This window comes from Streptomyces sp. CNZ301 (assembly GCF_004217425.1).
On the sequence record NZ_SHLG01000001.1, the window covers coordinates 2,926,670 to 3,041,524 of the forward strand.

Here is a 114,855-nt window from a genome sequence, read left to right on the forward strand (position 1 = left end):
GCCCCCGCCCCGGCCGAAGTCCCGCAGCCCGAGGCCGAGTTCCCGGTCCACATCGAGACCGGTGTCGGCCAGGAGGTCGTCAAGCGGATCGCCGAGTCCCAGGTCAACATCCCCGACCAGGTCACCGTCCACCCGCGGCTGCTTCCGCAGCTCCAGCGGCGCGCGGCGATGATCGAGGACGACACGATCGACTGGGGCATGGGCGAGACCCTGGCCATCGGCTCGCTGCTGATGGAGGGCACGCCGGTCCGGCTGTCCGGTCAGGACTCCCGCCGCGGCACGTTCGGGCAGCGGCACGCGGTGCTGCTCGACCAGAACACCGGCAACGACTACACGCCGCTGCTGTACCTGGCGGACGACCAGGCCCGCTTCAACGTCTACGACTCGCTGCTCAGCGAGTACGCGGCGATGGGCTTCGAGTACGGCTACTCGCTGGCGCGTCCCGAGGCGCTGGTGATGTGGGAGGCGCAGTTCGGCGACTTCGCCAACGGCGCGCAGACGGTCATCGACGAGTTCATCACTTCCGCCGAGCAGAAGTGGAACCAGACCTCCGGTGTGACGCTGCTGCTGCCGCACGGCTACGAGGGCCAGGGGCCGGACCACTCCTCGGCCCGCATCGAGCGGTTCCTCCAGCTGTGCGCGCAGAACAGCATGACGGTCGCCATGCCGTCTCTGCCGTCGAACTACTTCCACCTGCTGCGCTGGCAGGTCCACAACCCGCACCACAAGCCGCTGGTCGTCTTCACGCCGAAGTCGATGCTCCGACTGAAGGCCGCGGCGTCGAAGACGGCGGAGTTCACCGAGGGCGGCTTCCGGCCGGTCATCGGCGACAACTCGGTCGACCCCTCCGACGTGCGCAAGGTCGTCTTCTGCTCCGGCAAGGTCTACTACGACCTGGACGCCGAGCGGCAGAAGCGGGGTCTGACGGACACCGCCATCATCCGGCTCGAGCGGCTCTACCCGCTGCCCGGCAAGGAGATCCAGGGCGAGATGGCGCGCTACAGCGGCGCGGAGAAGTTCGTCTGGGCGCAGGAGGAGCCGGCCAACCAGGGTGCGTGGCCGTTCATCGCGCTCAACCTGGTGGACCACCTGGACCTGATCATCGGCTCCGAGCCGGTCCCCAACGCGGACCGGCTGCGCCGGGTGTCGCGCCCGTCGTCCTCCTCCCCCGCCGTCGGCTCCGGCAAGCGGCACCAGGAGGAGCAGCAGCAGCTGATCCAGGAGGTCTTCGACCTCTGACCGCGCGTCATCCGGCAAGCGGCGGCCGGTAGTTCGCAAGGGCCCCGCCCGATCCCCTCCGGGATCGGGCGGGGCCCTTTTCTGTTCACGTACCGCGTCCGCAACGAATCTTGCCCGGGGCCATGTCGCACAACTTGCAATGCAATCTGCAGCTACCTCTAGTCATGCAAGGCTTGTTGCACTAGCTTTCCCCTCCAAGGCGTACGGCGCGCATACGCCACAGGCATCCCCACAACACCCACAGCCAGGCATTCCGTATGTCAGGAGCACTCATGCGCATCATGTCCCCAACGGGGCATCTCGGCTTCACCCCCATCGAATCGGGAAGTTTCCACACCGGCGTGCGGACCCGGCCCGACGCGATAGTCGCCGACTCCGGATCGGCGGACATCGGCCCCTATCCGCTCGGCGCCGACCTCGCCCACAGCCCCGAGGAATGGCAGCGCCACGACCTCGAGCTCTGCCTCACCGCCGCCCGCGAGCTCGACGTACCGCTCGTCATCGGTTCCGCCTCCGACACCGGGTCGGACCGCGGCGTGGACCTCTACGTCCGCCTCATCTCCGAGATCGCCGCCGAGCGGGACCTGGCTCCCTTCCAGCTGGCTGTGATCAGATCCAGCGTCGACGTCGCCCGCCTCGGCGAAGCGCTCGCCGGCGGCGTGCCGATCCAGGGCCTCAACGGCCGCCCGGACGCCGACGACGGGACGCTCGCCCGCACGGACCGCGCCGTCGCGGTGATGGGGGTGGAGCCGATCAAGGCAGCGCTGGACGCGGGTGCCGATGTCGTCGTCACCGGCCGCGCCTGCGACTCGGCCCTCTTCGCGGCGGTCGCGGAGAGCCGCGGCGGCATACCCCGCGGCCCGGCACTCCTCGCGGGGAAGCTCCTGGAGTGCGCATCGTTCTGCGCCGAGCCGTTCATGGGCAAGGAGTCCGTGATCGGAGAGGTGGACGCCGACGGCGTGACTCTGGAACCCATGCATCCGCAGCAGCGGTGCACCCCGGCGTCGGTGGCCAGCCACGGGATGTACGAGCGCGTGGACCCTTACGCCGAGTACGTGCCGGGCGGCCATCTCGACATGCACGACCTGCACTTCGAGCAGACCGACGAGCGCCGTACGCGGGTGACCGGGGCGGTCTGGCGTCCGTCGGAGACGTACGCCGTCAAGATCGAGGGCTCGGGCCGTACGGGCGAACGAGCCTTGTCGATCATGGGAATCCGGGACCCCTACACCCTCTCCAGGCTCGACGACGTCATCGCCTGGAGCCGCATGAAGCTGGCCGAGCGGTACGGCACCCCCGAGGAACGCGGCTACGCGGTCCACTTCCACGTCTACGGGCGCGACGGGGTGATGGGCCACCTCGAGCCCGCCCCTGTGGTGGAGGGCCACGAGGTCGGCATCGTCGTGGAGGCGGTCGCCGCGACCGCCGAGGCCGCCGAGGAGGTCTGCACTCTCGCCGCGCGCAACCTCTTCTACGCACGGCTTCCCGACGTCAAGGGCACGGCCGGCGGGGCGTCGTTCTTCTCGGACGAGGTACTGCGCGGCCGGCCCGCGTACGAGTGGACGCTCAACCACACCCTCGCCCTCGACCTCCCCGGAGCGGAGCCGGTCAAGGCGCTGGGGCTCTTCCGCACAGAGATCACGACGGTCGGCAAGCAGCAGGCGGTGGCCCGATGAAGCTCTCAGAACTCGCCTCGACCATCCGGTCCAAGAACGCGGGCGTGGACCACATCACCTTCGATGTGATCTTCCGGGACACCGGCAACTTCCGGCGCACGGTCGACTCCGGCGCCCTGTCGCCGGCGACGGTCGCCGAGCTGTACCGCGTCGCACCCGAGCGTGTGACCTCCTTCGTCGTGTACGAGCCGGGCCAGGCCATCAAGTTCACGATCCGCCGCAGGTCCCCGGCCGGTTCGGCGGGAGAGCCGGACCCGTTCGGCTCCCAGTGCTACCCGCCGCTCTTCGACGTCGAAGTGCCCTGACAGTGGAGGCGATCAAGGTGCCGCACAGGCCAGCAGCCAGGAGCGGACCCGTACCCGCCCCCGCACCCGGATCGCCGGTGCCCGGAGGGACCGGCACCGAGGCGCCGCTGCTCGAAGTGAGCGGGCTGAGCGTGCAGTTCGGCCGGGTGCGGGCGGTCACCGACGCCGGTTTCTCCGTCAGGCCGGGCGAATTCCTCGGCATCGTGGGCGAGTCCGGCTCGGGCAAGAGCGTCACCGCGCGCGCCGTACTGGGCCTGCTGCCGTCGCACGCCCGCGTCAGCGGCAGCATCACCTTCCGCGGGGAGCAACTGGTCGGCGCCGGTACCCGGAGGCTGCGCGCGCTGCGCGGCGGTGAGATCGGCCTGGTCTTCCAGGACGCGCTGGCCGCCCTCGACCCCGTGTACACGGTCGGCGACCAGCTCGTCGAAGCGCTGCTCGCGCACCGTCCGATGAGCCGGGGGCGGGCGCGTGAACGGGCGGCCGAGTTGCTGAACGAGGTCCGCATTCCGCGACCGCGGGAATGCCTCGACCGCTATCCCCATCAGCTGTCGGGCGGTCAGCGGCAGCGTGTGGTGATAGCCACGGCCCTGATCGCCGACCCGGATCTGATCATCGCGGACGAGCCGACCACCGCCCTGGACGTCACGGTGCAGGGCGAGGTCCTGGATCTGCTCGCGTCCATCTGCGAACAGCGCGCCGCCGCCGTCGTACTGATCACGCACGACCTCGCCGTCGTCGCGGAGACCTGCGACCAAGTGGCCGTGTTCTACGGAGGGATCGTCGCCGAGGCCGGGCCGGCGCTCCCCCTCTTCGACGAACCGCGGCACCCGTACACGCGGGCGCTGCTGAGGGCGCTTCCGCGCCTGGGCGACCCGACCCCGTTCGAGGCGATCCCGGGAACCCCCTTGCAGGTCGTCGACCGGCTGGACTCCTGCCCGTTCGCGCCCCGGTGCGTGCGGGCCGCCGACGACTGCCTCGACGGCGTACCCGCCGAGCGCGCGCTCGGAGAGCGGCGGCATCGCTGCCTTCACTCACTGGAGGCCTCACCATGAACGCGGACACGACCGCGATCCTCGAGGTCCGCGACCTCGTGAAGACCTACGGCGCCGGCCGGGGGCTGCTCGCCCGGGGTTCCGCGACGCGCGCGGTGAACGGCGTGTCGTTCACCGTCCGGCGGGGCAGCACCTTCGGTCTGGTCGGCGAGTCGGGCTCCGGGAAGTCGACCACCGCGCGCATCGTCTGCAGGCTCGCCTCCGCCGACAGCGGTCAGGTGCTGCTGGAGGGCGAGGACGTTCTGCGTGCGCGGGGCGCCCGGCTGACCGGCTTCCGCAGACGGGTGCAGATGGTTTTCCAGGACCCCTTCGCCTCCCTCAACCCCCGCTGGAAAGTGGGCTCGCTGGTGGCGGAGGGCATGCGCATCCACGGTCTCGTGCCGTCCGCTCAGCGGCGCGAGCGGGCCGTGGAGCTTCTTGAACAGTGTGGGCTGCGGGCCGACGCGGTCGACCGGTACCCGCACGAGTTCTCCGGTGGCCAGCGGCAGCGCATCGGCATCGCCCGCGCGCTCGCCGTGGAGCCCGACCTGATCGTGCTGGACGAACCCGTATCGGCCCTCGACGTCTCCATCCAGGCCCAGATCCTGACCCTGCTGACGAGGCTTCAGCAGCAGCTCGGCCTCACGTACCTCTTCATCGCACACGACCTCGCCGTCGTCGAGCAGTTCTGCGATCGGGTCGCCGTGATGCGCTCCGGCGAACTGCTGGAGGAGGGCTCCCCCGCAGAGGTCTACAGCAACCCGCGGCACCCGCACACGCGGCTGCTGCTCGACGCGGTGCCGGTGGCCGACCCGCGTCGCCGCCGTCACCGCGCACCACTCCAATCGCTGGAGGAAAACCATGCTTCACAGCCGTAAGTCACCGAAGTCCCGCTCCGCCGTCCGGAAGACCGCCCTCCCTGTCGTCGCCGGTGCACTGCTGGCCACGGCCGCCTGCTCGGGCGGAACAAGCTACGACAAGGACGCGGCCGGGGACGGCGGCGGCAAGAACAACGACACCCTGACGGTCGCGACCACCGCGGACATCAGCACGATGGACCCCGCGATGCACCGCGACCGCACCAACCAGGCCGTCATCCGCAACGTGTTCAACGCGCTGGTCGGCCAGGACAGCGACCTCAAGCCGGTGCCCGAGCTGGCCACGTCCTGGAAGCAGACCGACTCCAGGACCTGGAAGTTCACCCTCCGGAAGGGCGTCACGTTCCACAACGGCGAGAAGTTCGACGCCGAGGCCGTCAAGTACAGCCTGGAGCGGGTGCTGGACGAGAAGCAGGGCTCACCGCGCGCGGACATGCTGTCGGTGATCTCCGAGATCCGGGCCGAAGACCCGCAGCACGTGGAGATCCGCACGAAGGAGCCCGCACCCACCCTCCTGGCCGGACTCTCGGTGAACGAGATCGTCCCGCCCGACTACGTCGAGAAGGTGGGCGACAAGAAGTTCGCCGCCAAGCCCGTGGGCACCGGCCCGTTCACCTTCAAGGACTGGCAGCCCAACGAGCGGATCACTCTCGAAGCCAACCGCAAGTACTGGGACGGCGCCCCCAAGGTCGGCCGGGTCGTCTTCCGCCCGGTGCCCGAGGTGTCGGCACGGATAGCCGCCCTCAAGTCCGGTGACGCCGACATCGCGGCGGAGATACCCCCGGACCAGGCCAAGGAACTCACCGGCGACGTGAAGGCGGCCAAGGCGGACGGCACCCGCATCTTCTACCTGGCCATGAACGTCACCAAGAAGCCCTTCGACAACCGCGGCGACCGTGTCGCCGTGAACCGGGCCGTCGACCGCGAAGCTCTCGTCACCTCGCTCTACCAGGGCAACGCCCGGCCCCTCGACCAGCCCGCGTTCCCCGAAATGAAGGGCTACGACGAGGACTTCAAGGGCGTGGGCCACGACGCGGCGGCCGCGAAGAAGGAACTGGCGGACGCGGCCGGAACGCCGGTACGCATCGACGCCGTGGAAGGGGACAAGACGCTCGCCCAGGCTGTCGCGGGACAACTTGAGAAGGCAGGACTGAAGGCGTCGGTCCGGGTCCTCGAGGAACAGGCCTTCGCGAAGCGCATCGAGAGCGGCGCCAGCCAGGCGCACCTGTCCTCCTGGGGCGTCGCGGAAGGCGACGCGGACGTCATCTTCGCCCGTCACTTCTGGTCGCCGGCCCGCGAGGACGCCGTCTACACCGCGTACGAGGACAAGAAGCTGGACGGTCTGATCAAGCAGGCGCGCGAGGAGGCCGACCAGGAGAAGCGCGAGAAGATCTACGCCGACGCGACGGGGATCGTGATGCGCGACGCGCCCTGGGCGCCGCTGCTCAACCCTCAGGAGATCTACGGGGTTTCCGAGCGGGTGCAGGGCTTCACGCCGTCGTCCATCGGCCGTTTCGAGGTCGCGAAGACGGCGCTGGCACCGTGACCGGGGCCGTTCCCGAGTCCGTGTCCGTGTCCGAGTCCGTGTCCGAGTACGAGTCCGAGTCCGAGTACGAGTACGGGGAGGACGAGCCGATGGGCGCGTTTCCGCTCACGTCCGCGTTCCGGGAGAGGGGTGCGCCACCTTGCTGTCGTACATCCTGAGGCGTGCCGGGCAGACCGCCGTCGTGCTGTTCGGTGTGTCCCTGATCGTCTTCTCGCTCATCCACCTCACCCCGGGCGACCCGGTCGACGCCCTCTACGCCGGTGAGAACGTCACCGCGGCGCAGAAGGACCAGTACAGGCAGAGCCTGGGACTGGACCGGCCGCTGCCGGCGCAGTACGCCGAATTCGCCGGAGGTGCCGTGCAGGGCGACCTGGGCACCTCCGTCCGCCGGGACGTGCCGGTCTGGTCGGAGCTGGCCACCACGCTGCCCGCGACGGTCGAACTGACCCTCGCCGCGCTGCTGGTGGCGGTGCTCATCGCCGTGCCGGTGGCGGTCGTCTCGGCGCAGCGGCAGGGAAGCTTCTGGGACCGCGGCGGCAGCGCGGCAGCGCTGTTCGGCATCTCGATGCCGAGTTTCTGGCTGGGCATCATGCTCATCCTGCTCTTCGCCGTGACCTGGAACGTGCTGCCGTCCAGCGGCCGGCTCGATCTGGGCACGGGGCTGCGGCAGATGACGGGACTGGTGACTCTGGATGCGCTGCTCCAGGGCAACATGGCGGCGCTGCGGTCCGCACTCGCGCATCTTGCGATGCCGGCCGTGGCGCTGGGGGCGGCGATCGCGGCGACGCTCGTACGGGTCCTGCGCTCGGGGCTGCTGGAGGTGAAGGGCCAGGACTTCGTCGAGGCCCTGCACGCCCGTGGCCTCTCGTCGCACCGGGTCATACGGCACATGCTGCGTAACGCGCTTCCGGCGACCGTCACGGTGATGGGTGTCCGCATCGGCACCCTGCTGGGCGGGGCGATCGTCGTCGAGACGGTGTTCTCCTGGCCGGGAGTCGGGCGGCTGATCATCGAAGCGATCCGCGCGCGCGACTACCCCGTCGTGCAGGGCTCCGTGCTGGTGCTCGCGGTGATGTTCACCTTGGTCAACCTGGTGACCGACCTGATACACGCGTGGCTGGACCCGCGCGTGAAGCGCGGGAGGGCGGCGGCATGACTGCCACACAGACCACGGTCCACGCCCGGAAGGCCCCGCCCGGGCCGGGGAAGGTGCTCGGCGCGCCGCGGCGGCTCCACATCCGGCTCGGCCGGTCCTGGGCCGCCACGTCGGCCCTCGCCGTCCTGGTCGCGTTCGTTGTCGTCGGGCTGGCAGCGCCGCTGCTGGCACCGCACGACCCGAACGCGCAGGAGCTGGGATCGCGCCTCCTGCCGCCGCTCTCCCCCGAACACCTCCTCGGCACGGACGTACTGGGCCGCGACGTGCTCTCCCGGCTGCTCCACGGCAGCCAGGTCTCGCTCGTCGTCGGCTTCACCGCAGTCGTCGCCTCCGTGGTGATCGGTGTGACGGTCGGGCTGATCAGCGGCTACCTGGGAGGTGCCGTCGACTCCCTCTTCATGCGGGTCGTCGACGCGTGGCTGGCGTTCCCGTTCCTGCTGCTGGCCATCGCCATCGTGGCCATCCTCGGGCCGGGGCTGCGCAACGTCGTCCTCGCCCTGATCGTCACCGGCTGGGTCGTGTACGCGCGCCTGATCCGCGGCGAGGCTTTGTCACTGCGTGAGCGTGAATACGTGCTCTCCGCACGGGGGTTGGGGGCGTCCCATGTCTCCGTCATGGTCCGCCACATCCTCCCCAACGTCCTCGCGCCGGTGCTCGTCATCGCGACCCTGGAGCTGGGAGTGGTCATCGTGATGGAGGCGTCGCTCTCCTTCCTCGGGCTCGGTGCCGACGCCTCGCAGGCCAGTTGGGGCAGCATGCTCGCGGACGGCAGGGCGTACATCACCACCGCATGGTGGCTCGCGACGCTGCCGGGGCTTGCCATCTTCGCGGTCGTGCTCGCCGTCAACGTCTTCGGCGACGCGCTCCGTGACGTTCTCGACCCGCGATCCCGTCGCCGGGCCCGCAGAGTGATGGAGGATTTGGCATGACCTCCGCCCGGACCCTTGCCGAGGCCCTCGGCCTCAAGTTCGCCGACCTGCCGCCCAAGCAGCAGGTCGTCGCCCAATTCCTCGCCCGCGACCCCGCGTTCGTCGCTTTCGCCTCCGCGGCCGAAGTGGCGCGGCACACCGGGGTGGACACCGCGACGGTCGTACGCACGTGCCAGAACCTCGGTTACGACGGCTGGCGCGAGCTCCACCAGGAGGTGAAGCGAAACGTCAACCAGCGGCGTACGTTCGCGGACCGCGTGGCCACGCTGGAGACCCCGGCCGAACAGCTCACCGACCGCGTCTTCGAGGTCGCCGCGAACAACGTCACCGCAACCCTGCAGAACCTCGACCACGAGGCCCTGGAATCGGCGGCGCGGGCGGTCTCCGGGGCGAACCTGGTGGTGGTCGCCGCCGGAGGGGTGTCCAGCGGGCCGGGACAGTATCTGGCCTCCTCCCTCCAGATCATCGGCCTGCGAGCGGTGCTCACCACCGGTGCCGGCGACGCGGCACCGGCAATCGCGCCGGTCCGGGACGGCGACGTGGTGATCGGCATCAGCATGTGGCGCTACCTCAAGGCCACCGTGCAGACCCTCGAACACGCCCTGCGCACCGACGGAGTCACGGCTGTGGCGATCACCGACAGCCCCGTCGCCCCTGCCGCCGTGACCGCCGACCACATACTCACCGCGCAGACGGAGACCGCCGGGCCGCGCCTGGGCCTCACCGGGATCATGGCGCTGCTCGAAGTGCTCGTCGCCCGCGTGGCGCTGCTCGACCCCGAGCGCAGCCGCAGGGCGAGCCGCGCCGCGGACGAGCTGTACTTCGCCGACAACGTGCTCGCACCCCCGAAGGAGGACGATGAGCGGCTCTGAGTACGGCGCACGGGGCGCGTGGCCTCAAGTCCCTTCCAGGGAGGGCCCGTTGGCAGGGGTGAGGATCCTCGACCTCAGCCGCATCCTCGCCGGCCCGTTCGCCACGATGCAGCTTGCCGACCTGGGCGCCGACGTTCTCAAGGTCGAAAGCCCGCAGGGCGACGAGACGCGCCGCTGGGGCCCGCCGTTCACCGACGACGGGACCGCCGCGTACTTCACCGGCGTCAACCGCAACAAGCGCTCCGTCACGCTCGACCTCACCGACCCGGAAGCGCGAGAGACGGCACGAACCCTCGCCGCCGCCGCGGACATCGTCGTCGACAACTTCCTGCCGGGCAGGATGGAACGCTTCGGGCTCGACCACCGCACCGTCTCCGCCGCCAACCCCCGCGTCGTCACCTGCACCATCACCGGGTACGGCAGCGACACGGCCTGGGCCGGTCTGCCCGGGTTCGACTTCCTCGCCCAGGCGATGGGCGGGCTGATGGCCGTCACCGGGCCGCAGGGCGGCGCCCCGACCAAGACCGGCGTCGCCATCGCCGACCTCCTCGCAGGGCTGTACGCCACCGCCGGCATGCTCGCGGCGCTGCGCCGGCGGGACGAGACGGGCCGCGGCGGCCACGTCGAAGTGTCGTTGCTGGACGCCGTGGTGGGCTCCCTGGCGAACCAGGCGTCCGGCTATCTGGCCACCGGCCGCGAACCGCAGCGGCTCGGCAACGCGCACCCGAGCATCGTCCCGTACGAGACGTTCGCGGCGGCCGACGGCCCTGTCGCGATGGGCGTGGGCACCGACCGGCAGTTCGCGCGGCTCGCCGGCGTGCTCGGGCTCGCCGGGCTCGCCGAGGACCCGCGCTTCGTCACCAACGCCGACCGCGTCGCGCACCGCGCCGAGCTGAAGAGCATCCTGGAGCGTGAACTCGGGCAGCACCCACGGGATCACTGGCTGAATCTGCTGCGCACCGCCGGGGTTCCGGCCTCTCCCGTCAACACCCTCGCCGAGGTCTTCGCCGACCCCCTCGTCCGCGACCGGCTCGTCGACGTCTCGACGGGCTCGCCCCAGATACGCTCGCCGCTCCGGGTGGACGGCCGCCCCGCGCCCGTCCGCACACCGCCGCCGGCACTCGGCCAGCACAACGACGAGGTGCGGACGGCGGTCGGCGGCAGCGCCCGCAGGCCGGCAGGGGCCGTCCGGGCCGCGGTCGGCCAGTTCGCTCCCGTGACCGGCAGGACCGAGGAGAACCTGTCCGTCGTACGGGAGTTGATCGTCTCCGCCGCGGACTCCGGAGCGCGGCTGCTCGTCCTCCCCGAGTACAGCCTCAGCGGATACGACCGCGCATGGGTGGCCGAAGGAGCCCCCGGCGGAGGCTCCGACGTCCACGGCGAGGTCTTCACCGACCTGGCCCGCACCTGTGAACTCCACGGAATCTCCGTGGTGATGGGCGAGCTGGAGCGCTCGGACGGACGGCTCTTCAGCACCTCGGTCGTCCTCTCCGGCGGCGCGGTCGCGGCGGTGCACCGCAAGACGACACTCACCGAGCAGGAGGCCGCACACGGACTCCGGCCGGGGGACGTGGCCGCAAGTCCCGTCTCCCTGCCGGGCCTTCCGCTGCCCGTGGGCCAGATGGTCTGCTTCGAGCACGGATTCCCCGAGATCGCGCTCGACCTCGCCCTCGCCGGTGCGGGAGTGCTGGCGATCTCCTCCCTGATCGGGACCGGGCACGAATACCTTCGCAACCTGCGCACCCGTGCCCGCGCCCAGGACAACGGCGCATACGTCCTGGCGGCCAACGCAGCGGGCCGCGGCTGGTGCGGGGCCTCGATGATCGTGAACCCGCGCGGCGACGTCGTCGCGCTCGCGGACCGGGACGCACAGGGAATCGTCTGCGCCGACATCGATCCGTCCCTGGTCGCGCAGGAGCGCGGCGCGGAGCCCGTACTGCGGCTGCGCCGTCCCGGGCTCCGTCCGGCCCCGGAGGCGGGGGCTCAGCCCACGTAGGGCTCGTAGTCCCAGTAGGGGCGCGCCCGTTGGCGGGCGGAGAGCGTGTGCGGATGCTGGGCACCCAGGGTGCGGGTGAGGCGTTGCAGCGCGTCCTCCTCCTGCTTGCCGGCCTCCGTGTGCTCCCGCACCGCACGCAGGTCCGCAGCCAGAGCGACCTGACTGGAGAGCGTGAAGGGGTGGTCCTCGCCCAGCACCCGCCTCGCGCGGTCCAGGGTCTCCCGGCTCAACTCCAGCGCCTCGTCGAGCCGTCCGGTGAAGTTGCGCCCGCACGCGGCGTTCAGGGCGCAGCCCAGCGTTGCCGGGTGGGCGTCGCCGAGCCGGGTCCGCAGGCCTACGAGCGCCTGCTCGAACATGTTCAGCGCGCCGTCCCGGTCCCCCTCGGCCTGCATGACGAGCCCGATGTTGGACTGCATGCCGGTGGAGACGGGGTGCCCCGGTCCGAGCAGTCTGCGGTACCCCTCCTCCGCCTCGGTGAGCAGCTCGCGCGCCGGCGCGAGATTCCCGCGTGCGCGCAGATAGTTGCCGTAGTCGGTGATCAGGGCGAACGTCGCGAAGTGGCTGCGTCCCGCGGTCTGTTGCTGCTGTTCCAGCAGGCTCGCGAGTACCGCCCCGCTGTCCTGCTTGGTGGAGCCCGCGCGGCGCTCGCACAGGACGAGGTTGTGCCGTGCCCACAGCGTCGCGGGGTGCTGGGCCCCGAGCACCTGAACGTGCCGTCGCACGCTCTGTTCCTGGCGGGCGAGTGCTTCCTGGTACCGCCCCATCAGACGCAGGTCGCGGGCACAGGCGCTGGCGGAGCTGAGCGTGTTGGGGTGACGGTGGCGCAGCAGCGTCTCGCGTTTGCGCAGCGTTTCCAGGTCGACCTCGTACGCCTCGGCGTAACGGCCGAGCAGCCGGAGCCCCGTGGCGAGGTTGTGGTGGGCCAGCAGCGTGGTCCAGTCGTCCGGGCCGAGCAGACGGTCCGCGGTGGAGACGACCTCCCGCTGCATCTGCAGGGCCTCGGCGTACTGCCCCAGGAAACGCTGATCGGCGGCGAGGCAGCTGGTGGCGGTCATCAGCTCCTCCTCGTCGGTCCCGGACGCGGCGCGCAACCGCTCCAGGCGGCTGCTGTCCAGGTCGTACGCCTCCTGGAACCGCCCGCTCGCGCGGAGGATGTTCCCCTGGATCGTGGTGAGTTCGAGCAGGGGAGGGGCGTCGGGCCGAAGGATCTGCGACCACTGCTCGCGGACCTGGTCGGCCAGCTCGACCCCGGCCCGGTACTCGCCCCCGGCGTAGCAGTACCGCACGCAGTTCAGCACCAGGGCCTGGGACCGCGGCTCGTCGCTGGCCAGCGCACCGGAGCTGCCCAGGTGCGGGAGCAGTTCGGCGTAACCGGCCCAGTTCCTGCTGTCGCCGGGCGCGCCCGGGTCGGCCAGGATGAGGAGGTTCCGCACGACCTGACGGTAGGCGTCGCGGTCCGGGGACGCCGTGAGGTCGTCGACGATGCCGTGCACCACTCGGTGCATGTGCACTGATTCGCGTTCGGGACCTTCCTCGCTGCCCGCGTTGCCGCGCGCTTCCCTCGTCAGGACCGAGTAGTTGACGAGGGTGTCCAGGGCCCGTGCCCACGCCGGACGGTCCGTCGCGATCCACTTCAGGTTCTCGGGCAGGTCGGCGGTGCTCAGTCCGCGCACCAGGCCCAGGGGGATACGCCCGGGCGCGAAGGCGCAGCACAGCCTGAGCAGTTCGATGGTGTGCGGCTCGGTCTGCCGCAGCCTGTTGATCAGTATCGACCAGGAAATGAGCGAGGAGTCGGGATAGTCGGTGAGCACCGAGCCCCCGGCGGTGCCGTCCATGCTGCCCTGCCGCACCATGCGCAGGTACTCCCCGGCGTCCATCTCGGACTCTCCGAGCCAGGCCGCTGCCTGCGCCATCTGAAGCGGCACGTCCTCGAACTCGCCGGCGACCTGCTCCGCTTCGTGCGCGCTGACGTGCGGTGCCCGGCGCATCAGATAGCCGGTCGACTCGGCGCGCAGGAAACCCTTCACGTCGACGACCTCTGTCGCTTCGCTCCACGAGCGGTTGCGCGAGGTGATCAGCACATGGCCGGTGCCGCCCTGCGGAAGGTACTGCGCGGCTTCCTCGGTCTCCTCCCAGCCGTCGAAGACGAGCAGCCAGCGGCCGTACGGCTCGCCTCTGCGCAGGGCCTCCCGCACGGCGCGGATGCGTTCACCGGGCCCCGAGCTCTTGGCCGTGCCGAGTTCGACGGCGAGCTCACCGAACCTGTCTCGCAGTGTGTTGCGCTGGTCGGAGTTGATCCACCAGATCACGTCGTAATCGGGGCTGAAGCGGTGCGCGTACTCGACGGCGATCTGGGTCTTGCCGATGCCGGACATGCCGACGAGGGCGCAGGCGGCCGCCCCCTGACGGGCGTCGGTGAGGCGTTGCTGGATGCCGTTGAGCAGCTCGTCGCGTCCGGTGAACTGACTGTTGCGGCGCGGGACTTCGCCCCAGACCGCCACCGGGTCGTTGGGGAAGCGCGAACCGCGTCCGCCCTGACGCAGCAAGGGCTGTGCGAGCGGGGTGAGACCGAGACGGGCGAACAGCCGGCGCTCGGCCTCGTCCTCGCCCACTCCGTACAGGTCGGCCGGTTCGAGGACGGCGGTGGCGGGCAGCAACGGGCGGTTGGTGAGGTTGACGGCCGCGAATCGTTCCGCGTTGTCGCGCACGAACCCCCGGAGCACCGTGTTCCACTCACCGTCGGGGCGCGGCCCGAGCTGGAAGAACCAGTCGCTGAGCACCAGCAGAACCCGCCCCCTGGCCAGCAGCAGGTCGCTCAGCGCCTCCTCCAGCGGCTGCTCACGTGACGGGTCCCACCGCTGGAGCACGGTTCGGTGCCCGTGGCTCTCCAGACGGTGGGCGAGCCAGGTCGCCCACGACCGGTGATAGCCGGGAAAGGCCACCGTGATGTGCTGCGGTTCCTGCCCGGGGTCCCCCGGGACAGTGCCCCCGTACCGCTGCTCGGCCATGGGCGTCTTCTCCTCGTGTCCGTGATGGTCACGGCCGCCGGACGGTACCGGCGACGCCGCGGTGATCACCGTACGTCACCTGACGGTGACGTGGTTTCGGTCTGCGGGGCGGGGCGGTGCGGGCCGTGTGCGCAAGCTCGTCGTGTGCCGCACCATGCCCGCGGTGAAGTAGCGGCCGGCCCTGCTGAGTTCGCCGGACGAGCGCAGCACGGCAAGGGCACCGGCGACCTGCTCGCGGTAGTGCTCGGCGCGCGAACGGGCCAGGGCGCGGGCGGCAGGTGTGGCTCCGGCGCGGAGCGCGAGGCGGTGCCACAGGTCGGCCAGTGCGAGATGCGCGTACGTGCCCTGAAGCACCGCGTCGAACGGCCTGGGGTCCGCACGCCACGGCACGCTGTGCACGGCGGCTCCGTCCGCGTGGTGCAGCGGCACGAGGTCGCTGAGCAGGGCCAGCTTGCTGTGCTGCACCTCGTGGACGAGCACGGTGGCCATCTCCTGTGCGGTACCCGGCAATTCGGTGAGCACGGCCAGGGGCGCGGAACGCAGTGTGCCGCTGGAGGTCCCGCTGCCGTCCGGCGGACGCGGCAGCGGAACCAGGGCACGCACCAGCGAGAGGACCTCCGCGCGGCGGGCCGGGTCGGCGGCACCCAGCAGGACCAGTGCACCGTGCCAGCGGGCCGTCCACGCACGGGCACGGTCGCCGTCGGAGCCGCTGCCGGTGATCGGGGGCGTCACAGGGCCGGTGGGGGTGGTGCCCGCGCGGTACGGGTCGAGTTCGTCGACGACGGCGCCCTCTCCCGCCGGCCCCGCGGTGCCGGTGCCCGGGGACAGCGGGCGCAGACCCTGCCAGCCCGCGCCCGCGGCAAGGGTGCAGGGCTTCATCAGCACGGTTCCGTTGCTTCGCCGCCCAGGGGTCAGCCGCAGACTGCGCGGGCCGGCGACGACTCGTACGCGGTCGTCGCGTGCCTGGTACGCGCCGAGCCCCGGGAGCGTCAAGCGCCCCCCGGGGGCCGGCAGCGTCATGCGGAAGCCGGTGCCGGTGTGCAGGGCGACTGCCGCGGCGAGCGCACCGAGGTTGCCGAGGAAGGCGGCGAAGGCTTCGTCCTCGTCGAGGGGGATGCTGAGGCCGTGCAGCAGCCAGTTGCCGACGGACGGGTACGCGAGGGCTTCACGGGCGGCGTGCGGGGCGCGGGTCTCCGCCAGCGCCATCAACTGCCAGTGTTTTTCGAGGCTTTGCCGCACCGAGGGCGGCACTGAGTGCCGGTCTGCCCGGACGAGCAGCGACTTCAGCAGCACCAGCCGGCGGCTGTGCAGGCCGGCCCGTAACAGGCGGAGGTCCGCGGGGGCGGGCCGGCAGCCCGCCAGCGACGCGAGGTTTTCGCGGGGTACGGCGAACGGGGACGTGACAGGCTGCACCGTTCCCCCTCCCCGTCCATGAGAAATGGCGAAATCAGGCCGTTCTGCGCCCGGTTCACCCCTCGGCGGGCACGCAGTGCCGTGCGGATGCGCGGCCGCCCGTGCCGCCGTCCTGCCCCCACCACGTCCCGGTGTACCGGTACGGGCTGCGCAGCACGTCATCGACCGCGGCAAGGACCGCGGGGTCGTCGGCGACCCGCAGAACGTGCAGGTCGACGCCGGTGAGGTCGGGCAGGGGCGGACTTCCCGTGCTGCCGGTGCCCGCGACTGCGGACGCGCCTCGGCCCTGTTTCGGCACGCTGTTCTCCTCCCTGCCGCCTCTCGCGGGAGGTCGGCAACAACAGTGCAGGGTTCTTCCCAAGGGCCTCGCCGGGGAAACGTGCCGGACCGCCGGGCACAGTGCCGTGCCCGCTGGATTTCGGCCTCCGCCTCGACCGTCATCGCGCCTCCAGCGCCGCGATCCGGGCGTGGGTCTCGCGCACCTCTGCCCAGGGGATGCCGTCGGCCAGGTGCCCGGCGAGGTTCTGCCATTCGGCCGCGGCAGCACGGTAGTCCGCGAGTGCTTCGCGGGGGCGGGACATGCGCTCGTGGAGCGCGGCACGTCCCGTCAGGGCACGCGCGACCGCCACCGACGCGGGCGCCGTGCCGGGCGAGGCGGGCGCCGTACCGCGGCCCTGCAGAGCCTCCGTCAGCGACCGGGAGAACGCGTCGTGGGCCGGGTCCGAACCCGCCTGGCCCGGTGCGAAGTTCTGCAATGCCCTGCCGAGCGACAGCCACGCCTCGGCCCGCACCTCGCTCGACGAGCCTTTACGGGCAGCCTGCTCCAGCAGATGGCAGCCCTCGTACAGGTCGGGCCGGAAGCCTTCCCGCTCGAAGCGGTCCACCAGGGCGCCGCCGAGCAGGAGTTGGAGACGGGAGTTGAGCGGCCCGTCCACGGGCACGGTGGCAAGCGCCTCGTGCAGCAGCCCCTCGGCACGTCCGGACGCCGTCTCCGTTCCGCTCTCCAGCAGCATCGTGCCCCACTCGGCGAGGAGTTCGGCCCGTTCGGGACTGTCGCGTCCCGTCAGTGCCTCGGCAGCGGCGAAGGCGGCGCCGGCGGCGTCGACGTCCCCGCCGTCCCGGTGCACGCGTGCCCGCCCGCGCGCGCACCGCAGCCGCAGGCTCTCGTCGTCGCCGGCCGCGGTCTCGGCCCGGTCCAGGTTCGCCAGCCGCTCACCGACGCCGGCCTCGGACCGGCGCAGCGCGGCGCTGCGGTCCAGCAGAGCCCCGCAGAGCCGGCTGTCCTGCCTGCCGCCGGCCGTCATCAGGTCGGCGGCGGCAGCCAGTTCGGCGGCGGCCTCCACGGCGAGGGAGCGCTGCTCGGGACTGCCGTTTCTCTCGGAGCGGCAGATCGCCAGGAGCACCCTGCCCAGCCACAACCGGCGCTCGGCCTCGGCGCCCGGTCCCGCCGCCATGTTGCGCAGCATCGCGGCCGCATCACGCAGGTGGCCCGGGTCGCCCTCCGCCTTCCACAAGTCGTGCTGCACAGCTGCGAGTTCCAGCCTGGTACGCAGCCCCTCGCCCGTCAGCCGGTCCCGGGCCTCCCGCAGCAGCTCCCCGGTGCGGCCCGGGCGGCGCCTCACCGGAGCGGTCAGGGTCATGGCGCGCAGCACCTGCGCGAGTACGAGGCGGGCACGCTCACCCCCCTCGCCAGCTCCCCCTTCGGTGCCCCCGGCGCCTTCCGCCGCCGTCACCGCCGCCTCGGCGTGCCTGCGCGCCTCGTCGAGGAGCCACGGGTCCCCCTCCGCCCGCCAGCGAAGCAGCAGCGCCTCCGCCTGGGAGAACTCGTCCGGTTCGTCCGCGTCGGGCTCGGCGACGTACTGGCGCACCACCCTGGAGGGAATCTGCGCGAACAGCTCGTCCGGGACGTTGTCGGGCGGCAGCGAGTCCAGGTCCGCCTCGGCCCGCGCTTCGGGAACCGTGCCGCTCAGGCGGGCCACGGCGAGGGCGGGGAAGTTGCGGGTCCCCTTGCCGAAGCGCCTGGTGACGTACTCGGAAAGGTGCTTGAGCACCAGCTCGGCCGCGCCCTGGTCGAGGGACCGCAGCAGCAGATCCTGCACTCCGTCCACGAAGTCGTACCGCGGGCCGGGCGAGTCCTCGACGTCCGGCAACCGCTCGAGCAGCCCGCTGAGCAGCACCTCCGCCAGCTCCATGGGCCCCGTGTCGGGGAACATCGCCTCCTGCACGAGCTGGATCACCGGCAGCAGGAGCGGCACCGCCGCCAGATGCACGACGAGGTCGAGCGCGCCGGGGGACGCGGAGGCCCGGAAGGCGCTCAGCAGTTCGCCGGGCGTGGCCGCTCCGGCCACGGCAGGCTCCGGCATGGCGCGGTGACGGGGTCCGACCCAGGCGGCGGCTCCGCGCACCGTCTGCCGACCCTCGCCGCCCAGCAGACGTGCCCAGCTGCCCAACGCGGCGGGCGTGGGCAGCAGTACGGGCACCGGCAGCGCGTCGGGCGCCGGCGGCCGTCCGTAACCGTCGGGCTGGAAGGTGACGGGAGCCCCCTGACCGCTCTCGCGCACCAGCAGCCCCGGTTCGCCCGGCAGCGCCGTGCGCGACCACAGCCGAGGTGGCAGCGGCTGAACCACGGCCAGCGGCGAACCGCTCGCCCACCGGTGCAGCAGCCGCTGGATGCCGCCGTCCTGCCAGAGAGGGCCCACGCAGTCGCTGACGATGAGAGTGAGCCGGCGCCCGGTGGTGTCGCGGTACTGGTCCGCGGGGCGCAGGCGTGTGGCCGAGCGGTCGGGCCCCGTGCCGACGAGCGGCGAGCCGTCGGCGCCACGGTGCAGATGGAGGGCCTGCACATCCCGGAAGGCACCGAGCTGTTCACACGTCTGACGGAGCTTCTCGAAGGTCAGCTGCCACACCGACGTGGTGGCCGAGGCGTCCATCAGCAGCAGTAGCTCGGTGTCGGGCCGCCGCGCGGGAACCATCACCGGACGTACGGCACCGCTGCCGGCGCTCAGTTCGGCGGTCGCCTGTTCGTCCAGCAGACGCGGCAGCGACAGCGGCCGCGGCCGGTAACCGCCCAGAGGGCGCAGGGAACGCTGGAGTCCGAGCAGGCCGGGCAGCGTGCTGGCGGCGGGGGCGCGCACGGGGAAGGCCCGCCCCGGTCGGCCGGTGTGCCGGACCGGCGCGTACAGCGAGACGGGCGCGGAGCTTTCCTCACCGGTGCCGTCTCCGCGGGGCCGGGGCGGGGCCTGCCGTGGAACGGGCGCCCGGTGCGGGTCCGGGGGCGGTTCCCCGGGGCCTGCCGTGTGGTCGGGCGTGGCCGCTTCCGGGGACTCGTCTGCGGGGGCACCGGTCCAGCGGGCCAGCCAGAGCGCGTCGGCCACCTCCTCGGCCGACGGCTCCCAACCCGCCGCGCGCAGCCGGGAGACGAGTTCCCTCAGCTGCGGACCGGCCCGGGACGGGAGCCCCCTCGCGTCCATCGCCCATCACCTCGGGCCACGGTCCAGCGGGCGCAGCAGCAGCTCGGCGAGGCGGCTGCGCGTCACCCGCTCCGCGCCGGCTGCCCGCTGCGTCAGGAACAGGGCGTTGAGGAGCTGGTCGGTGGCGACGACCTGGCCCGGGTCGCGTTGCAGGAAACGCTGGATGTACTCCTGCCCCTCCTCCAGTGCTTCCTCGCCCAGATGGGCGGTGACCATGGCGGTGAGCTGTTCGTCGGTGGGCGGCTTCAGTTCGAGCTGGATGCACCGTCGCAACAGCGCCGCCGGGAAGTCACGTTCGCCGTTGGAGGTGAGGACGATGAAGGGGAAAGTGGTGCAGCGGACGCGCCCGCCGGTCACGGTGGCCTTCTGGCCGTCGTCCGTGAGCACTTCGGTCACCGGCTCACGGTCCGCGCTGCGCTCCAGCTCCGGGATCCTGAACTCGCCGTCCTCGAGCACGTTCAGAAGGTCGTTCGGAAGGTCGATGTCGCTCTTGTCGAGCTCGTCGACGAGCAGGACCCGCGGGAGCCCTTCTTCGCCGTCCGGGTGCGGCAGCAGCGCGGTGCCCAGCGGACCCAGCCTGATGTACGACCCGATGGGGGGCCGTTCGGCACGCTCCCCGTCGACGGCCCTGTCCAGTTGTACGTCCTGGAGGCGGCCGATGGCGTCGTAGTGGTAGAGCCCCTCCTGGAGAGCTGTGCGGCTCACGATGGGCCAGCGCAGCACCCGTCCGAGATTCAGCTCGTACGCGACAGCGTGGGCGAGCGTCGACTTGCCGGTGCCGGGATTGCCCGTGATCAGCAGGGGGCGGCGCAGGTACAGAGCGGCGTTGACTGCCTCGACCTCTTCCGGGCGGGGATGGAGGCTCTCGACCAACTGCCGCTGCACGCCGAGCCGTCGGGCCGCGTCGCCGGAGCCGCCCGAGAGGGTGAAGTCCCTCCAGGGCGGCGGGTCCGGTAACCGCCGCACGCCGTCGTGCGGAAGCCCCGCACCGCGGTAGATCCGCCAATCGCTCACTGTGGGCTCCTCGTGCTCGTCCTTGTCGGGTCGTTGTGGCCGTGTCCGTCGGTCGTGCGCGGGTGCCTGGCTAGGAGCGTTGTGCCGGTTCGCGGAGCGGTTCGTGGCTCCGCGGTCCCTGCGGCGGATCGTAGAGGAGAACGAGCTGTCCGGCCCAGGCCGAATCGGGATGGGAGACGCCGGGGTCCGCATTCCGGTTGCGCAGTTCGCGGACCCGCTGGCGCAGGCTGTCGGGTCCGCCGTCGGGGCCCGCCGATCGGAGCAGTTCGGCGACGCCCGTGTGGAACTCCGCGCAGTCCGTGTGCCGTTCGTCGCAGCGCCGCCACAGGGCCACCGGATAGCCCGCGCCCAACGCCACATCCATCGCGAGCACCGCCGCACCGCTGCCTGCTCGCGCGCAGTGCACGGCCACCGCGTCAGCCGCGGCCATGTTCAGCCGGACGAACGCTGCCTCCCTGCTCTCCGGGGACGCGTGGGAGTGGCCTCGGCCGACGGAGTCCGCGCACAGCGGAACCCGCTCCAGGCGCCCCTTCCTGATGACGCCCCAGCGCTTGTGCCACTCCGAGATGTGCTCCCCCTTCCACCGGTCGTGGTCGCGCAGTGCGACGGTGCGCCGGTAGCCGAGCGGCTGCGTGTGCGGACTGAACCTCTCGTCGGGGGCCGCCACCCTGGCGCGCCACATCTCCACGGGTTCGTCGAACAGCGCACGCGGCAGCCTGAAGTCGACGGCGGCCAGATGGTCGCCGAAGTCGCCCTTGCCCAGGGCATCCGCGAGGGCGGCACGGATGTCCTGCTCCAGTTCGGTACGGGGCACACCGGTCTCGCTCTGCCGCACCGGCGTGACCTGCCCGTCCTCGTGCACGAGCTTGATCCGCCAGGGATGTGTGCCGTAGAGATCGGGGTCGATCTCCACCAGCACGTCGGCGTAAGCGGTGCGCGGGCCCCGGGGTTCCGGGCCCGCCAGGATCTCGTGCACGCGCTCCCGGATGATGCCGTTCGGCAGGCTGACCGCGGCCCTTCTGACCCAGGCCTCCAACTCGCCGACCGGCTCGGCCGGTTGTGCCAGGGCCTTCGCCTCGGGATCGGCGGGCCCGCGCTGCCGCGGCACTGCGGCACCGTGGCGTGCGGAAACCGTCCGGGACACCATGGCCGAGTACAGCACCACCGCGGCCCGTTCCCGGTCGCGGCTGCTCTCGCCGCCGGTGGGCCGGCCGTCGTGCTCGTCGTAGAGCAGCCCGACCCCGTCCCGCCAGCTGCGCGGTGAGTGCACGTCGAGCCAGGGTGCTTCACGGAGCACTCCGCGCAGAGCCTTCTCCACCATCTCCAGCACCTCGCCGCAGCTTCCGGGCGGAGGCAACTCGGCGAAGTGCCCGAAGAGTTCGGCACGGTCATGAGCGTGGAAGCCGCTGACGTACCCCGCCGGGTCCTGTCGCTTCCCCAGGTCGTACTGCTCCCTGGGCCAGCTCCAGCCGAATCGGACGAAGCACTTCAGATGGTGCCGGTCGTGGGCCCGCAGCGCCTCCTGAAGCACCTCCCGCTCCTGCGATCCCGCATCGCAGAACCGGCGCAGCGCGGTGATCGGGGTGGCCCGTGCGCTCGTGCCGTCCCGCGTGCGCCCCTTGATGACTCCGATGACGCTGCCCCGGCCGGGGTCCACCACCGGACCGCCGGAGCATCCCGGCCGCAGACCCGCGCCCTCCAGGGTCATAGCCCCCGTGGCGCAGGAGGCAGCGGCTCCTCCCGGCACCTGGACGGGCTCCAGCGATCCGGGGGTCATCCCCGACGCATAGCCGAACAGCTCCACGCTGGGCGAGCTGAGTGCCGAACGGTCGCTCAACCAGAGGCAGTCGGGGCGGCCGGCATGTGTGGCCTCCGGAACCCGCACCAGAGCGAGGTCGGGGTCGTCCCACGGTGCGGACCCGTCCTCGGCGCCCGTCGGGCCGGGAAGTGCGCAGGCCAGTTGCCCGGTGAGCTTCTCACCCGACTCCAGCGTGATGCCGATGACGCGCTCACCCCTCCACACGGCACCCCTCCCCTTGGCCACCACGTGCGCGCTCGTCAGAAGCCAGCCCGGTGCGATGAAGAAGCCACTGCCCCAGAACTCCCCACGCGGGCCGTCGTCTTCGACGGCATACCCTTCGCCGGGTGCACCAATCCGTACGACAGCTGAGCGCACGGCGCTCCCGACGGCGCTCACGAGACACGCATGGCGCACGGCAGCAGACCGGTTCGTGCTCCCCTGCCCGGCAGCCGGTCAGCCCATGTCCCGGCCCGGCCGCTGAAGACGCCGACCATCGCCACCCCCGTCCCCCGGTTCCTCCTGCCTGAGGCGTATGGGGGACAAGATTACTGTCCTTGCGCCTGGGAATCTGCCCCCTCTTCTCCGTGGTGTTCGGGCCGCTTCCATGTGAGGGTCACGGAGATCGCGCCCTTCACCTCGCCATCGGCGAGCACGGCGACGGCCCTGCCCGGTTTGGCCATGACCTCGATGCCGAACGTGGCGCTCACCTCGTCCGGGCGGGCGGACCGTGCGGCCTCCAGCACGGTCGAACCGACCCCGCTGACAAGTTCGTTGAGCCGTTCGACCCTTCCGCCGAGGCGGTCCGGTGCCGCCATGTCCTCGAACTCGGACTCCACTGCCGCACCGTCCGGGCCGGGCAGCCGCCCCGGCTGCAGGACACGGACGGACGCGAGGACCTTCTCGCCGCCCGGCAGTTCGATCTCCTGGATGCCCCGTTCCACAGGTCCCCCTCCATGCTGGTTCTGCCCGTCTCCAGCTGGTTCTGCCCGTCTCCACGCTGGATCTGCCCGTCGCGCGGGCGGACGGTCTGCCGCCGATAATCTTGGGGCCGCACCGTCCCCCGTTTCCAGGAGCGCTCCTTGTACTTCACCGACCGCGGCATCGAAGAGCTGAGCAGCAGGCGCGGGGAGGAGGAGTTCACCTTCGAGTGGCTGGCGGACCAGCTGCGGACCTTCGTGGACCTCAACCCGGACTTCGAGATCCCCGTCGAGCGTCTGGCGACGTGGCTGGCGCGACTCGACGACGAGGACGAGGACGACGACTGAGCACACGCACACGGCTGAGCCCCGGCACCCCTCCCGGCCCCCTCTCGCCCCTCGCTACCTCTCCCCGTTCTCCCGTGCCCGCAGCGCGAGCGCCAGGAGCGCCGCGTCCTCGGGGCGGCGGATGTCGCGTCCGGTCAGCTCGCAGAGGCGGGTGAAGCGCTGCTGGACGGTGTTGCGGTGGCAGTAGAGCGCCCTCGCGGTCTCCGCGATGGAGCCGCTTCCGGCCAGGTGCACCCGGACGGTGTGCAGCAGCCGTTCCGTCTCGGCGGGCGGCGCCGCGTCGCCCGTCAGGCCGCCGAGCACGTCGTCCGCCAGGTGTGCGGCGAAGTGGCCGGCCCGGTTGACCAGTACGTCCAGCCACGCGTCGGCCAGGCGCAGCGGCCCCGGCGCCGAGTCGGGCAGCGCCCGCACCGCGGCGGTGGCCAACTCGACCGCCCGGGGCACGGATGCGAGGCCGTCCGCCACGGGTGAGACCCCGCACGGCACGCGCTCCAGCCCCGCGAGCACGGTCTCCTCGGTGACGCGCGGCCCCAGTTGGACGACCAGCAGCGCCGCCGAGGAGACCGTCTGCCGCTGGAGCGTGGCACCGGCGGAGCGCAGCGCGGCGGCCGCGCCGTGCAGGCCCTCGCCCGGCCCGGGCCCCGGGGGCGCTGCGGCACACAGGAATCGGCCGGCGGGCACGAAGCCGAGTGCCAGGCCGGCGTCGCGGACCACGGTGGGGTTGCGGCCTCCGCTCTCCAGGAGCCGGTCGAACCACAGCCGCCGCTCGTCCTCGCGCTGCCGCCCCATCTCCAGCACCGTGCGCTGGTAGGCCGTCATGATGCCGGTGACGTGCGCCTCCACCGCCTCCCAGACGTGGTAGGCGGAGGCGACGAGCAGCACCTTGTCCTCGTCGTCGGCGCGGGCGACGAGCGCGGCCCACACGACCCGGAAGTCCAGACGGGCCGCGGCGAGAAGCGAGTCGAGGGGTACGCCCTGGCGGGCCCGCCGCTCGCCGATGCGCTCGGAGATCCCGGCGAGCTGCGCGGGCACGGGCAGTTCGGCGACGGTGCGCAGCAGCAGTTCGAACGCCTGGACCGCGGTCTCGCGGAAGTCGTCGTCGGGGACGGAGTCGGCGTAGTTCTCGCGCAGCGGCCGTACGGTCTCCAGCCAGTCGCCCAGCAGGCTGTCGATGCTCGTGAGGCACTCCACGGCGAGTTCGGCCGCGCGGGGATGCGGGGCGGCGGCCGACGGGTCCGGCTGACTGTGCACATGCACAATTGTGACGCTCAGGTCCGCGATACTTCAACGTTGGTCTTCCGCGCACCGCAAGCAATCCTGGGTCGATCGCTCGCGTCCCCCGACCGCCCGGTCGATCCCGGAGGCTCCGACAGTGCATCTGACCCCTCGCGAGAAGGAACGGCTCCAGCTGTTCACCGTCGCGGAACTCGCGCGCCGGCGCCGCGCCCGCGGCCGCCGCCTCAACGCCCCCGAGGCCATCGCCCTCATCTGCGACGAGGTCCTGGAGGCGGCGTGGGACGGGATGGCCATGGACGAGGTGATCGCGGCCGGGCGTGCGGTCCTCACCGAGGACGACGTGATGGAGGGGGTCGCCGCGATGGTGCCCACCGTCCAGGTCGAGGCGCTCTTCCCGAGCGGCACCGCCCTGGTCGCCGTCGACGCCCCGATCCGGCCGCCCGCGAGCGACGGGAGCACGGACGCGGGCCGGGCCGAGGCCCCGGGTGCCGTCCGTACGGCGCCCGAGCCCGTACGGATCAACGAGGGGCGGCGGACGCTGCGGCTGACCGTGCGGAACACGGGCGACCGCGCCGTGTACGTCTCCTCGCACTATCCGCTCGACGAGACCAACGAGGCACTGCACTTCGACCGCGAGGCGGCCTCCGGCATGCGGCTGGACATCCCCGCGGGCACCGCGCTCGTCTTCGAACCCGGCGGCGAGCGGGAAGTCGAACTGGTGGAGGCACGTCCATGAGCACCCACGTCGAGCGGCGCACCTACAACGCGCTCTACGGCCCGACGACGGGCGACCGGATACGGCTCGGCGACACGGGCCTGTGGGTCGAGGTCGAGACGGACGACGGCACCCCGGGCGACGAACTGCTCGGCGGCTGCGGCAAGACCGTGCGCGACGGGCTGCTCGCCTCGCCGCGCTCGGACCGCGACTCGGCACTCGACATGATCATCACCAACGTGGTGCTGCTCGACCCCCGGCTCGGCGTGCGCAAGACGGACATCGGCGTGAAGGACGGGCGCGTCGTGTCGGTCGGCGGCGCGGGCGGCCACAACACCACGGGTGCCGCCTCCGACGGCTTCGCCGTGGACTCCCACACCTCGATGGTCCCCGGCGAAGGGCTGCTGGCCACGCCTGGCATCGTCGACAGCCATGTGCACCTCTCCTCACCGGAGATCGCACCCGCGGCGCTGTCGGCGGGCGTGACGACGGTCGTCGGCATGGGCCTGGGCGGCATGTGGGAGATCGGCTGCAATCCGGCCCGGAACCTGCACACGCTGATGAGCGCCTGGCGTGGCACGCCGCTCAACGTGGCGTTCCTGGCGCGGGGTTCGTCGAGTTCGCGCACGCTGCTGGACGAGATCGTGCTGGCGGGCGCCGGCGGCTTCAAGATCCACGAGGATTTCGGGGCGACTCCGCGCATCGTCGACACCTGCCTCGGCGCGGCCGAGCAGGCCGATCTGCCGGTGGCCCTGCACACCGACTCGATGAACGAGTCCGGTTATCTGCGCGACACCATCGGGGCGACGCGCGGACGCACCGTGCACGCGTACCACGTGGAGGGCGGAGGCGGTCACCCCGATCTGCTGGAGATCCTCTCCGAGGCGAACATCCTGCCCTCCTCGACGACTCCGACCGTTCCCTACACGGTCAACACCGTCGACGAACTCTTCCCGATGACGATGACCGTCCACCGGCAGAACCACCACATCGAGAGCGACGTGGAGATCTCCAAGGGGCGCATACGGGCTCACGCCATCGCCGCCGAGAACTCGCTCCACGACCTCGGCGCGATCAGCATCGTCAACTCCGACTCGATGGGCATGGGCAGGATCGCCGAGACCGTGCGCCGCACATGGCAGCTCGCCCATCTCCAGGCCGCGCGCTGCGGGGAGAGCGGCGCCGGACACCGCGCGAACGAACGGGTGCTGCGCTACCTGGCGAAGATCACGCTCAACCCGGCGGTGGCGCACGGCATTTCGCACGAGGTCGGCAGCGTGGCACCCGGACAGCTCGCGGACATCGTGCTCTGGCATCCGGCCTGGTTCGGCACCAAGCCCGAACTCGTCATCAAGAGCGGCTTCGTGGCGTGGGGCAACACCGGATCGGGTTCCGGCTCGACGCGGCTGACCCAGCCCCGCACGTACCGCCCGTACTACGGCGCGCTCGGCGACGCGGCCTCACAGCTCGCACGGGTCTTCGTCGGCACGGAGGCCCTGGAGGACAGGAGCGCGCGCAACTCCCTTCCGGGCGGGCTGCGTTACGCGTCCGTGCGGAACAGCCGCGGCCTCTCGCGCGCCGACATGCTGCACAACACGGCGACGCCACGTGTCGAAGTGCCCCGCTCCGCGGGGCCCGTCCTCGTCGACGGCGAACCCGCCGCGACGGAAGCCGCCACCGCAGTCCCCCTGGCCCAGCTGCACCATCTGGCCTGAACGCACCACGGCCCGGCCGTCGGGCGGGCCCGAGACCCCCCGGCGCAGACCCCCGGTACGGGGGCGGGAGAACCGAGAAGAGGAGTACGGAGCACCCACGCATGCGACTTGATCTGATCGTCCGGGACGCGAACATCGTCACCCTGGACGAGGACCGCCCCGCGGCGCGGAACATGGGCGTGCTGCACGGCCGCGTCGTCGGCCTGGACGAGGAGATCGAGGGGCTGCGCGCCCACCGCGTACTGGAGGCCGGCGGCGCCACCGTGGTGCCCGGGTTCAACGACGCCCACTGCCACACCGCCTGGTACGGGCTCACGCTCTCCCAGCTCGACCTGTCCACCGCCCGCTCGCTGGACGAGGTCTACGCCGCGGTCGGCCGCCACGCGCGGACCCTGCCCGAGGGCGCCTGGGTCCTCGGCGCCGGCCTCGACCACCACAGGACCGGCGGCCGCCCCCACCGCGAGGCCCTCGACCGGGCGGCCGGAGGGCGCCCCGTATGGCTCAAGCACAACTCGGGGCACCTGTGTTACGTCAGCACCGAAGTGCTGCGGCGCGCCGGGGCGCTGGACCCCGGATTCGAGGCACCCGTCGGCGGGGTCGTCTCCCGCGACGCGGACGGCCGTCCCGACGGCCTCCTGGAGGAGACCGCGCAACAGCTCGCGCAGGACCAGGTGCTTCCGTACCCGGTCGAGACCGTCGCCGACGCCGTCCAGGCCGCGACCCGCCGCTACCTCGCCGAAGGCATCACCAGCTTCACCGAGGCGGGCATCGGCGGCGGCTGGATCGGGCAGACGCCCGTGGAACTGGCCGCCTACCAACTCGCCCTGGACACCGGGAGACTGAACGCGCGCGCCCAGTTGATGATCGCCTCCGACGTGCTGCACCCGCTGGCCGGGGCACACCCGGGCGACGGCATCACGAGGGGACTCGACCTCGGGCTGCGCACCGGCCTCGGAGACGACCGGCTGTCCATCGGCCCGGTGAAGATCTTCCTGGACGGCTCGCTCCTGGGCCGTACCGCGGCCGTCACGGAACCCTTCTGCGGCTGCGGCCACGCCCCGGGCGCCGGCGACGAGCGGCAGACGGGCTACTTCCAGGAGGACCCCGGCTCGATGACCGGCCTCGTACTGGCCGCGCACCGCGCCGGCTGGAGCGTCGCCGCGCACGCGATCGGCGACCGTGCCGTCGATCTGGCCCTCGACACCTACGAGCGCGCACAGCGCGAACATCCCCGCCCCGACGTGATCCACCGCATCGAGCACGCCGGGATCGTCCGGCCCGAGCAGCTGCGCCGCTTCGCCGAACTCGGCGTCGTACCCGTGCCGCAGCACAACTTCCTCGCGGCCTTCGGCGACGCGATGGCCGCCAACCTCGGCCCGGAACGCACCGGTTGGACGTACCGGCTCCGCTCGTTCCTCGACCTCGGCCTGAGCGTTCCCGGGTCCTCCGACCGGCCCGTAGCCCCCGGTGCGCCGCTGCCCGCCATCGAGGCCATGGTGCGCCGGCTGACCGATTCGGGCGCGCCCTTCGGCCCGGACGAACGTGTGCACGCCGAGAGCGCGCTGCGTGCCTGGACGGTCGGGTCGGCCCGCGCCACGGGCGCCGCGGGCACCAAGGGCCGGCTGCGGCCCGGCATGCTCGCCGACTTCGCCGTGCTCGACGCCGACCCCCTCAAGACGGACGCCGACCGCATCGGCGCCATCAGCGTCCTCGCCACCGCCGTCGGCGGTGACGCCGCCCACGATCCGCACTGTCTGGTCACCGTCCCCGAGGAGACCGCATGAGCACCTCACCTCCCCCTCCCCCGTCCCCGTCTCCCTCCCCGTCCGCACAGACCGCACCTGCCGGGAGGACCGCGAGCACCGCCGACATCAAGCGGCTGCTGTCGGCCGCCTTCATCGGCACCGCGCTCGAGTGGTACGACTACTTCCTCTACGGCACCGCCGCGGCCCTCGTCTTCAACAAGCTCTTCTTCCCGAGCCTCGATCCGGCCGTCGGCACGATCGCCTCGTTCATCACCTTCGCGGTCGGCTTCGTCGCCCGGCCTGTCGGCGCCGCCATATTCGGGCACATCGGAGACCGGTACGGGCGGCGCACGGCCCTGATCATGACCGTCGTGCTGATGGGCGTCACGACCGGCTGCATCGGGCTGCTGCCCGGCTACGGCACCATCGGGATCTGGGCGCCGGCGCTGCTGGCGACGCTCCGGTTCCTGCAGGGCATCTCCGTGGGCGGCGAGTGGAGCGGCGCGATGCTGCTGACGTTGGAGCACACTCCCCGCGAGAAGCACGGCAGTTACTCCGCGGTCCCCCAACTCGGCTCCCCTGTCGGCACGTTGCTCTCCAGCGGCGCCTTCGCGCTGGTGGGGATGCTGCCCGACGCGGCGTTCTACTCCTGGGGCTGGCGGATACCGTTCCTGTTCGCCTTCGTGCTGCTCTTCGTCGCCCTGTACATGCGGCTGCGGATCGAGGAGTCCCCCGTCTTCCGGGCGATGATGGCCGAGAGCGAGAAGAACGGACCGCCGCCCGCCCCCCTGGTCGAGGCCTTCCGCCGCACCTGGGGACGCATCCTCATCGGGATCGCCGCCGCGTTCCTCGGCATCGGCGGCTTCTTCCTGCTGACGACCTTCATCATCTCCTACGGCACCGAACAGCTCGGTTTGGACAAGTCGGTGATGCTCAACGCGACGCTCGTCGGTGCGGTCGTCGAGATCGGCGTGCTCGTGGCGGGCGGCCGGATCGCCAACCGGGTGGGCCCGTGGAAGGTGTGCGTGGTGGGCGGCATCGTCTCCGTGCTCGCGGCCTTCCCCACGTTCTGGCTCGTCGACACGAAGAGCACACCGCTCGTCGTGCTCGGTGTCGCGCTGGGCATCGGCGCCATATCCATCCCGTACGCCCCGATCGGTGCCGTCGTCTCCGGGATGTTCCCCGAGAACTTCCGCTACAGCGCCGTCGCCATGTCGTACAACCTGGCGGGCGTGCTGTCCGGCTTCGTCCCGCTGGCGGCCGCCTCGCTGCTGGGGCTGTCCGGCGGCACCTCGTGGAGCGCGGCGCTGCTGCTGATCCTCATCGCCGCGTGCACCGCGGTCGGCTCGTATCTCGCCGGTCCGCAGCTGGAGCGGCGTCTGGGCCACGACCCGAGCAAGCAGCACGAGACGTCGAAGGCCATCGCGTGACACAGGGACAACAGCAGCAGGAACAGATGCAGCAGGAAGAACAACTCCCGCGCACCGGCGGGCGGATACTCGTCGACCAGCTCGCGGCGCACGGCGTCGGAACGGTCTTCGGGGTGCCGGGCGAGAGCTATCTCGAGGTCCTGGACGCACTGCACGACTCCTCCGTGCGGATGGTCGTGTGCCGCCAGGAAGGCGGCGCCGCGTACATGGCCGAGGCCACGGGCAAGCTCACCGGCCGGCCCGGCGTCTGCTTCACCACCCGCGGCCCCGGCGCGGCCAACGCACTGGTGGCACTGCACACCGCCGACCAGGACGCGACGCCCCTGGTCCTCTTCGTCGGCCTGGTGCCGCGCGGCCATACCGGCCGCGCCGGATTCCAGGAGTTCGATCTGCGCGGCACGTTCGGCGCGCACGCCAAGCTCGTGGAGACGGCCGACGAGGCGGCGCGCCTCCCGGAGATCACGGCCCGTGCCTTCGCCGTCGCGGCGGGCGGCAGACCCGGGCCGGTGGTCGTCGGGCTGCCGGAGGACATGCTCACCGACACGGCGTACGTGGCGGACGCACAACCGCTCCCGGTGCCCGAAGGCGCGGTCTCCCCGGATCAACTCGACTCGCTGGAAGCGCTGTTGGCGCAGGCCGTCCGTCCGCTCGTGGTGCTGGGCGGCAGCCGGTGGACCGAGGACGCACGCAGGGACGTGCGGGCCTGGGCCGAGGCGTGGTCGCTGCCGGTGGCCGTCGACTTCCGCTGCCAGGACCTGATTCCCGGGGACAGCGACATCTTCGCGGGGAATCTGGGCTACGGACGCTCCACCGCACTCGCCGAACGGCTCGGCTCGGCCGACCTGCTGATCTGTGTCGGCGCCGCCCCCGGCGACGTCACCACCGACGGCTACACGCGGCTGGACCGGCCGGAGGAACCGGAACCTGGTGTCTCCCGGCGGATCGTGCATGTGCTTCCAGACTGGCCGCCGCCCGGCGCCTGGCACCGCTGCGACCTCACAGTCCTCGCCTCACCGGCCGCGTTCGCCAGGGCCGTCGCGGGGCTCCGGCCCGCCGGGCCCGTCGCCTGGGCAGAGACCACCCGGGCGGACCGCGCCGCGCATATGGAGTTCCGCCGCCCGCTGCACGACCCCGAACCCCTCGATCTCGGGGCCGTGTTCGCGACGCTCGACGCGCGGCTCGACGCGGACGCCGTCGTCACGTTCGGCGCCGGCAACTACGCGCTCTGGGCGCAGCGTTTCCTCACCTACCGGGACGGCATGCGCCAACTCGCCCCCCGCAACGGCTCGATGGGATACGGCCTCCCCGCGGGCGTGGCCGCCGCCGTCACGATGCCCGGACGTCAGGTCGTCACCTTCGCGGGCGACGGCTGCTTCCTGATGAACGGCCAGGAGCTCTCCACCGGCCTCGCCGAGGGGGCGGCACCGCTGATCGTCGTCGTCGACAACGGCACCTACGGGACGATCCGCAAGCACCAGGAACTCGCCCACCCCGGGCGGGTCAGCGGTACCGACCTGGTCAATCCGGACTTCGCCGCGTACGCCCGTGCGTTCGGCGCCCACGGCGAAACGGTCTGCGCCACCGAGGAGTTCGCTTCGGCCCTGGAGCGCGCTCTCGTCAACTGCCGGGCGGGAAGGGCCGCGTTGATCGCCCTGCGTCCTTCCGAGGGCCGTCTCGCCCCCGGCATGACGGTCGCCTCCCTCCGCGAACAGGCCGCCCGGGAGGCCGGCGGGCCCCGGTGACCCCGTCCCGGAAGCGACCGGGCACCCTGACGGCAGGCGGGGCGGAGCTCGTGCGCACGCGTGCTTGCCTCCCGGCCCACACACGACATATCGTGTTCCTCGGTGAACGCGATATGTCGCTGTCTGCCGTTGCCTCCGGTGACGGGCCGCGGCGTCGTTCGCGCTCACCGCCGCCGTACGCCTACCCGGGAGGCCGCCGTGCCCGCCGAACGCTCCTCTTGGTCGATCTCCGAGCCGCAGACCCTCCGGATCGACGAGCCCATCGAATCGCTCCAGGTACGCATCGTGGGCGGCAGCGTCAACATCGTCGGCACCGGCGAGCCCGGCGCCCGCGTCGAGATCGGAGAGGTGGAGGGCCCACCGCTCACCGTGACGCGCAAGGGCGGCTCACTGGTCGTCGCCTACGAAGACGTGCCCTGGCAGGGCTTCCTCAAGTGGCTGGACCGCAAGGGATGGAACCGCCACGCGGTCGTCTCGGTCTCCGTGCCAGCACAGGCAAGGCTCTCCGTCGGCGTCGTCGGAGCGAGCGCCTTCGTCTCCGGCGTCACGGGCCGTACGGACGTGCGCGGAGTCAGTGGCGACACCACCCTCGTCGGGATCGGCGGACCGGTCCGCGCCGAGACCGTCTCCGGCAACGTCGAGACCCAGGGCCTCACCGGAAGCGTCGGCTTCAACTCCGTCTCCGGCGACCTGACAGTCATCGACGGCCGCCCCGCCGTCAGGGCCGACTCGGTCAGCGGCTCCATGATCCTCGACCTGGACACCGCCGGTGGCAACGCGGAGACGGACATCGCGCTGGGCACGGTCTCCGGCGAGGTCGCCCTCCGGCTGTCGGACCCCGTGGACGCCACCGTGGAGGTGAGCACCGCGAGCGGCGGCGTCTCCAGCGCCTTCGACGAACTGCAGGTCGAGGGGCAGTGGGGCGCGAAGAAGGTGAAGGGCAGGCTCGGCACCGGCGGCGGCCGGCTGCGGGCCAGCAGCGTCTCGGGCTCCATCGCCCTTCTGCGGCGCGCGGCACCCCTCCACGACGACGAGGACCTCCTCCTCAGCAAGGACGTCTGACATGCCTCCCGTCTTCGCTCACGGCCGACTGCGCCTGTACCTGCTCAAGCTCCTCGACGAGGCGCCGCGCCACGGCTACGAGGTGATCCGGCTGCTGGAGGAGCGCTTCCAGGGCCTGTACGCGCCGTCGGCCGGCACCGTCTACCCGCGCCTTGCCAAGCTGGAGGGCGAGGGCCTGGTCAGTCACGCCACCGAGGGCGGCGGCCGCAAGGTCTACTCGATCACCAAGGCAGGCCGTGCCGAACTGGCCGACCGCGAGGATGAGTTGGCGGAGCTGGAGGTCGAGATCAGCGAATCCCTGACCTCCCTGGCAGCCGACATCCGCGAGGACGTCAGCGGCTCCGCCCGCGACCTGCGGCGCGAGATGCGCGAACAGGCCCGCCGCACCCGTACGGACGGAACGGGCATGCCCTCGGGTGCCTGGCCGGGCATGACCGAGAAGGAGGCCTGGCAGCAGGCCAAGGAGGAGATGAAGCGGGCCAAGGAGGAGTGGAAGGAACAGGCCCGCCGCGCCAAGAGGGAGACCCAGCAGGCCAAACGGCAGGCGAAGGAGGCCCAGGCGCGCGCAGCCGCCGTGGAGGAGGTGCAGCGCATCGCCCGGCAGGTGCAGGAGCAGGTCCAGTCACGGGCGAAGTCCGGTGACTGGCCGGGCGCCGTGCGCGACGGCATGTCCGAACTTGCCCGTGAAATGGGCAACTTGGGCCGCATCACGGAGCACACCACGGCCTGGTTCCCCAACCTGCGGCAGGAGCCGTCCGCCGGCGCCGGGACGCCCGGACCCGCATGGGCGAAGGAAGAGGAGACCCCGAGCGACGACCCCGGACGGGAGCTGGAACGCCTCCTCGACCACTTCCGGGACGACGTGCGGGACGCGGCGCGCGATCACGGCGTGACCGAGCAGCAGCTGCGCGAGGCGCGCCGTCACCTCTCGGCCGGGGCGGCCCACATGGTCGCCCTGCTGCGCGACCCCGAAGGCCACGTGGAACGGGACGGCGGTGGCTGAACCGATGGGACCCGGCCGCCGGCCGGGCCTCAGAACTGCCCGGTGTCCAGCTCGAACCCCAGCGGGTCGGGCAGCTCGATCGTCTTCTTTCGTGCGGGCCCGCAACAGAGAAACGGTCACCCCGAAGCGGTACGGATGCCGCTCGGGGTGACCGCGCGCTGTTGCCTGTGCTGAGGCACGGCCCGTCAGCAGGCGGGCGGTGGCCGTGACACGGTCCCGCGGGGAGCCGAGCAGCCGCCCGCACGCCACGCGGCGGAACGGGCGCCGCGCGAAGCGGAACCCTGCCCGGCCCGGCCGGTCAGACCGTCAGCACGACCTTGCCGAACAGCTCGCCCTCGGCCATCTTCGCGAAACCCTCGCGGGCCCGGTCCAGCGGCAGCGTCGAGTCGATGACGGGGCGTACGCCCTTCGCGGCGCAGAAGTCCAGCAGCGAGGCCAGCTCCTCCTTGCTGCCCATCGTCGAACCGACGACCTTCAGTTCGAGGAAGAAGATCCGGTTGAGCTCCGTGGCGGGCGGGTTGGGTCCGCTCGTGGCGCCCGAGATGACGACTGTTCCGCCCGGCTTGAGGGACTTCAGCGAGTGGGACCAGGTGGCGGCGCCCACGGTCTCCAGCACGGCGTCGACACGCTGGGGCAGCCGTGCGCCGGTCTCCACGGCGGCCTCCGCGCCGAGTTCGACGGCACGCTTGCGCTTGGCCTCGTCCCGGCTGGTGGCGAAGACCCGCAGCCCGGCCGCGGCGCCCAGCACGATCGCGGCCGTCGCGACGCCGCCGCCCGCGCCCTGCACGAGCACGCTGTCACCGGGCCGGACGCCCGCGTTGGTGAAGAGCATGCGGTACGCGGTCAGCCACGCCGTCGGCAGGCAGGCCGCCTCCTCGAAGGAGAGCTCCTTCGGCTTGGGCAGCACGTTCCACCTGGGCACGGCGACGCGTTCGGCGAACGTGCCCTGGTACTTCTCCGTCAGCAGGGTCCGCTTCTCGTTCGGGCCGACGCCGTGGCCGGTCGCACCGATGACCGAGTGCAGGACGACTTCGTTGCCGTCGGCGTCGATGCCCGCGCCGTCGCACCCCAGGGTCATCGGCAGCAACTCCTCGCCGAGCCCGACGCCCCGCAGGGACCACAGGTCGTGGTGGTTGAGCGACGCCGCCTTGACGTCGACGGTCGTCCAACCGTCCGGAACCACCGGTTCGGGACGGTCACCCAGTTCCAGTCCGTCCAGCGGCCGGTCCTTGTCGATTCGTGCGGCGTATGCAGCAAACATGATCCGGACGCTACTCGCGCGGGGGGCTGACCAGCCACCCCCCGCCCCGCCGAAGCGACAGATCTCACGGACGCGTTGAACGCGCCGGCGCCTCACAGCACCTTGGAGAGGAAGGATTTCGTCCGCTCGTGCTGCGGGTCGCCGAGAACGTCCCGGGGGCGTCCCGACTCCACGACCACCCCGTCGTCCATGAAGACCAGCGAGTCGCCGACCTCGCGCGCGAAGCCCATCTCGTGCGTGACGACGATCATCGTCATGCCGTCCTCGGCGAGGTCGCGCATCACGTCCAGCACCTCTCCGACCAGCTCCGGGTCGAGCGCCGAGGTCGGCTCGTCGAAGAGCATCAGCTTGGGCTCCATCGCCAGCGCGCGAGCGATGGCGACGCGCTGCTGCTGTCCGCCGGAGAGCTGTGCGGGGTACCTGTGGGTCTTGTCGGCGAGGCCCACGCGGTCGAGAAGGGCGCGTGCGCGTTCCTGCGCCTTCGCCTTGCTCTCCCCCTTCACCTGGACCGGCGCCTCCATCACGTTCTCCACCGCGGTCATGTGCGGGAAGAGGTTGAAGCGCTGGAAGACCATGCCGATGTCGCGGCGCTGCGCGGCGACTTCGCGGTCCCGCAGCTCGTAGAGCTTGTTGCCGTGCTCGCGGTAGCCGACGAGCGTGCCGTCGACGTACAGCCGTCCCGCGTTGATCTTCTCAAGGTGGTTGATGCAGCGCAGGAAGGTCGACTTGCCCGACCCCGAGGGGCCGACGATGCAGAACACCTCGCGCGGCGCGACCTCCAGGTCGATGCCCTTGAGCACTTCGACCGGTCCGAAGGACTTGTGTACGGCCTCGGCCTTCACCATCGCGTTCATGCGGCGCCTCCCGCTCCCGAGCCCGATCCCGTACCACGGCTGAAGGTGAACACCAGCTGCCGTGCCCGCTGCCACGGGGTCGCGGGCAGCTGCCGCGACGAGCCCCGTGCGTAGTGCCGCTCCAGATAGAACTGCCCGATGCTGAAGACGGTCGTGATGACGAGGAACCAGATGGTGGCGACGAAGAGCATCTCCACCACCGCGCCCGAGTTGTTGCCGATGTTCTGCGACTTGCGCAGCACCTCCTCGTACTGCACGACGGCGCACAGGGCGGAGGTCTTCAGCAGGTTGATGAACTCGTTGCCGGTCGGCGGCACGATGACCCGCATCGCCTGCGGCAGCACGATCCGGCGCATGTTCTGCCCGTTGGTCATGCCGAGCGCCTGCGAGGCCTCGGTCTGCCCCTCGTCGACGGACTGGATGCCGGCACGGCAGATCTCCGCCATGTACGCCGCCTCGTTCAGGCCGAGGCCCAGCAGGGCTGCCATGAACGGCGTCATGACGTCCGTCATCTCGTCCTTGTAGATCGGGCCGAGGTTGAGGACGGGGAAGATCAGCGCCAGGTTGAACCACAGCAGCAGCTGCACGTAGACGGGGGTGCCGCGGAAGAACCAGATGTAGCCCCACGCCACCGAGTTGGTGACCGGGTTCTTCGACATCCGCATAACTGCCAGGACGATGCCGAGCACCAGACCCATGATCATGGACAGCACGCTGACCACGAGGGTGTTCTTGACGCCCTCCATGATCTGGTCGTTGAAGAAGAAGCTGCCGACCGAGCCCCAGGTCAGGTCCGCCTCCGCGAACGCCTTGACGACGAGGAGGAGAAGCACGATGACGACGGCGGCGGAGACGTAGCGGCCGTAGTGCCGCACGGGTATCGCCTTGATCGCCTCGGGTGCCGTGCCGGCGGTCGGTCGGGGGCCCCGGCCAGCGGTGGCTGGGGGAGCGTCGCTGGGCCCCTTGTCGGGAGGAGCGGTCATGGATGTACTGCCTGTCGGTCGGTGGACTGGGGGCACTCTCCCCCGGGCGGGGGCCGGGGGCTTCACCCAGTGGTGGCCGGGTGGGGGCGCTTCCCAGCGGTAGCCGGGGGAATCACTGGGCGCCTAGACGAGGAGCGGGCGCGGACTCGCTGGCATCGCTGCCGGGAGGCGCCCGCGTGGCGCCGGTTCGCGGTGGCCGTGCCACGGCCGGCCGGTCACGTGACGAGTGGACCGGCCGGCCGGCGGGCCGCGACGCGGCTCAGGTACCGCTGTTGATCTTCGCTTCGGAGACCCCGCCGTCCTCGACGCCCCACTTCTTGAGCGCCTTCTCGTAGGAGCCGTCCTCGATGATCTTCGTCAGGGCTTCCTTGAGAGCACCGCTGAGCTTGTCGTTGCCCTTGGAGACGGCCATGCCGTACGGAGCGGACTCCATCTGCTCGCCGACGACCTCGAAGTCGTCGCCGCTCTTCGCTGCGTTGGCCGCGACGGGGAAGTCGGAGATGTCGGCGACGACGCCGCCGGCCTTCAGCCGGACGCGGGCCTCGTCGTCGTTGTCGAACGGCTCGATCGTCAGCGGCCGCTTGCGGTCCTTCTTGCACTTGTCGATCTGCTTCTTGAGGATCTCGTGCGAAGTGGTGCCGCGCTGCGTGGCGACCTTCTTGCCGCAGAGCTGGTCGACCGACTCGATCTTCTCCGGATTGCCCTTCTTGACGAGGATCGAGGAGCCGGCGGTGAGGTAGTCGACGAAGTCGACGCCCTTGCCGACCTTCTTGCCCTGGTCGTCCAGGCCCTCCTGCCGGTCCTTGGTGTCCGTCATCGACGACATGATCATGTCGAAGCGGCCGGTCTGCATGGAGGTGATCAGACCGTCGAAGGTGCCGTTGGTGAACTCGAACCGCACACCGAGCTGCTCGCCCATCGCGTTTGCCAGGTCGGGGTCGAGACCGACGATCTTCTGACCGTCCTTGTACTCCATCGGCTTGTACGCGGCATCCGTGCCGACCTTGATGACGCCCGCCTTCTGGATCTTCTTCGGCAGCTTGTCGAAGAGCGGGGCCTTGCTGCCCTGCTTGTCGGCGCCGCCGCCCGCGGAGTCCGTCTGGTCGCCGCAGCCGGTCAGCAGCAGGGCGCCGGTGACCGCCACGGCTATCGGCGCGGCTGTGCGAGCACGCCGGAGGCGCGCGGCCACCGGGCGTCGGAAGTTGCGTGCGGTCATTACAGGGTCCTCCTGCGGATGTGGGAGCGTCCGGTCGGGCACACACCTTCGGGTGTTGTGACCACGAGAGGATGCTGCCGATGGATGGTGGAAATCCTGCCATCCGTTCGAGCGGTTACCGAGGACTCGCGAGTCAAAATCGGATAACGGAGGCCCGGTTCCGCATACAGGGCACTCACGCGTCGCGTACGACGTGTCGCGTTCCGTTCGGCGGCGGCCCCGCAGGAGACCTTGGGCACATTCGCGGACTGCGCCGAAGACCCTTCACCGGCAGGTGTGTTGCGGTCGAGAGATACCCGACCACCGACACATCCATGGCGTTCTGTGGGCTAATGTCCGGTTGCCTGCTTCCGGCCTTGGGGAAAGCGGGTCGTAACCGACGGGCTTCGTCCGGTACAAAGGTCGATTACACCCCTCACCCGGGGACCAGGGCGCGTGTGCGGCGCGCCCGGCGTTCGCTCCATCTCCCTCCGGGCCTCAAGGCCCGGGAGAGACCCGCCCCCATCGGCCCAGCGGCCCCGGGGGCCCCCAACGGGCCTCGCCCGGGGCTCCCACCAGGGCCATGGGCCGTGCGGCCGGCGGACGTGGTTGCCCGCCCGTTCCTCAACCTGGGAGCGGCCACTCTCAAGAAGGTTTTCTACAAAGGGGTTCGACAAGTGGCAGCGGAGATCGTCAATTCGAAGGACGGCCTGGACGAGGACGTGATCGACCCGGCCTTCGCCCTGCACCGCGGCGGGAAGATGGCTGTGCAGGCGACCGTGCCGGTCCGCAACGCGGAGGAGCTGTCCCTCGCGTACACGCCGGGCGTCGCCAAGGTCTGCAGCGCCATCGCGCGCCAGCCGGAACTCGTCGCGGACTACACCTGGAAGTCCCAGGTGGTGGCCGTCGTCACGGACGGCAGCGCGGTGCTGGGTCTGGGCGACATCGGCGCCGAGGCCTCCCTCCCCGTGATGGAGGGCAAGTCCATTCTCTTCAAGCAGTTCGGCGGCGTGGACGCGTTCCCGGTCGCACTGGACTGCCGCGAGACCGACGAGATCGTGGAGACCGTCGCACGTCTCGCACCGTCCTTCGGAGGCGTCAACCTGGAGGACATCGCGGCACCCCGGTGCTTCGAGATCGAGGCCAAGCTCAAGGAACGCCTGGACGTGCCGGTCTTCCACGACGACCAGCACGGCACGGCCATCGTCACGCTCGCGGCGCTCCGCAACGCCGCACGGCTGACCAACCGCACGCTCGGCGACCTGCGTACGGTCATCTCGGGCGCGGGCGCGGCGGGTTTCGCGATCGCCAAAATCCTCGTGGAGGCCGGCATCGGCGACGTCGTCGTGTGCGACCGCAAGGGCGTCGTCTCGCAGGGCCGTGACGATCTCACCGACGTCAAGCGGGAGTTGGCCGGCTTCACCAACAAGGAGGGGCGCACCGGCTCGCTCGAGTCGGTGATGGACGGCGCCGACGTCTTCATCGGTGTCAGCGGCGGAACGGTCCCCGAGGCGGCGGTGGCGACGCTCGCCGACGACTCCTTCGTCTTCGCCATGGCCAACCCGAACCCGGAGATCCACCCGGACGTCGCGTCCAAGTACGCGGCCGTCGTGGCCACGGGGCGCAGCGACTACCCCAACCAGATCAACAACGTGCTCGCCTTCCCGGGTGTCTTCGCCGGCGCCCTTCAGGTTCGCGCCACCGACATCACCGAGGGCATGAAGCTCGCCGCGGCGGAGGCCCTGGCGGCCGTCGTCTCCGAGGAGTTGAGCGCGGACTGCGTCATCCCCTCGCCGTTCGACGAGCGCGTCGCTCCCGCCGTGACGGCCGCCGTGGCCGCGGCGGCACGCGCGGAGGGCGTCGCCCGCCGCTGAGAGCGCCGTCATCGGACGTGATCCGGCGGACGTGATCCGGCGTCGCAGCGGGACGCCGGAACGCCGGGGAACTCACTGAGGGCGGTACGGGCAGGCTCTGCCCGTACCGCCCTCACGCATGTTCGGCTTCTCCGGGCGCCCGATGGCTATTTGAGACCGAGCACAAGCGCGTCGAGCGGCGAGCTCCACACCGCTCGCGCCTCCGAGAAGCCGGCCGCGCGCAGCAGTTCGGCGTGGCGGTCCGGGGACTGCACCTCTCCGTCGGAGTGGTCGCCGTTGAGCGGGTTGCCGATGGTGCGGAAGCGCTCGGCGACGGCGCCGGCCACCGCGGGCTCCCGGGACAGGCCGTCCCACCAGGCGACCCAGTCCTGAGTCCCCGCCGCCTCGGCCTGTTCGCGGCGTCCCTTGTCGAAAGCGTGCGCCGCCTCGTTGATGCGGGGCGTGGTCCCGTCCGGCATGTGGTCGGCGTTCATGAACACTCCGCCGTCGCGGAGCACGTCCGCGATCTGCCGGTAGAGCACGCCGAGTTCGTCGGTGCGCAGCCAGTGCAGGGCGGTGGCGGTGAGCACCGCGTCGTACGAGCGGTACGGAAGCCTGCCGGTCCACTCCGGGTCGGTCAGGTCCGCGCTCACGAACTCCACGCGCTCGTCGCCCGCGAAGTAGCCGCGCGCGATCATGAGAAGAGCCGGGTCGAGGTCCACTCCCGTCGACCGCGCCCCGGGGAAGCGCCGCAGCAGCCGCCGGGAGATGCTGCCCGTCCCGCAGGCCAGGTCGAGCACCACGGGCCCGGGGGCGCCGGCACCGTCCGACTCCGAGGGGCCGGAGGGAGCGGCCAGGGCCTCGGTCATGTCGAACATGACCCGGAAGCGCTCCTCGCGGTCCGGGAGGTAGAACTCCTGCTGCCGGTCCCAACTCTCCTGCCAAGCCCGCCAGTCCGGGCCCGCCCCTGCGATCTCCGCGTTGTCCGTGCAGTCCGCCACGCCATCCTCCCGGATGTAATACCCTCTGACCGAACCCGCTCATTACTTCAACGGTGACGATAGCCCGCGGCCGTAAGGACCACAAGTGGAGCTCAGCCATTACTCTGACCTGGCGGTCCGCCTGGTCAACACCGAGGAGCCGGAGCGCGGCACGGACACCCTCACGTCGGTCGAGTCCGTACGGGAGCTGTGCGGCGTCAACCGGACGATGGCCCGCCGCGCGACGGAGGCCGACGTGGCACGGCTGCGAGCCGTACGGACACGGCTGCGCGCCGTCTTCGGTGCCGCCTCCGAGGGCGACGAGACGCGCGCCGTGGACCTGCTCAACGCGCTGCTCATGGAATTCCCCGCCAGCCCTCAGATCAGCGGCCACGGCGACCTCGCCGCCGACGGACGCCCCCGCTGGCACATGCACCTCACGGAGCACCCCGTCACCGCGGCAGCCGGCTACACGGCCACGGCCTGCATGGGCCTCGCGTTCCACCTCACCGACCTGGGAGTGGAACGGCTCGGGATCTGCCAGGCGGCACCGTGCAGCAAGGCGTACCTGGACACCTCCACCAACCGCTCCCGCCGCTACTGCTCCGACCGCTGCGCGACCCGCGCCAACGTCGCCGCCTACCGCGCCCGCAAACGCCTGGAGAGCCGGGAGAGCCGGGAGAGCAACGCCGCCAAGGACGGCGACGAGTCGGCGGAAGCCCTGACGGAGCGGCCCGCAGGCAGCACCACCAGCGGCCGCACCGCCGAGAGAGCCCACGGCAGTACGGGCCGCAAAGGGCGCTGAGGCCCCCGGCGGGGCCTCAGCCGCACCCAGGCACGCGCCACCATCAAGTCGTCCGGGACGGTCCCGAACTCCCGGCTGTCATTGCGCACCTGCGGATTGTCACCGATCACCCACCAGCCACCCGAACGGCGCTCCACGGCCCGTTTGACGATGAGCAGGTCGTGCTGGAGAGGATGCCGCAGCAGCACGACGGCTCCGCGCCGTACGCGGGCGCCGTACTTCACCACCAGCCGGTCGCCGGGGCGCAGCGTCGGCACCATCGACGGGTTGTAGACCTCCGCGAGCCCGATCCGCTTCAGCAACCCGCTCACAGTCCCGCTCCTCTGCTGTCCGTACCCACGCGACACCCGCGCCCGCTCCGGCATCTGTTCGCCTCACCCCGTCCCCGTCCTCACGTTCACCCAACACCGGACTTTTGTCCTAAGCGCTCGGGGGCACACGCGAAAGGGCCTCCCCTACGGAGTAATCTCACAGGTGAGAAGACGATCACGAGGAAGGACGGCTCTATGCTTTCCCGTCTGTTCGCGCCCACGGTCAAGGTCAGCGCCCACTGCGACCTGCCCTGCGGTGTCTACGACCCGGCGCAGGCCCGCATCGAGGCGGAGTCGGTCAAGGCCATCCAGGAGAAGTACCAGGCCAACGACGACCCGCACTACCGCGCTCGTGCCACCACGATCAAGGAGGAGCGGGCCGAACTGGCCAAGCACCACGTCTCGGTGCTGTGGAGCGACTACTTCAAGCCCCCGCACTTCGAGAAGTACCCGGACCTGCACCAGCTGGTCAACGAGACCCTCAAGGCCCTCTCCACGGCCAAGGGCTCGACCGACCCGGCCACGGGCCAGAAGGCCCTCGACTACATCGCCCAGATCGACAAGATCTTCTGGGAGACCAAGAAGGGCTGAACACCCTTCGTCTTCACGGGATTTCCACCGCACCCGGTCCGCACGGCGCCCCACGAAGGCACCGATGCGGACCGGGTGCGGTCCGTGTACACGAACGCCGACGCCGACAGGTCCCGGAGGAATGCCGCATCCGGGACCTGTCGTTGTCCTCTGCACCTCCCACGAGGGGTGGTGCGCCATGAGACCGGCGGACGTCCGGGTCAGACGTTCACGATCGCCGCCCCGAACGGGTTGTTCCCGACGGTGGTGGTGGTGACGCTGTTGTCGCTGGTGTCGATCACCGAGACCGTGTCGGTCCCGTAGTTGGCGACGTAGACCTTGCTTCCGTCCGGCGTGACAGCCACCCCCCTGGGCAGGTTGAAGCTGGCGTCGCTGATGGTGTCGGCGACCGTGCCGGTACCGGTGTCGATCACCGACACCGTGTTGTCGCCTTCGTTGGTGACATAGGCCTTGGTCCCGTCCAGGGTGAACGCCACCCCGTACGGGGAGGTCCCGACGGCGATGGGGGCGCCGGAGACGGTGTCGGTACCGGTGTCGATCACCGTCACCGTGGTTCCGCCGTTGTTGGCGACATAGGCCCTGGTCCCGTCGGGCGTGACCGCAATCTCCCTGGGGGAGTTGAAGTTCGTGCCGTTGATGGTGGTGGTGACGGTGTCGGTGCCGGTATCGATCACCGACACCGTGCTGTTGCCGGCGTTGGTGACATAGGCGGTGGACCCGGCGATCGCCACCCAGAACGGGGTGTTGAAGTTCTCGCCGTTGATGGTGTCGGCGACGGTGTCGGTACCGGTATCGATCACCGACACCGTGCTGTCGGCGCTGTTGGGGACGTAGGCCTTGGTCCCGGCGATCGCCACCCCGTACGGGGAGATCCCGACGGTGATGAGGCTTCCGGTGACGACGTTGTTGCCGGCGTCGATCACCGTCACCGTGTCCCCGCTGCTGTTGGCGACGTAGGCCTTGGTTCCGTCCGGGGTGAGCGCCACTCCGGCAGGGCCCTGGAAGTTCTCACCGTTGATGGTGTCGGCGACGGTGTCGTCGCTGGTGTCGATCACCGACACCGTCGCGTCCGTCTGGTTGGTGACGTAGGCGAAGAGGGTGTAGGTGTAGCTGTCCGTTGCGGTGCCGCCTGGTGTGGTGACTTCCACGTCCACCGTCGTGTAGGCCGTACCCGGGGGTGTGGTCGCGGTGATTGTCGTGTCGTTCTCGACGGTGAACGACGTTGCATCAACTCCCCCGAAAGTCACCGATGTTGCACCGGAGAATCCGCTGCCGGAGATCGTCACGTCCTGGCCGCCGACGGCTGGACCTGTGGAGGGCTCCACAAGGGTGATCTCCGGTACCACGACGTACGTGAAGGCATCTGGGAGGGTCGGATTGCCGTTGGGGGTGGACACGGTCACATCCACCGTGCCGCTGCCCGCGGGCACGACCGCGAAGATGGTGCCATCGTCCGCGACCATGAACGAGGTGGCTTCCACTCCCCCGAACGTCACTGATGTTGCTCCGGTGAATCCGAAGCCGGAGACAATCACCTCTTGACCCTCGGGTCCCTCGTTCGGAACCACAGAGGTGACTGCCGGTACATAGGTGTAGGCGTCTTCGAGGGTGTCGCTGCCGTTCGGTGTGGTGACGGTGATGTCCACCACCGAGCCGGCCACACCGTCGGGCGCGGTCGCGGCGATGGTGCTGTCGTCGACGAACACGAATCCGGCTTCCACCAGGCCGAATTGCACAGATGTCGCACCGGTGAATCCGCTGCCGGAGATCGTCACCTGCTGACCCGCGGGGCCCTCGTCCGGAACCACCGAGTCGACTGACGGTGGTACCGGTACGCCCACGTAGTCATAGGCAATGCCGCAGCCCGGACCCAGGGGAGTCACCACGGTCACCAGCACCGTACCGGTCCCGGCCGGGGCGGTGGTCTGGATCACCGTTCCCTGCAGATTGGCGAGGATGGGGGCGCTGGTGCTGCCGAACTTCACATCGGTCGCACCCGTGAATCCGACACCGACGAGGCTGACAGGAGTGCCGCCGGCAGCCGGCCCGGATGTCGGCTGAACGGCCTGAACCGTCGCACCCGGTGTCCCCGAGTAGCAGAATGCTTTGCCGTTGCTGGTGCCGCTCGGCGTCACGACCGTGACCAGCACCGAACCGCTTCCCGCAGGAACGGTGGCCTTGATGGCTCCGTCGTTGAACACAGTGAAACTTGCATTGGTGTTGCCGAACTTCACGGCGGTCGCACCTGTGAAACCGGACCCGGCGATCCAGGTCGTGGTCCCCGCAGGCAATTTTGAAGGCTGAACGGCAGTGATCGTTGGCATATCTGTCCTCCTCCGGGACGAGATTCCATGCAGCAGGCTCCATACACCTGGACAGACCCTTTCCAACCCCCCCGTGCACGGCTGAAATACCGATCGGAAAGTGGTCGCCCCTGCCCCGTTGCGTGGTTATTGCCTATTGCCTCTTACCACGATGAAAGCGAATGCCAGAAGCACTCAACAAGGCGTGAATGAGGGCAGAAAGATGCATAGATAGTGAATACGACAATCTTCGGAAGCATCTACTGCGCCCATACGCACCGGCGCACGCCCTCCGGTTTCCCCCTCTGCCGGGCCTTCAGGAGTGTCCGATCAACCGGAACCGATGGCCTGACATCTCGAAATACGAAAGTGGGCTGACATCTGGCCTGCACTCGAAATGGGAGGAACCAGCGCCGGCCGCCAACGGCGTGCGCGAACGCGGCTTCGCCTCAATGATTCGAAACAGCAACGGAGTTGAACGGCAGGCTCAAACTCGTAATTCAGATATGTCACTCTTGCGAGTGAAGCAGTTACATCCGAACCCCGTCGGCAGCGGACGCCGCCATTCTGGCTGCAGGGCAACAACACACATGCCCTGCCCTTCAACGACCAGAATGAGGAGGGAAGCGTGAACGCTCGCTCTGGCATGACACGAAGAATGGCTTTGGGGGTCGCCGCACTTGCTGCGATCGCTGTCTCGGCCGTCCCGGGACCGGCATCCGCCGCCACCGACAGCTCGGAGCACTGGGGTGTGATCACCCGTAACACCATCGGCTCTCCCGTTGCCGAATTGAGGAACGGCCCGTACGGGTCGTTCGGCAAAACAGGCTCCACCTCGAAGCCGCCCTACGGAAAAGGCAGCCTCGGGATCGAGGTGGCGAACAATTCCACCACCCTGAGTCCGCCGAGCGAGAAAGTCGACTTCGGCAACGAGGTCGACTTCTACGGTGACCCGGTACTGGGCCTGAACCAGGTCGGCTTCTACGTCTTCCAGACCGGTGAGAACATCAGCGCCAGCTACGGCGGCCCGAACAACATGCCGAACATCAGGTTCGAGATCGATCCGAACCTCACCGTTCTGCCCGCCGTCAACTACTCCACGATGACGTGGGTGCCCGATCCCGTTCCGGCGGCGAACGTGGACGCCTGGAGTCCCTACCTGAATGCCGCCACGAGCGGTGGGTGGTACCTCTCGGGCGCCGCGGGGACCTCGACCGGCTGCACCGTGAGCAGCCGGTGCACCTTCCAGGCGCTCAAAACCGCGCTGAACGACGGCGGCGATGCCCCGACCATCCTCACCGCGGCAGTGGGCAAGGGGCGCGACAACATGTGGATCGGCGCTGTCGACGGCCTGCGGATCAACCAGAAGATCTACGACTTCGAAGCCAACGGAGTTGTGACCCGTTCGATCCTGTGATGCTTTCCCGCCTCATCGACACCCTCGACGCCCCGGACGAGAGGACCCTGGGAGCCCTCCGCCGGGGCACTGCAGCCCACCGGCCTGTCCATCGCCGGGAGACCAATAAGGGCTGAACACCCTTCGTCTTCACGGGATTTCCACCGCACCCGGTCCGCACGGCGCCCCACGAAGGCACCGATGCGGACCGGGTGCGGTCCTTCTACTGCCGCGTCGCGGATGCGCATCAAGCGCCGGACGGACTCCTTGGTGCCCCGTCCGGTCGTCCAGCGGCGGTGGTTGAGGGGCCGGCTCCTCGTGCACCGGCTCGTGCGCGGGGCTCAGAGCTCTCTGACGGTGTCCGCGGCAGCCTTCAACGGCAGCTTCGGGTGCCGGCGGCGCAGGGCGCGGACCGCTTCGAGTGTTCCCTTCTCGTCGCGGATGCGGCGCAGTCCGGCTGTGTCGAGGGAGCGGACGAACTCCTCCCGCGTTGCGAACTCACGGCGGTACCAGTCGCTGCGCCGCCTGCGCTGCGTGTACGCCTCGGCCAGACCCGGGCAGACGATGACGAGGACGAACCCCACCACGGCCAGGGGGTGCTGGTCCGCCGACAGGGAGACGAAGGCCAGGAGGAGGCCGCCGAGTGCCAGGCACCACAGCAGCACGCGCGGACCGTACAGGGGACTCACCTCTCCGCTCTCTCCGGGTACGGAGGGAACGTACAGGGAAAGCGGGGAGTCCGGTCGCCGGCGGTGCGGAGGAGGCGGGCAGTCTCCCTCGAATCCCCGTCCGTCAGGTTGCAGGTGTGCCGGGCGAAGTCGGAGATTCTGAACGCGACTTCGCCCAGCGCTCTCAGCAGAAGCAGGTCAGTGTGGAGCCGGAGCTGTGGAGGTGAGCCGGCCCGCGCGCTCCTCTCCGAGCGTCGGGTAGTCGGTGTAGCCCCGCGCACCGTGCGTGTAGAGGTGCTCCACGTCGATCGGCGTGGCGAGCGGATCGTTCACGGCGATGCGCGCGGGCAGGTCGGGGTGGGCGAGGAACGCTCGCCCGTAGGAGACCAGGTCCGCCTGCCCCTCTGCGATCACTCGTTCTCCCCGGCTCTGGTCCGTGGGCGCGCGGTTCTCGCCGACGTTGGCGATGAGCGTGCCGTCCCAGCGAGGGCGCAGATCGGCCAGGGCGGGGTAGTCGTCGTTGTCGGTGAGGTGGAGGTAGGCCAGGCCCAAAGGGTTCAGCGCGTCGAGCAGTGCGCGGTAGACGGGGGCCGGGGCGTCCTCCGACATGCCGAACTGCGGGTTGCCCGGGGAGAGTCGGAGCCCGAGCCGGTGCGCTCCGACGACCTCGGCGACCGCCGTGACCAGCTCGACGGCGAACCGCGTCCTGTCACGCCCGTACGCGTCGTCGCGGAGGTTGGTGTTGTCGGCGAGGAACTGGTGGGTCAGATAGCTGTTGGCGCCGTGGATCTCCACGCCGTCGAAGCCCGCCCGCAGAGCGTTGCGCGCGGCGGCCACGTGATCGTCGATGGCGGTACGGATGTCGTGCGCCGTCATCTCGCGCGGCACGGGCGCCTCGGCCTTGCCGTCCTTGACGTGCACGGGGCCCGGTACCGGTACGGCGGACGGCCCGGCCGGGACGTCGCCGAGCAGCCGCGAGCGCGGGTGCCCCTGGCGTCCGCCGTGCATGAGCTGTGCGAAGATCCGCCCGCCGCGCGCGTGCACGGCATCGGTCACCGCCCGCCAGCCTGCGACGTGGGACTCCGTCTCCAGCCCCGGGATCCGCCAGTCGCTCTGGCCGCGGCGGTGCGGCCAGATGCCCTCGGTGATGAGCAACCCGGCCTCCGCACGCTGCGCGTAGTGGAGGGCGACCACAGGGAGCGGTGTCCCGTCCTCGTGCGCGCGGTACCGGGTCATGGGGGCCATGACGAGACGGTTGGGGAGGGAGAGGCTGCCGGAGGAGTAGGGGGCGAGGAGAGGGGACGTGGCTCTGTTCGTCATGCGGGAACCGTAGGATCTGACATCAATGTCAGATTCAACTCCGGGCCGTGGGTGGGGTATCCATGAAGATCGGCGAGTTGTCCCGGCGTACGGGCGTGAGCCCGCGCTCCCTGCGCTACTACGAGCACAAGCTCATGCTTTTCTCCGAGCGCACCACCGGCGGGCACAGGGACTACCCGGAGACAGCGGTCGACAGGGTGATCCTCATCCAGCAGTTGCTCGCAGCCGGACTGAGCGGCGAGAAGATCGCGAGCGTCCTTCCCTGCATGCGCGACCACGACGGGGGCCCGGCGGAGACAGCGACTCCGTGGCTGGTCGAGCAGTTGGAGGCCGAACGGGACCGGATCGACCGCTCGATAGACGATCTGCGCTACACACGCGAGGTCCTGGACGAGGTCATCGCGGCAGCAGCAGGCTGACGAGGGGCGGCGGGTTCGCCGGAATTCCGGTCAACCGGCGGGTTTCGCCGGAATTCCGGTCAACCGCCGGCATGCCTCAGCCGCCACAGGGACGTGACCTCCTCACCGCGGGCGAAATGCAGCGGGTCGGAGGGGTCGGCGGAGCGCTTGTGGCGGGGCCGGGCGTCCTCACGGCCGGCGACGGCGAGACCCGCCCCTGCGATCCAGCCGAGCAACTCCTCGCGCGTGCGCAGCTGAAGACGCTCGGCGAGGTCGGAGAGGATCAGCCACCCCTCACCGCCCGGGAGGAGGCGCTCCGCCAGCCCGGAGAGGAAGCCGCGAAGCATGCGGCTGCCGGGGTCGTAGACAGCGTGCTCCAGCGGCGAGACGGGTTTCGCGGGCAGCCAGGGCGGATTGCACACGACGAGCGGAGCCCGCTCGGTCCCCGGCGGGAAGAGGTCCGCGGCGACGACGCTCACCTGCCGTGCCACACCCAGCCGTTCGGCGTTCTCCCGGGCGCAGGCCAGCGCCCGCTCGTCCTGGTCGGTCGCGACGACACGGGCGAGGCCGCGCCGGGCGAGCACCGCTGCCAGCACCCCGGAGCCGGTGCCGACGTCGAACGCGAGTTCGCCCGGCGGCAGTTCGGTACGGGCGGCCAGGTCGACGTACTCGCCGCGCACCGGTGAGAAGACGCCGTACGCCGGGTGCACGCGGTCGCCGCCGAGCGCCGGAACGGGCACGCCGCGCTGCCGCCACTCGTGGGCTCCGATGACGCCCAGCAGCTCGCGCAGCGGCACGAGGGAGTGCCCGGCGTCGCCACCCGGTGCTCCGTACGCCTCGGCGCACGCCTCCCGTACCTCGGGCGCGCGGCGCAGCGGTACGGAGTAACCGTCAGCGCCACCGGTCCCGGAGTCGAGCGGCACCAGCAGCATCCCCAGCACGCGGGCGCGGCGCGACTGCGCCTGCCTGTACAGGTGGAAGGTCTCCCGCGGGTTCGCTCCGGCCTTCGGCGGCTTCCGGTCGACGCGGCGCCCCAGCGCGGACAGCAGCTGCCGCGCCCCGTGGTAGTCGCCGCGCCACAGCAGCGCCGTCCCCTCGCAGGCCAGCTTGTAGGCGGCGTCCGCGGTCATGCGGTCGTCCGCGACGCGGATGTGCCGCGGGGGCTTCGTGCCGCTCTCGGAGCGCCACAGCGCCGTGCGTTCGACGCCGTCCTCGGTCCACTCGGCCAGTGGCCGCTCACCCTCGCTCACCGGCCCACCCTATGGCGCAGGGAGGCCTCACGGCACGGGCGGCCCGGCGCCCCTGGAACGGGCGGCGGGAGGCGTTCGTACCGCGCCCATGCTGGCGACGATGACCAGGGCGATCGCAACGAGTTCCTGCGCTTCGAGGCGCTGATCGAGCACCAGGAAGCCCGCCGTCGCCGCCGCCACCGGCATGAGGCTCATCAGCAGCGCGAAGGTCGCGGCCGGCAGCCTCCGCAGGGCGAACAGTTCGAGCGTGTACGGAACCCCCGAGGAGAGCACCGCCACCGCCGCGCCCAGGCCGAGCGTCACCGGGTCCAGCAGCGCGCGGCCGGCGCTCGCGGCACCCAGTGGCGCACTGAGCAGGGCGGCCAGCCCCATGGCGAGGGCGAGCCCGTCGGCTCTCGGGAAGCGGGCGCCCGTACGGGAGTTGAAGAGGATGTAGGCCACCCACATGGCACCGGCGGCCAGCGCGAAAGCGACGCCCGCGAAGTCGATGCGGCCGAAGCCGCTGCTCCCCAGCAGATACACGCCGGCCAGTGCCAGCGCGGCCCACAGCAGACTCAGCAGGCGCCGGGAGCCCACGACGGACAGCACGAGCGGGCCCAGCAGTTCGAGGGTGACGGCGGCACCGAGCGGAATGCGGTCGATGGCCTGGTAGAACAGCGTGTTCATGGTGCCGAGCGCGACGCCGAGACCGGTGACGGCGGCCCAGTCCTTGCGGGAGTGCCCGCGCAGCCGCGGTCTGCACACGGCGAGCATGATCAGCGCGGAGAAGACCAGCCGGAGCGCCACGACACCGAGCGCTCCGGCGCGAGGGAAGAGCGTCGCGGCCACGGCGGACCCGAACTGCAGCGACATGGCGCTGCCGACGACCATTCCGACGGCGCCGAGCCGCCCGTGGCCCTGCTGTGCGTACGGGCCGTGGGCGCCGGAGCCGGGTCCGGTCCGGGCCGGGTTCCGCGCGGCGGTGCTGTCACCAGAGCTCATGAGCACACGTTATGACCGGCGCGTCGCCGTGGGGAAATGCGTATCGGCCTGCGGCCGTGCTCCCTGCGCATGACCGCTGAACTGCGTCATCCCGCGCGCCTTCGTCGCCGTCGCCGACGTGGACGACTGGCCGGTGCCGTCGCGGCGGGCAATGCCGTCGGCGTCTCCACGACCGCCACATCCGCCACGGTCGCCACGGTCGCCACGGTCGCCATGCACCCGCGCCGGGACCCCGCACCCGGACGTGGTGTGCCGGCCACCGGCCGGCAGCGGCGACGTACTCCTGATGCTCATCTGGCGCGAGAGCCCCGTCGGTTCGGGACGGCCCACGCTCCCGTAGGTGCCGCAGCTCGTACGGGTGGCGCTCGGCGTACCGGCTGAGGATGAGCGGGGAACCGGCTCATCACCGCATACGTTGGGACGGGCAAGGACAGGGGGGAATCCGGGCATTTCTCCCGGCGACACAGGCACAGGCACAGGAGGCAGGAACGATGGCGGGTTTCCTCGACAGGGCCAAGGAGCAGGCGCAGCGCGGACTGGCCCAGGGCAAGGAGAAGATGGAGGTGGTCCAGGCACAGCGCACAGGCAGCGACCTGCTGCGCAAGCTGGGCGCCGCCTACTACTCGGAGCAGCGCGAAGGCGGTTCCCGCTCGGACGTGGAGCAGGCGATGACGGCGCTGGAGCAGCACATCGCGCAGTACGGCAAGGACTTCCTGAAGAACGCGTAGCGTCCGGTGCGCGCCGCGACCCGCGGCCGCACGGACCGCCCCGGCCCCCCGGCCCCCCGGCCCTCCGCGGGCCAGGGGGCCGGCGTGCGCCCGGAGGTGCTCGGGCCGGTCGTCGGGGAAGGCCCCGGCCGGGACGGACGGCCGGCTCAGACGCTTCCGGGCCCAGGCGCTTCTCCCGGCCGGGGACTTCTCCCGGCCCGGGGACTTCGGCCTTTCCCGGCTACCCGAAGCGCAGGCGGTACAGCATCAGCAGTGCCGCCGCAGTGTTCGCGGCGGGGACCTCACCCGCGGCGATGAGGTCCGGTGCCTCCTTCAGCGGCACCCATTCGCGCTTGTCCGACTCGAAGTCGTCCTCGGGATGGCCCGCGTAGGCGGCGCTGTCCGACCAGTAGATGTGATGCCGCGCGTCGGTGAGCCCGTTGGAGGGCTCGACGGTCATCAGGTGACGCAGCGGCCCGGGCCGCCAGCCCGTCTCCTCCAGCATCTCGCGCGCCGCCGCGGCGGCGAGTTCCTCGCCGTCCTCGACGACTCCGGCCGCGAGTTCCCATCCCCAGCTGTCGGTGATGAAGCGGTGCCGCCAGAGCATCAGCACCTCGTTGCGCTCGTTGACCGCGGTGGCCATGGCCACCGGCCGCAGCCGGATCAGATAGTGATCCAGGTGGCGGCCGTCCGGCAGCAGCACGTCCGCGAGATTGACCCGTAACCACTGGTTCTCGTACACAGTGTGTTCACCCAGGTTCTTCCATCGCACGTATGTGCCCCCTTCCTGACGGAGGTTGGGCACATCCCAGCACGCCGCGGCGCTTCCCTGACAGAGGCGCCGCCCGGCCACCCTCCCTTCAGAGAGGAACCCGCAACGTTTCCTCGATCAGCTCCGCCGCCTGTGCGACCGGCGCACCGGGGTGCCGCAGCAGCCGCTCCCGCACGTGCCGCATGCGCTGCCGCAGCAGCTGTGATTCGATGCCCTGCGCCTCGTCGGCCATCCGCGCCGCCGTCTCCGCAGCGCGTTCCGGTGAGCCGGTGCGCAACTCGACGCCCGTGAGCGTGACCAGCCGGTTGACCCGGCCACGCACATGAGCGGGTGCCCTCGCGGCCTCCTCGGCATACCGCCGGGCCGGGTCCAGCTCCCCGAGTACGAGCAGCGCCTCCGCCAAACGCACCTGCACCAGGCCCGGTTGGACGTAGCCGGTTTCCTCGGGCTCCTCCTCGGGACGTATGCGGGTGGAGCAGGTCTCGGCACTGCGCATGCAGCTGTGCGCACCCCTGCGATCGCCGATGCGCGCGTACGCCTTCGCCTGCATCGCGTAGAGGTCGGTCGCCAGGGCCGGAGTGGAGTGCGGCCCCGGCGTGCGTAACACCGCTTCGGCGCAGGCGATGGCGCGCCGGTTGTCCCCGAGGTGCAGGGCCTGGTTGACGATCAGGGAGACGACGTAGCCGCCGAAGAGACGGTCGCCGGAGGCCTTGCCGAGACGCAGCGCCTGGTGGAAGTACCGCTGAGCGAGGCCCTGTTCGTCGGCGTCGTACGCGCAGATGCCGCTCACCGCCGCCAACGCGCCCGCGGCGCGGCACAGTTCACGCCCCGTGCCGTCGTCGTAGTCACCGCGCAGCAGCGGTGTCACCTCACCCGTCAGGAAGCCGACGACGCGGGGACGCGTGGCGACGCCGCCCGCGTTGCGGTAGAGGTGTTCGTAGTGGCCGCGTGCGGCGTGCAGCAGCGCGACGTCCGCCCCCGAGACCCCGCGTCTGCCCTTGTGGGAGACGTCCAGGTCGTCGGGAGGGTTCTCCCACTCCCACACCGGTGCCACCGCCGCCGCGCCCGTCAGCAGCGCCGGTCCGGGGGTGTCGGCGTGCAGCTGGTCGGAGCGCCACGAGACCGCCGCCCGCTCCACGAAGCGGCCCAGCGTGGCCCGTTCGTCGTCCTCGCCCGCCCCTCCGGATGAGTGCCGGTTCGCCGCCGGGAGCGCGCCCGGAGGCCCGGCCATGCCTATGTCCGCGAGCGTCAGCGTGCGTTCCAGCCGCGCGCCCAGCACCTCGCATATGAACTCCGGCACCCGGCCGCGCGGACGCTGCCCCTTGAGCCAGCGCGCGACGGCCGTGTGATCGTAACGCAGAGTCACATCGTGCTCCGCGCCGAGGCGATTGACCCTTGAGGCCAGACCGGCCCGGGAGATTCCGGACTGGTCAAGCAGTACGTCCAGTTGACTGTTGGGCTCCATCTCGCCCTCCGGTCGTCCAACCCTTGTTTCAGAGAGTAACGGACATCCGTTCACACGGGGTGTGAAAGTCGCACCTCTGCGTGCGCACAGCACATGCTCCCCAAGAAGCGGAAGACGCGGTTCGCTTGGGAGCACTCCGTACGCAACTTCGCGTCGGAGCACACAAGGAGGGAATTCCCGTGAACGACCCGATCCGATTCCGCTTCATCATCCGTCAGGTGGCCTCGCATGCGGCCCGGTGAGCGCCACCGCCGGGACCCGACGCCGAACCTCGCGCTGCGCTCCTTACTGGAGGAGAGCGAATTGACGCAGGAGGCATTCGCCCGCGCCCTCGCGAGACTCGGCAACGAGGCCGGCTTCCGGCTCGGCTACGACCGCACGTCCGTCGCCCACTGGCTGCGCGGCAGCCGCCCCTCGCCCAGGGTCCAGGGCTTCATCGCGGAGGCGCTGTCCCGGCGGCTGGGCCGACCGGTCGCCGTGACCCAACTCGGCATGGGCGACGGCCTGTCCGGCGGCCCAGGTCCGCGGCCCAGGAGAACCGCGGACCGAGCCGCCTCCGAACTCCGCGACACCGGCACACAGTTGGGCGCGGAGGACCTCCCCGGCCTGCGGGACGAGGCACGCCCCGCCGACCGCCTGGCGGCCCTCACGGCGGCCGTGGTGGGCCCGCCGCGGGCAGATGCGCCGCCGCCCACCCCGTACCGGCTGACGCTGGGCGCAATCGCCGGCAACGCACCGCGCACTGCGGGCACTTCGAGCACCGCCGGCACCACGGCTCCGCGCGGCGGCATCGGCGACGAGCCGAGCGAAACCGCCGAGCCCCTCCGTCCCCGTCCGCCCCGGGCACACTTCCCCTCCCTCCCCCGGGGCGGACGGCCCGCCCGGCGCACCACGCCGGACGAGGTCGCATCCGCACGCGAACACGCGCGCTTCTTCGCCCAGCAGGCGGACCGGCACGGCGGCGGTCACATCCGCACGCCGCTCGCGGCCTGCCTCGCGGGGCTGGTGCGCCGGCTGCACACGGGCGGGGAGGGCCCGCACCACCCCCGACTCGTGGCGGGCGCAGCCCGGTTGAGCTATCTGCTGGGCCGCGTCTACGCGGACGAACAGCGGCACGGCCTGGCCCAGCGCGCCTTCGACACGGCCGCCCAGCTCGCCGCCGAGGGGGAGGACTACGAATGCGTGGCGCTCGTGCAACGGGCGCTCAGTTCGCAGGCGTACCAGCTGGGGCACCGCCGCCTGAGCCTCGCCCACGCCGAATCCGCGTGCGGGACGGCGCCCTCCGACGCGGCACCGTCGACGCGCTCATTCCTGTACGCGGGGCTCGCCGTCGCTCAGGCGGCGGAGGGCGAACGCAAGCAGGCCCTGGCCGCCCTCGGCCGCGCCGAACACGAACTCGCCCGCGCACCGGCCGACTTGACCACCGGGCCCGAGTCCCCGGACGGCGGCGAGCCCGTCGGCTCCTACCAGGACGCGGCGCTGCACTACCAGGCGAGCCAGGTACGGGCGGTCCTGGGAGACCGCGAGGGCGCCGTGCGCGAGTTGCACGCCTCGCTGCGTTCCCGTCCGGCCGGCGAACGCCGCTCCCGTGCGCTCAGCGAGGCGGAACTGGCGGAACTGCTGCTCTCCGCAGGGCGGTTGGAGGAGGCGTGCTCGGCGTGGCGGAGCTTCCTGGAGGACTCGGCGCTCGTAAGGTCCGGCCGTGCCCGCCGTGCCCGCGACCGGATGCCGCGGCTGCTGCGCCCGTACGCGCAGGAAGCGTGCGTCCAGGGCCTGTTGACGAGGGCGGGCCTCCCCTGAAACGCACGGGAAACGGAGTAAGCGCCCGGCCCGACGGGCATCACCCCCGAACACACGAGCGCTAAGGAAGGTACGGGGCAGAGATGGCCACACCCATCACAGCAAGCGCCTTCGTCGCGGCCCTGAAGAGCGAGGGCGTGACGGTCGAAGAGGTCCGCGACTGGCGCAATCACAACCGCAACCACAAGGGCCCCTGGGGCCCGGTCCACGGCATCATGATCCACCACACCGTGACCAGCGGCGCCAAGGCGACGGTCGACCTCATCTACGACGGACGTTCCGATCTGCCCGGACCGCTCGCGCACGGCGCGATCACCAAGGACGGCACGGTTCATCTCGTCGGCCACGGCCGCGCGAACCACGCCGGACTCGGCGACGACGACGTGCTACGCGCGGTGATAGCGGAGGACGACCTGCCCGGGCCGAACGAGACGAACACGGACGGCAACCGGTACTTCTACGGCTTCGAATGCGAGAACCTCGGCGACGGCGACGATCCGTGGCCCGACGAGCAACTCGACGCCATCGAACGTGCCGCCGCCGCGCTGTGCAGGCATCACGGCTGGACCGAGGACTCGGTCATCGGCCACCTGGAGTGGACGAACCAGAAGTCCGATCCGCGCGGCTTCACCATGGACGCGATGCGCAAGCGCATCGCCGCACGCCTGAAGTGAGGGGACTCTGAGGCGACGGGAGGGGCGGTCGGCGCGACAATGCGGGTGTGAACAGCAGCGCCTCCGCCCCTCACCCGCATCACCCGCAGTGCGGCTCCCCGTGCCCCGCAGGTGCCGGCGCGCCCTCGGCGGACGGCCTGCTCACCGCTCTCGCTCCGGAGCCGCTGCTCCCCTCGCCGCTCCAGGAGATCCAGGACGAGCGCTTCACGCGACGCGGCGTGCGGCTGCTGCTCAAGCGCGACGACCTGATACACCCGCGTCTTCCGGGCAACAAATGGCGCAAACTCGTCCCTAATCTGCGTGCCGCCACGGAAGGCGGCCACACCGCGCTGCTGACGTTCGGCGGTGCCTACTCCAACCATCTGCGTGCGACCGCCGCCGCCGGCCGCATGCTCGGGCTGGCCACCATCGGCGTGGTACGCGGCGACGAACTGGCCCGCCGGCCGCTCAACCCCTCACTCGCCCAGTGCGCCGCCGACGGCATGGCGCTCCACTTCGTGTCCCGCTCCGACTACAGGCGCCGCCACGAACCGGACTTCACCGACCGGCTCCTCGGCGGCACCGACGGCACACAGGTGGCGCGAGAGGCTTTCCGGATACCCGAGGGCGGCAGCAACTCCCCTGCCGTGCAGGGCTGCACGGCGCTCGGCGAGGAGCTGCGCGACCGCACCGACGTCGCCGCCGTCGCGTGCGGCACCGGCGGCACCCTGGCCGGCCTCGCGGCTGGCCTCGGTGCCGGGCAAAGCGCGCTCGGCGTCCCGGTGCTGCGCGGGGGCTTCCTCACCGGCGACGTCCGTGAACTGCAACGACGCGCGTTCGGCGGCCCGCGCGGCACATGGCGTCTGGACGAGCGCTTCCACTTCGGCGGCTACGCCCGCGGCGACCGCGAACTGGACGAATTCGCCGACGACTTCGCCGCCAGGCACGCCCTGCCGCCGCTGGAGCGGGTCTACGTCGCCAAGCTGCTGTTCGCGCTCAACACGCTCGTGGAAGAGGGCGCCTTCGCGCCGGGCAGCACCGTGACCGCCGTCGTCACCGGTCGGCGTTAGCGTGGAGACATGATCAGAGCCGCGGAGCCGTCCGACGTACCGGCCATCCACGCGATGATCCGCGAACTCGCCGAGTACGAACGGGCCCTGGAGCACGCCAGGGCCACGGAGCGGCAGTTGCACGACGCCCTCTTCTCCGCACACCCCGCGGTCTTCGCTCTGATCGCCGAGGAGACCACGGAGAGTGAGCCCGTCGGTTTCGCTCTGTGGTTCCTCAATTTCTCCACATGGACCGGCACTCACGGTGTGTATCTGGAGGACCTGTACGTGCGCCCGTCCGCCCGCGGCGCCGGGCACGGCAAGCAACTGCTTTCAGCCCTTGCCGGAATCTGTGTCGAACGGGGTTATGAACGCTTCGAGTGGTGGGTATTGGACTGGAACGACCCCTCGATCGGTTTCTACAGATCACTCGGCGCCGAACCGATGGAGGAGTGGACGGTCTTCCGTATGTCCGGGGAACCACTGAGGAAGCTGGCCGGCAGCAACACAGCGTAACCATCGGGGATTCACGACCTCCGACCCCTAGCCACAGAAAGTACCCATATGTTTACTATGGGTGACGCTCATGTGATGGAGAGCCGTAGTTCGTCGTAGATCCATGCGGGCGACATCAGCTCGCGGATCGCGATAGCGTCGCAGGCGAACCATCGACGGCGTCAGTCCGTTGGTTCTCCGTGGCGGAGATCCACGGGCAGGGCGGCGGACCGACGCACTCGTACAGCGAACGAGCCGAACCGGCTTGTGCCACTTTGGAGGTGAGGGTGTCCCAGATCGCAGGTGAGCCCGTGGGGCAGGACGGACAGGACTTCGTCGAGGTCCGGCTGCCCGCGGCGGGTGCCTATCTGTCGGTGTTGCGCACGGCCACGGCCGGGCTCGCAGCCCGCTTGGACTTCACCCTTGACGAGATCGAGGATCTGCGGATCGCCGTCGACGAGGCGTGCGCGATCCTCCTCCAGCAGGCGCTGCCGGGCTCCGTGCTCAGCTGCGTCTTCAGGCTCGTCGGCGATTCCCTCAGGGTCACCGTCTCGGCACCCACGACCGACGGCAGGGCGCCGGAGCGCGACACCTTCGCCTGGACCGTGCTCTCCGCGCTGGCCGGCGAGGTGGACTCGGCGGTGTCCGACGACCGTACGGTCAGCATCAGCCTGCACAAGAAGCGCGGTGCCGGCCCCGGAGCGCCGTGACCGGCCACGAGGCACGGGAGCATTGGGCGGGCCGCGCCGGTGCGGCGGCCGACCAGGTCGTGCCTGAGCAGGCCAGGCCGCACCCCGCCGACCCCAGCAGTCAGCGACCGGAGCAGGCAGAGCGGGCGGACGCGATGGACATGCAGCAACAGGAGACGCACGGACACGAGACCGCGCGCGGGCACGAGCACGGTGCCGGCCAGCACGGCGCACGCACGGCACGGGCTGCGCAGTTCGCGCACTTCGACCCGCACGACCGCAGCGGAGCCCGGGGGATGTTCATCGCGCTGCGCGGTCTTCCCGACGGCTCCCCCGAGCGTGCCGAGCTGCGCAACCACCTGGTGCGGATGCATCTTCCGCTGGTCGAGCACCTGGCCCGCCGCTTCCGCAACCGGGGCGAGCCCCTCGACGACCTGACGCAGGTCGCGACGATCGGTCTGATCAAGTCGGTCGACCGCTTCGACCCGGAGCGCGGCGTGGAGTTCTCCACCTACGCCACCCCCACCGTCGTGGGCGAGATCAAACGGCACTTCCGGGACAAGGGCTGGGCCGTGCGTGTCCCGCGCCGCCTTCAGGAACTGCGCCTGTCACTCACCTCCGCGACGGCTGAGCTGTCCCAACTGCACGGCAGGGCCCCGACCGTGCACGAACTGGCCCAGCGTCTGTCGATCTCCGAGGAGGAGGTGCTGGAAGGCCTGGAGTCCGCCAACGCCTACAGCACTCTCTCCCTCGACGTTCCCGACACCGACGACGAGTCGCCGGCCGTCGCGGACACCCTGGGCGCGGAGGACGACGCCCTCGAGGGTGTGGAGTACCGCGAATCGCTCAAGCCTCTGCTGGAGGAACTGCCGCCGCGCGAGAAGAAGATCCTGCTGCTGCGCTTCTTCGGCAACATGACGCAGTCGCAGATCGCGCAGGAGGTCGGCATCTCGCAGATGCACGTATCGCGCCTTCTGGCACGTACGTTGGCGCAGCTGCGTGACAGGCTCCTGATCGAGGAGTGACGAGCGGACGAGAAGGAGCCCGGCCGATCCCGGCCGGGCTCCTTCTCGTCCGGCCCGAAGGCCAGGGAGCTACGCGTCGCGCGGTCCGATGCCCAGCGCCTCTGTCGCCGTGGGATTGACGAGACAGCCGAGCACCGCGACGCCCGTCAGCGCGATGACGATGCCCCCGGCGGTCCACACACCGCCGTTCTGAGCCATCTGGTAGCCCGTCGGCAACGCGATCAACTGCACGATCATCGACGGTCCCCGGCTCCACCGCCTGCGCAGCCACAACCCCCGTGCGGCTGCGAGCGGGAGCACAGAGAGCGCCAGGACGGTCACCGCCATGGTGACCGCCTGCACCATTCCGTCCGGCTCGTCCGTCGTGAGCTTCACCAGCGACACGACACCGAACGCGGCAACGACCGCCCCCTCGAGCGCGGTCAGCACGGCGGCGGCCGTGAGGCGTCGTGGGCGGTGGCCATCGGTAACCTCGCGGGGCGAGGGCGTCTCATTCGGTGTCGGCACGGTGAAGAGCGTAGTCCCACGCGTGCAGACGTCTCCAAGGCCAGGGGGCGCATCGCCCCGCATATGTACGCTGCCCTCCATGCGCGCACTCCTCGTCGTCAATCCGGTAGCCACCACCACCAGCCTGCGCACGCGAGAGGTCATCACCCACGCGCTCGCGAGCGACCTCAAGCTGGACGTGGTGACGACCGAGTCCCGCGGGCACGCCCGCGAACTGGCGCGGCTGGCGGCGCAGAACGGGGAGACGCGGCTTGTGATCGCGCTCGGCGGCGACGGCACCGTCAACGAGGTCGTGAACGGTCTGCTGCACCAGGGGCCGGACCCCGAGAGACTTCCCCGCTTCGCGGTGGTGCCCGGCGGTTCCACCAACGTCTTCGCCCGCGCGCTGGGCCTGCCGAATCACGCCGTCGAGGCGACCGGAGCGCTGCTCGACGCCATCGAGTCGGGCCGGGAGCGCACGATCGGCCTCGGTCTCGCTTCGGGAGTGCCGGACACGGAGGACGCGGGGCTGCGCCCGCGCTGGTTCACCTTCTGCGCGGGCCTCGGCTTCGACGCGGGCGTCGTGGGCCGCGTCGAGCAGAAACGGGAACTCGGCAAGCGTTCGACCCATGCCCTGTACGTGCGACAGGTGTTGAAGCAGTTCGCCAAGGAACAGCACCGCAGCCGCGGCACCATCAGGCTGGAGCGGGAAGGGCACGAGCCGGTCGAGGATCTCGTGGCGTCGATAGTGTGCAACACCGCACCGTGGACCTATCTGGGCAACCGGCCTGTCTACGCCGCCCCCCGGGCCTCATTCGACACCGCCCTCGACGTGCTCGGGCTCTCGCGGCTGACGCCCCTGGCCATGAGCCGGTACGGCACTCAGCTGCTCACTTCGAGCCCCACCCGCGGACCCCGCGGTAAACACGCGGTAACCCTCCATGACATCGAGGACTTCACCTTGCATTCGCAGGTTCCACTGCCGTTTCAGATGGACGGTGACCACCTGGGAGTGCGGAACAGCGTGAACTTCACAGGCGTACGCCGTGCACTGCGTGTGATTGCTTAAGTCCAAGGCCCAAAAGTCCTTCCACTCGAACGTTTAGGCCAGGGTCCACCCCCTGGAAGTACGCCTGTGAGGGAGGCGACACCAAGGAATCAAAAAAAACTTGGCGGAAGGGGTTGTATCCGCCGCCGAGGTTTGCGAGTCTCTTCATGGCGATCGGGCGGCCCCTCACGGCGGCCCCCAGATGCCCGAATCCTCTCTCTCATTCCACTGGGACCCGCATCACAGTCGATCGGCAGCCCTTCCCTTGCGAGAGGATTCGTGAAAGCGTTCACATTCACAAGCCCAGCACACTCACGAGGAGAGGTAGCAGCCATGGACTGGCGTCACCACGCCGTTTGCCGCGAGGAAGACCCCGAGCTGTTCTTCCCCATCGGCAACACTGGTCCTGCGCTGCTGCAGATCGAGGAAGCGAAGGCCGTCTGCCGCCGCTGCCCCGTCATGGAGCAGTGCCTGCAGTGGGCCCTGGAGTCCGGTCAGGACTCCGGTGTCTGGGGGGGCCTCAGCGAGGATGAGCGCCGCGCGATGAAGCGCCGTGCCGCTCGTAACCGGGCGCGGAACAACGCCGCGACCGCCTGAGACTGACGCCCACACCCGGCCACTCGCTGCATCCCGAGCCGCAGCACGCAGTGCCACGAAGAGCACCGCGTTCATACAGACGTGGAGCCCCGGCCCAACAGGGCCGGGGCTCCACGTCTTTGCACCATTGCCCGCATCTGCCTGTTCCCGGCCGCTTCAGCGTTCGCGCTTCTCCACCGAGACCGGAAGGTCGAAGACGACGCGGGTGCCGCGCTCCGGCGCCGGAAGCATGTCGAACTCTCCCCCCAACTCGCCCTCCACCAGCGTCCGTACGATCTGGAGTCCCAGATTGCCGGTGTGCTTGGGGTCGAAGCCCTCGGGCAGGCCCCTGCCGTCGTCCTGGACGGTGACCAGCAGCCGGCCCGGCTCCTTGCCCTTTCCGCCCGTGCGCACCGCGCCGACTTCGATCGTGCCCTGTGCACCCGGACCGAAGCCGTGTTCCAGGGCGTTCTGCAGGACCTCGGTGAGCACCATCGACAGGGGCGTGGCGACTTCCGCCTCCAACACCCCGAAGTGGCCCGTGCGACGGCCGGTGACCCGGCCCGGTGAGATCTCGGCGACCATCGCCAGCACCCTGTCGGCGATCTCGTCGAACTCGACGCTCTCGTCCAGGGTCTGGGAGAGCGTCTCGTGCACGATGGCGATCGAACCGACCCGCCTCACGGCCTCGTTGAGCGCGTCGCGCCCGCGATCGGAGTCCATCCTGCGGGCTTGCAGGCGCAGCAGCGCGGCAACCGTCTGCAAGTTGTTCTTCACCCGGTGGTGGATCTCGCGGATCGTGGCGTCCTTCGTCATCAACTCCCGCTCGCGGCGTCGCACTTCGGTGATGTCGCGGAGCAGGATGAGCGAACCGATGCGCGTTCCCTTGGGTTCGAGCGGGATGGCGCGCAGCTGTACGACACAGTCGTTGGCCTCGACCTCCGCGCCGCGCGGGGCCCAGCCGCTCGCCAGCTTCACCAGCGCCTCGTCGACGGGGGCGCGGGAGGGCGCGAGTTCGGCGGTGACCCGGCCGAGGTGGAGCCCCACGATCTCCGTGGCCAGGCCGAGCCGGTGGTACGCGGAGAGGGCGTTGGGACTGGCGTACTGGACGATTCCCTCCGAGTCGAGCCGGATCAGGCCGTCGCCCACGCGCGGCAGATGGTCGATGTCGAGTTGCTCTCCCGGGAAGGGGAAAGAGCCCGTCGCGATCATCTGGGCCAGGTCGGACGCACTTTGCAGATACGTGAGTTCGAGCCGGCTGGGCGTGCGCACCGTCAGCAGATTCGTGTTGCGCGCGATGACGCCGAGGATGCGGCCCTCCCGGCACACGGGGATGGACTCGACCCGTACGGGCACCTCCTCGCGCCACTCAGGATCTCCCTCGCGCACGATCCGGCCCTCGTCGAGCGCAGCGTCGAGCAGCGGCCGCCGGCCCCGCGGCACGAGGTGGCCCACCATGTCGTCCTGGTGCGAGGTGGGTCCGGTGTTGGGCCGCATCTGGGCGACGGAGACGTAGCGCGTGCCGTCCCGCGTGGGGACCCACAGCACGAGGTCCGCGAAGGAGAGGTCCGAGAGCAGCTGCCACTCGGAGATGAGCAGATGCAGCCACTCCAGATCGGTGTCGGAGAGGGCCGTGTGCTGCCGTACGAGGTCGTTCATGGAGGGCACACCGGCGAGCCTACCGGCGGGCCGAACCGGGCGGTGTGGCCGCCTTCTCCCGGGTCCTGCCGCATCAGCCGGAATTCATACGTTCCTGATGAACTTTGCCGACGGCATGGACAGGCAAGAGTGGTCTAGTCCACAATCGCTGCTAGGCAAGCAGTACTGGCTTCTGCCCTCCCCGCACAGGAGGGCGGAGTGGGACCTGGGCGTCGTCTGCCCTGATGGCACCCCGGTCTCCGGCATCGGGCTGCGGTGCCGGACGGGTTGAGGGTCCCGTCCCGGCGCCGTGGCCCGACGTGTGTCCGGGCTTCCGTCCCCTGCTCTGCGCCCCTCCGCCGCCCCTCGCGTACCGACGGCACGCGCGCGCTCAGCGGGTCTCCGTCACCTTTGCCAGCGCGCGGGGTGCGTCCGGGTCCTGGCCGCGGGCGATGGTGACCTCGTAGGCGAGCATCTGCAGCGGGATGATCTCGAGGATGGGCTGGAGCTCCTCCGGAAGCCCCTCCGTCGGCAGGGCGAAGCCCGCGGACGCACGGTCGACCTCCTCGCGGCTGCCGATGACGACGAGGTCGGCGCCGCGGTCGCGCAGGCGGTCGAGGACGGGTTGCAGCGCCTCACCGCCCCTGCCTTCGGTGACGACGGCGATGACCGGCGAGATGTTGTCGACCATGGCCAGCGGGCCGTGCAGCAGGTCGGCGCCCGAGTACGACAGCGCAGGGATGTAGCTGGTCTCCATCAGCTTCAGCGCCGCCTCCTTCGCCGTGGGATAGCCGTAGCCGCGGGAGGTGAGCACCATCCGCTCGGCGAACCGGTAGCGCCCGGCGAGGGCCTTGACCTCGGGCCGGCGGTCGAGCACCGACTGCGCCAGGTCCGGCAGCAGCTCCGCCTTGCCGGCGCCCTGACCGCCGCGCATGCCGTCCACGAAGAGGTACAGCGCGAGGAGTTCGGCCGTGTAGGTCTTCGTCGCCGGGAGGGCCTTCTCCTCGCCCGCGAGGACATCGATGTGGAATTCGCTGACCTCCGCGAGCGGTGAGGCGGAGTTGTTCGTCACCGCGAGGGTCAGCGCGCCCGCCTCACGCGCCGCCCGTGTGGAGGCGACGAGGTCCGGGGAGCCGCCCGACTGGCTGACGGTGATGACGAGGCAGTCCGTCAGGTCCGGCCTGGCGCCGTAGGCGGTCGTCGTGGACATCGACGTCAGACCGCAGGGCTTGCCCAGAAGGATCTCCAGCAGGTACTTGGCATAGAGCGCGGCGTTGTCGGACGTCCCGCGTGCGGTCAGGAGCACGAAGCGGGGGCTGCGGGCCGCGACCTCCTCGGCGATCTCACGGATCCTCGGCGCTCCCTCGTTCAGGATGCGACGCAGCACCGCCGGCTGTTCGGCCATCTCACCGGACATCACCCGGCCCGGTGCGCCGCGGGGCCGGCCCTGCGACGAGGCCTGCTCGGGTGTCGGTGCCGAGGTGGCGGACATGCTTGCTGCCTCCAGTTGAGTTGTCTGGGCCGGGGACGCACGAGCGGACGGCGGGTCGGGGACAGAGGCGGGCGGGGCACCCCGGGGGTCAGTCGCCGGGGGTCTGCCCGGCGATGACCTCGGCGGCGGCCCGTCCGCACACGCGGGCGGCTCCGTGGGTGGCGATGTGCAGGGCTCCGGCGGGCGGCGCCTGCGGCACTCCCATCTCGACCACGACGGTATCCGGACGTGAGGCGAGCAGAGCGTCCAGCGCGTCGGCCATCCACGGATGACGGTGCACGTCGCGCACCACCGCGACGATCCTACGGTCCGCCGCATCGGCGAGCACGCCTGCGGCCAGGCCGGACGGACCTTCGCGGGCCGCGTCCGCCGCGTATGTCGCGGTGGCGGTGCCGGGCAGCAGCCGCGTCAGTTCGGCGGCGACGCCCCAGGGGGTCTGTCCGCCGACGGCGATGTTGGCGACGGGTGAGAACGAGGCGACGAACGCGGCCCCGGAGAGCGGTTCGAACGGCTGCGTCCCGGCGGTGCCCCTGCCTGGGACGGTGACAAGCAGCGCGCGGCGGGCCGCTGCGAGGCCGACGCCGCCAGCTGTCCCGGTGCGTGCCCCGGCGGGCTCCGCGGCCCCGGCGGCTTGCGCCGCTGCCCGCTCCCGGGCGGCGACGCCGGCACCGTTCGCCCAGCGCGCGAGCGTGCGCACGCGGGCCGCGGCGTCGGCGAGGCGCTGCTCGGTCAACTCACCGTCGTGAACTGCCCGTACGAGGGCGTCGCGCAGCCGCAGAACGGTCTCCTCGTCGGCCAGTCCCCCGCCGACGCACAGGGCGTCCGCTCCCGCGGCGACGGCGAGAACGCTCCCCCGCTCCAGGCCGTAGGTGCCGGAGATGGCCCGCATCTCCATGCCGTCGGTGACGATCAGGCCGGTGTGTCCGAGGCCGCCGTCTTCGCGTGACGCGCGTAGCAGGCCCATGAGAGCGGCGGGGCTGAGCGTGCCGGGCAGGGATTCGTCGAGGGCGGGCAGCAGAATGTGCGCGCTCATGACGCCCTTGGCGCCCGAGTCGATCGCGGCCTGGAACGGGACGAGTTCACGCTCGCGCAGGGTCCCCATGTCCACGTCGATGCGGGGCAGGGCGTGGTGGGAGTCGACGGCGGTGTCGCCGTGCCCGGGGAAGTGCTTCACGCAGGCGGCCACGCCCGCCGACTGAAGACCCTCGACGTAGGCGACGGTGTGCCGGGCGACCAGCTGCGGGTCGTCGCCGAAGGAGCGGACGCCGATGACCGGGTTGTCCGGGTCGGAGTTGACGTCAGCGGAAGGCGCCCAGTTGAGGTTGACCCCGCACGCGGCCAGCCGGCGGCCGAGCTCGTGGGCGACGGCGCGCGTCAGAGCGGTGTCGTCGACGTGGCCCAGCGCGAGGTTTCCCGGGAAGGAGGAACCGGTGCGGGCCTCCAGGCGGGTCACGTCCCCGCCCTCCTCGTCGATCGCGACCAGCACCTCGGGCCTCACCTCGCGCAGCTGGGCGGTGAGCGCGGCGAGCTGCTCCGGCGATTCGATGTTGCGTCCGAACAGGCCGACGGAGGTGAGCCCTTCGGCGAGCTGCCGCAGCAGCCACTCGGGCGCGCTGGTGCCGGTGAAGCCGGGCTGGAGCACGGTGAGAGCGTCCCGGGTCAGGCTCTCGGTGCCGGTTGCGAGCGTGGTCATGTGCGCATTGTCCCTTCACTGGTGGCCCTCACCGGGAGATCCGTCGCGGGCTCGTCGTGCGGCTCGTCCTGCCGTCCGTCGTCGTCCTTCCGTCGTCGTGCTCGTGCGGGCGGTCTTCCGTCCGGCCGGGGCTCGGCCGCCCTCCGTGTGCGCTCCGCCTGCGCCCCGCTATCCCTTCACCGCACCGGAGGTGAGCCCGCTGACGGCCTTCCGCTGGAGGTACAGGAAGAGCAGCAGGATCGGCACGGCGAAGAGTGAGGCGGCCGCCATGGTGGCACCCCAGTCGTCCCCGAACGCCGTCTGGAATCCGGAGAGCCACAGCGGCAGCGTCTGGGACTGTGCGTCCTTGTTGAGGATGAGCACCATCGGGAACTCGTTCCACGCCGTGATGAATCCGAACAGGGACGTGGCCATCACGCCGGGTGCGAGCAGGGGGAAGATCACCCTGCGGAACGCCTGGGTGCGTCCGCAGCCGTCGACCATCGCCGACTCCTCCAGCTCCCTCGGCACGGCTGCCACGTAGCCGCGCAGCGTGAGCACGGTCAGCGGCAGCACCATCACCGTGTAGAACAGGGTGAGCGGTACGAGGCTGTTGAGCATGTCGGCGTCCCGCACGGTCATGTAGATCGCGATGACCATGACCTCCCAGGGGGCCATCTGCGCGACCATGAACGTGAGGACGATGCTCTTTCGTCCCGTGAAGCGCATGCGCGCCAGGGCGAACGCCGCGAAGAGCGCGATGAGCAGCGCGAACATGACCGCCGTGAGCGTCACGGTGACGGAATTCCGCACCAGTGTCAGGAAGTTGTCGGCCCGTACGGCCGTGGCGAAGTGCTCCAGCGTGGGGTCGGTGGGGAACCAGACGGGGGTGTCGGTGACGATGTCGCCGTTCGGTTTGAACGCCGTGCTGAACATCCAGTAGACGGGAAAGACGAAGCCCGCGAAGAGCACGAGAGCCGTCGCGTTGGGCCAGATCCCTGCCCAGGCACGAGCACGGCCGCGGGGCCGCCGTCGGCCCGGCCGGAACGAGCGCCGTCCGTCCGCCGGCGGTGCTGTCGCTGTCACTTCTCGTCCTCCTCTTGGCGCATGGCGGCGCGCAGGTAGTACGACATCAGCCCCAGCAGGATCACGATGGTGAGGACGGAGATGGCCGCGCCCGTGCCGTAGTGCTGGTTCCCGACGCCTTCGACGAACGCGTAGACGGGCAGGGTCTCGGTGAGGCGGTCCGGCCCGCCCTCGTTGATCGCGAAGATGTGCGGGAACGCCTTGAATATCCAGATGACTTCGAGAAACGTCGTCACCAGGAGGAACGGCCGCAGGAAGGGGAGGGTGACGGTGGCGAAGCTCTGCCGGGCGTTCGCACCGTCCAGCGCGGCCGCCTCGTACAGCTCCCTGGGGATGGTCGTCGTCGCCGCGTAGAGGTTGATCGCGACGAACGGCACCGACGTCCAGACGATGAGCAGCGAGATGACGAAGAACGTCGGGATCTGCCCGCCTGTCCAGTTGAAGCCCGCCATGGAGTGGAGTCCCACCGCGTCCAGCAGCCAGTTGACGACGCCGAAGCGCTGCGCGAACAGCCACTGGTAGACGGTCGTCGCGGCGATGACCGGCATCGCCCAGGCGAGCACGAGACCGGAGGAGAGCAGCAGCCGCATGCGCGGGCCGAGGCGGGCGAGCAGCAGCCCCGTCAGGGTGCCGAACAGCATGATCACGGCGACGTTGACGGCGGTGAAGAGCACCGACCGCAAAGTGACCCGCCAGAAGTCCTCACTGCCAAGAGTGGCGCGGTAGTTGTCAGTTCCTGCCCACTCGGTGACGTGCTGGATCAGCTGCGTCATGTTGAGGTTCTGGAAGGAGAGCAGGCCGTTCATCACCAGGGGCCAGCCGAGGAGTACGGCGGTGGCCGCGAGCGCCGGGAGCAGCAGCAGGTACGGCAGTCCGCGGGGGCTCGTGCGCTGCCGCCGGTCGCGCGGGCCGTCGGTCTGCGCGCTGCGCGTCCCTGGTGGTGCTGTGCGAGGTGTGCTGGTGCGCACCGGTGGCGGCGCGCCGTCGGTCTGCACTGACATTCGGTGCTCCAGGTCCCGTGGTCGAGAGCCCGGGCTGCCGGTGTGCCGGCAGTCGTGCCGCCCCCTCCGGCAACACGACTGCCTGCACTCCGGCAGCCCGGGGGCGTCACTGCTTCTGCGAGAGCCTCTTGTTGATCTCGTCCTCGACCGATTCGGCAGCCGCAGCGTGCGACTTCCCCTTGAGCACGGCCGTCATATAGCTCTTCACGGGGTTCGGCGGGTTCTCCACGGCGGCCCACTGCGGGATCAGAGGCGTCAGACCGCCGCCTGCGACGGCCGGCGCCGCCGCCTCGGCGGCCGGGTTGCCCTCGACCTTCTTCTGCAGTGAGGTCTTGTTCGGTATCACGCCGCCCTCCTCCGCGAGCGCGCCCTCGAACCTGTCGGAGAGTGCGATTCTGAGGAACTCCTTCGCGAGTTCCTGCTTCTCGCTCCCCGCGGCCACGGCCAGGTTGGAACCTCCGAGGAAGACGCCTTCGGGCTTGTCCGCGCTCTCACCGGGGATGGTGAAGTACCCGATGTCCTTCTTGATGCCCGGGTTGGCCTCGACCGCCGTCGCCGCCTCCCATCCCAGCCCGATGAATGCGCCCGTCCGCCCCTTGGCGAAGACTTCGGCCTGCTGGGGAGTGGCCTCGTCCTTGTCCTTGGGCGCCTCGGAGTACGACGCGTACTTCTCGTAGAGCTTCATGGCGGCGCCGACCTTCGGGTCGTCGAGGTTGGAGACCCACTTGCCGCCCTGCTTCTTGATGAGGCCCGCCTTCTTGCCGATGAGGAGGCCGTCGAAGAAGTACCAGTTCTGGCCGGGCAGGTAGAGGGGCTCGGCGTCGGTCTTCTTCTCGATGGCGTCGAGGGCGTCGAAGAACTCGGCGCGTGTCGTGGGGGGTTCGTCGATGCCGGCGTCCGCCCAGATCCGCTTGTTGTAGATGACGGTGCGGTTGACCGTGTACCAGGGGGCCGCGTACTGCTTCCCGCCGTACACGGCGGACTTGTTGACGGACTCCGTCCAGTCCTTGCCGATGCTCCTCTTCAGGTCACCCAGGTCGGCGAGTCCGCCCGTCCTCGCGTACGCGGGAGTCTGGGTGTTGCCGACCTCGATGACGTCCGGCGGGTCGGGCTCGGAGAGGGCGGTGGTCAGCTTCTGCTGGATGCCGTTCCACTGCTGGACCTCGAGCTTCAGCTTGGCTCCGGTCTTCTTCTCGAAGGCCGCCTTGACGTCCTTCTCCCACTGCTCGGGCGTGGATCCGTCCATGGCCCACAGGGTCAGCGTCTGTCCCTTGAACCCGTCGGCACCGGAGTCCGGCTCACCGCCCGGCCCGCAGGCCGCAACGCCCGCCATCAGAGCCGCGATTCCTGTCGCGGCGATGAGTCCTCGTCTCACGGCTTCCTCCCCAAGGGACCGGGCCTGGTTTAATGGTTTAGACCAGTCGGCAGCTTGGCCTAGACCTTTAACTCTTGTCAACGGTGCAGAATCCAAGCCGCCGGTTCCGTTACCGGAACGACATCTGGGCGGGAGAGTCCCGCAGTGCCGAGCACGTGCCACGATGTGAGCCGCGAAGCACAGCCGGAACGGAGGGCGAAGTCCGGGACACCACCGGAAACGCCGCCGCTCCGGTGCCGTAACCGGAGCCGGAGGGCGGGCAGTCGGCACGGCCCGCACACACGGAGGAAACCGGTGACGGCGGCACGACACGAAGGGGAAGGCGAGCCATGAGCACGGACGGGGGCGCGGTCACAGCCGCGGCAGAGCCGGAGCCCGGAAGCGGCAACGGCGGCGCGCGGACCACTCGCGTGCCCAAGTACTACCGGCTCAAGCGGCACTTGCTGGAGATGACGGAGACCATGCCGCCGGGCACTCCGGTGCCTCCCGAGCGCACCCTGGCAAGCGAGTTCGACACCTCGCGCACGACCGTCCGCCAGGCCCTCCAGGAACTCGTCGTCGAGGGGCGGCTGGAGCGGATCCAGGGCAAGGGAACCTTCGTCGCCAAGCCCAAGGTCTCCCAGGCGCTGCAACTCACGTCGTACACGGAGGACATGCGCGCCCAGGGTCTCGAACCGACCTCACAGCTGCTGGACATCGGCTACGTCACCGCGGACGACCGCCTCGCCGACGCGCTCGACATCCCCACGGGCGGACGTGTGCTGCGCATCGAGCGGCTGCGCCTGGCCAGCGGTGAACCGATGGCGATAGAGACGACCCACCTGTCGCAGCGCCGCTTCCCGGCGCTGCGCCGCAGCCTGGTGAAGTACACGTCGCTCTACACGGCACTGGCCGAGGTGTACGGCATCCACCTCGCGGAGGCCGAGGAGACCATCGAGACCTCGCTCGCCACACCTCGCGAAGCCGGCCTGCTCGGCACCGATGTCGGCCTGCCCATGCTGATGCTCTCCCGGCACTCGCTCGACACGGAGGGGGAACCGGTGGAGTGGGTGCGCTCCGTGTACCGGGGCGACCGCTACAAGTTCGTCGCCAACCTCCAGCGCCCACGGGACGGCCGGAACAGCTGACACGGCCCATACAGGACAGAGGCAGGACAGAGAGCCGCGAACTGCCCTGAATCACCCCGGGCTTGTACGAGGCGCACACGGCGCACCACGTCCCCCGCGAAACAAAAGGTGCCGTTCCGTTATCCGTGCAGGTAGTGACGGGGCACGAACCGCTCGTTTAGATTTCCTGCGCGTCTCGACAGGAATACCCGACGGACGGAGCCGAGGCATGTCAGCGCCCCCAGAAACACCCGAGACCGCGCCGAAGTCGCAGCCACCCGCCATCACGCCCATACGGGTCGTCATCGGGCTGTGCCTTTTCATCCCGTTCGTCGCGCTTCTGTGGGTCAGCTCCTACTCCCGTATCGAACCCACTCTCATCGGGATGCCGTTCTTCTACTGGTACCAGATGATGTGGGTGGTGCTCTCCGCGGCGATGACGATGACCGCGTACAAACTGGTCAAGCGTGACAACGCGCAGCGGCGTGCCGCCCGCGGAGAGGACGGTGTCCGATGAGCGGGGTCAACGGAGTCGCACTCGCCGTCTTCATCTTCTTCTTCGTGCTCGTCACGGCGATGGGCTTCATGGCCGCTCGCTGGCGGAAGGCGGAGAACGCCAACAGCCTCGACGAGTGGGGCCTGGGCGGACGCAGCTTCGGCACCTGGGTCACCTGGTTCCTGCTCGGCGGCGACCTGTACACGGCGTACACGTTCGTGGCGGTGCCGGCGGCCATCTACGCGGCGGGGGCCGCGGGCTTCTTCGCCGTCCCGTACACGATTCTCGTCTACCCGCTGATCTTCACCTTCCTGCCGCGGCTCTGGTCCGTCTCGCACCGCCACGGATACGTGACGACCTCGGACTTCGTGCGCGGCCGCTTCGGGTCCAAGTCGCTGGCGCTCGCCGTCGCCGTCACGGGCATCCTGGCGACGATGCCGTACATCGCGCTCCAGCTGGTCGGCATCCAGTCGGTGCTGGACGTCATGGGCATCGGCGGCGGCGAGTCGACGCACTGGTTCATCAAGGACCTGCCGCTGCTGATCGCGTTCGCGGTGCTCGCTGCCTACACCTACTCCTCCGGACTGCGGGCGCCGGCGCTGATCGCGTTCGTCAAGGACACGCTGATCTACATCGTCATCGCGGTGGCGATCATCTACATCCCCATCAAGCTGGGCGGTTTCGACGACATCTTCGCCAAGGCCGGCGACGCTCTCTCGCAGACCAACCCGGCCACGGGGAAGCCCAAGGGCGAGCTGGCCCCCAGCGCGCCCAACCAGTGGGCGTACGCGACGCTGGCGTTCGGGTCCGCGCTCGCGCTCTTCATGTATCCGCACTCGGTCACGGCGACGCTCTCCAGCGGCAGCCGCAACGTGATCCGCCGGAACACCACGATCCTGCCGCTGTACTCGCTGATGCTGGGCATGCTCGCGCTGCTGGGCTTCATGGCGATCGCCGCCGGGATCAAGGTCGAGAACGGGCAGCTGGCGATTCCGCAGCTCTTCGAGAACATGTTCCCGGACTGGTTCGCGGGCGTCGCGTTCGCCGCCATCGGCATCGGTGCGCTCGTACCGGCGGCCATCATGTCGATCGCTGCCGCCAACCTGTTCACCAGGAACATCTACAAGGACTTCCTCCGGCCCGATGCGACACCGGAGGAGGAGACCAAGGTCTCCAAGATCACCTCGCTGCTTGTGAAGGTCGGCGCCCTGGTGTTCGTGCTCGGCATGGACAAGACGGTGGCGATCAACTTCCAGCTGCTGGGCGGCATCTGGATCCTCCAGACGTTCCCGGCGCTCGTCGGCGGCCTCTTCACGCGCTGGTTCCACCGGTGGGCGCTGCTGGCGGGCTGGGCCGTCGGCATGCTCTACGGCACGATCACGGCGTACGGCGTCTCGTCGCCGGTGCAGAAGCACTTCGGCGGCCCCAACGACATCATCCCGGGCATCGGGGAGATGGGGTACATCGGCCTGACCGCCTTCGTGCTCAACGCGGTTGTCACCGTCGCGCTCACGTTCGTGCTGCGGGCCGTGAAGGCCCCGGAAGGCGTCGACGAGACGCAGCCGTCCGACTACACGGCGGACGCCGGGGACCCGGGCGTCAAGGAGGAACTGCCCTCGCCGACAGCCGCCTCCTGAGCCCGTCGACCAGCCGAGGACAGGTCCGCCGCACCCCACTGACAGACCCGTTGTCAGTGGGGTGCGGCATGCTCGCTCCATGGACATCACCATCAGAGCGGCGCGGGACGAGGAACTGGAGGACGTCGGCGAGCTGACGGCGCGGGCCTATCTCGAGGACGGGCTGCTGGACTTCGGTGAGGACGACCCGTATCTGGCGGTGCTGCGCGCCGCACGGCGCCGGGCACACCACACGGAGGTGCTCGTCGCACTCGACACCGCCTCGGAATCGGTGCTCGGCGCGGTCGCCTTCGTCGGGAACGGCGGGGAGTACGCGGACCTGGCCCGCACCGGCGAGGGCGAGTTCAGGATGCTCGCCGTACGGCCCGAGGGGCGCGGGCGTGGCGCCGGCGAGGCGCTGGTGCGGGCATGCGTCGGCCGGGCCCGCGAGTTGGGGCTGGAGCGGCTCGTGCTGTGCAGCCATGAGCGGATGACGACGGCGCACCGGCTGTACGGGCGCCTGGGGTTCGTCCGCGCGCCGGAGAGGGACTGGCAGCCCTATCCGAGGATGTGGCTGCAGGCCTTCAGCCTGGAATTGTGATCCGCGACTCCCCCGGCACAACATGTGGGGGCGAGTAGCGCATCCCGCTACTAGATGTATGCTCGTGCTCGCTGCCGCGCAGGGGAATCCGGTGCGAATCCGGAACTGTCCCGCAACGGTGTGCGATGTGCTGCTCTGCTCTGCCCGGTTGCTCTCTTCCGGCATGAGCTGCGATGGGCCGTCGTCGCGAGTCCGAGTACCTGCTGGTCGCGTCGAAAGACGTCCGGGTCCCGAGGGTTGGGCCGGTGGACGCCGCGAGGACTGCCGCGTCGCCGATGCGGCACACCTTTGTGCGCCCGCTTGTGCGCTCTCCCGGTGACCCGGTACCTGATCCGAGCGAGGGAGAGCACATCCCGTGACCATCGCACCCGCACCACGAGCCACGGCCCGGAGCGCGCCCGCAGCCACGCCCCGGCAGGCGCCGCCACCGGCCGACGACGGCGCACTGCTGCGCACCCTGACCGAGCTGACCGCCGACCTGCCGGGCACCGAGGCCGTGCGGGTCGCCGAGGCGGTGCTGCGCGGAGGGCGGCAGGGCGCCGGCGAAGCCGAGTTGCGGGCGCTCGCCGCCGAGGAGGCGGCCGGGCTCGTCGGCGAGGAGCCCGCGTACTCGCATCTCGCGGCCCGGCTGCTCACCCTCGCCATCCGCGACGAGGCCCGCGGCCAGGGCGCGGTGTCCTTCTCCTCCTCCGTCGCGACGGGGCACCGCGAGGGCCTGATCGCCGACCGTACGGCCGAGTTCGTACGGGCGCACGCCGAGCGCCTGGACGCGCTGGCCGAGGACGCGGTCGCGGGCGGGGCGGACGACCGCTTCGGCTACTTCGGGCTCCGCACGGTTCACTCGCGCTATCTGCTGCGCCACCCCACAAGCCGGCAGGTGATCGAGACACCGCAGCACTTCCTGCTCCGCGTGGCCTGCGGCCTGGCCGCGGACGAGTCGGCGCGGGCTGCCGACGAAGTGGCGGAGCTCTACGCGCTGACGAGTTCGCTCGCCTATCTGCCGTCCTCCCCCACGCTCTTCAACTCCGGTACGCGGCACGCCCAGATGTCCTCCTGCTACCTGCTGGACTCGCCGAAGGACGAACTCGACTCGATCTACGAGCGCTACCAGCAGGTCGCACGGCTGTCCAAGCACGCGGGCGGCATCGGGCTGCCCTACTCCCGCATCCGTGCACGCGGTTCGCTGATCCGCGGCACCAACGGGCACTCCGGCGGCATCGTGCCGTTCCTGCGCACCCTGGACTCCTCCGTCGCCGCCGTGAACCAGGGCGGCAGGCGCAAGGGGGCCGCCTGCGTCTACCTGGAGACGTGGCACGCGGACATCGAGGAGTTCCTGGAGCTCCGCGACAACACGGGCGAGGAGGCCCGGCGCACGCACAACCTCAACCTCGCGCACTGGATTCCGGACGAGTTCATGCGGCGCGTGGAGGCCGACACCGACTGGTCGCTCTTCTCGCCGGCCGACGTGCCGCGGCTCACCGACCTGTGGGGCGAGGAGTTCGACGCCGCCTACCGCGAAGCCGAGGCGGCGGGCCTCGCCGTGCGGCAGGTGCCCGCCCGTCAGCTGTATGCGCGCATGATGCGCACCCTGGCGCAGACGGGGAACGGCTGGATGACGTTCAAGGACACCTCCAACCGCACCGCCAACCAGACCGCCGGGCCGGGCCGCATCGTGCACTCCTCGAACCTGTGCACGGAGATCCTGGAGGTCACCGACGACGGCGAGACGGCCGTCTGCAACCTGGGGTCCGTCAACCTGGCCGCGCACCTGAGCGAGTCCGGTTCCGGCGAGATCGACTGGGAACGCCTGGACGCCACCGTCCGTACGGCGGTGACGTTCCTCGACCGCGTCGTGGACATCAACTTCTACCCGACGGATCAGGCGGAGCGCTCCAACTCCCGCTGGCGGCCCGTCGGTCTGGGCGTGATGGGCCTCCAGGACGTCTTCTTCCGGATGAGGCTGCCCTTCGACTCCGAAGCGGCGCGCGAGCTGTCCACCCGGATCTCCGAACGGATCATGCTCGCGGCCTACGAGACCAGCGCGGACCTCGCCGAGCGGCACGGGCCGCTGCCCGCCTGGCACGAGACACGTACGGCGCGCGGCGTGCTGCATCCCGACCACTATCCGCACACCGAGCAGACCTGGCCGGAGCGCTGGTCCGCGCTGCGCAGCCGCATCGCCCGGACCGGGATGCGCAACGCGCTGCTCCTCGCCGTCGCGCCGACCGCCACCATCGCGGCGATCGCCGGCGTGTACGAATGCATCGAGCCCCAGGTCTCCAACCTCTTCAAGCGCGAGACGCTCAGCGGGGAGTTCCTGCAGGTGAACGCCTATCTGGTCGCGGAGTTGAAGCGGCTCGGGCTGTGGGACGAGCGCACCCGTGAGGAACTGCGCGAGTCCAGCGGCTCGGTGCAGGACATCCAGCGGATTCCGGAGGACGTCCGCCGGCTCTTCCGCACGGCCTGGGAGCTGCCGCAGCGTTCCCTGATCGACATGGCCGCCGCCCGCACTCCCTACCTCGACCAGAGCCAGTCGCTGAACCTGTTCATGGCGGCGCCGACGATCGGCAAGCTCAGCTCGATGTACGCCTACGCCTGGAAGAGCGGCATCAAGACCACGTACTACCTGCGGTCGCGCCCGGCGACGCGCATCGCCCGCGCCGCGGGCGGCACCGGTACCGGCACCGGCACCCGCACAAGCACGAACACCGAGACGGAGACGGGGACGCCCCCCGCCGTCCCCGGCCGACGGGCGGCGACGTCCGGAGACGACGCGGTCACCTGTTCCCTGGAGAACCCCGAGTCCTGCGAGGCATGCCAGTAATGACAAGCGCCGAGAACACCCGTAGCGGCCCCGCCGGGAACCTGCTCGACCCGGGCTTCGAGCTGACGCTGCGCCCGATGCGCTATCCCGCCTTCTACGACCGCTACCGCGACGCCATCAAGAACACCTGGACCGTCGAGGAGGTGGACCTGCACTCCGACGTCTCCGACCTCGCCAAGCTGACCCCGGGCGAACAGCACATGATCAGCCGTCTCGTCGCGTTCTTCGCCACGGGTGACTCGATCGTGGCGAACAATCTCGTGCTCTCGCTGTACAAGCACATCAACTCCCCCGAGGCGCGCCTGTACCTCTCGCGTCAGCTCTTCGAGGAGGCCGTCCACGTCCAGTTCTATCTGACGCTGCTGGACACGTATCTGCCGGACGTCGACGAGCGTGCGGAGGCCTTCGCCGCCGTCGAGAACATCCCGTCCATCAGGGAGAAGGCGCAGTTCTGCTTCCGCTGGATGGCGGCGCTGGAGGAGGGCGAGGGGGCGGAGCGGATCGAACGGCTGGAGAGCCGCGCCGACCGGCGGCGGTTCCTGCTGAACCTCATCTGCTTCGCGGCGTGCATCGAGGGGCTCTTCTTCTACGGGGCGTTCGCCTACGTCTACTGGTTCCGCTCCCGTGGGCTGCTGCACGGGCTGGCCACCGGCACCAACTGGGTCTTCCGCGACGAGTCGATGCACATGTCCTTCGCGTTCGACGTCGTGGACACCGTGCGCGAGGAGGAGCCGGAACTCTTCGACGCGGAGCTGGAGAAGGAGGTGACGGAGATGCTGGAGGAGGCGGTTGAGGCGGAACTGCAGTTCGCCCGCGACCTGTGCGGCGAGGGCCTGCCGGGCATGAACACCGAGTCGATGGAGCAGTATCTGCGGGCGGTCGCCGACCAGCGGCTCGTACGGCTGGGTTTCCCGGCGCGCTACGGGGCCCGCAACCCCTTCTCCTTCATGGAGCTGCAGAACGTGCAGGAGCTGACCAACTTCTTCGAACGGCGCGCCTCCGCCTATCAGGTCGCCGTCGAGGGATCGGTCGCGTTCGACGACGACTTCTGAGCCGGATCCGGCGTACCGCAAGGGGGCCGCGCTGCCGGCGCGGCCCCCTCGTTCGCAGTTCCTGTTCCTCTTCCGCGGAGCCTGTTCCGCAGAGCCCTTTCCGCAGAGCCTGTTCCGCGGACCTGTTCCTATTCCGCGGAGCCTGCTCGCGGTCAGCCCTTGCCGCCGTCCAGGCAGCCCCCGCAGTTGTGGAACGTGACGTCCCAGTGGTTGCCCTCGTCGAAGTAGATGTTCCCCGAGCCGGACTGCCACTTGCTTCCACCGATGGAGGTGAAGGTGTTCTTGACGTAGTTGCTCAGGCAGCTCGTCATGCTGAAGTCGAGCTTGTAGCCGTTCCAGTGGCTGTACGTGCCGCTCGCGTGGCCGGTCTCGGTCCCGCCCGTGACGGTCAGGCCGCAGTTGCTGGCGTTCTTGAGCGTGATGGCCCCGTCGATCGTCGCCGAGTTGACCTGCTCCAGCGAGGTGCAGTTGGGCTGGTTGCGGTCCGAGCAACCGCCGCTGGAGGTGATGCTGATGCCGGCCGCGTTGAGCTTGCTCGCCGCGGCGGAGTGGCTCATCTTCGCGAGCGGGCTCGCGTTCTCGGTCTGGTCGGTCGTTGCCTCCGCCACGTACGCGGTGGAGAAGAGCGCGAGTGCCATCGCCGAAGCGCCGACGGCTGCCCGCAGAGCGATCTTTCTGTTCATGGGGGGTTGGTTTCCTTCCTGGAATGGATCAGGGCTGGCGTTGTCGACTGACGTCGTGCGAGTGGGATCCGTGTGCGTGGCGCTCCCGAACGTCAGGAGGTGACGCCGCAGTCGGGGGCGTCCCAGTACTTGCCGGAGCGGTGGTCCACATGCGTGTGGTCGTCGTGCCCCGGGTAGCCCGGCCCGAGAATGCCGTGGAAGCCGCGGTTGCGTGCCTCCTTGGCGAGGGTGCAGAGCGAGTGGGGCCCGGAGCCCAGGTCGGCCGCGTCACCGTAGAGATGACGGCTCGAAGGCGCGCCTCCCACCTGGTCGTTGCAGGCCTTGGACCGGAATCCGCTGGTGACCCTGAGCGGCTCGTCGCCCAGTGCGTGCCGCATGGCCTCCAGCTTCCACATGGTGCGCAGCGCGTTGGACTTGGCCTCCGCGGCGCTGACGGCTCCGCCGCTCCAGTCGGAGTTGCAGTTGTTCAGCTCCCCGAAGTCGAAGTGGGCGGGCGAGCAGTCGTCGTCCTGCAGCTCGTAGATCTTGTCGTACGTGGCGGCGTCGGCCCTGCCGCTGGCGGTCAGCCCGTAGGCCTGCTGGAAGCGGGAGACGGCGGCCTTCGTGGCGGGCCCGAACTCGCCGTCGACGGCGATGACTTCGCCGCTCGCGGGGTAGCCGGACACCCGGATCTGCAGTTGCTTGACATCGTCCCCGGAAGCGCCTTCTGCGAGATCGCGGTTCCAGGTGAAGCAGCCGTCCGCGGCGCGATCCGGGGCGGCGATCGCGACGGCGGACGTGCCCACCAGAGCGGCTGCCGCGACCATGACAAGTGTCAGCACGGCTCTGACCGTACGCCGGGGCATGGTGCCTCCATGAATGTGGGGGGTGACCACAGAGCTTGTCGTGACAAAGAGAAGGCGTCAACAACTGCCAGGAAATGCCAATGGACTTGGCCACTGAATCCTGAACGACGGCCTCCGCTGCGAACGCGCCCCGGCCGCCGGGCGCCACGAACCCGCGCAGCACGACCGCCGCCCGGCACCAGTGGCACCGGGCGGCAGTCGTACGGCGGAGAGCGGGACCTCCCGCCCCGACTCAGTCGTTGGGCACGGTCTCGTACCGCGGCGTTCCCTCGGCCATCTGCCGCAGGGCGTCCTTCCGTTCCCGCTTCGAGAGCCGGTCGATGTACAGGTAGCCGTAGAGATGGTCCGTCTCGTGCTGGAGGCAGCGCGCGAAGTAGCCGGTGCCCTCGACGGCGATGGGCTTGCCCTCGGCGTCCTGTCCGCGCACGACCGCATAGTCGGGGCGCGCGAGGGCCTCGTAGGCGCCGGGCACCGACAGGCAGCCCTCGTTGGAGTCGTCCAGGCTGCGGCTGCCGGCGGGCAGTTCGTCCAGCACCGGGTTGCAGACGGCGCCGACGTGCCGCACTCCCCCGTCGTCCACGCAGTCGTAGACGAAGACCTTCAGGTCGACACCGATCTGGTTCGCGGCGAGACCGACTCCCTCCGCCGCACGCTGGCTGGCGAACATGTCGTCGATGAGGGAGGCCAGTTCGCCGTCGAAGGAGGTGACGTCCTTGCACTCCTTGTGCAGCACCGGATTCCCGACGACGGTGATCGGACGTGCCGTGCCGCGCTCACGGTGGGCGTTCTCGCGGGCTTCGCAGTCCCTGGTGTCGTCCACGAAGCCGGAACCGGCCGTGTCAGCCGCCCCCGTCACGGTCTCCCCGCTGATCTCCTGCTGCTGTTGCGCCATCCCGCCGCTTGCCTTCCTCGCCACGTGAACCGTCGCCTCACAGCGTAGCCGGATGTGCGGCACGGCCGTCCGGGGACAGGGGTACGGGGTTCGCCCCGCAAGCCGGACGGCGAAGGCCTCTCAGCACACCTCTTCGAGGTCTCGCCACTCGCGGCTTTCCGGGCTGTCCGCGACCCAGCTGTCCAGCAGCCCCCGCACGAGACCGCTCGGAGCCGCCAGCCCGCACTCGCGCTCGGGGACCCACAGATCCCCCGGCCCTCCCGGCGTCATGTGACCGAGCGGACCGGGATGCCCCGGCGAGCTGTGGTCGTGCGGATCGACGTGCGTGGCTCCGTCGCCCTCGTCGGCGGGCATGCTGCTCTCCGAGCACGTGCGGCACAGCAGGCGCACCGAGGAGGACCAGTCCTCCGCGGCGAAGCCGGCGTCCGAGGCCAGCCGCTCCAGCGCGTCACGGTCGGCCTCGGTGGCCGCCTGGAGCAGGACCACCCAGGTGGGCACGGGCGAGGGCGCCCAGAGCTCGATCTCGTCGAACACGGGGTAGGACGGGCCGCTCATCGTGGTGCGTTCGCCGTGCGGCACCCCGTCGTGGAGCACCACCTCGCCCCAGCGCCGCCCGGAGGACGGCAGCGGAATGCTCTGGATCTCGACGCGGGCCGGGTCGATGCGGCGTCCCCACACGACCTCGGCCTCACCCTCGGGCGAGAGCCGCACGGCCGCGCTGCCCAGTTGCATCCCGGTCGGCTCGGCGACCGCCGCGGACTGTGACTGCCCGGGCACGCGCAGCCCGTACGCCTGCCAGGCACGCCGGGCCAGGGGCCAGTCCTGCAGCGCGGTGGCGGCGATGCCGACGTTCCACCAGTCGGGAGCGCCCGTCTGGCGCTCCAGCAATGCGACGGCACGCAGCCCCGCGGTACGGGCCTGCTCCCAGTCGTGCCGGAACTTGTGCAGCAGCGCGAGGTTGAACCACGACTCCGACAGCCACGGCTCGAGGTCGGCGGCCTGTGTGAGCAGTGCTCCCGCGTCCTCGTAGCGACCGTCGCCGATGAGTGTGAAGGCACGGTCCGTCGCCTGCCGCCACGAGGCGGAGGGACGATGCCTCACCCTGCCGAAGATCCTCACGATGTTCCCGCCTGATTCCCGCCTGTAGACCGGCTGCTGCTCGCGCTCGCTCCTGCTCTCGGCGTCCTTCTTCCCAGCTCCCCGAACTCGATGTGAGCACGGTGTATGCCCTCCCCGGGGTTCCCCTCCCGCATCCAACCATGCCCGTCGGGCGGCCTGCTCACTACCCGGGCGTCAACTCGTGACCCCTCGCGACACCACGCGTGACAGCGCCTCCACGACGCGTGGTTCGTAGTCGTGTGCGCACCCGAGCCGTAGCTTCTCGAGGGCTCGCAACGACCGTTCGATGGAAGCCTTCCCGGCGACCATGTCCTCATAAGCATTGACGGCGCGGACGATACGTGCTGTGAGCGGCTGCTCACGGAAAGGACTTGCCTGCCGTTCGACCACCACGGCGACGTCGGAGGCCACCCCCGTCTGACGCACCACCGCGCCGCCCAGCATGGCGATGCGGCGCTGCAACTCCGGTTCGAGCCCTTCCGTGGCGCCCGAGGCGACCGGGTCGACGAGGGAGAGCTGGCCGATGTCGTGCATGAGCGCCGCGTACTCCAGCACGGTGAGGTCGGGCTCGGTCAGTCCCAGCTCGCGCCCGACGGCCAGGCTGAGCTCGGCGACCCTGCGCGCATGCCCGGGCGGTGTGTAGCCCGCCACCTCGGTGGAGCGTGCGAGGGAGGCGATGGTCTGCCGGTACGTCGCGCGTACGGCCGCGTACCTGCCGAATGAGAACTGTGTGAGCAGCAGCGGCACACAGAAGACGGGCAGCGCCCACAGGCCGGCGGCCCCGACGGCGAGCGCGATCACCGCTCCCGTCGCCCCGATGGCCGCGGCTATGCCGACGCGGGCGCGCAGCTGGTCGCGGAGCAGCGGCCCGACGGGTCTGCGGGCGCCCGCTGCGGCGAACACGGCCGCCAGGACGGCGTCGCAGAGCCCCGTCAGCAATGTGATGGCGAGCAGCAAGAGCGCGTAGTTCGGCCCGCGTCCCACCCACTGCGCCAACGCGCCGGAATTGTAGAGGGGTTGGAAGCAGGTGGCGGCGAAGCCGACGGCGAGCACCCCGCACAGCGCATGGTCGACTTCGAGGGACGGACCTCTCAGCGCGCGGGGCGCATGGCCGGCCAGGGTGGCGACGATCACCACGGCGACGACCTGAAGGACGCCGTGTGTGGTTCCCTCGCCCCCGACGTCCCCCAACAGGGCGTAACCCAGGGCTCCCGCGGCGCCCAGCGGTGCGCTGGTGGGGGCGCGTCCTTCGTGGTCGCGGCCGGGCAGCCGCACCCGCGCCGATTCACCCACTGCCACGACAGCGGCGAACGCGAGCGCCACCCAAGGCTGTTCGAGCCCGCGCCACAGCGTGACACCGAGCGCGGCGCAGCTGAGTGCGACGGCCGCGGCGCGGCACAGGGCGACGGAGGTCCTCATGCCGGCGGCCGCCCCGCGTTGGCCTCCTCGGCCCGGAGAGCGCCGTCCGCCCACGGGGCGGATTCGGCGCGCGCGGCGGGCTCGCCGGGTTCAACGGGCTCGACGCGCTCGGCGGGCTCGGCGGACTCGGCCGGTTCGGCCGGCTCCGCCGGGTTCCGCGCCACGGGCAGGTTCCCGCCCGTACGGTCCGCCGTGACGGCGGGAGACCATTCCTGCCGGTCCAGAGCCCCGGCCAGCGCGCACACCATCCGCGGGTCGAACTGCGTGCCCGCGCAACGTTTCAGCTCGGCCACCGCGCTGCCGACCGGCCGCGCTCGGCGGTAGCTGCGCGTGGAGGTCATCGCGTCGAAGGCGTCGGCCACGGCGACCACCCGCGCGAACTCGGGGATATCGGCGCCGGCGAGCCCGTACGGATACCCGCTGCCGTCCAGCCGCTCGTGGTGGTGCAGGATCGCCGCGCGCGCCTCCTCGAGGAAGCCGATGCCGCGGACCATCTCGTGCCCGTACTCGGGGTGCAGCTCGATGACGCGGCGCTCCTCGGGCGTGAGCGGACCTTCCTTGCGCAACAGCCGTGTGGGAACGCCGAGTTTGCCGACGTCGTGGAGGATGCCGGCGAAGCGGAGCGCCTCGGTCCGTTCGTCGTCCATGCCGAGCTCACGGGCTATCAGGGCTGACGCACGGCCGACTCGTTCACTGTGGCCGCGTGTGTAGCGGTCCTTGATGTCGACGGCCTGCACCAGCGCCCGGATCGTCGACTGGTGAGCACCGCGCTCACGGTGGTACTGCGCGAACACCCAGCAGCAGATATACATCGGCAACAGCACGAAGAACGCCGCGGCCGGCCCGTACGGGCTGCGCCACAGCACGGCCATCATCAGCCCGACGAATCCGTGCAGCAGCTGGGGCGGGGCCGCCCGCTGGAACTGCCCGCGCCAGGCCGCCCGCAGCGCACACCTCTCGGCGGCGACGAGGACGGCACCGTCGAGCAGGGTGACCACCGCGCAGAACGTGAGACCCGCGGCAACGGCAGCCGCCGGAAACGCCGGAAACCCCGGCAGCGACGCGGACCCCGGGCCGGAGGGGCTCTCCTGCGCGGGAGCGGACAAGCTGCCGTCGAACAGCGCACACACCTGCGCCGACGCCCATGCGGCAAGGGCCAGTTGAGCGGCATGCCAGCAGCGTCGCGCGGCAGCGTGCCGCGGTTCGACACGTCCGGCCAGCGCCCCCGGCAGCGGTACGAGCGCCGCGGCGGCGGGCGGCAGCAGGAAGGCACCGGTCAGGAGGACGGGGAAGAAGGCGCCCATGTTCCCCGGGATCTTGTGGCCGATCAGCGGGCAGCGCGGCGCGAGTTCACAGATCGCGTAGAGAGCGGCGAGCGGCACCAGGACGCCCCACTCGACGCCGGACAGGTCCAGCAGGGCTGGGGCCGCGCACCACAGGGCGCCCGACGCGGCGCACACGATGAGCCCGTGTGCCGCCCACGGCAGGCGGGCTCGCCCTGCACGCATCGGAAACTCCTCCCCGTACCACGGTGGAAGGGGAGAATAGGACGACTGTGGTGGCAGCGGGGCTGATCCCGCTCAATCCTCCGCAGGGGACGCCGAGTTCTCACACCTTTGAGTGAGAAGAAACCGGTCCACGGGGCAGAACGCTCCCCGCTGTCCTACGGGTTACGCAGCCTCAGGGCTCCCGGCGCGGCGTTCGTCCACGCTCGCACCGGCGCCGTGTCAGGCCGTGTCAGGCCGTGTCAGGCCGTCAACATGTCAGGTCTCAGGCGTACTTCTTGCGCCCGGGGGCGCTCTGCGGCTGCGCCGCAGAGGTGTCCGAGGCGTCCCCCTCGTGCTCGGGCCCGGTTGCCGCGCCCGGTGCTTCGGCGCCCGGTGCTTCGGCGCCCGCCGCCTCGGCCGCCCGGATCAGCTGGATCCGGCCCATCACCTTCGAGCGAAGGTCCGACGGCACCTCGTCCTGACCGCAGCAGCGCTTGACGAGCTTCTTGACCTCCTGCTCGAGGCCGTACTTCTCCAGGCAGGGAGAGCACTCGTCGAAGTGCTCCTTGAACTTCGCGCAGTCGCTGTCCGGCATTTCCCGGTCGAGGTACTCATAGAGGTGGTCGAGCACCTCGGAACAGTCCGTCTCGTGCGGTTCTCCGCAGCTCATGAGCCCGAACCTTTCCCGTCGTGCGATTGCGCGGCTCCCGCAGGAGCAAGACCCCGGTCACGCGCGTAGTCCTCGAGCATGTCCCGCAGTTGACGCCGGCCACGGTGCAGACGGGACATGACCGTCCCGATCGGCGTCCCCATGATGTCGGCGATCTCCTTGTAGGCGAACCCCTCGACGTCCGCCAGGTACACGGCGATGCGGAACTCTTCCGGGATCGCCTGGAGGGCCTCCTTCACATCCGAGTCCGGCAGGTGGTCGAGTGCCTGCGCCTCGGCGGAGCGCAGCCCCGTCGACATGTGCGACTCGGCACGCGCGAGCTGCCAGTCCTCGATGTCCTCCGCCGCGCTGCGCTGAGGCTCGCGCTGCTTCTTGCGGTAGGAGTTGATGAAGGTGTTGGTGAGGATCCGGTACAACCACGCCTTGAGGTTGGTGCCTTCACGGAACTGGTGGAAGGAGGCGTACGCCTTCGCGTACGTCTCCTGCACGAGGTCCTCGGCATCGGCCGGGTTCCGCGTCATGCGCAGGCCCGCCGAGTACATCTGGTCGAGGTAGTTCAGCGCGTCCCGCTCGAAGCGGGCGCTGCGCTCCGCCTCGGTCTCCTGTCCGGCGTTCCCGCCGTCTTCGGTCCCGGTGACCGGACCCACCTCCTCCGGTGCTACGGCAAGCCCGATGGCGGACCCGCCCGAATCGGAGAATAGACGACGTTCCGCTCCGCGCGCCGCCCCGGTCACCGTCCCGCCGGCGAGCGCGACCGTGGCCCAGTCCAGGTCGGCGGCCTTCGGACGCTGCGGGCAAGCGACAGAACCCATGCTGGCGGCTCCCTTGGTCTCGGTCCTTCGACTCTGCTGTGAACGCATCCGCCCCGGGCGTTCATTCCCGCGCCCCGTAGTCATCTCCGGCCGCCGGAAGACGGGAGGGAAAGCCCGGAGAGCCAGCCGGCGACAGCGTCCGTGAGCAGGGTCATCGCCTCGTCCTCACCGGTTCCGGCGCTCTTGGGCACGGCGAAGCCGTGGTCGCCGTGGGGCACCTCCACGATGCGTGTGCCCTCGGGGAACTCCGAGGGGCGGCCGAACGGATCGCGCCCGCCCTGCACCACGAGCACCGGCACTCCCGCCCCGGTCAGCTCGTCGACCCGGGACTTCTCCGGCTTCCCCGGAGGATGCAGCGGAAAGGACAGCGCGAGCACGGCCGCCGCTCCGAGTTCGCTGCCCGTACGGCATGCCACGCGCGCACCGGCGCTGCGCCCGCCCGCCACGACGGGGAGGTCCGGCGAGCACAGGGCGGGCCACACTTCCCTCCACGCGGCATCGAGGGTCTTCGGTGCGGGCGCGACCTTCTTCCCGGCCACGCGCCACGGCTGCTCGACGAGCGCGACGGTCACGCCCCGCGGAGGAAGGGCGTCGGCGAGCGCCCTCAGGTCCCGCGCCTCGATCCCGCCGCCCGCGCCGTGGCCGAGGGCGAGGACGGCGCGGGCCTCAGGTGCGGTGTGCCAGGTGATGCGGGCGTCTCCGGCGGTGGTGGGGACGGTCCGGGCGACGGCCCGGGCGCCTTTGGCTGCCTTCCCCATGTCCCCGGCACGGTCGTCGTGCGCGCCGTGTCGGGCGCCTGCGGCTTTCTCGGTCATGGAAAGCCATCCTGCCCCGTCCCGTCCCCGTAACTCTGTCGTCCCCGTCCCCCTGTCGTCCCCGTAGCCGGCCGGCCGGCGGTCAGTGGCTCCCTTGCCCGTGGTCGGGGGCAGCGAGCGGAGCGCCGGTCGTGTCACGTGGTGAACCGTGGCCGTGTCGCACGGCCGGTGGCCGGGCGCCCTGCGGCCGCGTCAGAACAGCGTGCCGACCTCGGGGGCGGTCAGCTCCCTGACGAGTTCCGCGCTGTTGTTGCGTACGTTGCTCACATCGGTGGAGACGGGGTACGCGCGCATCATCCCCGGCGGCGGGGGATCCAGCAGCGCCCGCAGCTCCTCCTGCGGCCGGCGGGCCGGGTCCAGCCAGGCGTTCCACCGCTCCGGGAGCAGCATCAGCGGCATCCGCGGGTGGATCTCCGCCAGCGACTTGGGGCCGTCATCGCCGGCCGGTTCCGCCAGCGGCGCCGTCTCCGCCTCCGTCGTGACCACGGTGCAGGTGGTCCACCACGCCCTCGGGTGGTCGTCGGGCAGCGTGCTGTCGCGCCAGAACTCGTACAGTCCGGCCATCGCCATGACGGAGCCGTCGGCGGGGGTCACGAAGTACGGCTGCTTCCGCGGCCGTTTCCTCCTCCCGTCCTGCTCCAGCTGGAGCTCGCCCTTGGCCGTCGCCCATTCGAAATATCCGTCGGCCGGCAGGAGGCACCTGCGGGCGGCGAAGGGGCGCCGGTACGCCGGCTTCTCGTGCACCGTCTCCGCCCTGGCATTGATCATCTTCGCGCCCATGTCCGGCGACTGGGCCCACCCGGGTACGAGGCCCCACGTCAGCGTCCGCAACTGCCGTACGGGGCGCGGGTCGTGCGCGCCCTTCAAGGGGCGGTCCAGGATCGCGTGCACCCGTTTCGTGGGGGCGACGTTCCAGTCCGGCGCCAGGGTCTCGCTGGGCTCCCACATCTCCACGCCGAAGAGCGCGACAAGGCCCTCGGGTCTCCGGCTTGCTGCATACCTTCCGCACATGAGTGCCACACTGCCACGGCACTGATGCGGAGCGCCCCGCGTTCACGGAGAAGCGCGCTCCGCTCGAGAAGAAGGTGTGCGGGGCAGTTCGTGCCGCGCCGGGAGGACAAAGGACAGAATGGACACCACGAGCATCGCCGGTCTCTGGGACCGGGTCTTCGGCACACAGCCCGACCCCGACCAGTGGCTGGTCTTCACCACCGCCGCCATAGCCCTCGCCGCCGTGGTACCGCACAGCGTGTGGCGATTGTCACGGAACGCGGTCACCATCGCGCACGAGGGCGGCCACGGCCTCATAGCCCTGGTGTCCGGGCGCCGGCTGGAGGGAATCCGTCTGCACTCCGACACCTCGGGCCTCACCCTCTCCCGCGGCAAGCCGACCGGCATCGGCATGGTCCTCACCGCGGCCGCCGGCTACGCCGCACCCTCCCTGCTCGGCCTCGGCGGTGCCTGGCTGCTGGCCGCGAACCACATAACGCTGCTCCTGTGGAGCGCCACCGCCCTGCTCGTGGCGATGCTCACGATGATCCGCAATGCCTACGGTGTCCTGACCGTGCTCCTCACCGGCGGTGCCTTCGTCCTCGTCTCCTGGCTGACGGAGCCACAGGTGCAGGCGGGGTTCGCCTACGTCGTGGTCTGGTTCCTTCTGCTCGGGGGCGTACGACCGGTCTTCGAACTCCAGGGCAAGCGCCGCCGCGGAGGCGCCCCCGACTCGGACGCGGACCAGCTCGCGCGCCTCAGCCACCTGCCCGCCGCGGTCTGGCTGCTCCTCTTCCACGTGGTCTCGCTGACGTCTCTGATAGGCGGCGGACGGTGGCTGCTCGGCCTGTGAGCCACCGCGGAGGCTTCGGCGGAATCGCACCGCGAGAGGGCTCCGCGCGGGATTCGCCGAGATCGGCGCACCAGGGCGAACGACTAAGGTGAGTCTCATGACCGAGCAGACCGTCTCCGCCGCCCTGTGGCCCGCGCCGTTCGCGCAAGGACCCGTCGACGCGACCGTCGCCGTGCCCGGTTCGAAGTCGGTCACCAACCGCGGTCTCGTGCTCGCCGCCCTGGCCGCCGACACCGGGCTGCTGCGCCGCCCTCTGCGATCGCGGGACACCCTGCTGATGGCGAAGGCCGTGCGCGCGCTCGGAGTGCACGTCGAAGAGGGCGTAGGCCCGGACGGCACCGGTGAGTTCTGGCGCGTGATCCCGGCAGCGCTGCGCGGCCCGGCCACCGTCGACGTCGGCAACGCGGGCACGGTGATGCGGTTCCTGCCGCCTCTGGCCGCCCTGGCGGACGGCCCGGTGCGCTTCGACGGCGACCCCCGCTCGTACGAACGTCCGCTCCACGGCGTCATCGACGCGCTTCGGGTCCTGGGCGCCCGCATCGACGACGACGGCCGGGGACGCCTGCCGATGACGGTGCACGGCACAGGTTCCCTCGCCGGCGGAGCCGTGCAGATCGACGCGTCGGCCTCCAGCCAGTTCGTGAGCGCGCTGCTGCTGTCCGGGCCGCGCTTCAACCAGGGTGTCGAAGTGCGGCACGTCGGCGCCGCAGTTCCCTCGGCACCCCATATCCGGATGACGATCGACATGCTCCGCAAGGCCGGCGCGCAGGTCGACGCACCGGAGGACGGCGGCGAGCCCAACGTCTGGCGGGTCACGCCCGGCGCCCTCCTCGGCCGGGACCTGGTCGTCGAGCCCGACCTGTCCAACGCGCAGCCCTTCCTCGCGGCCGCCCTGATCACGGGCGGCCGGGTCACCGTCCCCGACTGGCCGGAGCACACCACTCAGCCCGGGGACGCACTGCGCCGCATCTTCACGGAGATGGGCGGTTCGTGCGTGCTGGACGAGCGCGGGCTGACCTTCACCGGAAGCGGCCGCGTCCACGGCATCGACGTCGACCTGAGCGACGTCGGTGAACTGACGCCCGGCATTGCGGCGGTGGCCGCCCTGGCCGGGTCCGAGTCGGTGCTGCGCGGCGTCGGCCACCTGCGGCTCCACGAGACGGACCGCCTGGCGGCCCTCACCAAGGAGATCAACGGCCTCGGCGGCGACGTCACCGAGACCGAGGACTCCCTGCGCATCCGCCCGCGTCCGCTGCACGGCGGCGTCTTCCACACCTACGACGACCACCGTCTGGCCACCGCCGGTGCCCTTCTGGGCCTGGTGACCGAGGGCGTGAAGGTCGAGAACATCGCCACGACGGGCAAGACCCTCCCCGGCTTCGACGGCATGTGGGCGGAGATGCTCGGCACGGACGGCGGGAACGGCACGAGCGGCGGCACACGCGTCGAAGAGAGCGCCTGAGGGCGGGCCCGGGCGATGCGCCGCTACGGCAAGCACACCGACGAGGACGACGTCCGCGTACGTCCCAACCGCAAGGGCAGCCGTCCGCGCACCCACACCCGCCCCAAGCACGAGGACGCGGCGGGGGGCATGGTGCTCACCGTCGACAGGGGCCGGTTCACCTGCCTCGTCGACGGCCGCACCATCACCGCGATGAAGGCGCGCGAACTCGGCCGCAAGGGCGTGGTCGTCGGGGACGAGGTGGCCCTCGTCGGCGACCTGTCGGGAGCCAAGGACACCCTCGCCCGCATCGTCCGCGTCGAGAAGCGCACGTCTGTGCTGCGGCGCACCGCCGACGACAACGACCCGTACGAACGTGTCGTCGTCGCCAACGCCGACCAGCTGGCCATCGTCACCGCGCTCGCCGACCCGGAGCCGCGTCCGCGTCTGATCGACCGCTGTCTGGTCGCCGCCTACGACGCCGGTCTGGATCCGCTGCTCGTACTGACGAAGTCCGATCTCGCCCCGGCCGGGCCGCTGTTGGAGAAGTACACGCCCCTCGGGGTGCCGCACGTCGTGACGAGCCGCACCGAACTGGCCGAGGGAGAGGCGGCGGAACGGGTACGGGAGTCGCTCTACGGGCGGGTCACCGTGTTCGTCGGGCACAGCGGCGTCGGCAAGACCACCCTGGTGAACGCCCTCGTCCCCGAGGACCGGCGGCGCACGACCGGCCACGTCAACGCTGTGACGGGGCGCGGCCGGCACACGACGACGTCAGCGCTGGCCCTGCCGCTCCGTGAAGAGGGGAGCTGGGTGATCGACACCCCGGGCGTGCGCTCCTTCGGGCTGCACCACGTCGACCCGTCGCGGGTCATCGGCGCCTTCCCCGACCTGGAACCGGGAACCGCCGGATGCCCGCGCGCATGCAGCCACGACGAGCCGGACTGCGCACTCGACCAGTGGGTCGCGGAGGGCCACGCCGACCCGCAGCGGCTTCACTCACTGCGCCGGCTGCTGGCGACGCGGGAACTGCACGAAGACGACTGACCGGCACAAAATGGGTCGGCACGGGCATAATCGCGCCCGGAAGCACGCCGCCCACGGCCCGGTAGCGCGCCAGGCACGCGGACACGCACGCACGGAGGCATTCCACATGGCAGCGTGGCTGCTGGTCATCGCCGCGGGTTTTCTGGAGACGGGGTTCGCGGTCTGCCTCAAGCTCTCCCACGGCTTCACCCGGCTGTGGCCCACGGTCGCCTTCTGCGCCTTCGCGCTCGGCAGCTTCGGACTGCTGACGCTCGCGTTGAAGCGTCTGGAGGTCGGCCCCGCCTACGCGGTCTGGACGGGCATCGGCGCCGCCGGCACTGCCGCGTACGGGATGCTCTTCCTCGGCGACGTCGTCTCCGCGCTGAAGCTGGTCTCGATCTCGCTGGTCGTCGTCGGCCTGGTGGGACTGCAGATCTCGGGTGCGACTCACTGAACGGGAAGCATGCCCCGGCGTCGGGCGGGGCGGTGCAGCCCCACCCGCGGGCCGCGGCGTCGCAGGGTCAGCGCGGGTGCGCCAGCAGCGCCCGCACCACCTCGCGGATCTGACTCACCGCCTCCTCGTCCCGTCGCTCCGAGGGCGGGGCCACCACGAACGACAGCGTGATCCGCACCCCCGCCTCGCACGCCAGGCCCAGCCGGCCGGAGGAGCCGTTCGGCGAGAGTCCGTCGATCATGCGCTCGCACAGCGTGGCGGCCAGCGCCCCCGGCTCCCCGGGACGTACGGCGGACGCACCCCCGGCGGTGCCGACCGGTCCGGCGTCCCCGGCCCCGGGCAGTGGCATGGGCGTGCCCCAGCATCCGGTGAGTGCCGCGCGGACGATGGGTTCGTCACGGGCGGTCCGCAGCATCCAGGCCGCCGCGGCCGCGAAGGAGGCCACCGGGTCGGCTCCGCCGCGGCCGCCCTCGGCAGCCGCACGTACTGCTCCCTCGACGAAGCCGTCGACCAGCCGTTTCACCAGGGCGGCACCGAGGCCCTCCTTCGTGCCGAACTCGTTGTAGAGCGTCTGCCGGGACACACCGGCGGCGGTGGCGACGTCCACCATCCGCACTCCTGTCCACGGCTGTGTGCCGACGGCCCTGTGTGCGGCTTCCAGCAAGGTCTCGCGTGCAGTAGGCATCGTGCCTCCGAACCCGGCGGCTGGGGTGCGGGACAGAATTGACGCGCCGCCAACTCCTGTCAAGACAGCGAGCAGAGAGCCCGCCGACGCCGCCGGTCCACGGCTTGCCGTCCGTGGCTCCCATGGTGCTCCCGGCACCACCCCTCAGCACGAACGGAGGCACTCGCATGGCTTCCCGCGGCACTGCCCTGTGGCTGGCCACCGGGCTGGTCGATACTGTTCACACATGCCGGGTTACCACGATGATCTGCGTCTCGCCCATGTGCTGGCCGACGCCGCCGACGCCGCGACGATGGAGCGGTTCAAGGCTCTCGATCTGAAGGTCGAGACGAAGCCGGACCTGACGCCGGTGAGCGAGGCCGACAAGGCTGCCGAGGAGCTGATCCGTACTTCGCTCAAGCGCACCCGCCCGCGCGACGCGGTGCTCGGCGAGGAGTTCGGCACGGAGGGGCACGGCTCCCGGCGCTGGGTCATCGACCCGATCGACGGGACGAAGAACTACGTCCGCGGGGTTCCCGTGTGGGCGACGCTGATCGCCCTGACCGAGCTGGGCGAGGGGGGCGACCAGCCGGTGGTGGGCCTGGTCTCGGCCCCCGCGCTGAACCGGCGCTGGTGGGCGGCGAAGGGCGGCGGCGCCTATACCGGACGCAGCCTGTCGCAGGCCACACGCCTCCAGGTCTCCCGGGTCGAGTCCGTGCGGGACGCCTCCTTCGCGTACTCGTCCCTGCACGGCTGGGAGGAACGCGGCATGTTCCCGGGCTTCCTGGAACTGACCCGGGACTGCTGGCGTACGCGGGGCTACGGGGACTTCTGGCCGTACATGATGGTCGCCGAGGGTTCGGTGGACGCGTGCGCCGAACCCGAGCTGTCGCTCTGGGACATGGCCGCCCCCACGATCATCGTGCAGGAGGCGGGCGGCACGTTCACCGGCCTCGACGGAAGGCACGGCCCGCACAGCGGGAACGCCCTCGCCTCCAACGGTCTGCTGCACGAGGAAGTGCTCACGTATCTGACCGCGTAGTGCGTACGCGGCGCACCGGGCGCGATGCGTGAGCCCCGCTCCCGCCCGTCGGGTACGTGCCCTTGTTGTGGTCCCGGAGCCATGTGAACATGAGACTCCGAAAGATTGTGACCTTGTGAATCTCTTCTCGAATGGGAGAGGTTTCTCCAAGGAGGTGGACCACGCACATGCCCACCCTCGTCCGAGACGCAATGACCACGGTTGTTCTGACCATCGGCCCCGCCCACACACTCCGCCAGGCCGCCACCCTGATGTCGGCCAGGCGTGTCGGCGCAGCCGTGGTCTTCGACCCCGACACCAGCGGGCTCGGCATCCTGACCGAGCGCGACATCCTCAACTCCCTCGGCGCGGGCCAGGATCCCGACCAGGAGACGGCACAGTCCCACACCACGACCGACGTCGTCTTCGCCGCGGAGGAGTGGACGCTGGAGCAGGCCTCTGAAGCCATGACCCACGGCGGGTTCCGCCACCTGATCGTGCTGCACGGACAGGAGCCCGTCGGCATCGTGTCCGTGCGGGACATCGTGCGCTGCTGGACCGGAAGAGCCGAGACCGTGGGAGCCGTCGGGGTGTGAGCCGGACGCTCGCGCGGCTCACCGGCGCGGCGGCGCGGGCCCCATGCACACGGCGAGAAGCACCGGAGGGACCGTGCGACGGCACGGTCCCTCCGGGTTCTTACGGCGAGCCGCCGGATCAGCCGCGCAGGGCCTGTACCGCAGCCTCCGGCCGCTTGCCGTAATTCTCGTCCGCATAGCGAAAGTTCTCGATCGCCCGCCGGAAGACCTCCTCGCGCGAAGCCGGTGAGAGGCACCCGCGATGACCGGGAAACTTGAGCCGATCCTACATTGGACTTTGTCTAAGTCAAGAACATGACGAAGTCCGTACGCGTTCTTTTCCCGGACCCCCGCACTGCTAGGGTTGGCGTATGAGCGACCTGCTGGAGCGACTCCGCGACCGGGGCTGGCGGCTCACCGCGCAGCGGAGAGTCGTGGCCGAGGTGCTGGACGGCGACCACGTGCACTTCACGGCGGACGAGGTGCACGCGCGCGCCGCCGTACGTCTGCCGGAGATCGCGCGCGCCACCGTCTACAACACGCTGAGTGAACTTGTCTCCATCGGCGAGGTGATCGAGGTCAGCACCGACGGCCGCGCGAAGCGGTACGACCCCAACGCCCGCCATTCACATCAGCACTTGGTCTGCTCGAAGTGCGGCGCGATCCGCGATGTGCACCCCTCCGGCGACCCGCTGGCCGGTCTTCCCGAGAGTGAGCGCTACGGGTTCACGGTCTCGGACGCCACCATCACCTACCGGGGCACCTGCCCCCAGTGCGCCGCCGGCTAACACCGACGTCCCGCCCGGGCCCGATCCGGGCGGAAGGCAGCTCCTCGCGACATGCGCGGGACGAGACATGCGAAGGGCCCGGATCCTTGGATCCGGGCCCTTCGACTTTCAGTAGCGGGGACAGGATTTGAACCTGCGACCTCTGGGTTATGAGCCCAGCGAGCTACCGAGCTGCTCCACCCCGCGCCGTTGTGCCGCAACTCTAACCCTGCGCCGACGACCAGCGCAAATCGCTTCCGTGCAGCGGGGCCGGGCCGGCACGTGATCGCGTCCGGCCCGGCCCGGCCGCACAGGCGTCGCCCCGGCCGGTGCGGCCGGTGCGGCCGGTGCGGGCCGTCAGGCCGTGAGCTCCGAGTGGAGGGCGTCGTACAGCTTGGCCGCGCGGGCGGCCACCTCGGACGGGCCCAGCTCGACCGCACGCGCGCACCAGTGCTGCCCCGTCTCGAGCTCGCCCCGGCGCGCGCTCAGCAGCGCCAGGCGGAGAGCCGCGCGCCCGTGCCCCGCCTCGGCGGCACGGGTCCACCACAGCGCCGCCTCCGGCTCGCTGCCCTCCCGGGCCAGCAACAGCCCCAGGTTGAACGCTCCGTTGGGGCTGCCGGCCTCCGCCGCGACCCGGTACCAGCGCGCGGCGTCGACGATCTCGCCCCGCGCCGCCAGACACATGCCGAGCCGCACCTGTGCACGCCGGTGACCATGCTCGGCCGCCCGCTCGTACCACTCCTCGTGCTCGTCACGGCTGCTCACGTACGCGGTCGCACCCGTCGAATCGGCCTCCCGCGGGCTGCGGCGCTCCAGGAGCACTGCGAGCCGGAAGGCGCCCTCCACATTGCCGGCGCCGGCGGCGCAGCGCAGTTGGCGCTCCGCTCCCTGCTCGTCCCCCTCCCTCAGCAGCGCGATGCCGACCTGCAGCGCGGCCTCCGCATGCCCGGCCGCCGCGGCCTGCGCGTACCAGACGCGGGCCGTACGGTGATCGCCCCGGCCGACGTGCAGGATGCCCAGATTGAACGCGGCGTCGACACTCCCCGCCTCAGCCGCCTTGGAGAACCAGGGCTCGGCGCCGTCGGCGTCGCCACGCTGCAGCAGCAGCACGGCGAGAGCGTTGGCCGCCTCGCGGTGCCCGGCGTACGCGGCACGCCGGTACCACTGCTCGGCCTGAGCCGTGCGCCCCTGCGCGGCGCAGAGAAGCCCGAGGTTGAACGCGCCGTTGTCGCAGCCCGCGTCGAGTGCCACGCGGTACCAGCGCTCCGCGGCCTGCCGCTCACCGCGGTCGGCGTGAAGAGCACCCAGCGCGTTCGCCGCGTTGCCGTCGCCGTCCTCGGCGGCACGGCGCCACCACACGGCCGCGCTCTCCTCGTCGCCCGCGTCCCGCAGCAGGAAGCCCAGCGCACACGCAGCGCGCGGCTCGCCCTCCTTCGCGGACGTGAGATACCAGCGGCCCGCCTCCTTCAGTTCGCCGCGGCGCTCAAGGATCGCGCCGAGCCGGAGCGCGGCGCGGCGGTGACCGCGCGCGGCCGCCTGCCTGTACCACTGCTCGGCCTCTCGCTCGACGGCCTCCACTGCCTCGTCGTCACCCTCGTCGTCACCCTCGTCCTCACCGGTGACGCCGGCCGCGCGCTTGCCGATGATCTGCGCGAGCCGGTACGCGGCCTCGCGGTGGCCCTGTTCGGCGGCGGCTCGGAACCAGGCCTCTGCGCCCTCATCACCGTGGTGGTCGAGCAGATCCGCCAGTGCGTACGCGCCCAGCGCGTGGCCGCACTCGGCGGCATGGAGAAGCCAGTAGTGCGCCGCGGCTTCGTCCCCGCACTCGCGGTGGTGCCTGCCGAGGGAGTGGGCGGCCGCGGCCGACCCGGCGACGGCGGCAACCCGCCACCAGCCGGCGGCCTCGTCGGCGCAGCCCCGCTGGTGAAGCAGGACCCCCAGATTGTTGGCGGCCGCACGGTCCCCCGCCGCGGTGGCCGCCCGCAACGGCGCCTCCGCACCGTCGAGATCGCCGCTGCGCAGCAGCCGCGCCCCGAGCACGCTCAGCTCACCGACGTCCTCGAATTCTCCCGCCCCGCTGTCAACTCCCGCCGGAGCCGTACCGGTACCCGGCGGAGCCTCCAGTCTCACCTTGTCCCCCATGAACCCCATGTTCGCACCACCCGCAACCCACGTACACCTGGAATACCACCACCGGGTGAGGTCAATTCAGAGGTTTGTCGACTTCCCGACAGAGAGACACCTCAAACCGTCTGCCACGAAAGGGAGTTGAGGTGTGCTGCGTTGACGCATGCGAAGGGCCCGGATCCTTGAGGATCCGGGCCCTTCGACTTTCAGTAGCGGGGACAGGATTTGAACCTGCGACCTCTGGGTTATGAGCCCAGCGAGCTACCGAGCTGCTCCACCCCGCGCCGTTGTGTTGACAACTCTACACCACGGTGGGGAGTGCTCCGCACCCGGGCGGTGTGACCGCCCGGGTGCCCCAACTACTCCTTCTTCGCTGCCTTTTCAGCGTCCTTCTCGGCGTCCTGCGCCTCCTGGATGGCGTCCTTGAGGTCCTCCTGCGCCTTGCCGTACGCCTTCCAGTCGCCCTTCTCCAGCGCGTCCTGGCCCGCGTCGTACGCGTCCTGGACGTTCTTCAGGGCTTCACGCACCGAGGCGTCACCGGCCGCCGGCGGCTTCCCCGACTGATCGTCGGGTTCGGAGGCGTCCGAGTCACCCTTGGCGTCGAAGACCTTGTCGAGGGCCTCACCCAGGGTGTTCTCGAAGGCGATGCGTTCGCCGTAGGTGACCAGAACCTTCCGCATGCGCGGGTAGTTGGTGCCCGCGCCCCGCACGTACACCGGCTCGACGTAGAGCAGGCCGCCCTCCAGCGGCACCGTCAGCAGGTTGCCGTACTCGATCTCCGAGTCGCCGCGCTTCAGGAGATTGAGCGACTCGGCGATGGCGGGATCCGAGTTGAACTTGCTCTGCACCTGAGAGGGACCGGAGACAGTCGTGTTGGACGGCAGCCTCAGCATCTTGATCTTGCCGTACCCCGGACTGCGCGGATCCGCGTCGATGGCCATGAACGCGCCCAGCGTCTCCCGCTTGTTGGGGTTGAAGGTCGTGGTGAGCGAGAAGGTCTGCTTCTTCTCGTCAGGCATCTTCAGACTCAGGTAGTACGGCGGTACCGCATTGCCCTTGTGCGTCGGGTCGTCGGGGATCTGCCAGCGCTCACTGCCGCTGTAGAACTGCGAGGGCGACGTGACGTGGTACCGGGTCAGCAGCTCACGCTGCACCTTGAACAGGTCCTGGGGATACCGCAGATGGTCCATCAGGTCGTCGTCGATCGCGCTCTTCGACTTGACCGTTCCCGGGAAGGCCTTCATCCACGTCTTCAGGACGGGGTCCTTCTTGTCCCACTGGTACATCTCGACGTCACCGCTGTAGGCGTCCACCGTCGCCTTCACGGAGTTGCGGATGTAGTTGACGCGGTTCTCCTTGGTGACCACGGCGCGCTGACCGTCCGTCAACGAGTCCTCGGTGGTGTCGCCGAGGGTCGTACGCGAGGAGTACGGGTAGTTGTCGGACGTCGTGTAGGCGTCGACGATCCACTTGATCCGGCCGTTGACGACCGCCGGGTAGGGGTCGCCGTCGATCGTCAGCCACGGAGCGACGGCCTCGACGCGCTCCTTCGGCGTCCGGTTGTAGAGGATCCGGGAACCCTCGCCGATCGCTCCGGAGTAGAGGATCTGCGGCTCGTTGAAGCTCACGGCGTACGCGGCGCGGTTGAGCGGGTTGGCGAGGTTGACCCCGCTCTTGCCCGTGTACGTGTACGTCTTCTCGCCCTCGTCGTCCGCGTAGTCCAGCTCCTTCTGCGGACCGCCGACGATCGAGTACTGGTTCGTCTTCTCGCCGTAGTAGACGCGGCCCTCGTACTTGCCCTTGTCCCCCTTGGGCGGCAGATCCTGCTCGGTGAAGGACGGCGCGCCGTCCTTGTCGACCGTGGTGCCCTTGGCGGCCACCATGCCGTAGCCGTGGGTGTACTTGAAGTGGGTGTTGATCCAGTTCTTCTCGGGGATGCCGTCGGTGTTGATCTCACGCAGGCCGACGACGGTGTCCTGCTCCTTGCCGTCCTTGGACTTGTAGCGGTCCACGTCGAGCACTGCCGGGAACTGGTAGTAGCCCCTGACCTGTTGCTTCTGCTGGAAGGTCGGCGAGACGACGTTGGGGTCGAGAAGACGCATGCTCGCCGAGGTGTCCGCGGCGTCGCGCAGTTGCTGCTTGTCCGCCTTGCTCGTGCCCGAGTAGTCCTTCACCTGCGAGTCGTCGACATCGTAGGCGTCACGCGTGGCCTTGATGTTCTTCTTGATGTACGGCGTCTCCTTGGCCTGCTCGTTCGGCTGGACCTGGAACTTCTGGACTATCGCCGGGTACAGACCGCCGATCAGGATCGCCGAGAGGACCATCAGTCCGAAGCCGATGACCGGCAGCTGCCAGGTGCGGCGCCAGATGGTCGCGAAGAAGAGCACGGCGCAGATGATCGCGATGCAGAAGAGGATGGTCTTGGCCGGCAGGTAGGCGTTCGCGTCGACGAACTTCAGACCCGTCCAGTTGTCGGTCGCCTTGAAGTCGCCCGACTTCACGGCCAGTCCGTACCTGTCCAGCCAGTAGGCCACGGCCTTCAGGGCCACGAAGAAGCCCAGCAGCACGGACAGATGCCCCGTGGCCTGCGCCGTCGCGCGGGCGCCCGGGGTCGTCACCCGCAGACCGCCGTACAGGTAGTGCACCAGGGCGGAGGCGAGCAGCGACAGGACCACGGCGGCGAAGCCGAAGGCGAGCAGGAAGCGGTACCAGGGCAGATCGAAGGCGTAGAAGGAGATGTCCTTGCCGAACTGCGGGTCCGTCTTGCCGAACGGCACGGAGTTGACCCACAGCAGCCACGTGCGCCACTGTCCGGCCGCCGAGGCGCCGGCGATCAGCCCGACGAGAGCGGTCACCCCGAGCAGCACCCACTTCTTGTACGGGGCGATGCTCATCCGGTAGCGGTCGAGGCTCTGCTGCTCCAGCGACATGGCACTGAGCGGCGGGCGCATGCGGTGCGCGATCCAGACGTTGAGCCCGACGGCCGCGGCCATCACCAGACCGAAGACGGCGAACATGCCGACCTTCGTCCACAGCGTCTTGGTGAAGACCGAGCTGTACTGGACCGAGCGATACCAGAGCCAGTCGGTCCAGAACCCGGCGAACATGACGAAGAGCATGGCGAGGACCGCGAGCACGCCGGCTGTCATCAGCAACGTACGGGAACGCCGGGAAGGCCGGCCCACTCTGATCCGCGGCCCTGAAGGACCGCCTGGCCCACGGTCCGGCATTTGGAAAGCCAAGGTGCGCACCTCGAAGATCGCTGTGACAAGAAGGGCCCAGCATCGTAAGCCCACTCATGCAACTTACCGAAGCTTTACCCAGTTCCCGATCCCGGGGTGGAAGCGGGCACGATATACCCATGGACAACCTCCCCACCGACGGCACGCCCCCCGCCTCCGACCCGCTCACCCGAGCGGTGCTGGAACTCGACGAGTACGCGGCAGGTCTGGGCTGGGACCAGCCGAGTCGGCTGTTCGCCCTGGTCGACACGGCCCGACTGCGCGCGGAAGAGCCCGAACTCGCAGGTCAGCTCGGTTTCGACGACAGCGGCCCGGCGACCTCATCCCTCACGCCCGTCGAACAGGACGAGCTGCCCACGGGCGCTCCCCTCGATGAGTTCCTGGCGACGATCGCCTGGCCCGAGGCCGTCACGGGCTGCGCGATGACCGTCGAGCGGCTGATGCTGCCGCAGGCCGCCGAGGAAGCCGTGCCGGAGGAGCTCCAGCGGGAGGGAGCCGAGGAGAAGCTCGCGGAATGGGTCTCCGAACATCCCGAACGTCAGGAGGTGCGGCTCACGGTCGCAGTGCTGCGGGACGGCACGCGCGAGTCGGCTCTGCGCCTGCGCTCCAAGGACAACCCGACGGAGGTCCTGACGGGATCGGGCCTGGTGCCCGGACTTGCCGACGCCCTGGCGGCGACGTTCGAGGAGTGATCGACGAGGGCGGCTCCGCCGGGCCGGTGTCCGGGAGGGGCAGCCCTGCGGGCGCAGCGGCCGTCAGCCCGCCTTGCAGCGCGGGAGGGCGCCCGTGTCGTCGTTGCGGATCTTCTTCAGCGCGTCCATGGCCTCGTGCATGGTGCCCGTCTTGACGAGGGTGAGACCGTCCGGTTTGTCCTTGGCAGCTGAAGGGCAGTTGGCGGACGGTGTCAGGAAGTACTTGGCGCCCTTGGCGCGGGCCGCGACCGTCTTCATCTGGATGCCGCCGATCGCTCCGACCTTGCCCTTGTCGTCGATGGTGCCGGTGCCCGCGACGAAGGAGCCGCCCGTGAGGTCCTCCCGCGTCAGCTTGTCGACTATGCCCAGGGAGAACATCAGGCCCGCGCTGGGGCCGCCGACGTCGGCGAGCTTGATGTCGATGTCGAACGGGAAGGAGTGGCCGGCCGCCGGCTGGATGCCCACTATCGCGCGCCCGTCGTCTCCTGCCTTCTTCGTGCCGACGACCACCTGCCGCGCGTCCCGCGGGGAGGGCTTCTTCCCTGCCTTCTGGGCCGCCTTGACGTCCGCGGCCGGAATGATCGTGAAGCGGACCTTCTCCCCCGGCTTGTGCTTGGTCACGATGTCCGCGACGCCCTTGGGGTCCTTGACCGGCTTGCCGTCTACGGTGCGGATGAGATCACCGGCGTGCAGCTTGCCCTCCGACGCCCCGCCCTTCACCACGGACCCGACGATGATGTAGCTGGGAACACGTATCCCGAGCTCCTTCAGTGCCGACACCTTCGCGCTCTCCTGCGAGGCGCTGAACTCCTCCGCGTTCTGCTGGTCGACCTCCTTGGCCGACTTGTTCTCCGGGTAGAGGGTCGAATGCGGAACCACCGCGCTGTCGTGCTGCAGCCAGCCGCCGACGGCCTCCAGCAGATTCATCCGGTAGTCGGCGCCGGTGACGCGGACCGTCGTCATGTTCAGATGGCCGGACGTCTCGTACGTCCTCTGGTCCTTGATGTTGAGCACCGGCTCTCCGTCGTGCTCACCGAGCGTGTTGACCGTCGGCCCGGGCGACATCTCCGCGTACGGCACCTTGATCAGCAGCCCGGCACAGAGCATCGCTATGAGGAGCAGCGTGGACGCGAGCATCGTCGCGGTGCGTCGTGGCATAGCACGACAGTACGGGACGGGACCGTCAGTCCGCCGTCCGGGCGGAACGATCCCCGGCCTGCCCGGCGGCCGTCACAACGGGCTCCGCAGGAGGTTCCGGACGGAATCCCCCGCCCGCCTCCTCCACGCGTGAGCGTTCCATCGCGGCGCGGAACCGTTCGTAGCCCGCGACGCCCGCGGAATCCGGGATACCCGACCGACGCCGGCTGGCCCAGCTGCCCCACACACCGGCAGCGACCGCGCCCATGATCGGAATCAGCAACCAGGAGAGTGCCGCCATGATGACCTCCCGACCCCTTGAAAGACGCTGTCCGACCGAATCCTGCCGGGCAGAACGGCCGATGAGCAGATTAACTCCCGGCATGACAACGCTCTTTCCCGGGATCCGGTTCCGCAACCGGAATGTGCACCGTATGGGTGCCCCGGTCGCCTCACCCGGTGACGCCGCTGCGCCGGCCACCCCACCGGACGGACGGGCACCGCGCATGAGCGCCGACGGGGCCGGGCTCCGAGGGCGTCTCCGCAAGGCCGTCCGCACCTCGGCTGAGAAGGCGCGCGGTGGACGGAGTCAGGTGCAGATGTCGGTCCAGAGGCTCACACACGCATCACCCGGCCTCCAGCCACCGGCCCTCCACGAGGGCGCAGCAGGACGCCTAGGCGCCGACCCACCCTTCGGTACCGTCCGCGAAGGTCTGGTGCTTCCAGATCGGGACCTCGCGCTTGAGGTCGTCGACGAGACGATGGCACGCCGCGAACGCCTCCGCGCGATGGGGGCAGGAGACAGCCACGACCACGGCCAGATCGCCGATCGCCAGCTCGCCGACCCGGTGCACCGCCGCGAGCGCACGGACTGGAAAGTCGGCCGCGGTCTTCTCCGCCACCCGTCGCAGCTCCGCCTCCGCCGTGGGATGCGAGGAGTACCCCAGACGGGTGACGTCCGCGCCGCCGTCGTGATCGCGCACCGTGCCCACGAAGAGCGCGGTGCCGCCCGCCGAGTCGTCACCGACGGCCCTGAACACCTCGTCGACGGACAGCGGTGCGTCGCGGATGCCCAGCAGCCTGATCGGATCGGGGGCCGCCTGCTCGCCGGGGTGCTCGTGTTTGTGCGCCATGGCCTCATGCTGCCCCACGCCCGGCACCGAGGGAACTGCCCCGCCCTCGCCCGCCGCTACAGGCCGCGGCGCTTGCGGGCCCTGCGCACCAGTGCGGCCGTGCCCAGCAGTGCCACGGTTGCACCGGCGCCGGCCGCGGTGGCGGCTTCCGTGCGTCCGAGCCTGCGCCCGGCGACCGTGTGACGGCCCGCGACCTCCTCCAGCAGCTCCGCGAGGACCTCCTCGTTCGTCCAGCGGGGCCGCCAACCCGCGTCGTGCAGGCGGGCGCCGGAGACGACCCAGGGATGCATCGTGTAGGCGAGGTCGCCCGCCGGGGAGGGTGTGAGGCCCAGCCGGTGCAGCCGTGAGGCGGCCCCGAGCGCGACAGCGGACGGCAGCTCCATGCGACGGATGCCGGTGAGCTCCTCGACCTCCTCCTGCTCCAGCCAGCCGTCGCAGCCGACGGCCATCTCGCCGTCCGCCTTCTCCAGGACGGCGAACTCCAGCGCGCTCACCAGGTCCTCGACGTGGCAGAACTGCCAGCAGGGGCGGGAGTCGGCGACGACCAGCAGACGCGGCGACTCGAAATAGCGGGTCAGTGCGGTGTCCATGCCCGCGCCCACGAGCACCGAAGGGCGCACGACCGTCACATTGAGCCCCGGGTGGGCCCGGGGAGCCCGGCGTGCGAGCCGTTCGATCTCCAGAAGGTCCCCGACGGCGGTGGCCTCGGCGGTGGCCCGCAGTTCGGCGTCCTCCGAGAGCGGAACGTCGTTGTCCGGCAGGGCTCCGTAGACCATCGTCGACGTGCAGAGGATCACTCGGGGGACGCCCGCCGCCGCCGCCGCGGTCAGCACGGTCTGCGTCCCGCGGACGTTGAGAGCGGTACGGGCCGTCGGGTCCGTCTCCAGGTCCAGGTCGAGGGCGAGGTGCACGACGACGTCCACAGGATCGCCCTCGTTGCGAAGCCGGTCGGCGATGGCCGGATCGCGCACGTCGAGGGTGTGCCACTGGGCCTCGCTGACCTCGCCGCGGCGCTCGTCCAGCGCGACGACGCTCTTGATCTCCTCCGATGCCGCGAGCCGCTCCGTCAGCAGCGCGCCCACTCCTGACGCGGCACCGGTGACGGCGACGGTCGGGGTTCGCGCTGCGCGAACGTTGCCTTCGGAGGAACTCACCAGTCGTCTCCAGCGGTTGTTTCTGGTAGGAGGTGCGCAAGCTCCATCCTGCCTGACGCGTGTCTAGGCTGGAGGTGGAGCCTGTGATGGCGGAGCAGGCTCGCCCGTGTCCCGATTGGCCCACTTCGACCAGTCGAGACAGACCAACGTAGTCCACGCACCGGCCCCCGCGAGCAGACCGCCGGCGCACCGGCGCACCTTCCCGCGAGACCCGCACGACCGTACGAAGACCCACGAGACCCACACGACAGAGCCGAGGAAACCCGTGAGTGACACCCCATTCGGATTCGGCGTACCTCCTGAGGAGCCCGAAGACGGGGACGAGGGCAAGAAGAAGGGCGACGACGCGGGCCGGAGCGGCCAGGGCGACCCGAGCGGCCAGGGCAGCGCTCCGAATCCCTTCGGTTTCGGCGGCGGTGCCGGCGGGCCCGGCGCGGACAATCCGCTGGCGGCGATGTTCGGTTCGCTGGGCGGCGGTCAGGGAGGCATGGACCCGGGTGACCTGGGCGCGGCCTTCCAGAAGCTCGGCCAGATGCTCTCGTTCGAGGGCGGCCCCGTGAACTGGGAGATGGCCAAGGACATCGCCCGCCAGACCGTCGCGGCCGGAGGTCCGGCCGCAGCCCAGGGCGGCCAGGGAACGGGCACCAAGGACGTCAGCGTCGGCCCGGCCGACCGTGCGGTCGTCGAGGAGGCGGTGCGTCTGGCCGACCTGTGGCTGGACGGTGTGACGTCCCTGCCGTCCGGCTCGACCACGGCGGAGGCCTGGAGCCGCGCGGAGTGGGTGGAGAACACGCTGCCCGTGTGGAAGGACCTCGTCGACCCCGTCGCGGAACGCGTCGGCACGGCGATGGGCGACGTGCTGCCCGAGGAGATGCAGGCCATGGCGGGTCCGCTCCTCGGAATGATGCGTTCCATGGGCGGCGCCATGTTCGGTACGCAGATCGGCCAGGCGCTGGGCGTCCTGGCGGGCGAGGTGGTCGGATCCTCGGACATCGGACTTCCGCTGGGCCCGGACGGCAAGGCCGCACTCCTTCCCGCGAACATGTCCGCGCTCGGTGAGGGGCTCGGCGTGCCGCAGGAGGAGGTACGCCTGTACCTGGCGCTGCGGGAAGCCGCTCACCAGCGGCTTTTCATGCACGTGCCGTGGCTGCGCTCCCACCTCTTCGGTGCGGTGGAGGGCTATGCACGCGGGATCAAGGTCGACACCACCAAACTCGAGGACGTCGTCGGCCAGTTCGATCCGCAGAACCCGGAGGAGCTCCAGCAGGCCCTGCAGCAGGGCATGTTCCAGCCGGAGGACACCCCGGAGCAGCGGGCCGCGAAGGCTCGTCTGGAGACCGCTCTGGCACTGGTCGAGGGCTGGGTCGACGCCGTCGTGCACGCCGCGGCCGAACCGCACCTGCCTTCTGCTTCCGCGCTGCGCGAGACGCTGCGCCGCCGCCGTGCGTCCGGTGGGCCGGCGGAGCAGACCTTCGCCACGCTGATCGGGCTCGAGCTGCGTCCGCGCAGGCTCCGTGACGCCGCGCGGCTGTGGGCGTCGCTGACGGACGCGCGCGGCGCGGACGGGCGTGACGGGCTGTGGGCGCACCCCGACATGCTGCCGACGGCTGACGATCTGGACGACCCGGACGGTTTCGTCCACCGCGAGAACGCCGATTTCTCGGAGCTCGAGTCGCTGCTGGGCGACGCCGCCGCGCAGGACACGGGCAGCGGCCGCACCGGCCGCACCGGAGACGACAGCGGCGACGAGGGCGAAACCCGTGCCGACGGCGACGAAGACGGGGGCGATGAGGGCGACGACGACGGCGGAAAGAAGCTGTGAGTCTGCACGGGAGTGCGACGCGGACGTTGACGGAGTGGTCCCCCGGAGCTGACGACGGGCAGGAGGAACTGCGGCGTGAGTATCTCTCCTTCCTTGGGGCCCACGAGAACGCCATGTGGAAGGCGTGCTCCGACGGTCACCTCACGGCGAGCGCGCTCGTGGTCGACCCGGCGGGCGGCCGCGTCCTGCTGACGCTGCACCGGAAGCTGCGGATGTGGCTGCAGATGGGCGGCCACTGCGAGCCGGAGGACACCACGCTGGCCGGTGCCGCGCTGCGCGAGGCGCAGGAGGAGTCCGGGATCGATGGGCTGACGCTGTTTCCCGGCGGTCCGCTGCGTCTCGACCGTCATCTCACGCCGTGCGCCTGGCACTTGGACGTGCAGTACGCGGCGCTGGCCCCCGAGGGTGCGCTGGAGCGGGTGAGCGACGAGTCGCTGGATCTGCGCTGGTACGGCTACGACGAAGTGGCGGCGGCCGCCGACGAGTCGGTGGTGAGGCTCACCGAGTGCGCCCGCGCCCTCGTCGGGGACGGAGCGCGCTGAGGACGCAGGACGGCCGTCGGGCTCCTACTCCTCGCGGGCCTCGCGAGCGGCGGGGAGGTGGGGCAGCCGGTCGGCTGCGACGACGCCTTCGAGGAAGCCGCGCGCCCGTTCCGTGCGGGGGTAGGCGTCCAGCAGCTGCCAGAAGCGCGACCCGTGCCCCGGCACCAGCAGATGGGCCAGTTCGTGCAGGAGTACGTAGTCGATCACGTACTCGGGCATGCCGCGCAGCCGGTGCGAGAGCCGGATGCTGCCCTCCGCCGGGGTGCATGACCCCCAGCGGGTGTTCTGATTCGTCACCCAGCGGACGGTGTGCGGTCTGGCCCGGCCGTCCAGGTACTGCTCGGAGAGCCGCGCGGCGCGCTCGGCGAGGTCGGCGTCGCCGAGCATGCGCTTGCTCTCCTGTGCCGCCAGCTTGTCGAGCATGAGGTCGACCCAGCGCCGCTCCTCGTCCGTCGACATACGGGCGGGGATCATCACGACAGTCCGGTCGCCCTCGCGGTAGGCGGAGACGGTGCGCCTCCGGCGCGCACTGCGACGCACTTCGACCGCCGGCTGGCCGTTGCTGTTCAGCGGGTCGACGGACACGCCTCGACCGTACCCGCTGATGGGAGCGGAAGTCCCACCTCCGGACGGGTTCGCGGCAATCGCCCCATACCCGTTCCCTTCATATGACTGCCGCCCAAGGCTGTGGATAACTTCCGGCGCCGCCTGCCCGGCCGATCGCATGCTGTCCGTGGCAGTGACGAGTCACGCAGAACGAAGGACGGGGAGAAGCATGCATCCGATGATCAAGCCTGCGCTGCGGCGTGCCTGGCGGGACAGGCAGACGGTGCAGTACGGCGTCGCGCCCGCCCATGCTGTGCTCCTCGGGCCGGTGGACAACACGACGGCTGTGTTCATGGAGTCGATGGACGGCACACGCTCCCTGGTGCAGCTGCGTGAGGAGGCGACCCGGCTGGGGCTCCCCGAGGGCACCACGGAGCGGCTCGTCGACAGGCTCGCTTCGGCGGGGGTGCTCGACGACGCCACGGCGGACCGCGAGGCTTCGGCCGGGGTGCACGAGCGGCTCCGGCCGGATCTCGCTTCCCTGTCCGTCGTGCACCGGCGGCCGGGCGACGGCCTGCGCAAGCTGGTGGCACGCAGGGAGGCCTGCGTACAGGTACGGGGCGCCGGGAGGGTCGGCGCCCTCGTGGCGTCGACTCTTTCCGCGGCCGGGGTGGGAGAGGTCTCGGTGGTGGACGGCGGACATGTCGAGCCCTGGGACACGGCGCCGGGAGCCGTCTCCCCGGACGACTGCGGAGAGCGGCGCGACGTGGCCGCCCGCAGAGCTGTCTCCCGTGCGCGGCCATGGGATTCCCGGCCACGCTCCCGCTCGCGGCCGGTTCCGGGGCTCGTGGTGCTCGCACCGCGTGACGGCCTCGACGCCTACGCTCCGGACCCCGGCGCCGCAGAAGGATTCGTCGGGGCGGGGACGCCACATCTGTACGGCGGCGTGGTGGAGAGCACCGGCTTCGTCGGACCGTTGGTCACACCCGGAGTCTCTCCCTGCGCCGGCTGCATACTGCGGGTACGAGCGGAGCGGGAACCGAGCTGGCCGCTGGTGGTGGGCCAGTGGCGCATGTCGGCGAGGCGGCGGTCGGGGGTCCCGGCTTGCGACTCGGCGCTGGCGACGGTGGTCGCGGGGGCCATCGCCTCCTACGCTCTCAGTTTCCTCGACGGTGACGGGGCCTGCGCCTCCGGATACCGGATGCGGTTCTCGCTGCCGCACCTCATCGGCAGCACCGAGCAGCTCTCCGCTCATCCCGAGTGTCCATGTGGTGCCGCTTCCGTGACAGCGGATCACCCGCTCTCGGCGGATGCCATGGAAGAGGTCACAATGGCCTGATGGCCGCCGTTTCTCGGTGCGCTCAGGCCGAGCCGTCTGGAAGTTGGAGGGGCCCATGTCTGATCTTCCCCGTAAGGCAGTCACGCGTACGGCCAAACTGGCCGCGCTGCCGCTGGGGTTCGCCGGACGCTCCGCGTGGGGCCTCGGCAAACGGATCGGAGGTCTGTCCGCCGAGCTCGTCGGCCACGACCTTCAGCAGCGCACCGCGGAGCAGCTGTTCAAGGTACTGGGGGAGCTCAAGGGCGGAGCCATGAAGTTCGGGCAGGCGCTCTCGGTATTCGAGTCGGCGCTGCCCGAAGAGATAGCCGGGCCTTACAGGGCGACGCTCACGAAGCTGCAGGAAGCGGCTCCTCCGATGCCGACCAGCACCGTCCACGAGGTGCTGGCCGAACAGATGGGTGAGGACTGGCTCGAGCTCTTCGAGGAGTTCGACGACATGCCGTCGGCGGCCGCGTCCATCGGGCAGGTCCACCGTGCCGTCTGGCACGACGGACGCGAGGTCGCGGTGAAGGTGCAGTATCCGGGGGCCGGAGAGGCTCTGGTCTCGGACCTCGCCCAGCTCGGCCGGTTCGTGCGCATGCTGGGACCGCTCATACCCGGCATGGACATCAAGCCGCTCGTCACCGAACTGCGGGACAGGGTCACCGAGGAGCTGGACTACGGCCTGGAATCCCAGGCGCAGAAGCTCTACGCGGAGGAATTCGCCGAGGACCTGGACGTCGTGATCCCGGACGTGGTGCACCAGTGCGAGCGAGTGCTGGTGACCGAGTGGATGGACGGAGTGCCCCTCGCAGAGGTCATATCGGAGGGAACACAGGAGGAGCGGGACCGTGCGGGGCAGTTGCTGGCCCGTTTCCTCTGCTCCGGGACGGCCCGCACCGGACTCCTGCACGCGGATCCGCACCCGGGGAACTTCCGTCTGCTTCCCGCCGAGCAGTCCGAGGACGGCGAGGGGGAATGGCGGCTCGGCGTGATGGACTTCGGAACCGTGGACCGGCTCCCGGGAGGGCTGCCGCCCGTGATCGGCACGGCGCTGCGCATGGTCATCGACGGTGAGGCCGACGCCGTCTACGAACTGCTCTGCACGGAGGGCTTCGTCAAGGACTCCATCGAGCTGGAGCCCTCAGCGGTGCTGGACTATCTGGTGCCCGTCATCGAACCGGCCCGAGCGGAGAGCTTCCACTTCCACCGGGGATGGATGCGGGAGCAGGCGGCCCGGATCGCCGATCCCCGTTCTCCGGCGCACCAGTTGGGCAAGCAGCTCAATCTGCCCCCGGCGTATCTGCTCATACACCGGGTGACGCTGAGCACCATCGGCGTGCTGTGCCAGCTGGGGGCGACCGTTCGGATGCGTGAGGAAATGGAAGCCTGGGTGCCGGGCTTCGCCCAGGGCGAGGACGTCGCGGACGACGAGACTGCGCACGAGGAGGCCCGGGTCGACCCCATCCAGGCCGGGGAGGGCGGCGAAGACGGCGAGGAGGGCTCGCCGGCTGCCGCGCAGGCCTCTGCCTGAATCAGGGGCCGGCCACTGACACAGGGCGTCAGGCACGGCTCGGAGCTGAAGCCACCAGCGTCAGTCCCGGGTCGAGGTTGCTGCCGCAGGAGCGCCAGGCCCGTGCCACAGCGGTCGGCCCGGGGCAGCGGGCTCGCGGGGACCGGCCACCGGGATTCCACTCCCGCCGCAGACGGCGAGAGCCGGGGCTTGCGCCCCGGCTCCCCGGTTGTTCACTGCATGACCGCCATGGCCAGCGCTCTGCGGGCGCGCAGTGAAGCGCGCTCCGCGCGGCGCTGGAGGCGACGGGCCGAGGTGACACGCAGTGCTCTGCGTTCCGACTCGGCCTCGTACAGACGGTCGTTCATATGGGCTCGGGCCAGGGATTCTGGCATGAGTTGCATTTGTCGGGTCCTGTTCTGGCGCAAGGAGTCCGCGTCGATTCCGCGGTGGTTCGGGATGTCGGAGTCGGATGTCATCGTCGGGTCCTGCTTCGGAAGGGGACGCTGCTGGGGATCGCGCGTCATCGGGCGGTCGATCGTGCCGGCGGTGTTCATGCTGTGACCGGGTTCTTACGGGGACGGCCACGCGGACGCTTCCTGGGCACAACCACGCCCTGGACGAACAGCTCGCCTCCCCAGACGCCCCAGGGCTCGCGGCGGTCCTTGGCACCGGCGAGGCAGGCCTCGCGCAGCGGGCAGGTCTGGCAGAGCGTCTTGGCGTACTCCACGTCGGCGGGGGCCTCGGCGAAGAAGACCTCCGGGTCGTATGAGCGGCAGGGCACGGTCACACCGAGCCGCTCGATGGCTTCGTCGAGCTCGGTGAGCGTGATCAGCGGGGCGGTCACGAGATCCTCCGTGGTGGCAGCAGGCGGCATCAGGTCTGTCGTGGGTGACGGGGTGTGCGTATCGGGGTGCACTGCCGGGTTCCTCGTCTGTTGATGTCTGTTGTGTTGTCGGCCCGGCTGGTGGCCGGGCGGGGCAAACAGAAGGGCCGCGGATCCCGGTGTGGGTTCCGCGGCCCTGGAAGGTGCCGACCTGATCTCGCCGATCAGGCTGGATCTCTCCAGGGTTCGAGCCCACGGAAGGCCCACATCGGGTTGTGCTTCGTCTTCTGGCTGCCGTTGCCGACACGGGCGGCCGCGAGCGCAAAGGCGTAGGCCACGGCCTTCGCCACTGCTGCCGCTACCTCGAGTGCCGTCGCCGGTCGCTTGCCGGCGCCGGGGACGACGCGGGACAGACCCGTGCCATCGATCCGGGAGCCGAGCAGGCAAGAGGCGACGACCGAGCGGTCGGTCATCTTGGTGGTGGTAATGAAGTCGATCACTGGGCTCGCCTCCTTTCGGCGACTCGGGGGATCAGCTGGGGCCGATCCGCGAACGTGCAAGAGTCAGTACAGCATGGATGGGTTGGAGCGGAAAGCCCCCGCCCTGTCCACGTCCGGAAGGCTATGGGGCTCCGGACAGCGCGCGCAAACTATTTTTCCGCCCTCTCCGAAAAAGCTTCCGGGACGGTTTTCGAGGAGGACGCCGGAGGCGCTTCTTCCGCCTCGGTCACGGCCTGTTCGAGAGCCTCTCCGCCCGCCTGGCCCGTCTCGGGCTCCAACTCCTCGCCCGCGCACAGCGCGAGAACGTCCGCCCCGAAACGCTCCAACTTCCGGGCGCCCACACCGGAGATGCGGACGAGGGCCGCGTCATCGTCCGGCACCGTCTCGGCGATCGCCATCAGCGTCTTGTCGGTGAAGACGCAGTACGCGGGCTGGCCCAGCTGCCTGGCCCGCTCGGAACGCCAGTCGCGCAACCGCTCGTAGAGCTGCTCGTCGAGATCCGAGGGACAGCCCTCGCACCGCATCAGCTTCATCTCCCCCGGGTCCGTCAGCGAACGCCCGCACACCCGGCAGCGGACGGGACCGCGGCGCTTGCGTGCACGGCTGCCGGAAGCACTCCCCCGCTCGACACCGCCGCGGCCACCGGAAGTCCCCGCCCCTGGGGCCGTGGACCCCGGCCGCAGCCCGTTCAGGAACCTGCTGGGGCGGCGTCCGCCACGGCCGCCGGGCGAACGCGACAGCGCCCAGGAGAGGTTGAGGTGGATACGGGCCCGGGTGACACCGACATAGAGCAGGCGACGCTCCTCCTCGATCTGGGCGTCGCTCTTGGCGTGGGTGATGGGCATCATGCCCTCGGTGAGCCCTACCAGGAACACCGCATCCCATTCGAGCCCCTTGGCCGAGTGCAGCGACGCGAGGGTGACGCCCTCGACGGTCGGTGCGTGCTGGGCGTTGGCCCGCTCGTCCAGTTCGGCGACGAACTCGGAGAGCGTCGGCTCCTGCCCGCCCGCGGCGGAACGGCCGGCCGAAAGGGACTCGGCCAGCCGTACGAGGGCCATCAACGACTCCCAGCGGTCACGGACGGCGCCCGAGCCCGCCGGCGGCTCGTCCGTCCAACCCTTGCCGCTGAGAACGGCGCGCACCTGGGAGGGAAGGCCGACGGCCCCGTCCAGCAGGGTGTCGTTGCCGCCGAACCGGGCGGCGCTGCGCAGCGCCACGCCTGCCTCACGGACCTCGGGACGTTCGAAGAACCTTTCGGCGCCGCGGAGTTGATAGGGCACACCCGCGTCGACAAGGGCCTGTTCGTAGATCTCGGACTGGGCGTTGATGCGGTAGAGCACCGCGATCCGGCTGGCCGGAACGCCCGAGTCGATGAGCGCGCGAATGCGTTTGGCGGTGCCCTCCGCCTCGGACGGCTCGTCCGCGTACTCCGTGTACGCCGGTTCGGGCCCGGCCTCGCGCTGCGAGATCAGCTCCAGGCGGTGTTCGGCCGCGCGGCCCGACGCCTGGGAGAGCAGACCGTTCGCGAGATGCACGACCTGGGGCGTCGAGCGGTAGTCCCGCACGAGCTTCACGACGGTGGCTTCGGGGTGACGGACGCGGAAGTCGAGAAGGTGGTCGGGAGTGGCACCGGTGAAGGAGTAGATCGTCTGGCTGGCGTCACCGACCACGCAGAGGCTGTCCCGGTCACCGACCCACAGCTCGAGAAGCCGCTGCTGAAGCGGGCTGACGTCCTGGTATTCGTCGACGACGAAGTGCTGGTACTGGGCGCGGACCGTCTCGGCGATGTCCGGCCGGTCCTGGAGCACTCCGACGGTCAGCAGCAGCACGTCCTCGAAGTCGATCGCCGAACGTTCGCGCTTCAGCTGTTCGTAGAGGCCGAAGACCCGTGCCGTCTCGGCCGGGTCCCGCGGGGGAACGCGGTCCGACTTGGCGATGACCGCCGGATAGTCCTCGGGAACCGTCTGCGTCACCTTCGACCACTCGATCTCACCGGTGAGGTCCCGCAGTTCACTGCGGTCAAGACGCAGCCGGCAGCGGGCCGCCGCCTCCGCGACGAGCTGCACCTTGCGCTCCAGCAGCCTCGGCAGCTCACCGCCGACCGCACGCGGCCAGAAGAACTGGAGCTGCCGCAGTGCGGCCGAGTGGAACGTGCGGGCCTGGACCCCCTCCGCCCCCAACTGCCGCAGCCGCCCCCGCATCTCACCCGCGGCCCTGCTGGTGAACGTGACGGCGAGCACACTGGCCGGCGGCAGCATCCCTGCGCGCACCCCGTACGCGATCCGGTGCGTGATGGCGCGGGTCTTGCCGGTGCCCGCGCCGGCCAGCACGCACACGGGACCGTGCAGTGCCGTCGCCACTTCACGCTGCTCCGGGTCGAGACCCTCCAGCACCGCGTCCGCGTCGCGCGGCGGGCCCGCGAACGCGTCCTGGTCGACGTGGGAGAAGAGAGTGGAGTCAGTTGCTGCTGTCACCCCGCCATGCTGCCAGGTCGTACGAGGCGGGCGTGACGCTTGTCCACAGCCGGAGCCGGATCGTCATACGACACTCACGACTCCCCCGCCATGGAATGGTCCGCTCTTCCCGACCCGGGAATGGTCCGGCTCGTCCACACGTTCCACAGTGACCAACGGACACGAAGGAGAACAGGACCGATGACGGGAAACGTGACGATGTACAGCACCACGTGGTGCGGCTACTGCCGTCGGCTCAAGGGCCAGATGGACCGCGCGGGCATCCCGTACACCGAGATCAACATCGAACACGACCCGGAGTCCGCCGACTTCGTGGAGAAGGCCAACAACGGCAATCAGACCGTGCCGACTGTGCTGTTCCCCGACGGGTCCACCCTGACCAATCCCTCGCTGGCGCAGGTCCAGGAGAGGGTCGGCGTCTGACCGGCCGAGGACCTGGCCGTCCGCCCGGCCCGGAGTCTCAGCGCCCGGGCCGGGGCAGCGGCTCCCCGTACCAGCGCTCCACCAGACGTGACGCGATGGAGATGCCGGAGGGCGGCCGCACCTCGCCAGTGGCGAAGGCGTCCTTGAGATCTTCCCGGGAGAACCAGCGGGCCTCCTCGATCTCGTCCCCGTCCACACGGATCTCCGGCGAGGTCGCGCGGGCCATGAAGCCCAGCATCAGGCTCGCGGGGAACGGCCAGGGCTGGCTGGCCACGTAGTCGACCTGGCCGACCGTCACGCCCGCCTCCTCGGCGACCTCCCTGATGACGGCGGCCTCCAGGGACTCGCCCGGCTCGACGAAGCCGGCGAGCGTCGAGAAGCGGCCCTCGGGCCAGTGGACCTGACGGCCGAGCAGCGCCCGGTCCTTGTCGTCCGTCACCAGCATGATCACGGCGGGATCGGTGCGCGGGTAGTGCTCGGCGCCGCAGGCTGGGCAGCGGCGCAGATGTCCGGCGGCGGCGATGACGGTGCGTTCGCCGCAGCGGGAGCAGAAGCGGTGTGTGCGCTGCCAGTTCTCCAAGCCGACGGCGTGCGCCATCAGTTCGGCGTCACGGGCGGAGAGCAGCACGCCCGCCTCCCGGAGCCCGGCGGGCCGCGCGATGTCGTCCATGCGGCCCGGCAGCGAGTCCTTCTGGAGGGCGAAGTAGCGGACCCCCTCCTCGTCGACGCCGAGGAAGTACCGGTGGGCCTCGG

Annotated in this window: 101 protein-coding genes, 2 tRNA genes, 1 pseudogene and 1 riboswitch (2 of these 105 only partly in view); of the genes and pseudogenes, 51 read left to right on the plus strand and 53 right to left on the minus strand. The window is 70.5% G+C overall.

Annotated features, from left to right (window positions below):
- The 10 genes from EV375_RS12480 to EV375_RS29095 all read left to right on the plus strand — a co-directional run.
- A protein-coding gene (locus tag EV375_RS12480; protein ID WP_130299502.1) for a multifunctional oxoglutarate decarboxylase/oxoglutarate dehydrogenase thiamine pyrophosphate-binding subunit/dihydrolipoyllysine-residue succinyltransferase subunit crosses the window boundary here: on the plus strand, nt 1-1,239 show its 3' portion. Its footprint begins 2,619 nt before the window's first position; only the last 1,239 of its 3,858 coding nucleotides appear in the window; the start codon falls outside the window, past its left edge; the stop codon is at nt 1,237-1,239.
- Nucleotides 1,240-1,511: 272 nt separating this feature from the next.
- The gene (locus EV375_RS12485) at nt 1,512-2,915 is read left to right on the plus strand and encodes an acyclic terpene utilization AtuA family protein (RefSeq protein ID WP_130299503.1); all 1,404 of its coding nucleotides are present in this window, start codon (nt 1,512-1,514) and stop codon (nt 2,913-2,915) included.
- On the plus strand, nt 2,912-3,220 hold the full coding sequence (locus EV375_RS12490) for a DUF4387 domain-containing protein (protein ID WP_055486077.1): 309 nt from the start codon (nt 2,912-2,914) through the stop codon (nt 3,218-3,220). Before EV375_RS12485 ends, EV375_RS12490 begins: the two co-directional genes overlap by 4 nt.
- 77 nt (nt 3,221-3,297) lie before the next feature.
- A complete protein-coding gene (locus tag EV375_RS12495; protein WP_165434721.1) occupies nt 3,298-4,272 on the plus strand; it encodes an ABC transporter ATP-binding protein in 975 nt (324 codons plus the stop codon).
- Nucleotides 4,269-5,129, plus strand: coding sequence for an ATP-binding cassette domain-containing protein (locus EV375_RS12500; protein WP_130299505.1), 861 nt, complete (start codon nt 4,269-4,271; stop codon nt 5,127-5,129). Before EV375_RS12495 ends, EV375_RS12500 begins: the two co-directional genes overlap by 4 nt.
- Complete coding sequence (locus EV375_RS12505) at nt 5,113-6,675, plus strand: ABC transporter substrate-binding protein (RefSeq protein WP_130299506.1); 1,563 nt, start codon at nt 5,113-5,115, stop codon at nt 6,673-6,675. Before EV375_RS12500 ends, EV375_RS12505 begins: the two co-directional genes overlap by 17 nt.
- 139 nt (nt 6,676-6,814) lie before the next feature.
- On the plus strand, nt 6,815-7,831 hold the full coding sequence (locus tag EV375_RS12510; protein ID WP_130299507.1) for an ABC transporter permease: 1,017 nt from the start codon (nt 6,815-6,817) through the stop codon (nt 7,829-7,831).
- A complete protein-coding gene (locus EV375_RS12515) occupies nt 7,828-8,760 on the plus strand; it encodes an ABC transporter permease (RefSeq protein ID WP_130299508.1) in 933 nt (310 codons plus the stop codon). The genes EV375_RS12510 and EV375_RS12515 overlap by 4 nt, the downstream gene beginning before the upstream one ends.
- Nucleotides 8,757-9,632 carry a MurR/RpiR family transcriptional regulator gene (locus EV375_RS12520; protein WP_130299509.1) on the plus strand — a complete coding sequence of 292 codons (876 nt, stop codon included), beginning with the start codon at nt 8,757-8,759 and terminating at the stop codon, nt 9,630-9,632. Before EV375_RS12515 ends, EV375_RS12520 begins: the two co-directional genes overlap by 4 nt.
- 58 nt (nt 9,633-9,690) lie before the next feature.
- Entirely contained in the window at nt 9,691-11,628 is a 1,938-nt protein-coding gene (locus EV375_RS29095) for a CoA transferase (protein ID WP_486588729.1), read from the plus strand.
- Here the strand turns inward: EV375_RS29095 and fxsT are convergent.
- From fxsT to EV375_RS12560, 7 genes are all read right to left on the minus strand, one after another.
- The gene (fxsT, locus tag EV375_RS12530) at nt 11,616-14,636 is read right to left on the minus strand and encodes an FxSxx-COOH system tetratricopeptide repeat protein (protein ID WP_130299510.1); all 3,021 of its coding nucleotides are present in this window, start codon (nt 14,634-14,636) and stop codon (nt 11,616-11,618) included. The two genes, EV375_RS29095 and fxsT, sit on opposite strands and share 13 nt — an antisense overlap.
- A gap of 75 nt (nt 14,637-14,711) precedes the next feature.
- Nucleotides 14,712-16,049 (minus strand): aKG-HExxH-type peptide beta-hydroxylase, encoded by a 1,338-nt coding sequence (locus EV375_RS12535; protein WP_165434723.1) that lies wholly within the window; start codon nt 16,047-16,049, stop codon nt 14,712-14,714.
- A 55-nt stretch (nt 16,050-16,104) separates the two neighbouring features.
- Entirely contained in the window at nt 16,105-16,347 is a 243-nt protein-coding gene (locus EV375_RS12540; RefSeq protein WP_130299512.1) for a hypothetical protein, read from the minus strand.
- 139 nt (nt 16,348-16,486) lie between these two features.
- Nucleotides 16,487-19,519, minus strand: a complete 3,033-nt coding sequence (locus EV375_RS12545) for an SAV_2336 N-terminal domain-related protein (RefSeq protein ID WP_130299513.1) — start codon at nt 19,517-19,519, stop codon at nt 16,487-16,489.
- 6 nt (nt 19,520-19,525) lie between these two features.
- Complete coding sequence (locus tag EV375_RS12550) at nt 19,526-20,533, minus strand: AAA family ATPase (RefSeq protein ID WP_130299514.1); 1,008 nt, start codon at nt 20,531-20,533, stop codon at nt 19,526-19,528.
- A 70-nt stretch (nt 20,534-20,603) separates the two neighbouring features.
- Nucleotides 20,604-22,730 carry a VMAP-C domain-containing protein gene (locus EV375_RS12555; protein ID WP_165434724.1) on the minus strand — a complete coding sequence of 709 codons (2,127 nt, stop codon included), beginning with the start codon at nt 22,728-22,730 and terminating at the stop codon, nt 20,604-20,606.
- A gap of 149 nt (nt 22,731-22,879) precedes the next feature.
- A complete protein-coding gene (locus EV375_RS12560) occupies nt 22,880-23,275 on the minus strand; it encodes a CU044_2847 family protein (RefSeq protein ID WP_130299516.1) in 396 nt (131 codons plus the stop codon).
- Between the two features lie 138 nt (nt 23,276-23,413).
- Between EV375_RS12560 and EV375_RS12565 the strand changes: the two genes are divergently transcribed.
- A complete protein-coding gene (locus tag EV375_RS12565) occupies nt 23,414-23,599 on the plus strand; it encodes a DUF6104 family protein (protein WP_130299517.1) in 186 nt (61 codons plus the stop codon).
- Between the two features lie 54 nt (nt 23,600-23,653).
- Here the strand turns inward: EV375_RS12565 and EV375_RS12570 are convergent, their stop codons facing one another.
- The gene (locus EV375_RS12570) at nt 23,654-24,850 is read right to left on the minus strand and encodes a helix-turn-helix domain-containing protein (RefSeq protein WP_130299518.1); all 1,197 of its coding nucleotides are present in this window, start codon (nt 24,848-24,850) and stop codon (nt 23,654-23,656) included.
- A 121-nt stretch (nt 24,851-24,971) separates the two neighbouring features.
- Here EV375_RS12570 and EV375_RS12575 point away from each other — a divergent pair, with 121 nt between their 5' ends.
- The 7 genes from EV375_RS12575 (at nt 24,972) to EV375_RS12605 (ending at nt 34,247) form a co-directional block, all read left to right on the plus strand.
- Nucleotides 24,972-25,571 (plus strand): urease subunit gamma, encoded by a 600-nt coding sequence (locus EV375_RS12575; protein WP_130299519.1) that lies wholly within the window; start codon nt 24,972-24,974, stop codon nt 25,569-25,571.
- Entirely contained in the window at nt 25,568-27,265 is a 1,698-nt protein-coding gene (locus EV375_RS12580; protein WP_130299520.1) for an urease subunit alpha, read from the plus strand. The genes EV375_RS12575 and EV375_RS12580 overlap by 4 nt, the downstream gene beginning before the upstream one ends.
- Nucleotides 27,266-27,366: 101 nt before the next feature.
- Nucleotides 27,367-29,049, plus strand: coding sequence for an amidohydrolase (locus EV375_RS12585; RefSeq protein ID WP_130299521.1), 1,683 nt, complete (start codon nt 27,367-27,369; stop codon nt 29,047-29,049).
- Nucleotides 29,046-30,440 (plus strand): MFS transporter, encoded by a 1,395-nt coding sequence (locus EV375_RS12590; protein ID WP_130299522.1) that lies wholly within the window; start codon nt 29,046-29,048, stop codon nt 30,438-30,440. The genes EV375_RS12585 and EV375_RS12590 overlap by 4 nt, the downstream gene beginning before the upstream one ends.
- Nucleotides 30,437-32,182: a thiamine pyrophosphate-binding protein gene (locus EV375_RS12595; RefSeq protein WP_207228088.1), complete on the plus strand. Its 1,746-nt coding sequence runs from the start codon at nt 30,437-30,439 to the stop codon at nt 32,180-32,182. Before EV375_RS12590 ends, EV375_RS12595 begins: the two co-directional genes overlap by 4 nt.
- Nucleotides 32,183-32,380: 198 nt before the next feature.
- Nucleotides 32,381-33,244, plus strand: coding sequence for a hypothetical protein (locus tag EV375_RS12600; protein ID WP_130299523.1), 864 nt, complete (start codon nt 32,381-32,383; stop codon nt 33,242-33,244).
- A gap of 1 nt (nt 33,245) precedes the next feature.
- Complete coding sequence (locus EV375_RS12605; protein WP_130299524.1) at nt 33,246-34,247, plus strand: PadR family transcriptional regulator; 1,002 nt, start codon at nt 33,246-33,248, stop codon at nt 34,245-34,247.
- 298 nt (nt 34,248-34,545) lie between these two features.
- Here the strand turns inward: EV375_RS12605 and EV375_RS12610 are convergent, their stop codons facing one another.
- From EV375_RS12610 to EV375_RS12625, 4 genes are all read right to left on the minus strand, one after another.
- On the minus strand, nt 34,546-35,508 hold the full coding sequence (locus EV375_RS12610) for a zinc-binding dehydrogenase (RefSeq protein ID WP_130299525.1): 963 nt from the start codon (nt 35,506-35,508) through the stop codon (nt 34,546-34,548).
- Between the two features lie 92 nt (nt 35,509-35,600).
- The gene (locus EV375_RS12615; protein WP_130299526.1) at nt 35,601-36,362 is read right to left on the minus strand and encodes an amino acid ABC transporter ATP-binding protein; all 762 of its coding nucleotides are present in this window, start codon (nt 36,360-36,362) and stop codon (nt 35,601-35,603) included.
- Complete coding sequence (locus tag EV375_RS12620) at nt 36,359-37,345, minus strand: amino acid ABC transporter permease (RefSeq protein ID WP_130299527.1); 987 nt, start codon at nt 37,343-37,345, stop codon at nt 36,359-36,361. Before EV375_RS12620 ends, EV375_RS12615 begins: the two co-directional genes overlap by 4 nt.
- 259 nt (nt 37,346-37,604) lie before the next feature.
- Nucleotides 37,605-38,561 (minus strand): ABC transporter substrate-binding protein, encoded by a 957-nt coding sequence (locus tag EV375_RS12625; protein ID WP_130299528.1) that lies wholly within the window; start codon nt 38,559-38,561, stop codon nt 37,605-37,607.
- Nucleotides 38,562-39,217: 656 nt separating this feature from the next.
- On the opposite strand from EV375_RS12625, the gene EV375_RS12630 reads away from it, so the two are divergent.
- Nucleotides 39,218-40,414, plus strand: coding sequence for an NAD(P)-dependent malic enzyme (locus EV375_RS12630; protein ID WP_486588446.1), 1,197 nt, complete (start codon nt 39,218-39,220; stop codon nt 40,412-40,414).
- 146 nt (nt 40,415-40,560) lie between these two features.
- Here the strand turns inward: EV375_RS12630 and EV375_RS12635 are convergent, their stop codons facing one another.
- On the minus strand, nt 40,561-41,394 hold the full coding sequence (locus EV375_RS12635; protein WP_486588447.1) for a class I SAM-dependent methyltransferase: 834 nt from the start codon (nt 41,392-41,394) through the stop codon (nt 40,561-40,563).
- Nucleotides 41,395-41,479: 85 nt separating this feature from the next.
- Between EV375_RS12635 and EV375_RS12640 the strand changes: the two genes are divergently transcribed.
- Nucleotides 41,480-42,178, plus strand: a complete 699-nt coding sequence (locus EV375_RS12640; RefSeq protein WP_486588448.1) for a CGNR zinc finger domain-containing protein — start codon at nt 41,480-41,482, stop codon at nt 42,176-42,178.
- On the opposite strand, the pseudogene sodX reads toward EV375_RS12640, so the two are convergent.
- Nucleotides 42,124-42,543: pseudogene (gene sodX / locus EV375_RS12645) on the minus strand (nickel-type superoxide dismutase maturation protease); the annotation flags it as partial. The gene EV375_RS12640 and the pseudogene sodX overlap by 55 nt on opposite strands.
- 141 nt (nt 42,544-42,684) lie before the next feature.
- Here sodX and sodN point away from each other — a divergent pair.
- Nucleotides 42,685-43,080: a superoxide dismutase, Ni gene (gene sodN, locus EV375_RS12650; protein ID WP_028434210.1), complete on the plus strand. Its 396-nt coding sequence runs from the start codon at nt 42,685-42,687 to the stop codon at nt 43,078-43,080.
- Nucleotides 43,081-43,280: 200 nt separating this feature from the next.
- Here the strand turns inward: sodN and EV375_RS12655 are convergent, their stop codons facing one another.
- Nucleotides 43,281-45,404, minus strand: coding sequence for an IPT/TIG domain-containing protein (locus EV375_RS12655; RefSeq protein ID WP_130299530.1), 2,124 nt, complete (start codon nt 45,402-45,404; stop codon nt 43,281-43,283).
- Between the two features lie 637 nt (nt 45,405-46,041).
- On the opposite strand from EV375_RS12655, the gene EV375_RS12660 reads away from it, so the two are divergent.
- On the plus strand, nt 46,042-46,800 hold the full coding sequence (locus EV375_RS12660) for a hypothetical protein (protein WP_486588730.1): 759 nt from the start codon (nt 46,042-46,044) through the stop codon (nt 46,798-46,800).
- 320 nt (nt 46,801-47,120) lie between these two features.
- Here the strand turns inward: EV375_RS12660 and EV375_RS12665 are convergent, their stop codons facing one another.
- Both EV375_RS12665 and EV375_RS12670 read right to left on the minus strand, forming a co-directional pair.
- A complete protein-coding gene (locus tag EV375_RS12665) occupies nt 47,121-47,468 on the minus strand; it encodes a hypothetical protein (RefSeq protein WP_165434725.1) in 348 nt (115 codons plus the stop codon).
- 177 nt (nt 47,469-47,645) lie between these two features.
- Entirely contained in the window at nt 47,646-48,767 is a 1,122-nt protein-coding gene (locus EV375_RS12670; RefSeq protein WP_130299532.1) for an alkene reductase, read from the minus strand.
- 62 nt (nt 48,768-48,829) lie between these two features.
- Here EV375_RS12670 and EV375_RS12675 point away from each other — a divergent pair, with 62 nt between their 5' ends.
- Nucleotides 48,830-49,186 (plus strand): MerR family transcriptional regulator, encoded by a 357-nt coding sequence (locus EV375_RS12675; protein WP_130301805.1) that lies wholly within the window; start codon nt 48,830-48,832, stop codon nt 49,184-49,186.
- A 59-nt stretch (nt 49,187-49,245) separates the two neighbouring features.
- Here EV375_RS12675 and EV375_RS12680 read toward each other — a convergent pair whose 3' ends face one another.
- Together EV375_RS12680 and EV375_RS12685 are read right to left on the minus strand one after the other, a co-directional pair.
- The gene (locus tag EV375_RS12680) at nt 49,246-50,415 is read right to left on the minus strand and encodes a N5-glutamine methyltransferase family protein (protein WP_207228090.1); all 1,170 of its coding nucleotides are present in this window, start codon (nt 50,413-50,415) and stop codon (nt 49,246-49,248) included.
- 27 nt (nt 50,416-50,442) lie between these two features.
- A complete protein-coding gene (locus EV375_RS12685; protein WP_486588449.1) occupies nt 50,443-51,396 on the minus strand; it encodes an EamA family transporter in 954 nt (317 codons plus the stop codon).
- Between the two features lie 491 nt (nt 51,397-51,887).
- Between EV375_RS12685 and EV375_RS12690 the strand changes: the two genes are divergently transcribed.
- The gene (locus EV375_RS12690; protein ID WP_130299533.1) at nt 51,888-52,124 is read left to right on the plus strand and encodes a hypothetical protein; all 237 of its coding nucleotides are present in this window, start codon (nt 51,888-51,890) and stop codon (nt 52,122-52,124) included.
- A gap of 220 nt (nt 52,125-52,344) precedes the next feature.
- Here the strand turns inward: EV375_RS12690 and EV375_RS12695 are convergent, their stop codons facing one another.
- The gene (locus EV375_RS12695) at nt 52,345-52,875 is read right to left on the minus strand and encodes an NUDIX domain-containing protein (protein WP_130299534.1); all 531 of its coding nucleotides are present in this window, start codon (nt 52,873-52,875) and stop codon (nt 52,345-52,347) included.
- An 88-nt stretch (nt 52,876-52,963) separates the two neighbouring features.
- On the minus strand, nt 52,964-54,340 hold the full coding sequence (locus EV375_RS12700; protein WP_130299535.1) for an NsdA family TPR-like regulatory protein: 1,377 nt from the start codon (nt 54,338-54,340) through the stop codon (nt 52,964-52,966).
- Nucleotides 54,341-54,568: 228 nt separating this feature from the next.
- On the opposite strand from EV375_RS12700, the gene EV375_RS12705 reads away from it, so the two are divergent.
- From EV375_RS12705 to EV375_RS12730, 6 genes are all read left to right on the plus strand, one after another.
- Nucleotides 54,569-56,140 (plus strand): NsdA family TPR-like regulatory protein, encoded by a 1,572-nt coding sequence (locus EV375_RS12705; RefSeq protein WP_130299536.1) that lies wholly within the window; start codon nt 54,569-54,571, stop codon nt 56,138-56,140.
- 83 nt (nt 56,141-56,223) lie between these two features.
- Nucleotides 56,224-56,814 (plus strand): peptidoglycan recognition protein family protein, encoded by a 591-nt coding sequence (locus EV375_RS12710; protein WP_130299537.1) that lies wholly within the window; start codon nt 56,224-56,226, stop codon nt 56,812-56,814.
- A gap of 137 nt (nt 56,815-56,951) precedes the next feature.
- Nucleotides 56,952-57,863 carry a pyridoxal-phosphate dependent enzyme gene (locus EV375_RS12715; protein ID WP_130301808.1) on the plus strand — a complete coding sequence of 304 codons (912 nt, stop codon included), beginning with the start codon at nt 56,952-56,954 and terminating at the stop codon, nt 57,861-57,863.
- A gap of 9 nt (nt 57,864-57,872) precedes the next feature.
- Nucleotides 57,873-58,358, plus strand: a complete 486-nt coding sequence (locus EV375_RS12720) for a GNAT family N-acetyltransferase (protein ID WP_130299538.1) — start codon at nt 57,873-57,875, stop codon at nt 58,356-58,358.
- 266 nt (nt 58,359-58,624) lie between these two features.
- On the plus strand, nt 58,625-59,047 hold the full coding sequence (locus EV375_RS12725) for an ATP-binding protein (RefSeq protein WP_055486106.1): 423 nt from the start codon (nt 58,625-58,627) through the stop codon (nt 59,045-59,047).
- Nucleotides 59,044-60,051 carry an RNA polymerase sigma factor SigF gene (locus EV375_RS12730; RefSeq protein WP_055486107.1) on the plus strand — a complete coding sequence of 336 codons (1,008 nt, stop codon included), beginning with the start codon at nt 59,044-59,046 and terminating at the stop codon, nt 60,049-60,051. Before EV375_RS12725 ends, EV375_RS12730 begins: the two co-directional genes overlap by 4 nt.
- Nucleotides 60,052-60,120: 69 nt before the next feature.
- Here EV375_RS12730 and EV375_RS12735 read toward each other — a convergent pair whose 3' ends face one another.
- Nucleotides 60,121-60,558: a hypothetical protein gene (locus tag EV375_RS12735; protein ID WP_130299539.1), complete on the minus strand. Its 438-nt coding sequence runs from the start codon at nt 60,556-60,558 to the stop codon at nt 60,121-60,123.
- A gap of 79 nt (nt 60,559-60,637) precedes the next feature.
- Here EV375_RS12735 and EV375_RS12740 point away from each other — a divergent pair, with 79 nt between their 5' ends.
- Nucleotides 60,638-61,606: a diacylglycerol kinase family protein gene (locus EV375_RS12740; protein ID WP_130299540.1), complete on the plus strand. Its 969-nt coding sequence runs from the start codon at nt 60,638-60,640 to the stop codon at nt 61,604-61,606.
- Between the two features lie 312 nt (nt 61,607-61,918).
- A complete protein-coding gene (locus EV375_RS12745; protein WP_016469673.1) occupies nt 61,919-62,182 on the plus strand; it encodes a WhiB family transcriptional regulator in 264 nt (87 codons plus the stop codon).
- A 156-nt stretch (nt 62,183-62,338) separates the two neighbouring features.
- Here the strand turns inward: EV375_RS12745 and EV375_RS12750 are convergent, their stop codons facing one another.
- The 6 genes from EV375_RS12750 to EV375_RS12775 all read right to left on the minus strand — a co-directional run bounded on the left by EV375_RS12750 (nt 62,339) and on the right by EV375_RS12775 (nt 70,425).
- A complete protein-coding gene (locus tag EV375_RS12750; RefSeq protein WP_130301809.1) occupies nt 62,339-63,820 on the minus strand; it encodes a PAS domain-containing sensor histidine kinase in 1,482 nt (493 codons plus the stop codon).
- A gap of 370 nt (nt 63,821-64,190) precedes the next feature.
- Nucleotides 64,191-65,291, minus strand: coding sequence for an SIS domain-containing protein (locus tag EV375_RS12755; RefSeq protein WP_130299541.1), 1,101 nt, complete (start codon nt 65,289-65,291; stop codon nt 64,191-64,193).
- Nucleotides 65,292-65,379: 88 nt separating this feature from the next.
- Nucleotides 65,380-66,984, minus strand: a complete 1,605-nt coding sequence (locus EV375_RS12760; RefSeq protein WP_130299542.1) for a glycoside hydrolase family 3 N-terminal domain-containing protein — start codon at nt 66,982-66,984, stop codon at nt 65,380-65,382.
- 168 nt (nt 66,985-67,152) lie between these two features.
- Nucleotides 67,153-67,899: a carbohydrate ABC transporter permease gene (locus tag EV375_RS12765; RefSeq protein WP_130301810.1), complete on the minus strand. Its 747-nt coding sequence runs from the start codon at nt 67,897-67,899 to the stop codon at nt 67,153-67,155.
- Nucleotides 67,900-68,045: 146 nt separating this feature from the next.
- Nucleotides 68,046-69,050, minus strand: coding sequence for a carbohydrate ABC transporter permease (locus tag EV375_RS12770; protein WP_130299543.1), 1,005 nt, complete (start codon nt 69,048-69,050; stop codon nt 68,046-68,048).
- A 106-nt stretch (nt 69,051-69,156) separates the two neighbouring features.
- Complete coding sequence (locus EV375_RS12775) at nt 69,157-70,425, minus strand: extracellular solute-binding protein (RefSeq protein WP_130299544.1); 1,269 nt, start codon at nt 70,423-70,425, stop codon at nt 69,157-69,159.
- Between the two features lie 329 nt (nt 70,426-70,754).
- Here EV375_RS12775 and EV375_RS12780 point away from each other — a divergent pair, with 329 nt between their 5' ends.
- From EV375_RS12780 to EV375_RS12805, 6 genes are all read left to right on the plus strand, one after another.
- Entirely contained in the window at nt 70,755-71,552 is a 798-nt protein-coding gene (locus tag EV375_RS12780) for a GntR family transcriptional regulator (protein ID WP_055486114.1), read from the plus strand.
- Between the two features lie 208 nt (nt 71,553-71,760).
- Nucleotides 71,761-72,048, plus strand: coding sequence for a DUF3311 domain-containing protein (locus tag EV375_RS12785; RefSeq protein ID WP_130299545.1), 288 nt, complete (start codon nt 71,761-71,763; stop codon nt 72,046-72,048).
- Nucleotides 72,045-73,664 (plus strand): monocarboxylate uptake permease MctP, encoded by a 1,620-nt coding sequence (gene mctP, locus EV375_RS12790; RefSeq protein ID WP_130299546.1) that lies wholly within the window; start codon nt 72,045-72,047, stop codon nt 73,662-73,664. The genes EV375_RS12785 and mctP overlap by 4 nt, the downstream gene beginning before the upstream one ends.
- A 79-nt stretch (nt 73,665-73,743) precedes the next feature.
- A complete protein-coding gene (locus tag EV375_RS12795) occupies nt 73,744-74,244 on the plus strand; it encodes a GNAT family N-acetyltransferase (protein WP_130299547.1) in 501 nt (166 codons plus the stop codon).
- Nucleotides 74,245-74,281: 37 nt separating this feature from the next.
- Nucleotides 74,282-74,466: riboswitch (cobalamin riboswitch) on the plus strand.
- A 133-nt stretch (nt 74,467-74,599) separates the two neighbouring features.
- Nucleotides 74,600-77,068 carry a ribonucleoside-diphosphate reductase subunit alpha gene (locus EV375_RS12800; RefSeq protein WP_130299548.1) on the plus strand — a complete coding sequence of 823 codons (2,469 nt, stop codon included), beginning with the start codon at nt 74,600-74,602 and terminating at the stop codon, nt 77,066-77,068.
- A complete protein-coding gene (locus EV375_RS12805; protein WP_207228092.1) occupies nt 77,068-78,120 on the plus strand; it encodes a ribonucleotide-diphosphate reductase subunit beta in 1,053 nt (350 codons plus the stop codon). Before EV375_RS12800 ends, EV375_RS12805 begins: the two co-directional genes overlap by 1 nt.
- Before the next feature lie 152 nt (nt 78,121-78,272).
- Here the strand turns inward: EV375_RS12805 and EV375_RS12810 are convergent, their stop codons facing one another.
- From EV375_RS12810 to EV375_RS12855, 10 genes are all read right to left on the minus strand, one after another.
- Nucleotides 78,273-78,803: a hypothetical protein gene (locus EV375_RS12810; RefSeq protein ID WP_130299550.1), complete on the minus strand. Its 531-nt coding sequence runs from the start codon at nt 78,801-78,803 to the stop codon at nt 78,273-78,275.
- A gap of 92 nt (nt 78,804-78,895) precedes the next feature.
- Nucleotides 78,896-79,648 carry a D-Ala-D-Ala carboxypeptidase family metallohydrolase gene (locus tag EV375_RS12815; protein ID WP_130299551.1) on the minus strand — a complete coding sequence of 251 codons (753 nt, stop codon included), beginning with the start codon at nt 79,646-79,648 and terminating at the stop codon, nt 78,896-78,898.
- A gap of 232 nt (nt 79,649-79,880) precedes the next feature.
- A complete protein-coding gene (gene def, locus EV375_RS12820; RefSeq protein ID WP_055486122.1) occupies nt 79,881-80,540 on the minus strand; it encodes a peptide deformylase in 660 nt (219 codons plus the stop codon).
- 120 nt (nt 80,541-80,660) lie between these two features.
- Complete coding sequence (locus EV375_RS12825; RefSeq protein ID WP_130299552.1) at nt 80,661-81,659, minus strand: tetratricopeptide repeat protein; 999 nt, start codon at nt 81,657-81,659, stop codon at nt 80,661-80,663.
- 174 nt (nt 81,660-81,833) lie between these two features.
- Nucleotides 81,834-83,078, minus strand: a complete 1,245-nt coding sequence (locus tag EV375_RS12830) for an HD domain-containing protein (RefSeq protein ID WP_130299553.1) — start codon at nt 83,076-83,078, stop codon at nt 81,834-81,836.
- Complete coding sequence (locus EV375_RS12835; protein ID WP_130299554.1) at nt 83,075-84,586, minus strand: HD-GYP domain-containing protein; 1,512 nt, start codon at nt 84,584-84,586, stop codon at nt 83,075-83,077. The genes EV375_RS12830 and EV375_RS12835 overlap by 4 nt, the downstream gene beginning before the upstream one ends.
- A 262-nt stretch (nt 84,587-84,848) precedes the next feature.
- Nucleotides 84,849-85,235, minus strand: coding sequence for a mycothiol system anti-sigma-R factor (gene rsrA / locus EV375_RS12840; protein ID WP_130299555.1), 387 nt, complete (start codon nt 85,233-85,235; stop codon nt 84,849-84,851).
- Entirely contained in the window at nt 85,232-85,882 is a 651-nt protein-coding gene (locus tag EV375_RS12845) for a sigma-70 family RNA polymerase sigma factor (protein ID WP_207228346.1), read from the minus strand. The genes rsrA and EV375_RS12845 overlap by 4 nt, the downstream gene beginning before the upstream one ends.
- 245 nt (nt 85,883-86,127) lie before the next feature.
- Nucleotides 86,128-86,805, minus strand: coding sequence for an alpha/beta family hydrolase (locus EV375_RS12850; protein WP_130301811.1), 678 nt, complete (start codon nt 86,803-86,805; stop codon nt 86,128-86,130).
- Nucleotides 86,806-87,054: 249 nt separating this feature from the next.
- Nucleotides 87,055-87,873, minus strand: a complete 819-nt coding sequence (locus EV375_RS12855; protein ID WP_130299557.1) for an SOS response-associated peptidase — start codon at nt 87,871-87,873, stop codon at nt 87,055-87,057.
- Nucleotides 87,874-87,991: 118 nt separating this feature from the next.
- On the opposite strand from EV375_RS12855, the gene EV375_RS12860 reads away from it, so the two are divergent.
- From EV375_RS12860 to EV375_RS12875, 4 genes are all read left to right on the plus strand, one after another.
- Nucleotides 87,992-88,705 (plus strand): M50 family metallopeptidase, encoded by a 714-nt coding sequence (locus tag EV375_RS12860; protein WP_130299558.1) that lies wholly within the window; start codon nt 87,992-87,994, stop codon nt 88,703-88,705.
- A 97-nt stretch (nt 88,706-88,802) separates the two neighbouring features.
- A complete protein-coding gene (gene aroA, locus EV375_RS12865) occupies nt 88,803-90,167 on the plus strand; it encodes a 3-phosphoshikimate 1-carboxyvinyltransferase (protein WP_130299559.1) in 1,365 nt (454 codons plus the stop codon).
- A gap of 15 nt (nt 90,168-90,182) precedes the next feature.
- A complete protein-coding gene (gene rsgA, locus EV375_RS12870) occupies nt 90,183-91,193 on the plus strand; it encodes a ribosome small subunit-dependent GTPase A (protein ID WP_130299560.1) in 1,011 nt (336 codons plus the stop codon).
- Between the two features lie 106 nt (nt 91,194-91,299).
- Complete coding sequence (locus tag EV375_RS12875) at nt 91,300-91,626, plus strand: DMT family transporter (RefSeq protein WP_130299561.1); 327 nt, start codon at nt 91,300-91,302, stop codon at nt 91,624-91,626.
- A 67-nt stretch (nt 91,627-91,693) separates the two neighbouring features.
- Here EV375_RS12875 and EV375_RS12880 read toward each other — a convergent pair whose 3' ends face one another.
- Nucleotides 91,694-92,311, minus strand: a complete 618-nt coding sequence (locus EV375_RS12880) for a TetR/AcrR family transcriptional regulator (protein WP_130299562.1) — start codon at nt 92,309-92,311, stop codon at nt 91,694-91,696.
- Between the two features lie 226 nt (nt 92,312-92,537).
- On the opposite strand from EV375_RS12880, the gene hisN reads away from it, so the two are divergent.
- From hisN to EV375_RS12895, 3 genes are all read left to right on the plus strand, one after another.
- Nucleotides 92,538-93,332: a histidinol-phosphatase gene (hisN, locus tag EV375_RS12885; RefSeq protein ID WP_130299563.1), complete on the plus strand. Its 795-nt coding sequence runs from the start codon at nt 92,538-92,540 to the stop codon at nt 93,330-93,332.
- A 167-nt stretch (nt 93,333-93,499) separates the two neighbouring features.
- Entirely contained in the window at nt 93,500-93,907 is a 408-nt protein-coding gene (locus EV375_RS12890; protein ID WP_130299564.1) for a CBS domain-containing protein, read from the plus strand.
- 350 nt (nt 93,908-94,257) lie between these two features.
- A complete protein-coding gene (locus tag EV375_RS12895) occupies nt 94,258-94,674 on the plus strand; it encodes a Fur family transcriptional regulator (RefSeq protein ID WP_130299565.1) in 417 nt (138 codons plus the stop codon).
- A 112-nt stretch (nt 94,675-94,786) separates the two neighbouring features.
- Here the strand turns inward: EV375_RS12895 and EV375_RS12900 are convergent.
- From EV375_RS12900 to EV375_RS12915, 4 genes are all read right to left on the minus strand, one after another.
- Nucleotides 94,787-94,860 (minus strand) — tRNA-Met (locus tag EV375_RS12900).
- Between the two features lie 150 nt (nt 94,861-95,010).
- On the minus strand, nt 95,011-96,795 hold the full coding sequence (locus tag EV375_RS12905; RefSeq protein WP_486588450.1) for a tetratricopeptide repeat protein: 1,785 nt from the start codon (nt 96,793-96,795) through the stop codon (nt 95,011-95,013).
- A 195-nt stretch (nt 96,796-96,990) separates the two neighbouring features.
- Nucleotides 96,991-97,064 (minus strand) — tRNA-Met (locus tag EV375_RS12910).
- Nucleotides 97,065-97,139: 75 nt separating this feature from the next.
- Entirely contained in the window at nt 97,140-100,010 is a 2,871-nt protein-coding gene (locus EV375_RS12915; RefSeq protein ID WP_130299567.1) for a UPF0182 family protein, read from the minus strand.
- Nucleotides 100,011-100,141: 131 nt separating this feature from the next.
- On the opposite strand from EV375_RS12915, the gene EV375_RS12920 reads away from it, so the two are divergent.
- Nucleotides 100,142-100,714 (plus strand): PPA1309 family protein, encoded by a 573-nt coding sequence (locus tag EV375_RS12920; protein ID WP_207228094.1) that lies wholly within the window; start codon nt 100,142-100,144, stop codon nt 100,712-100,714.
- 63 nt (nt 100,715-100,777) lie between these two features.
- On the opposite strand, the gene EV375_RS12925 is transcribed toward EV375_RS12920, so the two are convergent.
- The 4 genes from EV375_RS12925 to EV375_RS12940 form a co-directional block, all read right to left on the minus strand.
- Nucleotides 100,778-101,872, minus strand: coding sequence for a PDZ domain-containing protein (locus tag EV375_RS12925; protein WP_130299568.1), 1,095 nt, complete (start codon nt 101,870-101,872; stop codon nt 100,778-100,780).
- Nucleotides 101,873-101,897: 25 nt separating this feature from the next.
- Nucleotides 101,898-102,152 (minus strand): hypothetical protein, encoded by a 255-nt coding sequence (locus tag EV375_RS12930; protein WP_130299569.1) that lies wholly within the window; start codon nt 102,150-102,152, stop codon nt 101,898-101,900.
- A gap of 373 nt (nt 102,153-102,525) precedes the next feature.
- Nucleotides 102,526-102,984, minus strand: a complete 459-nt coding sequence (locus EV375_RS12935; protein ID WP_130299570.1) for a molybdopterin synthase catalytic subunit — start codon at nt 102,982-102,984, stop codon at nt 102,526-102,528.
- Between the two features lie 56 nt (nt 102,985-103,040).
- Nucleotides 103,041-104,138: an SDR family oxidoreductase gene (locus EV375_RS12940; RefSeq protein WP_130299571.1), complete on the minus strand. Its 1,098-nt coding sequence runs from the start codon at nt 104,136-104,138 to the stop codon at nt 103,041-103,043.
- A 265-nt stretch (nt 104,139-104,403) separates the two neighbouring features.
- Between EV375_RS12940 and EV375_RS12945 the strand changes: the two genes are divergently transcribed.
- Both EV375_RS12945 and EV375_RS12950 read left to right on the plus strand, forming a co-directional pair.
- Nucleotides 104,404-105,960, plus strand: a complete 1,557-nt coding sequence (locus tag EV375_RS12945) for a zinc-dependent metalloprotease (protein ID WP_130299572.1) — start codon at nt 104,404-104,406, stop codon at nt 105,958-105,960.
- Entirely contained in the window at nt 105,957-106,502 is a 546-nt protein-coding gene (locus EV375_RS12950) for an NUDIX hydrolase (protein WP_130299573.1), read from the plus strand. The genes EV375_RS12945 and EV375_RS12950 overlap by 4 nt, the downstream gene beginning before the upstream one ends.
- Nucleotides 106,503-106,526: 24 nt before the next feature.
- Here the strand turns inward: EV375_RS12950 and EV375_RS12955 are convergent, their stop codons facing one another.
- Nucleotides 106,527-107,087 (minus strand): M48 metallopeptidase family protein, encoded by a 561-nt coding sequence (locus EV375_RS12955; protein WP_486588451.1) that lies wholly within the window; start codon nt 107,085-107,087, stop codon nt 106,527-106,529.
- A gap of 199 nt (nt 107,088-107,286) precedes the next feature.
- Between EV375_RS12955 and EV375_RS12960 the strand changes: the two genes are divergently transcribed.
- Nucleotides 107,287-108,387: a ThiF family adenylyltransferase gene (locus tag EV375_RS12960; protein WP_486588452.1), complete on the plus strand. Its 1,101-nt coding sequence runs from the start codon at nt 107,287-107,289 to the stop codon at nt 108,385-108,387.
- 55 nt (nt 108,388-108,442) lie between these two features.
- Nucleotides 108,443-109,900 (plus strand): ABC1 kinase family protein, encoded by a 1,458-nt coding sequence (locus EV375_RS12965; protein WP_130299576.1) that lies wholly within the window; start codon nt 108,443-108,445, stop codon nt 109,898-109,900.
- 212 nt (nt 109,901-110,112) lie between these two features.
- Here EV375_RS12965 and EV375_RS12970 read toward each other — a convergent pair whose 3' ends face one another.
- From EV375_RS12970 to EV375_RS12985, 4 genes are all read right to left on the minus strand, one after another.
- Nucleotides 110,113-110,436 (minus strand): hypothetical protein, encoded by a 324-nt coding sequence (locus EV375_RS12970; protein ID WP_055486140.1) that lies wholly within the window; start codon nt 110,434-110,436, stop codon nt 110,113-110,115.
- Nucleotides 110,433-110,798, minus strand: coding sequence for a WhiB family transcriptional regulator (locus tag EV375_RS12975; RefSeq protein ID WP_130299577.1), 366 nt, complete (start codon nt 110,796-110,798; stop codon nt 110,433-110,435). Before EV375_RS12975 ends, EV375_RS12970 begins: the two co-directional genes overlap by 4 nt.
- A 131-nt stretch (nt 110,799-110,929) precedes the next feature.
- The gene (locus EV375_RS12980) at nt 110,930-111,205 is read right to left on the minus strand and encodes a hypothetical protein (RefSeq protein WP_130299578.1); all 276 of its coding nucleotides are present in this window, start codon (nt 111,203-111,205) and stop codon (nt 110,930-110,932) included.
- 149 nt (nt 111,206-111,354) lie between these two features.
- Nucleotides 111,355-113,679: an ATP-dependent DNA helicase UvrD2 gene (locus EV375_RS12985; protein WP_130299579.1), complete on the minus strand. Its 2,325-nt coding sequence runs from the start codon at nt 113,677-113,679 to the stop codon at nt 111,355-111,357.
- A gap of 180 nt (nt 113,680-113,859) precedes the next feature.
- Between EV375_RS12985 and EV375_RS12990 the strand changes: the two genes are divergently transcribed.
- Nucleotides 113,860-114,102 carry a mycoredoxin gene (locus tag EV375_RS12990; RefSeq protein ID WP_130299580.1) on the plus strand — a complete coding sequence of 81 codons (243 nt, stop codon included), beginning with the start codon at nt 113,860-113,862 and terminating at the stop codon, nt 114,100-114,102.
- Between the two features lie 37 nt (nt 114,103-114,139).
- On the opposite strand, the gene nudC is transcribed toward EV375_RS12990, so the two are convergent.
- Nucleotides 114,140-114,855 carry the 3' portion of an NAD(+) diphosphatase gene (gene nudC / locus EV375_RS12995; protein ID WP_486588453.1) on the minus strand. It continues 316 nt past the right edge of the window, so only the last 716 of its 1,032 coding nucleotides appear in the window; its start codon lies off the right edge, out of view — the gene reads right to left on this strand; its stop codon occupies nt 114,140-114,142.

Bases quoted from the DNA above. Each gene is read 5' to 3' on its own strand.
- EV375_RS12875 (WP_130299561.1), top strand. From the start codon at position 91,300: ATGGCAGCGTGGCTGCTGGTCATCGCCGCGGGTTTTCTGGAGACGGGG.
- EV375_RS12610 (WP_130299525.1), bottom strand. From the start codon at position 35,508: ATGTTTGCTGCATACGCCGCACGAATCGACAAGGACCGGCCGCTGGAC.
- EV375_RS12765 (WP_130301810.1), bottom strand. From the start codon at position 67,899: ATGTTCAGCACGGCGTTCAAACCGAACGGCGACATCGTCACCGACACC.
- EV375_RS12920 (WP_207228094.1), top strand. From the start codon at position 100,142: ATGGACAACCTCCCCACCGACGGCACGCCCCCCGCCTCCGACCCGCTC.
- EV375_RS12855 (WP_130299557.1), bottom strand. From the start codon at position 87,873: ATGTGCGGAAGGTATGCAGCAAGCCGGAGACCCGAGGGCCTTGTCGCG.
- EV375_RS12670 (WP_130299532.1), bottom strand. From the start codon at position 48,767: ATGACGAACAGAGCCACGTCCCCTCTCCTCGCCCCCTACTCCTCCGGC.
- EV375_RS12965 (WP_130299576.1), top strand. From the start codon at position 108,443: ATGTCTGATCTTCCCCGTAAGGCAGTCACGCGTACGGCCAAACTGGCC.
- EV375_RS12590 (WP_130299522.1), top strand. From the start codon at position 29,046: ATGAGCACCTCACCTCCCCCTCCCCCGTCCCCGTCTCCCTCCCCGTCC.
- mctP (WP_130299546.1), top strand. From the start codon at position 72,045: ATGAGCGGGGTCAACGGAGTCGCACTCGCCGTCTTCATCTTCTTCTTC.
- EV375_RS12705 (WP_130299536.1), top strand. From the start codon at position 54,569: ATGCGGCCCGGTGAGCGCCACCGCCGGGACCCGACGCCGAACCTCGCG.
- EV375_RS12915 (WP_130299567.1), bottom strand. From the start codon at position 100,010: ATGCCGGACCGTGGGCCAGGCGGTCCTTCAGGGCCGCGGATCAGAGTG.
- EV375_RS12625 (WP_130299528.1), bottom strand. From the start codon at position 38,561: ATGACCGCACGCAACTTCCGACGCCCGGTGGCCGCGCGCCTCCGGCGT.
- rsrA (WP_130299555.1), bottom strand. From the start codon at position 85,235: ATGAGCTGCGGAGAACCGCACGAGACGGACTGTTCCGAGGTGCTCGAC.
- EV375_RS12810 (WP_130299550.1), bottom strand. From the start codon at position 78,803: ATGAACAGAAAGATCGCTCTGCGGGCAGCCGTCGGCGCTTCGGCGATG.
- EV375_RS12860 (WP_130299558.1), top strand. From the start codon at position 87,992: ATGGACACCACGAGCATCGCCGGTCTCTGGGACCGGGTCTTCGGCACA.
- EV375_RS12895 (WP_130299565.1), top strand. From the start codon at position 94,258: ATGAGCGACCTGCTGGAGCGACTCCGCGACCGGGGCTGGCGGCTCACC.
- EV375_RS12780 (WP_055486114.1), top strand. From the start codon at position 70,755: ATGAGCACGGACGGGGGCGCGGTCACAGCCGCGGCAGAGCCGGAGCCC.
- EV375_RS12970 (WP_055486140.1), bottom strand. From the start codon at position 110,436: ATGAACACCGCCGGCACGATCGACCGCCCGATGACGCGCGATCCCCAG.
- EV375_RS12850 (WP_130301811.1), bottom strand. From the start codon at position 86,805: ATGGGGAAGGCAGCCAAAGGCGCCCGGGCCGTCGCCCGGACCGTCCCC.
- EV375_RS12505 (WP_130299506.1), top strand. From the start codon at position 5,113: ATGCTTCACAGCCGTAAGTCACCGAAGTCCCGCTCCGCCGTCCGGAAG.
- EV375_RS12890 (WP_130299564.1), top strand. From the start codon at position 93,500: ATGCCCACCCTCGTCCGAGACGCAATGACCACGGTTGTTCTGACCATC.
- EV375_RS12500 (WP_130299505.1), top strand. From the start codon at position 4,269: ATGAACGCGGACACGACCGCGATCCTCGAGGTCCGCGACCTCGTGAAG.
- EV375_RS12655 (WP_130299530.1), bottom strand. From the start codon at position 45,404: ATGCCAACGATCACTGCCGTTCAGCCTTCAAAATTGCCTGCGGGGACC.
- EV375_RS12675 (WP_130301805.1), top strand. From the start codon at position 48,830: ATGAAGATCGGCGAGTTGTCCCGGCGTACGGGCGTGAGCCCGCGCTCC.
- aroA (WP_130299559.1), top strand. From the start codon at position 88,803: ATGACCGAGCAGACCGTCTCCGCCGCCCTGTGGCCCGCGCCGTTCGCG.
- EV375_RS12520 (WP_130299509.1), top strand. From the start codon at position 8,757: ATGACCTCCGCCCGGACCCTTGCCGAGGCCCTCGGCCTCAAGTTCGCC.
- sodN (WP_028434210.1), top strand. From the start codon at position 42,685: ATGCTTTCCCGTCTGTTCGCGCCCACGGTCAAGGTCAGCGCCCACTGC.
- EV375_RS12830 (WP_130299553.1), bottom strand. From the start codon at position 83,078: ATGAGGACCTCCGTCGCCCTGTGCCGCGCCGCGGCCGTCGCACTCAGC.
- EV375_RS12795 (WP_130299547.1), top strand. From the start codon at position 73,744: ATGGACATCACCATCAGAGCGGCGCGGGACGAGGAACTGGAGGACGTC.
- rsgA (WP_130299560.1), top strand. From the start codon at position 90,183: ATGCGCCGCTACGGCAAGCACACCGACGAGGACGACGTCCGCGTACGT.
- EV375_RS12685 (WP_486588449.1), bottom strand. From the start codon at position 51,396: ATGAGCTCTGGTGACAGCACCGCCGCGCGGAACCCGGCCCGGACCGGA.
- hisN (WP_130299563.1), top strand. From the start codon at position 92,538: ATGCCGGGTTACCACGATGATCTGCGTCTCGCCCATGTGCTGGCCGAC.
- EV375_RS12545 (WP_130299513.1), bottom strand. From the start codon at position 19,519: ATGGACGCGAGGGGGCTCCCGTCCCGGGCCGGTCCGCAGCTGAGGGAA.
- EV375_RS12710 (WP_130299537.1), top strand. From the start codon at position 56,224: ATGGCCACACCCATCACAGCAAGCGCCTTCGTCGCGGCCCTGAAGAGC.
- EV375_RS12905 (WP_486588450.1), bottom strand. From the start codon at position 96,795: ATGGGGGACAAGGTGAGACTGGAGGCTCCGCCGGGTACCGGTACGGCT.
- EV375_RS12620 (WP_130299527.1), bottom strand. From the start codon at position 37,345: ATGACCGCTCCTCCCGACAAGGGGCCCAGCGACGCTCCCCCAGCCACC.
- EV375_RS12585 (WP_130299521.1), top strand. From the start codon at position 27,367: ATGCGACTTGATCTGATCGTCCGGGACGCGAACATCGTCACCCTGGAC.
- EV375_RS12880 (WP_130299562.1), bottom strand. From the start codon at position 92,311: ATGCCTACTGCACGCGAGACCTTGCTGGAAGCCGCACACAGGGCCGTC.
- EV375_RS12740 (WP_130299540.1), top strand. From the start codon at position 60,638: ATGCGCGCACTCCTCGTCGTCAATCCGGTAGCCACCACCACCAGCCTG.
- fxsT (WP_130299510.1), bottom strand. From the start codon at position 14,636: ATGGCCGAGCAGCGGTACGGGGGCACTGTCCCGGGGGACCCCGGGCAG.
- EV375_RS12770 (WP_130299543.1), bottom strand. From the start codon at position 69,050: ATGTCAGTGCAGACCGACGGCGCGCCGCCACCGGTGCGCACCAGCACA.
- EV375_RS12660 (WP_486588730.1), top strand. From the start codon at position 46,042: ATGGCTTTGGGGGTCGCCGCACTTGCTGCGATCGCTGTCTCGGCCGTC.
- EV375_RS12815 (WP_130299551.1), bottom strand. From the start codon at position 79,648: ATGCCCCGGCGTACGGTCAGAGCCGTGCTGACACTTGTCATGGTCGCG.
- def (WP_055486122.1), bottom strand. From the start codon at position 80,540: ATGGCGCAACAGCAGCAGGAGATCAGCGGGGAGACCGTGACGGGGGCG.
- EV375_RS12745 (WP_016469673.1), top strand. From the start codon at position 61,919: ATGGACTGGCGTCACCACGCCGTTTGCCGCGAGGAAGACCCCGAGCTG.
- EV375_RS12925 (WP_130299568.1), bottom strand. From the start codon at position 101,872: ATGCCACGACGCACCGCGACGATGCTCGCGTCCACGCTGCTCCTCATA.
- EV375_RS12690 (WP_130299533.1), top strand. From the start codon at position 51,888: ATGGCGGGTTTCCTCGACAGGGCCAAGGAGCAGGCGCAGCGCGGACTG.
- EV375_RS12580 (WP_130299520.1), top strand. From the start codon at position 25,568: ATGAGCACCCACGTCGAGCGGCGCACCTACAACGCGCTCTACGGCCCG.
- EV375_RS12935 (WP_130299570.1), bottom strand. From the start codon at position 102,984: ATGGCGCACAAACACGAGCACCCCGGCGAGCAGGCGGCCCCCGATCCG.
- EV375_RS12515 (WP_130299508.1), top strand. From the start codon at position 7,828: ATGACTGCCACACAGACCACGGTCCACGCCCGGAAGGCCCCGCCCGGG.
- EV375_RS12785 (WP_130299545.1), top strand. From the start codon at position 71,761: ATGTCAGCGCCCCCAGAAACACCCGAGACCGCGCCGAAGTCGCAGCCA.
- EV375_RS12750 (WP_130301809.1), bottom strand. From the start codon at position 63,820: ATGAACGACCTCGTACGGCAGCACACGGCCCTCTCCGACACCGATCTG.
- EV375_RS12490 (WP_055486077.1), top strand. From the start codon at position 2,912: ATGAAGCTCTCAGAACTCGCCTCGACCATCCGGTCCAAGAACGCGGGC.
- EV375_RS12755 (WP_130299541.1), bottom strand. From the start codon at position 65,291: ATGTCCGCCACCTCGGCACCGACACCCGAGCAGGCCTCGTCGCAGGGC.
- EV375_RS12930 (WP_130299569.1), bottom strand. From the start codon at position 102,152: ATGGCGGCACTCTCCTGGTTGCTGATTCCGATCATGGGCGCGGTCGCT.
- EV375_RS12485 (WP_130299503.1), top strand. From the start codon at position 1,512: ATGCGCATCATGTCCCCAACGGGGCATCTCGGCTTCACCCCCATCGAA.
- EV375_RS12605 (WP_130299524.1), top strand. From the start codon at position 33,246: ATGCCTCCCGTCTTCGCTCACGGCCGACTGCGCCTGTACCTGCTCAAG.
- EV375_RS12805 (WP_207228092.1), top strand. From the start codon at position 77,068: ATGACAAGCGCCGAGAACACCCGTAGCGGCCCCGCCGGGAACCTGCTC.
- EV375_RS12960 (WP_486588452.1), top strand. From the start codon at position 107,287: ATGATCAAGCCTGCGCTGCGGCGTGCCTGGCGGGACAGGCAGACGGTG.
- EV375_RS12835 (WP_130299554.1), bottom strand. From the start codon at position 84,586: ATGCGTGCAGGGCGAGCCCGCCTGCCGTGGGCGGCACACGGGCTCATC.
- EV375_RS12990 (WP_130299580.1), top strand. From the start codon at position 113,860: ATGACGGGAAACGTGACGATGTACAGCACCACGTGGTGCGGCTACTGC.
- EV375_RS12760 (WP_130299542.1), bottom strand. From the start codon at position 66,984: ATGACCACGCTCGCAACCGGCACCGAGAGCCTGACCCGGGACGCTCTC.
- EV375_RS12720 (WP_130299538.1), top strand. From the start codon at position 57,873: ATGATCAGAGCCGCGGAGCCGTCCGACGTACCGGCCATCCACGCGATG.
- EV375_RS12700 (WP_130299535.1), bottom strand. From the start codon at position 54,340: ATGGAGCCCAACAGTCAACTGGACGTACTGCTTGACCAGTCCGGAATC.
- EV375_RS12615 (WP_130299526.1), bottom strand. From the start codon at position 36,362: ATGAACGCGATGGTGAAGGCCGAGGCCGTACACAAGTCCTTCGGACCG.